We start from the raw sequence: 115,343 nt of genomic DNA, 5'->3' as shown, positions 1-115,343 counted from the left end.
CAGCGTCACGGTATTGAGAGCGCATGACAGAAAGTTAGACACAAAAAAGGCACGCAATGCGTGCCTTTCGTCTTTCTATTTCATCTTTTAATCAGAGAGGAATTATTCCCACTCGATCGTTGCAGGTGGCTTACCAGAAATGTCATAAACCACACGGCTGATGCCGTCGACTTCATTGATGATACGGTTTGATACCTTACCCAAGAAATCGTAAGGCAGATGTGCCCAATGTGCAGTCATGAAATCGATGGTTTCAACAGCACGCAGAGAAACAACCCAATCGTATTTACGGCCATCGCCCATTACGCCCACTGAGCGCACTGGTAGGAATACCGTGAAGGCTTGAGACACTTTGTTATACAAGTCTGCATTGTGCAATTCTTCAATGAAGATAGCATCAGCACGACGTAGCAAATCACAGTACTCTTTTTTCACTTCACCCAACACACGAACACCAAGGCCTGGACCTGGGAACGGGTGGCGGTAAAGCATGTTGTAAGGCAGGCCAAGCTCAAGACCAATCTTACGCACTTCATCCTTGAACAGCTCTTTAAGCGGCTCAACCAATCCCATTTCCATGTCGTCTGGCAGACCGCCAACGTTATGGTGAGATTTGATCACGTGTGCTTTACCCGTCTTCGATGCGGCAGATTCGATCACGTCAGGATAGATAGTGCCTTGCGCCAACCACTTCGCGTTTTCTAACTTCTTCGATTCTTCATCGAATACATCAATAAACACGTGGCCAATTTTCTTACGCTTAGCTTCTGGATCAGCTATGCCTTCAAGTGCAGAAAGGAAACGTTGCTCCGCTTTCACATGAACGATGTTCAATCCGAAATGATCGCCAAACATGTCCATAACTTGCTCGCCTTCATTAAGACGTAGCAGACCATTATCAACAAATACGCACGTTAACTTGTCACCGATCGCGCGGTGAATAAGCATAGCAACAACAGAAGAATCCACACCGCCTGACAGGCCTAGGATCACTTCGTCATCACCCACTTGCTCTTTGATGCTTTCAATGGCGTTTTCAATGATCGATGCTGACGTCCAAAGACGCTCACAACCACAAATGTCGAGAACGAAACGCTCAAGCATGCGATGACCTTGACGAGTGTGTGTCACTTCTGGGTGGAATTGCACACCATAGAAACGCTTCTCTTCATTGGCCATTGCCGCGAATGGGCAAGTATCGGTTGACGCCACTTTCACGAAGTCAGCTGGGATCTCGACCACTTTGTCACCGTGGCTCATCCATACATCAAGAATGCCTAAGCCTTCTTCGTTGATAGAATCTTCGATACCTTCAAACAGGCTACCCGCATTGTCGAGAGTCACTTTTGCGTAGCCGAATTCGCGTTCCGTTGATCCTGAAACTTTACCGCCAAGTTGCGCGGACATGGTTTGCATGCCGTAGCACACACCCAAAACAGGCACACCAGCGGTGAACACATATTCCGGTGCACGAGGAGAACCTGCTTCCGTCACACTTTCAGGGCCACCAGAAAGGATGATGCCATCTGGGTTGAAGTCACGAATATCCTGCTCATCGACGTCCCAGCCCCACAATTCGCAATACACACCGATTTCACGGATACGACGTGCAATAAGCTGCGTGTACTGTGAGCCGAAGTCGAGGATCAGAATACGTTGGTCGTGAATATTTTTAGTCATTTCAGCTTGTCTCAAAATGTCAGCGATTCAAGGGGCAACGCCCCTTGGTATTTGTAAAAAAAGGATTACTGCCCAGTACGGTAGTTTGGCGCTTCTTTCGTGATCGTCACATCATGTGCGTGCGATTCAGTCATGCCTGCACCTGTGATACGAACGAATTCTGCTTTTGTGCGCAGAGCATCAACCGTTGCAGAACCCGTTAGGCCCATGCACGAGCGCAAACCACCCATTTGCTGGTGAATAATTTCTTTCAGACGGCCTTTGTAAGCCACGCGGCCTTCAATGCCTTCAGGTACAAGCTTGTCGGCAGCGTTATCTGTCTGGAAGTAGCGGTCAGATGACCCTTTAGACATGGCACCCAATGAACCCATGCCACGGTAAGACTTGTAAGAGCGACCTTGATACAGCTCAACTTCACCCGGAGACTCTTCAGTACCCGCTAGCATTGAGCCAACCATTACACACGATGCACCAGCGACAATTGCCTTACACATGTCACCAGAGAAACGAATACCGCCGTCAGCAACGACAGGGATGCCGTATTGGTCAGCCACTTCAACTGCGTCAGAAATCGCAGTGATTTGTGGCACACCCACACCGGTCACGATGCGCGTAGTACAAATTGAACCCGGGCCGATACCGACTTTTACTGCGTTGACGCCCGCTTCGATCAGCGCTTTTGCACCAGAACCGGTTGCGACGTTACCGCCAATGATTTGCAGATCAGGGAATGCCGCACGTGTTTCACGAATACGCTGAAGAACACCTTCAGAATGACCGTGAGAAGAATCGATAAGCAACACATCAACACCGGCTTCAACCAGTGCCGCAACGCGTTCTTCGTTGCCAGCACCCGCGCCAACAGCTGCACCTACACGTAGACGACCTTTTTCGTCTTTACACGCGTTGGGTTTGCGTTCTGCTTTTTGGAAATCTTTTGCTGTGATCATACCGCTGAGATGGTGGTCATCATTCACAACCAACACTTTCTCGACACGGAATTGTTGCATCAGCTTTTGCACTTCTTCAGGGCTTGCGCCTTCTTTCACTGTTGCCAGACGATCTTTTGGTGTCATCACATCAGCCACTTTCAGGCTAAGGTCGATAACAAAGCGAACATCACGGCCAGTGATGATACCAACAAGCTCATTGCTCTCAGTCACAACAGGGAAACCTGCAAAGCCATTACGCTCAGTCAGCATTTTCACATCTGCAATGGTTTGATTTGGGGTAACAGTGACGGGGTTGGAGACCACACCTGCTTCGAAAATTTTCACCAAGCGAACTTGTTCTGCTTGTTGTTCGATAGTCATGTTTTTGTGGATGAATCCGATACCGCCTTCTTGAGCTAACGCAATCGCGAGACGGGCTTCTGTCACTGTGTCCATCGCCGCTGAGATCAGAGGGATATTCAGAGAAATAGTTTTCGTCAGTTGAGTACGTAAGTCGGCAGTGTTTGGAAGAACTGTGGAATGTGCTGGAACCAGCAATACATCATCAAAAGTTAGTGCTTCTTTAGCTATTCGTAACATTGCAATATCTCACGCCAAAAGTAAATACGGGGGACTAAATATTGCCGCAGCATTATACTGATGACGCAAACGTTTGGCTATAGATTTTAACGAAAACGTTTGGCATTCATTTTTTGCCCCAGTACCATGACGAAAACCCGCTGATATTTAAGGCTAACTGGTGATGACAAGCCCTAACGAAAACATTTTCACCGTCTCTCGTTTGAACGCCGAAGTTCGTCTTCTGCTCGAGAACGAAATGGGCATCGTCTGGCTGGTTGGCGAAGTATCAAATCTTACCGTTCCTGTGTCTGGCCACTGGTATTTCACCCTCAAAGACAGCCGTGCTCAGGTGAAATGTGCCATGTTCAAAGGCAACAATCGCCGTGTGACCTTCAAGCCAGCCAACGGCAATCAAGTACTGGTTCGCGCCAGATTGTCCTTGTATGAACCGCGCGGCGACTACCAAATCATTGTTGAAAGCATGCAGCCGGAAGGAGATGGCATGCTTCAGCAGCAATTTGAGAAGCTGAAAATGCAACTGGCGGCGGAAGGTCTGTTTGCAGCCAGTACCAAAAAAACATTACCCGAACAGCCAAGACGCGTCGGGATCATCACCTCAAAAACTGGCGCAGCCCTTCACGATATTTTGCATGTGTTAAAGCGCCGGGACCCAAGTCTGCCCGTGGTGATATACCCTACTCAAGTTCAGGGAAAAGACGCGGCGATCCAAATAGCGCAAGCGATTGGCCGAGCCAACAGCCGTGACGAGTGTGATGTGCTTATTGTGGGACGCGGTGGCGGTTCGTTAGAGGACTTGTGGTGTTTCAACGAAGAAATAGTGGCGCGCACCATTGCTGCAAGCAGCATTCCTATTGTCAGTGCCGTGGGTCATGAGGTCGATGTAACCATCGCCGACTTTGTTGCGGACATGCGCGCACCCACGCCTTCTGCTGCGGCTGAATTGGTGAGCAGAGATACCTCAGTACGAGCCCAACAGTTTTCGCAGCGCAGCGATCGGCTGGCACATGTGTTCAGTCGACACCTATCACGTAGCCAGGAGCGCCTCACACGCCTGCAACACCGATTGGCAATGCAACACCCCCAAGCTCGTCTGCAACAGCAAGCACAGCAGTTTGACGAGCTCGAACGTCGTCTCTACCAATCCATGCGAACCAAACTGCAAACTGATGCGCAGCGCTTAGATAGAGCGAGTCAGCGTTTAGAGCGTTTCTCGCCAGCGAACCAACTGCCAGGACTCAGCACGCAATTAGGATACACACAGCAGCGTTTAACTGACGCCATGCACCGTCAGTTACGCCAACATCAGCATGAATTAGCCCTAAAAATGGAAACCTTGGACGCAGTCAGCCCGCTCGCCACACTGGCTCGAGGATATTCGATCACTCGAGGCAAGAATAACAAAGTGATCCGGTCTGACAGTGACGTGAAATCCGGCGATCAGATCACCACAGTATTATCGAGCGGCGAGATCCAATCCACAGTGATCTAGGATCGCGTCAAAGCACGCCTAGAACGGTGTCATTGCGACGCCGTTTTTTGTGTCTCAAATACAATTCTCGCGCTCGAGCGAGACTTCAACTCATTGCACTGATTGCAGAAATAATTCGTCGAACCACACGCCTGCAGCTTTTCTAATTGCACGTCGCAGGTTTGACAATACCCCTGTTTTATAAAGACTTTATCGCAAGGTCCACAGCGATACGTGCCCTGTTCCCAACGCATTACCACACCACACTCTGGGCAGTTATTTTCCATACATCATTCCCCTTAGCTGTCCAAGTCGCACTTTTATACGCCCATATTTTCTGTATTCGTTTTACGCGCTATTCTAACTTAACGCTGAGATCTAACAGAACAGCCTCTCGCTGGATCCTATCAAGATCGTCTGATCGAGGTGTTTATGGGATCCGATCAGCGATCTACCCCTAAAAGAATATTTATCAATACAACTCCCGAAAGCATAAGTTACATGTTCTGTATATGGATTTTAAGCAATATAAAACTCCAATAAACTTAAAAATTATCAAATTTATCAGTATTTAGTAAATACAAGTTGCTTTAGTAGCCGAGTAAAAAATCACCTTAGTGCCCTAGAACGATATTTCTCGCTTTCATGCTCCCCTAAATGTGACAAAGATCTATATTAGACTGCAAAATAAGCAACAGATCACACATCAATAGTGTCAGATCATGCGAGTTTTAATCAAATAGACGCTAATGAATGGCGATACTACCCACAGATTATCGGAAGAATATCGCCAATGTATAAATTACATGAACTGTCATTCAATCTTCATCGTTTCGGCTAATAGTAATCGGACTAAACTTTGCGCAGGCAAAATCAACAAGAGCAAGGAAGAGATTGCACTCAGTCGTTACGCGACTAATACATAAGCAACCACACACAAGGGGCTTGTTCATCAAGAGTGACTGAATACTTGTTCCGGTTGGCATAAATGACAGGCATAAAAAAACCGACCACTAAGGTCGGCTTTCTTCTTTTCACAGTATGATTACTTCTTACCGCGATGTTTTACCATATCCATCAGTCGCTTACGTTGGCGAGACTGAGAGATAGTCAGGTTTTCTTTCTTGCCTTCAAACGGGTTTTCGCTGTTTTGGAACTGAATGCGAATTGGTGTACCCATGATTTTCAGTGATTTGCGGTAGTAGTTCATCAGGTAACGTTTGTACGCAGCGGGCAGCTCACGCACTTGGTTACCATGAATAACAATGATTGGTGGATTGTAACCGCCTGCGTGCGCATATTTCAGCTTCACACGACGTCCACGGATCATTGGTGGCTGGTGATCATCTTGCGCCATACTCATGATTCGAGTCAGCATTGAAGTGCTAATACGCTTAGTCGCAGACTCATACGCTTCTTGAATTGACTCAAACAAGTGACCAACACCGGTTCCATGCAATGCAGAAATAAAGTGAATACGGGCGAAATCAACAAAGCCAAGACGACGATCAAGTTCTGACTTCACGCGGTCTTTCACATCATTGTCCAGACCATCCCATTTGTTCACGGCGATCACGATTGAACGGCCAGCGTTCAACGCAAAGCCCAACAAGCTTAGGTCTTGGTCTGAAATGTTTTCACGCGCATCAATCACCAATAACACAACGTTGGCATCTTCAATGGCTTTCAGCGTTTGAATAACAGAGAACTTCTCTACTTTTTCGTTCACACGCTTACGACGGCGAACACCGGCTGTATCAATGATCACGTATTCACGGCCATCACGCTCCATCGGAATGTAGATGGAATCACGTGTGGTACCAGGCATATCGAATACCACGACACGGTCTTCGCCAAGAATACGGTTAGTCAGTGTCGATTTACCCACGTTTGGACGACCAATGATACTGAACTTGATCGGACGATTACGCAGACGCTCTAGCGCCGATTCCGCATCTTCCTCAGTCAGCTCTTTGTCTTCGTCTTCAAAGTCTTGCTCGCCAGTTAAATCAACCAAGCCTTCCTCGTCAGCTTCTTGTTCAGCCAGCGATTCTGCAAACGGTTTTAATGCACGGTCAATCAGACCAAGTACACCACGTCCATGCGCCGCAGCGATTTGGAACATGTTGCTCATGCCTAACTGCCAGAATTCCGCACTGGCAGCATCAGCATCAATACCGTCGACTTTGTTCACCACAAGGAAGGTTGTCTTTTCACGGCTGCGAAGATGCTGCGCAATCGCTTCATCTGCAACCGTCAGGCCTGCGCGGCCATCAACCATGAACAACACGACATCCGCTTCTTCAATCGCCGCCAGTGACTGCTCAGCCATTTTGGTTTCAACACCTTCTTCGGTACCGTCGATACCACCAGTGTCCACCACAATGAACTCATGCTCACCCAGCATGGCTTTTCCGTATTTACGATCCCTGGTCAAACCCGGAAAATCGGCCACCAGCGCATCGCGCGTCCTTGTCAGCCGGTTAAAGAGTGTCGACTTCCCCACATTTGGACGCCCAACAAGGGCTACTACAGGAATCATACTGACCTCTTAAAATCTCATATTCATTAATAACAGCGGCTCCTGAACCTTAGGGTCCAGGAGCCGAATAATTTATAAACGCTTGATGTTACTGCGTTTGCTTTTTACTAATACGACCATCGCGCGTGATAACAATATACGCGTCATCCGCTTTTATTGGCGCTACCGCAATGCCGCTGTCATCCAGTTGTTGTTGAGCGACAAATTCACCCGTTGTTGGGTCAAGCCAATGCAGATAACCTTCCGCATCTCCCACCACAACATAACCAGAAATGGCGACTGGAGCTGTTAGCTGGCGATATTCAAGATCGCGATTTTGCCAAAGCTCTGTACCACTGCGTGCATCAACGGCGACAACATGGTCTTTATCGGTGACAAGGAACAAATAGCTGCCCACCACCAAGAAATCCGTTGTTGAACTGTAGGTGCGCTTCCATGCTGGTCTTCCTGAACGCAAATCAATTGCCACTAGCTGACCATTGTAACCAACGGCGTAAAGTAGCGAACCTGAAATCACCGGCGTCGCATCAACATCAACCAAACGATCGATTTCTGTTGCACCTTTAGGGCTTGCCACAGTTTGCTGCCAAATGATGTTACCGTTTTCGATGAAAGCGGCACCTAAGCGACCATTTGCCATTCCCCAGAACACACCACCAGAGATAGCAACCGGTGAGCTATCACCACGTAACGTCAGATTGGGAACATCGGTAGAAATACGCCAGCGCTCTTCACCGGATTCAGCATCAAAGGCTGCCAATTCACCGCGACTCGTATTTACCACAATCAGGCTTTCGTCCGCTAGTGGTTTCGACAAGATTTCACCACCCGCGTTAATACGCCAAACCAGATCTCCGGTTTCTTCATCCAGTGCAATCAGTTCACCTGTTTCGGTGCCCAGATACAACTTACTGTACGATGCCGTAATACCACCGGAGATTAACGCAGGCTTTTCTGAACTTAAGTTAACCGCCCACAGCGTTTTTCCTGTTTCACCGTCAATGGCTTTTACTTCACCACCACGATCCGCTGCATACACTTTGCCATATTCGTAAGCTGGGGTGAGGTTACTATAATAGCGCCCAACACCATCACCGACGTTAGATGACCAAAATGACTCGGGCGTAAAAGTATTCTCAACCACAGGCACAGGTGCCATGACAATCGAATCTTCTTCACCGGCACAACCAATAAGCAGTGTTCCAAGCAAGGCTACTGCACTAACACGTTTCCATCCCTTGCGCATCATACTCAAACCTTACTGAGGCAGGTTGTCCAGTTTCATTTGAACAACAGGATTAGACGCGGCGGCAATGGATGCTGCGTACGCTGAACGCGCCGCATTAGTATCGCCTTTACGCAATTCAATATCACCACGAAGCTCTTCAACCTGTGGTTTCCAGCTGTCGCCAGTCACACCATCTAGCTCTTTTAACGCAGCATCAAAGTTACCTTGCTGTGCTTCAATACGTGCTAGACGCACAGTTGCCGTTGCTTTCAAGGCATCATCTTTTGCGGTTTTAACCGAACGAAGTTGCTCCGCCGCTTTAGCCAAATCGCCAGCTTCCACAAAGGACTTCGCCAATTGCAGTTCCACTAACGCCGTGTAAGCACCGTCATGAGACTGAAGAAATGCTGTTGCTTTCTCTTCGGCTTCAGCATCACCCGCGGCCAACGCACCGACCACTTGCATGTAAGCTTCTGATGCCTGTTCACGGCTCGTTTCTTGCTCTGACTGGTAATAGCGCCATCCATAAAGACCGCCCAAACCAATCACTGCGCCGAGGAAAATGGCTTTGCCATTTTCCCGCCACCACGACTTAATTGCTTCGACTTGCTGTTCTTCTGTGGTGTAGACGTCCACGATTTGTCCTCTCTTAAACTAGTTGAGCCAGTTTTTCGGCTACATCATCCTGAGTAATGGTCAGCTGCTCGCCACCTTTAAGATCTTTATAAGTCACGACTTTGTTTGCCACTTCATCTTCACCGAGTACCAGTGCGACCGATGCGCCCACTTTATCCGCACGTTTAAATTGCTTCTTAAAGTTGCCACCACCGAAGTGAGTCATAACACGAAGACCCGGTACGCGTTCACGTAGGAGCTCCGCCAATTGCATACCTGCAGCTAATGTACCTTCACCCGCAGTGACCATGTAAACATCAACAGCAGGTCGGGTTTCATGTAGCTCCAGTGTTTCCATCAGTAGTACCAGACGCTCGACACCCATAGCAAAACCAACGGCTGGCGTTGCTTTACCACCCAGCTGTTCCACTAAGCCATCATAACGACCGCCACCACACACGGTACCCTGAGAGCCTAAGCTTTCAGTGATCCACTCGAAAACGGTACGGTTGTAGTAATCAAGACCGCGAACCAATTTCTCGTTAACTGTGTATTGGATGCCTGCAGCGTCCAACAGTTCACACAGACCTGCAAAATGTTGTTTTGATTCATCATCTAGGTACGCAGATAGCTTAGGTGCATCCGTTAGTACCGCTTGAATTTCTGGATTTTTAGAATCGAGAACACGCAATGGATTGGTGTGCATACGACGTTTGCAATCTTCATCCAAAACCGCCTCATGTTGCATCAAGAAGTCGACCAGCGCTTCACGGTAATCTGCACGCGCTTCTGGCGAGCCAATGGAGTTAAGCTCTAAACGAACATGCTCATGAATACCCAACTCACGCCACAGGCGGGCTGTCATCATGATCAACTCTGCGTCAACATCAGGGCCATTCAGGCCAAAGACTTCAACACCAAACTGGTGGAACTGACGGTAACGACCTTTCTGAGGACGCTCATGACGGAACATTGGACCCATGTACCACAGGCGTTGTTCTTGGTTATACAGCAGACCGTTTTCAATACCCGCACGGACACAGCTTGCGGTTCCTTCTGGACGCAAGGTTAGGCTGTCGCCATTGCGATCCTCAAAGGTGTACATCTCTTTTTCAACCACATCGGTGACTTCACCGATAGCACGACAAAACAGATGGGTCATTTCGACGATCGGCATACGCACTTCGCTGTAGCCGTACGCGCTGATCACGTCTTTAACTGTACCCTCAACTTTTTGCCAAAGTGGGGTTTGTGTTGGGAGGCAATCGTTCATGCCTCGAATCGCTTGAATTGTTTTCGCCACGTTTACTCTCGAAACCGATCTTTTATATTCTGTCTTGAAGCAAGCCGTTTGGCTTACTCCTGCGTGTTTACGTCAATGCGGTTGTTCTCATCCAGCATTGAAGCTTTAGCCCGGATCTTCGCTTCCAGCTCATCGATCAGGTTGTCATTATCAAAACGTTCTTTCTGGCGAATCCCGTCGTCATAGTAAGCACTGCGCTTATTGCTTCCGGCCACACCAATATGAGAGACCTCAGCTTCGCCGGGACCGTTAACCACACAACCTATAATGGACACGTCCATCGGTATCACAACATCTTCCAGACGCTGCTCTAGCGCGTTAACGGTGCCAATCACATCAAACTCCTGGCGGGAGCATGTTGGACAAGCAATAAAGTTAACACCGCGCGAACGAATGCGCAGCGATTTCAATATATCAAAGCCAACTTTAATTTCTTCAATTGGATCCGCCGCAAGCGAGATACGCAGAGTATCACCGATACCTTCGCTCAGCAGCATACCTAAACCAACCGCCGACTTCACGGCACCCGCGCGGGCGCCACCGGCTTCTGTAATACCCAGATGTAATGGCTGATCAATGCGTCTAGCCAATTGACGATAAGATTCTACTGCCAAAAAGACATCAGACGCTTTCACGCTCACTTTAAACTGGTCAAAGTTAAGGCGATCTAAAATATCAACATGGCGCATTGCCGATTCCACCAAAGCTTCTGGGGTTGGCTCGCCATATTTTTCTTGAATTTCACGTTCCAACGATCCGCCATTAACACCAATGCGGATTGGAATGTTTTTGTCACGAGCCGCATCAACCACAGATCGAATACGTTGCTCATTACCAATGTTACCTGGGTTGATACGAAGACAATCCACGCCATACTCGGCAACGCGCAAAGCAATGCGGTAATCGAAATGGATATCAGCAACCAACGCCATGTTAGTTTGCTCGCGGATCAGTTTGAATGCTTCCGCCGCTTCCATGGTCGGTACTGAAACACGAACAATATCTGCACCCACTTTTTCCAGTGCATTAATTTGAGCGACAGTCGCTGCGACGTCTGTGGTTCGAGTATTCGTCATTGACTGAACGGCAATTGGTGCGCCATCGCCGATTGGCACGTTGCCCACATAAATACGCGTTGACGGGCGACGCTTAATAGGAGATTCGGTATGCATTAGGTGTACTCTGAATTACTTCGGAAGGCTCAAACGGGCTACCCGTCCAGAAGGGTAACTACTTAAATCAACTTTGTCGCCATTGTAGACAAGGTTTACAGCAGCGGGTGCGCCAAGCACTACTTTAAACGGCGCTTTACCAGACAGATCTACGGTCTCGCCCGCAGACTTAATTCCGGTCAACAAACGCTTACCACTGGCATCTCGAATGTCTACCCAGCAATCCCCCTTAAACGACAAAGAAAGCGTAGGCGATTGATTAGCGACTTCATTGCTGCTTGTCACGGCATTCGATGCGGTGGTCACAGGAGATGGTGTGTTGACCTCAGGGCTTGTTTCAACCTTTGGTTGAACATCAGCAGGAGCCGATGCCGTGATGCTATCTGTTTCGACAATCTCATCTTTTACGGCCATTTCAGGCACGACAACACCAGCGGCACTCACTTCAGCCTCTGGTTCCACAGGCGAGATCAGGGTTGTCTCTGTTTCTGATATTTGTTCATTGTTATCGGCGCTACTCTCCGATTGAGTAAACGCGACAAAGTCATCAGACAACGACATCAAGGGATCATTTTGTTGGTTCTGCCACCACCAAAATGTAGTGATGCCAACAACAACGGCCAAAATCACCCAAGTTAAACTCATGACGCGACTGTCATGCTTATCAAGGCGCGTTTTACGAGAAAAACTCTGCATTTTCTGCGAAGATTCTTCCGATTGTGGCGTTGCTTGATAGCCGCGGAGCAAATCATCTGCGTTCAAGCCAAGGAGTTTGGCATAAGAGCGAATATAGCCACGAGTAAACGTAGCTATTTGCTTGTTATCACAACAATTTTCTTCCAAGTCTCGAATGACGGAAACACGAAGTCTTAGACGATCTGCGACGTCTTGTTCGGAAAGACCTAACGCCTCACGGGCTTGTTTTAGTATCTTCCCCGGTTGAGTAAACTCAACCTCTAACACTTGCTCTTCGTTTTGTTCAGTATTCATTCGCTAAGTACTGTCTATATTCGTTAGATTCAGGATATTGTCTGGCCAACAAATTGGCATATCTTGCCACTTCGCTAGGGCGTTCAGCTTTATGCTCCAGCTCAATGAGTGTGTAGAGAGAGCCCGCTCGATAACCGTACCGCTTATGAAATTTGAATAAGCGCAAACGTGCATCGTTGAACTGGTTATCTTTGACTTCCAGTCGCGCAAGCTGTACCGAAGATAAAGGTCGATTCGGTTCGTGATCGACAGCCTTGGCAAACCACAGCTTGGCATCCTCTGTTTTACCGGCTTTCAATGCGCAGAGTGCCGCATTTTCAAAGCTTCCAGACAACTTGTAATAGTAAGGCTGTGCAATGGCCTTCGCAAATGCCTTTTGCGCTTCATCATAACGTTCTTGGCGACATAAAAAGACGCCATAGTTATTCTGAACGTCCCCGTTTTTTGGAGAGTAGCGAAGGGCCGTGATGTACTGTTCTTCTGCCTGTTCGAACTCTTCTACTTGCTGCAAATAGTGAGCAAAGGAGATCAAAGAACGGTAATACCTAGGGGCAAACTGCACTGCCATTTCGAGGTTTTCCCTCGCCCGCTCCCACTGGCCTGCATTCAAATAAGCAATACCCAATGCGATTCGGGATTCAGCAGCATCAATACTATCAAACTTAACGTTACTTTGCTTATCCGTTACTGTGACACAGCCTGCTAATAATCCCATCAATAACAGTGTACTAAGCGTCCTTGCCATCATCCCATCCTATCAGTCTATGCGATCAGACTGATTTTACTGGGATTTGCTCCTCAACATTCAGTCTGCTCTGCGTACGTTTGGTGCGGTCAATAACATCACCAACAAGCTGACCACATGCTGCATCTATATCATCGCCTCGAGTTTTGCGCACGGTGACCGTGTAATTGTATTCCATCAATGTTTTCATGAAACGGTCAATGCGAGAGTTACTTGGCTTCTTGTATGGTGACCCAGGATAAGGGTTAAAAGGAATCAAGTTTATCTTTGCAGGGGTATCTTTTAACAGCTCTGCGAGTTGACGCGCATGGTCCATATCATCATTAACATGATCCAGAAGCACATATTCAACGGTCACTCGACCACGGTTCGCATTTGACGATGCGATGTAACGACGAACTGATTCCAAAAACGTCGCAATGTTATAACGATCGTTGATCGGCATAATCTGGCTACGCAACTCATCATTAGGTGCATGCAATGAAATGGCCAATGCCACATCAATTTTGTCTGTCATCTGATCCAAACCAGAAACCACACCCGATGTGGATACGGTGACACGACGCTTAGAAAGGCCGAACCCCAGATCATCGAGCATCAGATTAAGTGACGGGATCAGGTTCTTCATGTTAAGCAGTGGTTCGCCCATGCCCATCATTACGATATTGGTGATAGGACGACGACCTGTGTCCTTCTCGATACCGATCTCTTTCGCTGCACGCCATACCTGACCGATAATTTCAGACACTTTCAGGTTACGGTTGAAGCCTTGTTGAGCGGTCGAGCAGAATTTGCAGTCAAGCGCACAGCCTACTTGTGAAGAAACACATAACGTTGCGCGGTCTTCATCAGGGATATAAACGGTCTCTACGTCTTGGTTGCCGACACGCATTACCCATTTGATGGTTCCATCACTTGAATGCTTTGCAAGCGTAACTTCTGGCGCGCGGATTTCGCATTTCGCTTTTAGTTTTTCACGAAGCTTTTTATTGATGTTGTTCATCTGATCGAAATCATCAACACCAAAATGGTACATCCACTTCATGATCTGATCAGCACGAAACGCCTTTTCGCCTAACTCGTCAGCGAAAAACGCTCGCATTGCTTGCCGATCAAAATCCAGTAGATTGATTTTTTCCGTTGTCATCAGATTGCCTCGTGAAACAGGTTATATACGGGTTGATAAGGGGCTTACAGCCTTAAATCAAGGCGCGAAATTGTACAGTCTTTGTGATCTGGATTCCACCTGTTACTTGTAGGCTTATTATATGCCAAAAATAAAAAAGGGAGCGCAAGCTCCCTTTTTCCTGTTCCTTCACAGTAGATTACGCTTTGCGAGGGCAAATCTCATCACTGGCGAAAAAATAGGCTATTTCACGTTCTGCAGAAGCGGGGGCGTCAGAACCGTGTACCGAGTTAAAACGCATGCTAACGGCATAATCTGCACGTAGTGTGCCGCATGCTGCTTCTTCAGGGTTGGTTTTGCCCATCAACTCTCGGTAATTTGCGATTGCATTTTCGCCTTCTAGAACCTGCACCATCACAGGGCCAGACGTCATAAATTCGACCAGATCATCAAAGAAAGGTTTGCCTTCATGCTCTGCGTAAAAGCCTTGCGCTTTTTCTTTGTTCAGGTGAAGCATTTTGGCTGCGACAACTCGCAGTCCAGCGGCTTCAATACGCTGATAGATAGCGCCAATCAGATTGCGTTCAACGGCGTCGGGCTTCACGATTGAAAAAGTGCGCTCAATAGTCATTCTATCTTCCTTATTATATTTTCAGACAGCAGGTAGAAAACGAGCTATCTGCTTGTAATGTCAAAGGTAGCCTACCAGAGCACAATGTCAGACCCTAGACTGACATTGCGGAACCGTTAACTGTGTTGATAATTCAAGGGAACTTTTGTTTGAATTATCGTGACGATTCATCCATCAAAATACGGGACAAGGACTTCACGCCCATGCCTGTTGCGCCTACGGCCCACTTATCGCTAGCGCCTTTACGGTACGTACCTGAACAATCCAAGTGAATCCAACCGTTTTTGTAATCATCCACGAAATAGGACAAGAACGCCGCTGCGGTACTGGCACCTGGTGAGTATTGCCCTGCTCCTACGTTAGCGAGGTCTGCAAAACTTGACGGCAACATGTTGCGATGAAAATCTGCCACTGGCAGTTGCCACATGCCTTCGTTTTCCGCATCCGCCGCTGATAAGCAGCGTTGTGCCAATGATTGGTCAAAGCTAAACAGTGCGTGGTAGTCATTCCCCAGCGCCATTTTCGCCGAGCCTGTCAGTGTTGCACAATCAATCGTGAGGGCGGGTTTAAATTGGTTGGCATACAATAGGCCATCAGCCAGCACCAAACGCCCTTCAGCGTCAGAGTTGAGCACTTCAACCGTCACACCGTTTTTGTAGGTAATGATGTCACCTAGTTTATAGGCGTTACTCGAAATCATGTTCTCAGCGCAGCAAAGGATCAGCTTCACACGCTTGTTCAGGCCTTGAGCGATAGCCAAACCCAAACCACCCGTGGCCATCGCCGCGCCGCCCATGTCTGCTTTCATTGCATCCATGAAGCTAGATTGCTTGATGCTGTAACCACCCGAATCAAAGGTAATGCCTTTGCCAATAATACAGGCAAACACTTCCGCGTTTTCATCACCCGTTGGGTTGTAATCCAGTTGCAGCATAGCAGGCTTGCGGGCAGAGCCACGGCCTACCGTATGAACACCGACCCAACCATGCTCAAGTAAATCTGCGCCAGACACTATTTTGTAGCTAACATTCTCAGGGCTCGGCGCTTGTGATTTGATGAATTCGCCAGCACGCACAGCCAGTTGCTGTGGCCCCACTTCTTCTGCCGTCTCGTTGATAACCTGACACACCCAATCAATCGCAGTGATACGGTCATTCAAGGCTTTCAGTGATTTTTGTTCGAGCGCTGGCGGCTCAAACTCAAAACCTGATTTCGGGCCACGAAGTCCCTGATAGAAAGCCCACGCGGTTTCAAGATCCCAGTTATCACCCATCAGGCTGACTTTGCGAATGCCTTGTGACTCGAGCTTGCGCGCGGCTTGTTGTACAGGAGAAAGGGTATCTTCCCCAGTAGCGTGAACGGTGGCGCCATCTTGGCCAAAAGAAACAACGGCATTGGCGCCCCAAACATCTGCAGCAGATTCATGGGATAGCGCGATACGCATTTTGTCGGTCATGCTGAACTCCTTTTTCAACTCGCGTTGCCAATCTCGGGCAAGGCGTTTCTATTTTTTTGACTGATTATATTTTTTATTTTACGCCACTTGTATGACGTTTTTATCAGATAAAACAAAGCGGGCATTAGCCCGCTTCAATATGATCAATGTGCCTGCATTAAACGACTAACACAAGGGCTATACCCAAAGATTAATCCATTTCGTCCATCCAGCACAGGATGATCGCCTCCAATATTTTCTCATTGGAGTGATTAGGGTCATCAGAGAAGTCTTCCAGCTCCATCACCCAACGGTGCAGATCAGTAAAACGCACTGCTTTAGGGTCAGTTTCCGGAAATTTTTCTACAAGCTCAATCGCGATGTCGCGAGAGTCAATCCATTTTAAGCTCATTGTTCTGCTCCCTAGGGTTGAATTAGTGGTGCTCTGACGCGTGATTTAAGGTGTAGCGAGGTACTTCTACCACTAAATCTTTATCAGCCACTTTAGCCTGACAACCCAAACGTGATTCAGGCTCAAGACCCCATGCTTTATCAAGCATATCGTCTTCCAGCTCCTCACTTTCATTCAGAGAGTCAAAACCTTCACGAATGATCACATGACACGTAGTACATGCACACGATTTCTCACAAGCATGTTCAATCGCGATACCGTTACGCAGCGCTACATCCAGCACTGTCTCTCCAGTTTTCGCTTCCAACACCGCCCCTTCCGGACAGAGATCCTGGTGTGGCAGAACAACAATCTTTGGCATGTTTAAACCTCATCAATGGAATGGCCAGCCAGTGCTTCGCGGATGGATTTATCCATACGACGCGATGCAAATTCCTGACTCGCTTTGTCTGTATCTTTAATACCTTGCTCAATGGCTGCGGCATCGTCGCCGTTACGCAGCGCAATCAGTGCTTCAATCGCTTGCACCAAGGCTTTCTGTTCTATGTCTGTCAGCAATACTTGCGCATCAGCTTGAATGGCAACCAGCAGACCCTCGATCACGCGATCAGCTTCAACCCGCTGTTCGGCAAGGTAGCGAGCATCTTTGTCATCTTGCGCGTGAGTAAACGATGATTTGATCATGTTAACCACTTCATCATCACTCAAACCATAAGATGGCTTAACCTGAATCGATGACTGCACTTGCGTGCTTTTCTCCATCGCTGTGACAGAAAGCAAACCATCAGCATCCACTTGGTACGTCACGCGAACATGCGCAGCACCCGCGGTCATTGGCGGAATACCTTTCAAGGTAAAATTGGCGAGTGAGCGGCAATCATCGACCATCTCACGCTCGCCCTGTACCACATGCACTTTCATGCCAGTTTGACCGTCTTTAAACGTGGTGAACTCTTGAGCGCGCGCAACAGGAATGGTGGTATTGCGTGGAATGATTTTTTCCACCAAACCGCCCATGGTTTCAATGCCTAACGACAGAGGGATAACATCCAGAAGCAACATTTCGCCATCCGGCTTGTTGCCCACCAAAATATCAGCCTGAGTCGCTGCACCCAGCGCAACCACTTTGTCGGGATCAATACTGGTTAGTGGTGTGCGGTTAAAAAATTCGCCCACTTGTTCGCGAACCAAAGGAACACGCGTTGAACCGCCGACCATCACCACTTCGAGTACTTCATCAGTGCTGACACCAGCGTCTTTTAACGCACGGCGACAAGAAAGTAAGGTTTTCTTAACCAATGCGCCAATTAAATCATCAAACTGCGCACGAGTCAGTGAGCCTTTCCAACCCAGCACATCAATGTCAGTGCTGGCGTTGTCACTCAATGCCACTTTTGTAGCCGTCGCCACATTGTGTAGTCGACGACGATCATCGCCAGACAATTCGGCAAAGCCTGCTTGCTCAGCAATCCTATCTGCGACTAAGTGGTCAAAATCATCCCCACCTAACGCTGAATCACCGCCAGTCGCCAACACTTCAAACACGCCTTTAGACAGTCGAAGAATGGAGATATCAAAAGTGCCACCGCCTAAATCATAAACCGCTATCACACCTTCTTGGCCTGAATCTAGACCATAAGCAATCGCTGCAGCCGTGGGTTCATTGAGAAGGCGAAGAACGTTAAGACCTGCCAATTTGGCAGCATCTTTCGTGCCCGCACGCTGCGCATCATCAAAGTAGGCAGGAACGGTAATCACCACGCCTTCAAGCTCACCACCTAATGACGCTTCCGCTCGTGCATTCACAGCACGCAATATATCGGCAGAAACTTCAATCGGGTTTTTTGCGCCTAAACGAGTATTGATCAGCGGTAAGCCATTTTCTGACGCAGACAACTGGTAAGGCAGATGCGAATAGCGTGATTGAACGTCAGAGAGTGAGCGTCCCATCATGCGTTTAATAGAAATGATGGTATTGGCGCTGTCTGTTTCAGACATCGCCTGTGCGTCATAACCCACAGTGACGGTGTCGCCATAATGCACCACTGATGGGATCAGTGATCGGCCATCCAGATCATCAAGGGGTGTTGAGGTGCCGCTGCGAACTGATGCCACAAGCGTATTGGTTGTCCCGAGGTCGATACCCACTGCGAGCTTATGCTCATGCGGTGCAGCACTTTGACCAGGTTCTGCAATTTGTAACAGTGCCATGTTGGTTCCTGTAGCCTGATCTGCCACTGCGCCGTGAATTAACCCAGCAGCCGATCTTCGATTCGTTCGATTTCTTGCTTGAGTTTGACTAAGAATTTGAGCTTACGTACCGTCACTGCCGCATCTGGCCAATGCTGAGTATTGAGTTGTTCTATCAGTTCACTCAGCAGCGCTTGATGAAGTGTCGATACCTGCTTCTCAAAGTCAAACAACAATACATCCGGCTCATCACTATCTGCAATCTCTTCGAGCTCTTCACGCAGTTCCATTTGCTGCATTAAAAACTCAGGATCCTGCATTGTCTGCTGTTCGTCGCGCAGTTCTAGCCCATTCAGTGAAAGGAGGTATTCCGCGCGGCGAACGGGGTCGCGTAGCGTCTGATAGGCATCGTTGATTTGCGCCGCTTTCTGAACAGCTAGCAGGCGCTCTTGAGCTGAGGCCGTAGCAAATTTGTCCGGGTGAAAACGTCGTTGGAGTTCGCGATACTGCGAAGAAAGAGAGCTACCATCCAGTTCAAACTCAGATGATAGCCCGAATAGTTCGAAATGATTCATGTCATCTCACGTGTTAAACGTTAAAGCTTTCGCCGCAACCACACTCACTGTTTACGTTAGGGTTGTTGAATTGAAAGCCTTCATTCAAGCCTTCTTTTGCAAAGTCGAGCTCCGTACCTTCAAGATACAACATACTCTTGCTATCAACGATCACTTTCACGCCGTCATACTCAAACACTTGGTCTTCTTCTTGGAGTTCGTCAACGAACTCCAAAACATAAGCCATGCCTGAACAACCAGAGGTACGAACACCTAAACGTAGTCCGATGCCTTTACCTCGGCTTTCAAGAAAAGTGCGGACACGTGATGCCGCTGCGTCTGTCATAGTAATGGCCATAAGTACAACAACCCTTCTTACGTATTAAGCTTCGTGCTTTTTCTTGTAATCGCTAACAGCGGCTTTGATTGCGTCTTCCGCCAGAATTGAGCAGTGAACTTTCACTGGTGGCAATTCCAACTCTTCAGCAATTTCGGCGTTCTTGATAGAAGCCGCTTCGTCCAGAGATTTGCCTTTAACCCATTCTGTTACCAGAGAGCTAGATGCAATCGCAGAACCACAACCGTAAGTCTTGAACTTCGCATCTTCGATGATGCCTTGATCGTTCACTTTGATTTGTAGCTTCATCACATCGCCACACGCGGGGGCGCCAACCATGCCACTACCCACATTTGGGTCGTTTTTATCAAAGCCACCCACGTTACGTGGATTTTCATAGTGATCGATTACTTTTTCGCTGTAAGCCATGATCTATTCCTCAATATCCTTTGACCGATTAGTGATGTGCCCACTCAACGGTGTTTAAATCAATACCTTCTTTGTACATGTCCCAAAGAGGTGACATTTCACGAAGCTTGGTCACCGCTTTCAGTACCTGCTCAATCGCGTAGTCCACTTCTTCTTCCGTGGTAAAACGACCGAATGAGAAACGAATTGAGCTGTGTGCCAATTCATCGTTCAGGCCTAGAGCGCGCAGAACATAAGACGGTTCAAGGCTTGCAGATGTACATGCGGAACCTGAAGAAACAGCCAAATCTTTCAGTGCCATCAGCAGTGACTCACCTTCAACAAAGGCAAAGCTCACATTTAAGTTTGCGGCAACACGCTGTTCCAAATCACCGTTTACGTAAACGGCTTCTAAATCTTTTACGCCATCAAGGAAACGGTTACGCAATGCCAGTGAGTGTGCTTGATCTTTTTCAAGCTCTTCTTTTGCAATACGGAACGCTTCACCCATGCCCACGATTTGGTGGGTCGGTAGCGTACCTGAACGCATACCGCGCTCGTGACCACCACCGTGCATTTGTGCTTCTAGACGAATACGTGGCTTACGGCGTACATACAATGCGCCGATACCTTTAGGGCCGTAGGCTTTGTGTGCACTCATCGATACCAAATCAACTTTGATTTCTTGCGTATCGAGTGGCAATTTGCCAACAGATTGCGCGGCATCAACGTGGAAAACCACTTTACGATCACGACATAATTCGCCGATGGCTGCGATGTCTTGAATGACGCCAATTTCATTGTTCACATGCATGATAGAAACAAGAATGGTGTCTTCGCGAATCGCGTCAGCCAGTTTGTTCAAATCAACAATGCCGTTTGACTCAGGCTCAAGGTACGTGACTTCAAAACCTTCACGCTCTAGTTGACGGCAAGGGTCCAAAACCGCTTTGTGCTCGGTTTTGCACGTAATAATGTGCTTACCTTTTTTGCCGTAAAAATGCGCAATACCTTTGATTGCCAAATTGTCTGATTCTGTTGCACCTGACGTGAAGACAATTTCACGTGGGTCAGCATTCAGATAGTTCGCAATGTTTTCACGTGCAGTATCAACCGCTTCTTCCGCTTGCCAACCGAAACGGTGCGAGCGAGATGCTGGGTTACCGAACACGCCATCCAGTGTCAGGTGTTGCATCATTAATTCTGCAACACGCGGATCTACTGGGCATGTTGCTGAATAGTCAAAATAAATTGGCAATTTCATTTGTGTCTCCAAGTACTCCGGCACGACTCATTACGAGCGAAAATTCACACCCATAGTGACTGAGTTTTCACTGCCACTGGAGTTTAAACCGTGTCTAACAATAGTGGTTGACTCACGAGTTGAGTCTTGACGCCCGGCGACCTGCTTGACTTCGTTGTCTTGCATGAGTTCGCCAAGCGTTATGTCATTTAAAAAGCTGCTAATACGCGAGCTTAAATCACGCCAAAGCGTGTGTGTCAGGCAGCGTGTTCCGCCTTGGCAGTCGCCTTTACCTTGACACTTAGTTGCATCTACCGATTCATCCACCGCCGCGATAACCATACCAACTGCGATTTCATTTGCGCTAACACCTAGGCGGTAACCACCACCAGGGCCGCGAACACTAGACACAAGTCCAGCTTTGCGAAGACGCGAGAAAAGCTGCTCAAGATATGACAAAGAGATACCTTGACGCTCAGAAATGTCAGCCAGAGGCACGGGCCCCATTTCGGAGTGCAGCGCGACATCAAGCATCGCTGTAACGGCATATCTGCCTTTAGAAGTCAGTCTCATAACATCCTACCTGTGAGCGAGTAATGCAATGAGTCTGACATACCCGACTAAAACGGTCAAGTATTTAACCCACCATTTTAGTCAAGCTTTTAGCCCTAACTAAAAAGTGGTTATTCTTGTGTCTTTTTGATTGTTTTTTCAACAGCTGAAAGCACACCACGCAATATATTTAGCTCCTGACTTTCAGGGCGCGCGCGATTAAACAGACGACGCAGTTTAGTCATCACCAAGCCTGGGTGCGATTTATTGATGAAGTCTGTTTTATCTAACACCTGCTCAAGGTGCGCATAGAAACGCTCTAAATCTTCAGCCATTGGATAAGGTTGTTCTTTCACTTCCCCTTGATAGGCTTGGCTGTCTAGCCATGCCATACGCGCTTCGTAACAAAGGGTTTGCACAGCCATCGCAAGGTTTAGCGAGCTGTATTCAGGATTGGCGGGGATCGCCACATGGAAATGACAAGCTTGAAGCTCTTCATTGGTTAATCCAGTGCGTTCTCGACCGAAGACCAAAGCGACGGGATGTTGGCTTGCTTCTTCAATGGCTTTTTTACCGCACTCGCGAGAATCCAACATTGGCCATTCAAGAGTTCGGCTTCGCGCACTTGTGCCGACGACCAAACCACAATCTGCGACGGCTTCTTCAATGGTATTTACAATGCGCGCATTGTTGGCAATATCGCTTGCACCCGCAGCGAGCGCGATAGCTTGACCGTCTACTGTGCAGTCGGGAGCAACGAGCACCATGTTTTTTAGCCCCATCACTTTCATGGCTCGGGCAGCCGAGCCAATGTTGCCAGAGTGGGTGGTGCCAATCAGTACAATTCGAATATTATCTAACATTTAGCGATCACTGAATTACGTCGGGGAATTCAACCCAAACGACCACCAAATGGCGTTTGAGCATTGAGCCGCGCGATTCTACCACACTGGTATTTGTTTTACCCTTTTTACACTACAGTACGAAAATGGGTGCGCAAAAATTCACCACTTCCCTTTTGGCCCAGCTCTGATATACTCGCCGCCGCTTTCCGTTCTTTAACATCCGTTGGGAAAATTGTATGCATCCAATGCTAAACATTGCCATTCGCGCTGCGCGAAAGGCTGGCGACTTTATCGCTAAATCTGCTGAAAACCCTGATAACGTAGAAGCCACTCAAAAAGGCACTAATGACTTCGTTACCAATATCGATACTTCTGCTGAGCACATTATTATCGATGTAATCAAAAAATCTTACCCTGACCACAGCATCGTTTCTGAAGAAGCGGGCGTGATTAAAGGGAAAGATGCTGATTACCAATGGATCATCGACCCACTGGATGGCACGTCAAACTTCATTAAAGGTATTCCTCACTTCTCAGTCTCTATTGCACTACGCATTAAAGGCCGTACTGAAGTCGCTTGTGTTTACGATCCAGTCCGTAATGAGTTGTTCTCTGCTCAGCGCGGTTCAGGCGCACAGCTAAACAGCAAACGTCTTCGCGTGAGCAGCCCTAAAGATTTGAATGGTACGATTCTGGCGACAGGTTTCCCTTATAAAGCGAAGCAACACTCAGAAGGCTTTATGAAAGTCGTTAGCGCACTGTTTGTTGATTGTGCTGACTTCCGTCGTACCGGCTCAGCAGCACTAGACCTTTGTTATGTTGCAGCTGCTCGCTTTGACGGTTTCTTCGAGCTTGGCTTGAAACCTTGGGACATGGCAGCAGGTGAGCTGATCGCACGTGAAGCGGGTGCACTTTGCACAGATTTCGCAGGTGGTACTGATTACATGCAAACCGGTAACATTATTTCTGCTAGCCCGAAAGTACTGAAAGGTATGCTGGCGAAAGTTCGCGATAACGCGAACGAAGCAATGAAGAAATAAGATTGTTGTGAATTAAAAAACGGCGTCCTTCGGGACGCCGTTTTTGTTTGGGGAAAAGAATAGAAAAATGGAGCCTTTCGACTCCATTTTTGTTACCACATAGGTATGCGTTACGGCATTGCGTCGAACTCTTCGCCTTCTTTATCCACTGGCGGTGGAGGAAGAAGGTGCTCACGGGTGATGCCCAATTTGAGCGCCAGTGCCGAAGCCACATAGATAGAAGAGTAAGTACCGATGGTAATACCAATCAACAATGCTGCTGCAAAGCCGTGGATCATCGCGCCGCCTTGCATAAACAAAGCGATAACCACGAACAAGGTTGTGCCTGACGTGATCAAAGTACGGCTCAATGTCTGTGACACTGAGGAGTTAATGATCTCAGCCGCGTCACCTTTACGCATTTTGCGGAAGTTCTCACGGATACGGTCATAAACAACAATCGTATCGTTCAAGGAGTACCCCACTACCGTCAGCAATGCTGCCACGATGGTTAGGTCCACTTCGATTTGCATGAACGAGAATATACCCAGCGTGATGATCACATCGTGCGCCAAAGACGTTACCGCACCTGCCGCTAGACGCCATTCAAAACGCACAGAGACATACAGCAAAATACACAGCAACGAAGCAATAATGGCCAAGCCACCCGCTTCGGTCAGTTCATCACCCACGTTCGGGCCAACAAACTCGATGCGGCGCATTTCAACGGCTTCACCTGTACCGGTTTTGATCGCTTCAAGGATTTGAGTCCCAAGCAGTTCACCCTTAACGTTTTCACGCGGGCGAAGGCGCACCATCACATCACGAGAAGTACCAAAGTTCTGAACAATCGCATCCCCAAAGCCTTCAGCTTGAAGAGAGTCGCGAATAAGTTGCAGATCAGCCGGTTTCTCAAAACCCACTTCAATCAGCGTACCGCCGGTAAAGTCGAGCCCCCAGTTCAACCACTTTGTTGACAAGCTGAACACAGACGCCGCAATCATCAAGGCCGAAAAAATAAAAGCCGGCTTGGACCAACGCATGAAATCGATATTCAGGTCGGGTTTTAAAAGTTGAAACATTTTAATGCCCCCTTAGATCGATAGCTTATCAATGCGCTTACCGCCGTAAACCAGGTTAACCAGGCAACGGGTTCCGATAATAGCAGTGAACATTGACGTGAGAATACCGATAGACAGTGTCACAGCGAAACCTTTCACCGCACCCGTACCAACAGCAAACAGAATGATTGCCGTGATTAGGGTGGTGATGTTGGCATCAGCAATGGTGCTAAACGCATTCGCATAACCTTGAGAAATCGCTTGTTGAGGGTTTCGCCCTTCATGCAATTCTTCACGGATACGCTCAAAGATAAGCACGTTAGCATCGACCGCCATACCGACCGTGAGTACGATACCGGCAATACCTGGTAGCGTCATTGTCGCCCCCGGGATCATCGACATTACACCGATGATAAGCACGATGTTCGCTGCCAGTGCACAGTTAGCAAATAGACCAAATCGACGGTAATAAACCAAGGTGAAGAGCATGACCGCAACTAAGCCCCAAAGACAGGCTTTAATACCCATGTCGATGTTCTGTTGACCCATAGATGGACCAATGGTGCGTTCTTCAACAATCGAGATTGGCGCAATCAATGCACCTGCACGTAAAAGCAGTGCTAGGTTATGTGCTTCAGCTTGCGAATCGATACCAGTAATACGGAAGTTACGTCCCAGCGCCGTTTGAATGGTCGCTTGGTTAATCACTTCTTCATGCTTAGCAAGAATGATCTTACCGTTTTCATCACGCTTGCCGCTGTCTTTGTATTCAGCAAACACTGTCGCCATCAATTTGCCGACATTGTTCTTACTGAACGCAGCCATCTTGCTACCGCCGTCACTGTCGAGCGAGATGTTAACTTGAGGACGGCTGTATTCATCAAAGCTAGAACTTGCATCCGTGATGCTTGAACCGCCCAGAATAACGCGTTTTTTCAATACTGCCGGACGACCGTCACGCGTGTATTTTATTTCGCTACCTGGCGGTACACGACCCGCTGCGGCTGCCGCTAAATCTGCACTGTCATCCACTTCGCGGAATTCCAGTGTTGCGGTCGCACCCAAAATTTCTTTTGCACGCGCGGTATCTTGAACACCTGGCAACTCAACCACGATACGGCTTGAACCTTGACGCTGAACCAATGGTTCGGCGACGCCCAATTCGTTAACGCGGTTACGTAGAATCGTGATGTTCTGATTCACAGCGTAGTTAAGGATTTCTTGAAGACGCGCTTCGGTGTAGGTCGCTGATACTGCAAAACGGGCACTGTCGGTGGTAAACACCATATCTGGGTGCAGCTTCGCGAGCTCTGTCTCCGCTTGATCCATATCGGCTTCATTGCGCAGCATGACTTCGACATTGTCGTTGCTGCCAACGCGAAGACCACGATAGCGGATTTTCGCTTCACGCAATTCGGTACGGAAAGTGTCTTCCTGCTGGGTAAGAAGCTTCTCCATCGCCGCGTCCATGTCCACTTCCATCAGGAAATGCACACCGCCGCGAAGATCCAACCCTAACTTCATTGGGTTTGCACCAATGACTTCAAGCCAATGAGGGGTGGCTGGCGCAAGGTTCAACGCAATAATCAAACCGTCGTCTTTGAGCGTGCTATTTAGCGCGTCGCGGCCTTCAATTTGAACTTCAGTGTCGGAAAAGCGAACCAGTACTGTGCCGTTTTCTAGCGCAATAGATTTATAAGGAATGCTGTCTTTTTCGAGGGTGGTTTTTACGGTATCCAGAGTTGAAACATCAACCGAGGCGCCACGCGCCCCGGTGATTTGAACCGCTGGATCTTCACCGTAAATATTGGGAAGTGCATAAAGGGCGCCGACAAATAAGACCAACACCACCATGATGTACTTCCACAAAGGATAACGGTTTAGCACTGCTATGATCCTTTATGGTTATCAGATTACAGCGACTGAATCGTGCCTTTTGGCAGAACAGCAGTCACAAAATCCTTTTTGATAGTTACTTCGTTGTTGTCGTTAAGCGCGATAACGATGAAGTCGTTTTCTTCTGAAATCTTAGTGATTTTGCCAACTAGGCCGCCACCAGTAAGAACTTCATCCCCTTTACCCATCGCTGCCATCAGGTTTTTGTGTTCTTTAACACGTTTTGCCTGCGGACGATAAATCATGAAGTAGAAAATAACAGCAAACAGGCCAAGCATAATAAATAGCTGCATACCGCCACCCTGTGGTGCGCCTTCTGCTGCTGCATGAGCTTGTGAAATAAACATTCAGTCACGTCCTCGTATTAATTTGAATATTGTTGCGATTTTACCTCTCCCAAAGCGAACTTTCGAAGAGGCAGAACTTCTTAGTCTTCTTTCAACGGTGGCACTTCACGGCCACGACGTTCGTAGAATTCTTTAACGAAGGTATCTAATCTACCTTCGTCGATAGCGTTACGCAAACTCTCCATCAGACGCTGGTAATAGCGTAGGTTGTGGATAGTGTTGAGACGAGCGCCAAGAATTTCATTACAGCGATCAAGGTGATACAAATACGCCTTGCTGTAGTTGCGGCAAGTGTAACAGTCACACTCTGGATCCAGTGTAGTTGTGTCACTTTTATGCTTCGCATTACGGATCTTGATCACACCTCCAGTCACAAACAGGTGGCCATTACGCGCATTTCGGGTTGGCATCACGCAGTCAAACATGTCGACACCGCGGCGCACGCCTTCAACTAAATCTTCTGGCTTGCCCACACCCATCAGGTAGCGTGGCTTGTCTTCAGGCAGTTTTGGACAAGTATGTTCCAATACGCGATGCATATCTTCTTTTGGCTCACCGACCGCCAAACCGCCAACGGCATAGCCATCAAATCCAATCTTGGTGAGGCCTTCAACAGACACGTCACGCAAGTCTTCATAGACTGAACCTTGCACGATACCGAATAGAGCATTCTTGTTGCCCATTTTGTCGAAATGGTTACGGCTACGTTGTGCCCAACGCAAGCTCATTTCCATCGACTTTTTCGCTTCGTCATGGGTAGCAGGATATGGCGTACATTCGTCGAAAATCATCACAACGTCTGAACCCAAGTCGTACTGGATTTCCATTGATTTCTCAGCATCCATGAACACGCGGTCGCCGTTCACTGGATTACGGAAATGCACACCTTCTTCGGTGATTTTTCGCGTTTTACCCAAGCTGAAAACTTGGAAGCCGCCTGAATCGGTCAAGATAGGACCTTGCCAATGCATAAAATCGTGCAAGTCGCCGTGCGCGCGCATCACTTCCTGACCAGGACGCAACCAAAGGTGGAAAGTGTTACCTAGCAAGATTTCCGCACCGGTTTCAGCCACTTCTTCTGGCGTCATCCCTTTTACAGTGCCGTAGGTACCAACAGGCATAAATGCAGGGGTTTCCACTGTACCACGTTCAAAAACCAGACGGCCACGACGGGCGCGGCCATCTTTTTTAATCAGTTCGTATTTCACGATACCTCCGAAATGCCAGATAAACAGTCTGGCGAATATGTGTTTAATACCAATCGGATTAAGTAGGTGGTCATAAATTTGCGAAGGAAAAATCGTCAAGAGCCAGGAAGAGATTGCAGTAAGTAGTTACTCTACTTGCAAAATATCTGACGCAGCTATTGTCGATTTTAACCAGCAAGAATGACTGAATATTTAATCTGATTGGTATAATGACACAGAGACAAAACTGGCTGCCAACTTATTCAGTGGACAGCCAATCAAAAATTATCGTCCGTGTTTGCCAAGTTTCTCTGTCAACAAACGCGGTATTCTGGCGTCAACCGCAGATTATACCTCAGTCTGGCGCGTGACAAACATCGCATCGCCATAACTAAAGAAGCGATATTCATTCTTTACCGCCTCATGGTAGGCATTAATGACATGATCGTAACCTGCAAACGACGATACCAGCATGATCAATGTCGATTCTGGTAAATGGAAATTGGTCACCAACGCATCGACTAACTGCCACTCATAACCTGGGTAGATGAAGATCTGCGTGTCATCGAAGAAAGGCTTAAGCGCTGTCCCCTCTTGCTTGGCACGCTGTGCGGCGCTTTCCAGAGAGCGGACTGACGTCGTGCCAACAGCAATCACACGGCTACCGCGCGCTTTTGCCGCAATCACTGCATCAACCACATCCTGTGGGACTTCGGCGTACTCTGAGTGCATGATGTGATCGTTAATATCGTCCACGCGCACTGGCTGGAATGTACCTGCCCCAACGTGCAAAGTAACAAAAGCGGTTTCAACGCCTTTCTCTTTTAGAGCAGCCAGCATTTTTTCGTCAAAGTGGAGACCAGCCGTTGGCGCAGCAACAGCACCTGGCTTTTGGTTATACACCGTCTGATAACGCTCTTTGTCAGAATCTTCATCTGGGCGATCAATGTATGGCGGCAGAGGCATGTGACCAACTTGATTCAGAATATCAAGCACGGCTTGATCGCCGCTGAAGCGGATCTCAAACAGCGCATCATGTCGCGCCACCATTTCCGCTTCGAATTCGTCATTTTCGCCAAGAAGCAACAGGTTGCCAGGCTTAGGGGATTTAGATGCACGCACATGTGCAAGGATCGATTTATCGTCCAGCACTCGCTCCACCAGCACTTCAATCTTGCCACCCGATGCTTTTCGCCCGAAGACTCGTGCAGGGATCACGCGGGTGTTGTTAAACACCATAAGATCGCCAGGTTCAACAAGGTCGAGGATATCAGTGAATTGCGTATGGCTCAGTTCACCGGTATTGCCGTTCAGTTGCAATAGACGGCTCGCCGTACGATCCGGTTGCGGATAACGTGCGATAAGTGAATCTGGAAGGTCAAAATGAAAATCGGATACTTGCATTGAAAAAGCCCCATTCTGCAGCAGCCCGCTAGTATAGGGACACACGCTGCAATATCAAGCAAGATGGAGCTTGCTCGCCGAAAATCTGGCGAGCAAATTTGTCAGGAATTATGAAAACGGTATGCGTCGGCGAAGCGCAACTGCACCCGCAAAAATGAACGAAAGCCAACCGAAAGCACCACCACCACCGCCAGATGAGGGGGGCACGACATTGTCATCGGATTCATCGGAAGGGTATTGAGGCTCAACTGGCGGGTTATCAAATGGATTGTAACCACTAGACTGATCAAAAATATCTTCTTTAAATGATGGGCTTGGCGATTGATAACCACCAATCATGTTTTGACCAATCCAATCGTAGTAAGTGCTAATTTGGGTAAAGCCATCTTCAGAACTGGTGCTGCCGCAACCATAATTACGATTAGAGAAACTCACAATACCGACAGCTCGGTATCCACGGTCTGCATCACCAGCGTAATCTTTATCTTGCCAAACAAGCGGCCCACCAGAATCTCCCGAACAGATTCCCGCAGTGTATGATTGATCAGCACAAACATAAGCGGCTGAAAGTTCACCGCTCACTGCACCCGATACCTTCGTCCAACTACAGGTATCATCACTCACGCCATTCATTGTTGTTTTTAATAACGCCTCGGTGACACTCCCACCCGTGTATGTCGCTCCCCACCCAGACACATATAAATTGTCTTGTGCAGCACCAACAAATTCTTGGTCTAAATCGTCTTGCCTATCCGGTAGAAGAATTTTGATCGGTTGGGCGTTAGAGGGAAGTCCTTCTGCTAATCGAACGAGTGCAATATCACCAGTCAACATTTCATCATCGTAGTCCGGATAAACCTTAACACTCGCGGCAGCAATTCCAGTTCCTGCGAAGCTAAGCTGTTCAAAGCCTGCATAAACTCTAACGTCAGCAGCAGAGAATCCATTGACACAGTGAGCTGCCGTGATCACGTAGTCATCAGAAATAATGATACCGCCACATGCATAATAGCCAGTACGGCTATTGCCAATGCTAAGAAATGCCTGCCAAGGTGTCGATTCAATGGAGGCATAGCTGCCGCTGATTATTCTTGCTTCTTTCACGCCCTCGGCAAACACTGAGCCAGCCGCGCTCAACATCAAAAGAGCCAACGTTGCATTCCCTTGCCAACTTCTCATTATTATTCCTCGCCAACATTTTCTTTACCGCAATCAAGAACCGTATCTCAAGATTGCATAAAGAAAAAGCTGACAAGGACGATCATGCGGTCTTTTTCTCGACTTTACAGCGATGTGTAAAAAGTAAGACTCACAACAAGGCGTCACAGATCTAATTAATGGAAGACCGAATCAGAAAACGCCCACTAAAAAGGAACGTTAGGGGTTATTCGAACAAAGAAGATCGCGAAGAAAGTATCTGCGGAAAACGATGATAACGAAAAGCCAAAGCAGTGCACTCAGCCCTACTTCCCCACCTCCACCACTCGACGATGGAGAAACCGTCACCACCTGCGAGCTATTACTCGCACAGCTACCCGCTTGGCAACTGCTAATCCAACTACGGTAATTCGACACTTGTGTATACACATCAGGGAAGGCTGCGGCTGCGCATTGAAAGTTAACCCCGAAACTCACAATACCGACTAAGGTTGCCCCGCCATCCGAATCCGCAGCGCGGGAAGGATCAAACCACACCAAGGGGCCACCAGAATCGCCATTACACGCGCCTTTCCCTGGCGCCTGCGCACAGAAATATTTGGTTTGATAGCCAGAAACATCGGTTAATGTCGTGCCCCAACTAGAAGCGCAAGAAGCATCAGAGACAGTAGAGAGCGTCGCTTTTTGCAAGGCCGTCGTCGAGGTGCTGCGGTTAGCGTCGATATATCCCCAGCCTGTCAGTTGCAAATCTTGTTGGGATAAATCTGCTGTGGCATCGACGGCGGTTTGCACAGAGGTACTTGCAAGTGCAACGCTTGACGCATTGGCATGAAGAGGCGCTGAAAGTTTAATAAGGGCTATGTCATTAGCGAGTGTTTTCTTGTCATAACTGCTGTTGGCATAAATCGAATCAACCGTGGATTGATAGTTGGCAAAATCCGAACCATAGAGTTGCGCGGTTCCTGTGTAAACAGACACAGTATTGGCAGAAGCTAACTCAAACGGGTCATTCTCATCGGCAGTGTCTAGGCAATGCGCAGCGGTAAGCACCCAGTCATCCGCAATAACCACGCCTCCACAATAGGAATTTCCTATATGGACAAATGCCTGCCATGGCGCATCAGCGATCTCAGCATTTGAACCACCCACCACATGCGGCGAACGTTCAGCACCATGAGTCAAAAATGGCAAAAAGAACATCAGTATTAAAGTGAATCGATTACACATCCCACAAAGCCCTCATCACAGTGTAAACATTAACGGCGACCACACGCCTGCATCGCGACTGCTGATGGAACGGCAAAAAAAAATCCTAAATACGTCAAACATATCTTTGATTAGGGTCACCTTTCATGCGCCATAATTTGGCTACATTCGACATATGCCCCTTATTTTTATACGTCTTCTTGGAGGCCATATGCTTACTGTCAAAGAAATGATGACACCAGAACCCATCACCTTATCTTTTAAGCATACGATAAATGACGCAAAGCGCCTGATGGATTCAAAACGGATCCGCCACATTCCCATCGTATCTGACACCCATCAATTGCAAGGTCTTGTCACACAAAGAGATGTGTTAGCAGCGCAAACGTCCAGCCTTGAAAAATCATTGGGGAACGACGACCCAATGAAGGCGACACTTTCTCGATTTTTGACGCATTCGCTCTATACCGTCGCCCCAACAGCAAGGCTAAAATCTGCGGCACTTTTCATGCAAAAACATAAGATTGGCTGCTTACCCATTGTTGAAAACGAAAGGCTTATTGGCATTATCACGGATACCGACTTTGTCGCCATTGCCATTAATTTGCTAGAGATCCAAGAGGAAACTGAGCCGATGGAACTCGAAGGCGAAAGCGCATAAATGCACTAGCAGTCGCGACAGCACTGTCATTCCTCGTCATAATCGATGGCACATCACCACATCGAACGCGCTTTATCTAAAAGCGCAGACCAAGGAAGACGGATTGAATTATCTTGCGCATTTGCATGTCGCATCCTGCTGCCAAAGCCAATTGTTGGGCAACCTGTTGGCGGATTTTGTTAGAGGCAAGCCGGACGGACGCTTTCAACCACAAACCGTCGACGGGATTTATCTGCATCGCTATGTCGATGGGTATATTGATGCGTTAGATGACATAAAGGTCTGTCGCGCACTGTTTCCGCCCGAGCTTTATCGCTATAGCGCCATTGCACTCGATATTTTCTGGGATCACGCACTGGTCACACACTGGGAAACTTTTCACGACGCACCATTAGAGCTATTTGTTAAGCAAGCGGAGAGCGACTGCCAGCAAACTTCTGATTTAGAACCTTCCCCCTTGCCCGAACGCTTTGTTTTTATGTCAGAGAAAATGTGGCGCGAGCAATGGATTCAATCCTACGCAGATATCAACACCCTGCCTTTTGTCTTAAAGCGCATGTCAACGCGAAGCCCAAGAATGGCGCCACTAGCCGATACCGCGGAAGTACTGATTGCCCACCAAGTTCAACTGCTCGACGCCTTTCCGTCCATATACCAACAAGTATTGAATGCCGCATCGACGTTCAGTGAAATACAGCAGAGCAATACAAAGGGGTGAGTTTTTAGAAGGGCTTTTAGAAAGCGATATACAAAGTAGAAGAAAAAGATAAAAGATGGCCATAAAAAAAGCGACCCGAAGGCCGCTTAAAGCGTGGATTATGAGGCTCGATTAAGTTGGCCCCTTTAGACTCGTTCTCGTCACACGTATTGGCTGTTTACGCGTCAATTAAAACTGGTCTTCTTCCGTAGAACCTGTCAGTGCCGTCACTGACGAGTTGCCACCTTGAATGGTGTTCGTCATGGTATCAAAGTAACCCGTACCCACTTCCTGCTGGTGAGCCACGAACGTATAACCACGCTCAGCCGCTTCAAACTCAGGACGTTGTACTTTCTCAACGTAGTGGCGCATACCTTCACCCTGCGCATAAGCGTGGGACAATTCGAACATGTTGTACCACATGTTATGAATGCCAGCGAGCGTGATGAACTGGTACTTATAACCCATGTCTGACAGCTCTTGCTGGAAGCGCGCGATAGTATCTGCGTCCAGGTTTTTCTCCCAGTTGAACGACGGCGAGCAGTTGTACGCCAGCAGTTGATCGGGGTATTTCGCATGAATAGCTTCCGCAAATTGACGCGCTTCTTCCAAATCAGGTTTTGCTGTTTCACACCAAATCAGGTCTGCATACGGCGCATAAGCCAAGCCGCGAGAAATCGCCTGCTCAATACCTGCACGTACTTTGTAGAAACCTTCAGACGTGCGCTCACCCATGATGAAGTCTTTATCGTATTCATCGCAATCAGAGGTAAGTAGGTCTGCAGCATTCGCATCAGTACGAGCGATCACAAGGGTGGTGGTGCCTGCAACATCAGCAGCAAGACGCGCTGCTACCAGTTTTTGAACGGCTTCTTGGGTAGGAACCAGCACCTTACCCCCCATGTGACCACATTTTTTCACTGATGCTAGCTGATCTTCAAAGTGAACACCTGCCGCACCCGCTTCAATCATTGAACGCATAAGCTCGTAAGCATTCAAAACGCCACCAAAGCCCGCTTCAGCATCCGCAACGATAGGTAGGAAGTAATCCGTGCCTTCTTCTGGCGTAACGCCCTTCGACCACTGAATTTGGTCAGCCCGACGGAACGAGTTATTGATACGTTTAACTACCGCTGGCACAGAATCAACAGGGTACAATGACTGATCCGGATACATGCTTGATGCAGTATTATTATCCGCTGCGACCTGCCAGCCTGACAGATAAACAGCCTCGATACCTGCTTTCGCTTGCTGAACAGCTTGACCACCCGTTAGCGCACCCAAACAGTTCACATACCCTTTTTTGGCAGAACCGTTCACCAGCTCCCACAGCTTGTCCGCACCGCGCTGAGCAATCGTCTGCTCAGGGATGAAAGAACCACGCAGTGCGACCACTTCTTCTGCTGTATAAGTACGTTTTACGTGTTTCCAGCGTGGGTTTTCGGCCCAATCTGTGTTCAACGCGTCGATTTGCTGCTGTCTTGTCAAAGTCATTGTGATTCCCTCTCTCAATGTAATTTTAAATCTTGGTTTCCATTTTCTTGGGCTTACATAATCTTGATGGTGCTTAATCCAGTAATTCGTATCCAGACAAGGTTAAGAAATCGGCCAGCTCATCACTGGTGGTCAGTTGTTCCATCAAACTGGCCGCCTGCTGGTACTTCCCTTGATTGAATACGTCTTCGCCTAGCTCGTCTTTCAGCACCGACATTTCTTCCGCAAGGCAAGCTCTGAAAAAGTCTGCCGTCACGGTTTTACCGTTGCTGAGTGTTTTTTGGTGTTTGATCCACTGCCAAATCGAGGCGCGTGAGATCTCTGCCGTTGCTGCATCTTCCATCAGGCCATAAATTGGCACACAGCCATTACCGGAGATCCAGGCTTCGATGTATTGCACCGCAACACGAATATTGTGACGCATACCGTCTTCGGTGCGCTCACCGTCGCAAGGTGCCACCAGCTCAGTCGCCGTGATCGGTGCATCTTGCTCACGCATCACATCAAGCTGATTTTTACGCTCTCCAAGTGCGGTATCGAATACTGCTTTGGCTGTGTCTGCCAGACCTGGGTGGGCAACCCAAGTACCGTCGTGACCATTCTTCGCTTCGAGCGATTTGTCAGACTGAATCTTGTCCAATACCCATGCGTTTTTCTCTGGGTCTTTCGATGGAATAAACGCTGCCATGCCACCCATCGCCATTGCACCACGGCGGTGACACGTTCTCACCAACAAGCGTGAATAGGCATTAAGAAAGGGTTTTTCCATCGTGACCACTTGGCGATCAGGTAAGACGCGGTCTGGATGGTTACGAAAGGTTTTGATATAGCTGAAAATGTAATCCCAACGACCGCAGTTCAGCGCCACAATGTGATCTTTCAGGCTATAAAGAATCTCATCCATTTCAAACACAGCGGGCAGCGTCTCGATCAACACGGTTGCTTTGATCGTGCCGCGCGGCAAGTCGAAATGATCTTCGGTGAAACAGAACACATCGTTCCACCAAGCGGCTTCTTGATGCGACTGCAATTTCGGCAGGTAGAAATACGGGCCCGATCCACTTTCCATTAGCGCTTTGTGGTTGCGATAAAAGTACAAACCAAAATCGAACAATGCACCCGGAATCGGCTTGCCACTTAGCAACACGTGCTTCTCTTTCAAATGAAGGCCGCGAACACGACAGATAAGCACCGCAGGATCTTCGCTCAATGCGTATTGCTTACCATTGCCGGGATTTTCATAAGAGATGGTGCGATTAATCGCGTCAGTCAGGTTACGTTGACCTTGAAGTACCGGTCCCCACGCAGGGGAGAATGAATCTTCAAAATCTGCCATGAATACTTTCACGTTGGCGTTCAGTGCATTGATCACCATTTTTCGCTCTGGTGGCCCAGTGATCTCTAAGCGGCGGTCTTGTAAATCTTCAGGGATGCCACGAATCTTCCAAGACTCTTCGCGAATATTTGCGGTTTCAACAAGGAAGTCCGGTAACTCGCCAGCATCAAACTTCGCCTGACGTGCTTCTCGTGCGGTCAATAAAGCTGGAATACGGTCAGCAAAGCGCACCGCTAAGGTGTGAAGGAATGAAAGCGCATCATCAGTTAAAACATCAGATTCTTTCTGAGTGATCGGCGGAACGCATGAGAGTTCCTGTGAAACCTGTTGTGCATGTGTGTCCATAAACTGCCCTCCAATTCCATTTGTAACTAAATCACAACAATATCAATTGTTGTCGTACCGCTTCGATTTCTTTCATGTCGCCGAAACACAACACTAAACTGGCGTATTTAGCGTAACACGTCAACACGCCACGTCGCGTTAGACTTAAGTATTAAATGATCAATATACTTTAAAATCATTAGCTTATAATAAAATAGAGTTTTAACTCAAAACACTGAATTAAAACAAATCTCAGATTGTTCTTCCGTTTGTGATCTTTTCATCCTTTGGTGCCATTTTTGTAACCACTTACGAAATTAAATTACATAATGGGTTTCTAGGTTGAACTCAAAACAGACCTGTTTTAAACGTAGCAGTAGAACTGTGATTTTGCAGAAATTCTTTCTATAACAAAAAGTTAACAATAGTGAAAGATATCAACACCCAACAAAAGTTCTCGCTAAGTGGTTAATAATTGTCAAAAAATATGTCGCAATATAGACAGAATTTAATTTCAGAAATGCATCAGGATTACCAAACCGTTTTCGGAGTTATAGTCTGGTTAAATTGAAGAAATTAGAGGAATAAACCAAAGTTATAAGAAAAAGCAACGAGAGGTAAAGATTCTTGAAAAGTCAGAGGTAACTTCATCGTTTTGTGCATCTAGGCACATAACCAACGTAATCATTGACCTCTGACGTAAACCAACAAAACAGGAAACCGTGCAATATAGTGAGCAAGGCTAGAGCAGTGTTTTGACCAAATCCGCCAAAGCTTCAAAGGTCGGCTTACGGCTGGATGTAGGACGCCAAACCAAGCCAATATCACGATATGCCTTACGACCTGGCGGTTCGACGACAACCAAATCTAGGTTATCTAACAAACCATGATTAATCGCCATTTGAGGAATAAAGGTAGAGCCAAGGCCATTGGCAACCATTTGCACTAATGTATGCAAACTGGTGGCCGAGAACGGATTGATTTTTTCTGTGGTCGTTAACTGACAAGCAGATACCGCATGATCGGTTAAACAATGCTCGCGTTCGAGCAAAAATACGGATTCATCAGGAAGATCGGCATACCGTATTGGTACATTCACTTTTTCTGCCTGTGATTGACTGAGCACCATTTTGAATGCGTCCGCCCCGACAACACGGCTTTCCATGCCACCAATCTCAACAGGCAAAGCCAAAATCAACACATCCATCTCACCGCTTTTCAACGCAGCAAGAAGGTTAACGGTGGTATCTTCGCGCAACAGTAAATCCAACTCAGGAAAATGCTGATTCACCGCACGCACTAAATCACACAACAAAAACGGCGCAATGGTCGGAATGCAGCCCACACGCAGTTTTCCCTGCATGGGCAACTCACTCACTTTTGTCAGCTCCATCAGATCTTGGCTACGCGCCAAAATTTCCCGACTTCGCACCACCACATCTTCACCGATAGCAGAGAAAACCAGCGTTTTGTTATCGCGCTCAATAAGTTGAGTGCCAATGAGATCTTCTAAGTTCTGAATGCCGGAACTTAGTGTAGACTGACTAACGAAACACTGTTTGGCCGCCTCACCGAAATGGCGAGTTTCATGCAGTGTCACAAGATAATGGAGCTGTTTGAGAGAAGGGAATTTTGTCATCGATTTTTCCGATTGCAATAATCTATTAAATTCACTTTTTTCAATCTAACAGTTCCACTATAGTTTGTCCTGTTCATAGATGAATTAAGGCGTTCACGCCTGACAACGACACATTTTAGGAGCTGAGAAATGGTACTAGTAGGCCGTCAAGCCCCAGATTTTACTGCAGCAGCAGTACTGGGCAATGGTGAAATCGTAGATAACTTCAACATGAAAGAATTCACCAAAGGTAAGAAAACGGTTCTGTTCTTCTACCCACTGGATTTCACTTTCGTATGTCCTTCTGAGCTGATTGCTTTTGACAAGCGTCACGCAGACTTCCAAGCGAAAGGCGTTGAGGTTATCGGCGTTTCTATCGATTCTCAGTTCTCTCACAACGCATGGCGTAACACTGCTGTTGATGACGGCGGTATCGGTCAAGTTAAATACCCATTGGTTGCTGACGTTAAGCACGAAATCTGTAAAGCATACGACGTTGAGCACCCAGAAGCGGGTGTTGCTTTCCGTGGTTCTTTCCTGATCGACGAAGACGGTTTGGTACGTCACCAAGTGGTTAACGACCTGCCACTAGGCCGTAACATCGACGAGATGCTACGCATGGTTGACGCATTGAACTTCCACCAGAAAAACGGTGAAGTTTGCCCAGCACAGTGGGAAGAAGGCAAAGCAGGCATGGACGCATCACCTAAAGGTGTTGCAGCTTACCTGTCTGAGCACACTGAAGACCTGTAATTTGGCTAACTGCTTCACCGCAGTTTCCCCCTAGCGCGAAAGCGTAAAGCCAAAGTCAGCGAAAAATAAAATGAGGCCCGGACCACCGGGCCCTTTTTTTTACCAAAATTTTACACCCTCCCCGCTTCTCTTTCTGTTTCAACTCCCTGATGATGTTCGTCGTCTTTTAGTAAGGAACACGTAATGTCTGTATTGATCGAAGTCTGTATCGATAGCCTTGAGTCTCTTCCTATCGCCCAACGCGCTGGCGCTGGACGTATTGAACTTTGTAGCTCTTTAGCCACAGGTGGCTTAACTGCCAGCGCGGGTTACATGAAGCATGCCGCTCGCATTGCAACGGTTCCTGTATATGGCATTATTCGCCCACGCGAAGGGGATTTTCTGTATTCCAGCGACGATGTTGACATCATGCTGGAGGATATTCATACCGCTAAATTGGCGGGATTAAACGGTGTGGTGATTGGCGCACTTGGTGCTGACGGAAAAATCGATGAGGTAGCGGTTAAAGCGATGATCAACGCCGCTTCTGGAATGGGTATCACCTTCCATCGTGCCATTGACCATTGCTCGGCCCCGTTTGAGGCGCTGGAGTTCTTGATGACTAATGGCGTAGAACGCGTGCTGACCTCTGGACTTGCCAAGCGTGCCGACGAAGGTATTAACACGCTAAAAGACATGGTAAAGCTGACCCAAGGCCGACTCAGCATCATGCCGGGCGCAGGGGTTTCTCCAGAGAATGCAAAACGCATTATTGTCGAAACAGGCGCGACAGAAATTCACCTTTCCGGTAAAACCACGCGCCCATCCTTGATGAGCTATCGCAATGAGAAAGCAACCATGGGCAGCGGCGAAAGCGACTTCGCAATAACCGTGACCAACCCAGACACCATCTTACACATGGTTGCGGCGCTGCAATAAGCCAAGCTCGCACTTTTCCTGACGGGGGATTGCAATGCTCCCCCATCCTTCTTAGGGTGAACAAGACCAAGTAGCACGTCACCTATCGCTATAAGGCACCCGAATAAGCAGGAGCGACAGCAGCATGGCAAACGCAGACAAATCCGAAATCACCCCGAAAAAACGCAAACTCACCAAAGAAGCCTACGAAAATACGCTGGCCGATCTTCAAACTGAACTCGTCAAACTTCAAGAGTGGGTAAAACACCAAGGGCTAAAAGTCGTGGTGGTGTTTGAAGGGCGTGATGCCGCAGGAAAAGGTGGCGTGATCAAACGCATTACAGAGAAACTCAACCCTCGCGTTTGTCGAATTGTCGCTCTGGATAAGCCCAACGAACGTGAACGCTCTCAATGGTATTTCCAACGTTACGTTTCTCACCTTCCTGGCGCGGGGGAAATCGTGTTGTTTGACCGCAGTTGGTATAACCGCGCAGGCGTGGAAAAAGTGATGGGATTTTGCAGCGACGACGAGTACGAAGAATTCTTCCGAACCTGTCCTGAGTTCGAGCGCATGCTGCAACGCTCTGGCATTATTTTGCTGAAATACTGGTTTTCAGTGTCTGATGAAGAACAAGAAAAACGCTTTCAAGAACGCATAGATACACCGATAAAACGCTGGAAGTTCAGCCCAATGGATTTAGAGTCTCGCAGCCGCTGGGTAGCTTATAGCGAAGCCAAAGATCGCATGTTCTCCTACACAGACACCAAAGAGTCACCGTGGTGGGTCGTCGACGCCGACAACAAAAAACGCGCACGCTTGAACTGCATTTCTCACCTTCTCTCGAGCATCCCTTATCAAGACATTCAATACGACAAAATCGCACTGCCTGAGATCAGCAAAGAAGGCTACGTGCGTGTGCCATTAGAGAGCCAAAGCTTTGTGCCGGATATAACTGAAGATCTCTGATTCTTACTGAACATGCTTACATGTAGTTTTTACTGTACGTGCTTTTATATATAACAAAAAAAAGCGGTGAATCAGCTTTACCGCTTTTTTTAAAATCATCTTACTTGGCTCCGCACTACACCGTGCGCTAATCCACTTTACGTTGCGGATTCACCTTACCGCCCGTGACAGGATCAGATTTTCCTTCCGCAATCATGCGTTCAGCGCGGCGGCGACGGATCTCTTTGGGATCAGCCATCAAAGGGCGATAAATTTCAATGCGATCGCCATCGTGAACCAGCGCATCCAGTTTCACCAAGCGGCTAAACACACCCACTTTGTTCTGTTTCAGATCAATCTCAGGGTATGCATCCAAAATGCCAGAATGACGAATAATGTCTTCCACATGCATATCAGGTGTCACAATCGACTTAAACACACGCTGCACGTCGGGCAACGCGTAAATCACTTCAATATGCAGCAGCTTATCATCACTCATACACGACTCTCGCCCTTTGCGTAAACGCCGTCACCATGTTGACCGCTAACTCGTTAAACACCCGGCCAAACGCCATTTCCACCAAACCATTGGTAAATTCAAAATCCAGATTCAGCTCGATTTTGCAGGCATCTGCATCCAGCGACGTAAAATGCCACCCGCCGACTAATTTACGGAACGGGCCATCGACCAGCTCCATCTTAATCGCTTGCCCTTCCACCAACTCATTGCGAGTCGTGAAGGTTTTACGGATACCCGCTTTAGCCACATCCACCGATGCTGTCATCGCACTGCCCGTCGCTTCTAACACGCGAGATCCAGAGCAACCCGGCACAAACGCAGGGTAAGCTTCTACATCATTAACAAGCTTAAACATTTGTTCAGCACTGAACGGCACAAGTGCAGAACGTGTAATTCGCGGCATACCATCTCCTCATTGCCTGATGTCACATCATATCATCGGAGCGTATTTATCCCCAAACGTCTTAAAAATGCAGAAGATAGGCTGTGTTTTAGCCATCCAACCCCGCCTTTATGTGAACGAAACTGGCGAGAATCCAAAAATCCCATAAAAACTATATCGCCCGTCACTACCACTACGTATAATGCCGCCATTATGGTAAAGAAAAATTCAAAGAATAAAGCGGGCGCCAATACAATTGCGCAGAACCGCCAAGCTCGCCACGACTACTTCATTCAAGATGACATTGAAGTCGGGCTTGAGCTACAAGGTTGGGAAGTGAAAGCCCTACGAGCCGGTAAGGTCAACATCGCGGAAAGCTACGTGTTTTTCAAAGATGGCGAAGCTTACATGTCGGGTGCCACTATTACTCCTCTTAACGTTGCTTCTACGCATGTAGTGGCAGACCCTACGCGTATCCGCAAATTATTGCTGAAACGTCGTGAACTAGACACACTGATGGGCAAGGTAAACCGTGAAGGTTACACCCTTGTTGCTTTATCTATGTACTGGAAACAGTCATGGGCTAAACTTAAGGTAGGTCTGGCGAAAGGTAAAAAACTTCATGACAAACGTGATTCTTCAAAAGATCGCGATTGGGAACGCGATAAAGCGCGTATCATGAAGCATTCAACCAGATAATCATTGACGCAGCAGGGCTTTATGCTAAAATCTGCGTCAGAAAAAATCCGGGGCTGATTCAGGATTCGACAGGATCAAGAAGGCTCGTGGAGCATGCCGAGGGGCGGTTTGCCTCGTTAAAAGCCGCAAAACTATAGTCGCAAACGACGAAAACTACGCACTAGCAGCTTAATAACCTGCTAGAGCCTGCCCTCCATAGCCTCTGTCTGTAGGACGTGGGTCAAGGGCAGTCAAACCCAAACAGAATCGCGTGGAGGCTTACACCTAATAGCCAAAGCGTTAAAACTAAATTAGGTATGTCATTACATAGCGTGTCTATTCGCAGTGTGGTGCCGAGAATAAAGATAGACTAAGCATGTAGCGCCATTAGTTAGACTGATTTTGGACGCGGGTTCAACTCCCGCCAGCTCCACCAAATTCGTATACGAAGACGTCTCACGACGTACAAAAAGCCCGATGAATCAATGATTTGTCGGGCTTTTTTAGTTTCAGGCGATCTCATGGCATGTCATAAAATCCGGGACGACAGGGACCATGGCAAGGACCATACTGCGAAAAACACCACTACTGTGGTCCATGCAGCCAATACGGAGTCCAGCTTATGACTACTGTCGTCAAACCACTCACAGATACACAAATCAAACATGCAAAAGCGAAAACCGAAGATTACGCCCTCTGCGACGGTTTTGGTCTTTATCTACTGATCAGAAAATCAGGTACCAAGTCCTGGCAGCTGCGCTATCAGCATCCAATCACTAACAACCGGAAGAAGCAGACCCTAGGCCGCTATCCTGCCTTATCGCTGGCACAAGCTCGGAGTCGACGCGATGAGTCTCTTGGGTTACTAGCCCAAAAAATCGACCCTATCGAATTTGAAATTGAGAAAGCAAATAAAGAAAGAGAGTCACAGAAAAACTCGCTGGAAGCGATTTCTAAAGATTGGATGTTGGTTAAAGCCAGCACAGTTTCAGCAGACTATATGAATGATATTCGAAGCTCTTTGGTCCTACATTTATTTCCCCAAGTTGGTCACGTTCCAATCAACCAAGTTACGCCTCGACTGCTGATCGATGTATTAAGGCCACTAGAAGCCAAAGGCAACCTAGAAACACTGCGACGCGTCATTCAACGACTAAACGAAATCATGACATTTGCGGTCAATACTGGGCTGATAAGCATGAATCCAGTTGCCAACATCAAAGCAGCTTTCAAAGCGCCCAAACCGACTAACCAATTGACAATACCACCCAGTGAACTTCCAACATTTCTCCAGCGATTATCAAGAGCACAAGTTCGGCCAGAGACACGCTGCCTAATTGAATTTCAGCTTCACACGATGGTTCGTCCTAACGAGGCGTCTGGTGCTAAATGGGAAGAGTTCAATTTTGAAGACCTCGTATGGGTAATCCCATCAGAGCGAATGAAGAGCGGCAGAGACCATGTGATCCCATTGTCACTCCAAGTCATTGAAATGTTAGATTTCATGCGTTCCATTAGTTGTGGCTCTCTATTTGTGTTCCCTTCAATCCGAAATCTCCATCAGCCAATGTGCAGGCAAACACCCAACCAGGCAATTAAACGAATGGGTTATGAAAATCAGCTTGTTGCTCACGGTCTCAGATCGATAGCCAGCACTACATTAAACGAGATGGGTGCAGATCCAGAGGTTATCGAAGCATGTCTAGCACACATCGATAAGAATCAGGTAAGACGTGCATACAATCGCTCTACGTTCCTTTCACACCGCAAAGCAATTATGCAAATGTGGAGCGATCACATAACAATGTGCTCTCAAGGAAAGTGGTCTTTGCAAAAGTCTCCAATCCTCCGCTTACCATAAGTGCTGTGACATGTGACAGCTGGGACAAGCTTTTTCAGCTGTCACATTAACGAGCTGATGTGACCCCACCCAATACCAGATCAATGCGTTGTCTTCTCAATATCCCCACCGCTGTCTATAAATTTTAACAAAACAGTACTTGTGGTAGGACTATATATCCATTGACCACTTCGTCTCGCATCGTGACACCCAAACATCTACATACACGTCCTTATTTCGTTACAAATGTACCGTCATGAACAGAAAAGGAATGAATATATATGTTCGGTAACGAGACAGAAAACAGATGCCAAAAGTATTGGGCTCAAGCGAACTATATCCTTGCAAGAGATCTGGTAGAAGAATGGTGTCGACTAGAGGATGGACAAGAACAATGCCGCTTAGCTAAGAGTCATGCACTCATCGCAAGATGCGAGGAAGGCGAGATCAATACTATGCTAACTAACGGAAAAACAGCATTTACTGGGAGGATGCATGAATACTATAAAAACGGAATACTACTCGTTGAAAAAGAGAGTGCATTTGATTGGATTGAGTCTTTCGCTCCCGACACCCACCCTCAACTAAAAGAAAATCACTCCCGCTCTGTTAATTGGATGGCAGAGGTTATTTTTCGCCTCGCACTTCAAGCAACAGGTCCCAGCAGTGGAAAGCACTACAAGGATGCTGATGCCATCATTAGCCTTATTTGTGATGACGAATTCTATATCGGTGCTCAAACTCTAGCGAAAGTTCTCAAGGACACAGGTCACTACGAATAATCGTAATTACGATTGTTCTCATCGTAATTACGACAAGCATCATCAAGCGTCCTATTAAATACATAGCCATCTACTGCAACAACCGGAGACAACAAGATGGCTACACCGACCACCAGCAACAAATCGCTTCCGCCTCTACTACGAATCGAGCAAGTGCTCGAATTGATCCCTATCAGCCGAACGTCCTGGTATCGAGGTATTCAGGACGGGCTATACCCTCAGAGCATAAAAATCGGTCCTCGAATCGCTGTTTGGCGTCGGTCAGATATCGAGCAATTGCTAACCGTCCTATCTAGGGAGGTGGACGATGAGTAATTGGTCCCGTCACATAAACATGAAAGCAAAAGTGAAGTCATTGAACATTCGCTTAGGTATCTTTCGCAGCAGTTCGCCGACTAAAGAGCTCTTGTTTGCCGAAATGCTGCTGAGATACCCCGATGGGATCTTTAACACAGATGCAGTCGTAGCCTTTCACCTTTCAAGCGCATCTAACTACGCTAGCCGATTAGCAAAAAAGCACGATGTTCGAGTGGTCAAGACCAGGCAGTACAACCCGTACCTGAATACTCATGCCACTAGCTATCGACTCAAGGACCGTGAAGCAGCACGAATATTAGTTCGGCATGTTCGCAACCTGCGAGAGCAACTAGAGCTTCCACCAATAGATACTGATGAGTACGAGAAGCTGATATACCGACACCTGCCCAGCAATGGCAACTTTGCATTCTAGGGTCCCGTTATGCCGCCCATTAAGGGCGGCTAATTATCAGACTGTATGTCGAGGTTTCAAATGGATATACCAACCCTGCTTTCATATATGAAAAGCAAAGGTATCGAGCCAACAAATCACAATATTCTCGCTCAAGCCCAGCCTTCACGCTTTATACGTTTCCATTGTGAAAATGACAAACAAGGCACAAAGAATGGTTGGTGCGTAATTGACGCTAGCGGCTGTCGTGTATGTTTCGGCAACTGGCGTGACAATCAGTATTACTGCTACTTCAACGACAATGCTATGAAGGCAGCTCATGAACTCGCCTCGGCTTCACGCAAAATGATCAATCAAGCATCGAAAGATAAATCAATTAGCCAAAGTGAAGCAGCGAGAAAAGCAGAGAACATGTGGAACTTTGCTGGCCAGGCAAATAGCTCGCATCCCTACCTTTCAGCTAAGCGAGTAAAGTCATTTGGATTGAAGCAATGGAACGGAAAGTTGCTTATCCCACTTTATGACCGTCGTTATAAGCTGACTAGCTTGCAGATCATTGCATCTGAAGGAAACAAGCGCTTTCTTGCCGGTGGGCGTGTCAAAGGGAGTTTCTATATGCTGGGAGCTGCTGACGGTGATGGCCAAAATCAAACCATTCTGATTTGTGAGGGATATGCTACCTCTGCCACCTTACACGAACTAACTACGTTGCCCTGTGTCGTGGCATTTAATGCAAATAATCTAGTCGAAGTGTCCGATGAAATAAAACGACTTCATCCTAAAGCGAACATCATAATTTGTGCTGACAACGATCACACCACAGCCAGCAATCCTGGGTTGCTATCAGCAGAACGAGCTGCGACACGAACCAAATCAGAAATAGTTTATCCGCCCTCTATTCCAGGCGTATCAGACTTCAACGATCTCGCGAATATCAAAGGCGTTTCGTTCGTTAAAAAAATCTTATATACATGCATTGAAGGGACTCAACATGAATTCAGCGGCTGAAAAAAACGGTGTCACACCTGTCACATGTCACGCAGAAGATAGCAGTAACGTAAAACCTAAGGCAGCAGACAGCGAGCAAACCTTACGTGACTTTACCCCCAAATCACTTCCTTGTTTTCAAGTTTTCGATACTGCATTCCAATACGAAGGTAGGCGAATGAAAGCTGGGCTTTACTATCTTGGGCTGAACCGCTCAGGCGATCCAGCGCCCCCTAAGAAGATTAGCGATCCAATCTATATTGAAGCGAAGACTAGGGACAAGAAAAGCAGTAAATGGGGGACGCTACTCGCTTGGCATGACCCAGATGGGTTACCCAAAAAAACCATCATCAGCGACTCAACACTTTCTGCTGCTCCACAGTCAGCACTGGAAGTATTGGCTGACGGTGGTTTGAAATTGAACCCAATACACAAAGGCCTTTTACTTCAATATATCGCTACAAGTGACGTACTCAAACGAGGTGTGGTTGTTGAAAAACAAGGTTGGGCAAACGATGAGACCTATGTGCTACCAAATACAACTATTTCAGCTTGCCAGATTGAGAGCTATTTTATAGCAAGTAGCTACAACCTAGAGACAAGCTCCGCAAAAGGCACTCTTCAACAGTGGCAAGAAAACGTGGCTGCACTGTGCGTAGGGAACTCTAGGCTGTTATTTGCCACATCTATGGCATTTGCGGCACCGCTTTTGCGAGCGGCGAACGTTCAGGGGGGAGGGTTTCATTTTTTTGGTGGCTCTTCAATTGGAAAAACACTAACTATGCGGGTTGCTGCAAGTGTGATATCCAATCCCGACAGCACTATTTTGACTTGGCGCGCTACCGACAACGGCCTTGAAGGTGTCGCTGCTAAACACAATGACAGCTTGCTATTACTGGATGAGTTAGGTCAATTCGACGGGCGGCGATTAGGGGAAGTTGCCTACATGCTGGCCAATGGCTTAGGTAAAGCTCGGTCCAATAAATTAGGGATTGCAAACAAACCATTTTCTTGGCGTTTACTGTTTATGAGCACTGGGGAAATAGAGTTTGCAGATCATTTACGTGATTCAGGGGGGCGCGTAAAAGCTGGGCACGAGGTGAGGATGATATCTATCCCTGCTGACGCAAAAAAAGGTCACGGCTTGTTTGAGAATTTACATGGCTGCAAGACATCACTTGATTTTGCAAACCAAATTCAACACATCACATCCGACTTCTATGGTTCGGCGTTCTTGCCGCTCATCGAATTCATAGTCGACAACAAAGCGCTAGTGCAAACGATGATAAATGATTTAACTAGCGAATTCATGACGTCGTTTTGTCCTGAAAATGCTGACAGCCAAGTGAAGCGTGCTGCAATGAGATTTGCTTTGGTAGCAGTAGGAGGAGAGATTGCATCATTTTCTGGTGTAACAGGATGGCTCAAGGGTGAGTCAATACGGGCTGCGGGCCACTGTTTCAATGATTGGATTCAGCACAGAGGAAGTATCCACTCGCACGAAGAAGCTGAGGTAATAAGCAGAATACGAACAGCAATCGTGCAACGCGCGCACTTGTTTGAGCATATCTGCGGGCAAAATCAGATCAGAAGCCCACTATCAAACCGCCTAGGCTTCTACCAAGACGAGGCGTTTATCTTCACCTCAGAGGGTTTTAAGGAAGTAATGAGCGGCATCAGCATCGATTTTGCAGAACAAGTGTTGAAGAGGCAAGGACTCATTAAGCACGGTATCGGTAAAGAAAGACCCCGCAGAAGGCTTCCCGATATTGGGCAGCAGCGCGTGTATATTATTCACTCTGCTGAACTAGAACGGTGTGACAGCGTGACAGTGTGACAGTGTGACAGTGTGACACTGTGACAGGAACCTTTTAGGCCAACAACAAAGAGTGCAATCTCGTGTTGCACTCTAAAATGCAATAGAAGTCTATATTAGTTACTTAGCCACTATCCGCCCAGTAGTATTATCCATTCGATACTTTGAAATATCACCGTCCAAAATGTGCTTAATCACCTCGATTACTGTCGCTAGCGGAGCATGAAACCACTCTCGGGGGCTGTAGTTCTGGCCATCATGCCCTCTAAGGGTGATGTTCAGTCTTTGGGATCCTAAGAAACCATGAACCAGTGTCTCTAACTTATGCGCGTCTATGTTGTAGCACTCAGTGGTCATAACAACGCGAACTGGAGCCTCAAGAAATGTTCTATCTTTCTCAGCATATTTAATGCGATCTTCAACTGCACCGTCAGTAAAACCAACTTTGTAAAGGTTAGTCTTGTATGGAGCCAGCGCACTGTCAGTGCTCTTACTCGCGAGAACATAAACCGTTCCCGTTGGAATTGGGTTATCGCTAGGCTCAAGAAGTGGTCCGGCACGAACGACTTTCTGGCCTTGCTCATCTCGTACTAGCCCATGCGTTAAAGACTGAAACAACATATGAGATTCGGTACCATTCTCAAAGACAAGGTGAAGCCTAGCATTATAGCTACTGTAGCCTTCTAGCCTTTCGCCAGCAGAATGAACATAGCCCATTACGCCACCAAGAATGAAAAAGTCACCAATATGTATCTGTAGTTCATGTCGAAAGCGTTCTAATGTTGCCGAACCTGCCTTTAGCTCCTTCTGAGCAGCCTCAAAAACAGAAACATAACGAGGGAAGTCTGCGCACGGCTGACGTTTAGCAATTTCATCTGGCTGAGATTTTTTCTCTGTTGGTACATGGCGCATAGTAAAGATGTCTGGGGCATCAAACTCCAAAAGGCCATCGTCATCATCAAAAATGTCATCTAATGACGTTACCAATTCGGATTTATCCAACTCAAAAGAAGGCGTTGGTTCAAATGCGACTTGAGTAGCAGTATCTAAAGACTGAGAAAAGTGAGTCGGCAAACCATCTAAAAGCAATCCGTAAGGATCAAAGTCTTTCAATGCCTCACATTGCTCAGGATTAGATTTAAAGGCCTTTAGGCGTCGAGCTAGCTTCTTCTCATCAAATGAGTCCGCGTCATCTTCTGGCGCACGTCCATGCTTTTCATAGAAAACCGTTATGTCTTCGTATTGGCTGGCAGAAAGGTTGCCTGCGGGAGCCTTTACTTTTAGTGGTGCTACATCAAGCAGCCCCAAATCATCTTCTTCCGAAAAAATATCATCCAGAGCTAGCTTTGGAATGTTCTTCGATGAACGTAAGCGGATCACGCATCACCCTCTTGCTGAGCCATTCGTTGTTGTCTCATCTTGCGGATATAGGAAAGAACTTCAGCGTAGCGTTGTTCTATAGGATCAGAAGAATTTAGTGACGGATGGCGCTGGTTCTCCTGAGTAAAGGCTTTGATTCTCGGCCACAGCATGACAGCTTCTTCCTCACTCACTTTTGCCTGTGAAGATCTTACCGTTTCTTGAATGGTCTTCAGCATTGCCGCATTCACTGTTTTCGAGAGAATCTCATAGGCACCATGGAAGGGATTTACTGAATCAATTAAGTCAATGTTCAGGTTTTCAATATTGATGAACTTATCGCCCATCTTGATGAACTGACGGCTAGCTCCAGACTCATCATTGCTTGGTTTACCATTCCCATTATGACCAGACAACCCGTTATCATCGATAACAGCATCTTCAGGTAAATCTTTTTCATCAACCAAACCACCGTGCTGACTGATGTACATGCTCTGCAATAAACCAGATTTGATTTGCTCTACCTCATGCTCTTCCAAATCAGGATAAAGCGTTTGGATAACAGAAGGTAATTCAATTTCGTTGATAACTTCAGGAGGCATGGCTTCGGTAATGACACCTTTCACCACAGCGTTTTTTGCCATCAACGCTGACAGGATTTCTCCTTTGTCACCATTCAAAATATCAATGACCTTCTGAGAGACTGTTGACGATGAGTCATCGATAATTACAGTGTTCTTTGGTAGGGCTCCACCCGTCCATTGCGAGCGCGGTTTAAACTGAATGCTCGGTGCGAGGATTTGCTCCATCAGCAACGACGTCGTGATCGCTTTGAGCATATTGTTCACCGACACCTTAACATCATCGTCCTGTGCGTCTGGCTGTGCGATAAGGTTTGTAAATTGTGCGTGCGTTTTACCTTCACAATCTCGGGTCGCGCGTCCGATGATCTGCACGATTTCGGTCATAGAGCTGCGATAGCCAATCGTCAGAACATGTTCACAGAAAGGCCAGTCAAAACCTTCTTTTGCCATGCCCAACGCGATGATGATGTCCATCTGATCCGCTGTCTCAATGTCGCGGAGATAGGCTTGAACTTTCGGACGCATATAAGCGTTATCATCAACCAAGTTGGCAATGCGGAGTGTTTTTCCTGATTTCCTGCATACAACGCTATAAATACCCGTATCTGGGTCTTGAACGACTTCGTCGCCCAACACTTCAAGAATGGCATCGACTTCTGTGTATTTATCTTTTGTCGACTCACCTGAATTCACATTGGGAATGTGAATGATGGTCTTCTTTGATGGGTCAAGAACAGAAGGCAGCGCATCAATGTATCTGTTTTGATAAAAATGATATCCAATACCGAGCGTTTTTAGGTACTTATAGCCGTTCAACTGCTCATAGTATGTGTATGTAACTTTGGTAAATTTTTCTTCGTCTTCTGGCAGTAGAATTGGAACGGTATCACCGCGAAAGTACGACCCTGTCATCGCCAGAATATGTGCAGAAGAGTGATTCATCAGCACATCAATCAAACTACCCAAGCGACTGTTTTCATCTGCAGAAACGTGATGAAATTCATCGATGGCGACCAGACAATTATCAAAATCGCTTGGTGTTAGTTTGTCGAACACACTACGTAGCGTTGAATGGGTACAAACCAATGTTTGATCATCGCTTTCCATAAAGCGCTTAAAAACGTTTGCTTTACCTGCTTCGCTGCCGCTGGTACAGAGGTTGTACTCTGGCTTAATCTTCCAATCTGCGAAAAAGCCAAACTTGGTCAGGTCAGTATCTTTAAAAGAGCTGCCGATGGACATTTCGGGCACGGCAACGATGACTTTTCTTAGCCTCTGGTGAATAAGCTTATCCAGCCCCAAAAACATTAACGCGCGAGATTTCCCCGATGCTGGCGGTGCTTTAATCAATAAATATTGGCTATTGCGCTCTGCAAATGCCCTCGCCTGCATCTCTCGCATGCCCATGTCGTTGTGACTGGCACTTTGCCCCGTCTGAGCGTAACTCACCTGTAAGATGTTGTTGTTCATTTCTCAATCCTTTTGCCAACTAATTGGTACTTATTTTTCTTGTTGTTTAGCGACCATTTCTTCATAACGAGCCAAGAGGCAACTTAGTCGTTCCGCTGTGTCTTTAAATGGCTTTTCTCGATAGAGTTTATCTACGGCAGCATCAAGTGCTTTATGCGCGGTTAATAACTCAGCGGGCATAGATTCTGGGTTATATAACTCAGCTAGTGTCTTTCCAGGAAAATCCTCTCGCACATAGAGTATCTCCTCAGCTAAGTTGATTACACTTTCTCTCTGGTTTTCAGATACTTTTGGCCAGGGGAAAGTGTTATACACAACTGAAGCAGAATATCGATAATCGCTCTTTAGCCTACCTGCAACTAACCGCATCCAATCGTTATGGATTGCGGAACTTAATATACCGAATTCATAGGGTGAGCCATTTGGGAGTATATAGTTCAGGTCAGTTGAAATAACGTCGGCGGGAAAGAACCCAAGAGGGACATATTGTCGCCGTTCAGAAGACACGCGAGGCAATAATATATAGCTCCCCTCCTTCGGTTGGCTGACCTGCATGAATATATGTGGCCGTTTCGCCATTTTTAATGCTGCGGGATGACCTGCTTTTAGTCTGAGCTCTCTAATAGCATCAGTTCTTTTTTTTACCTCTGGCAAGGAGTCGAGATCATCCTCCGTTGCATCAACCAACCAAAGACACCATCGTTCTTTAGAATGGAGAAACTCAACAGCACCAAGTGTTTTTCTTATCCACTTTTCTGCATCGGGTTCCTTTTTGACCAATTCATCTTTTTCTGCAGTCGACAACAATAGGTTGCCACCATCAGTAGGCTTGTTACCGAATAGCAGCGGAGGAATCCCTTCCACCATTGGCTTAGTCCTTGTCAAAACACAACTATTGCTACCCTCAACCAAGTATGGGCTAATGTTTTCAACAGATTGACAATGCCAAGCCCCATTGACAAGTTGATAGAGTTTCGGTTGGTCATTGCAGGCAGAGAGGCCAACGATAATTACATGGACAGCAGCTTTGTCTTTTGCGTTATTCGACCAAGCAAATGTTGGATAAGCAAAGTGTATTTTTATACCCAATTGAAATATCGGAGGCCATAATGTTGCAACTTGTTCACCTTGACAAATTGAGTTGGTAGCAACGAAAGCCAGTTTAGCCTTTGAGTTTTTAATAAAGTTTGCACCTTTCCAAAACCAACATGCAACGAAGTCTAGATAGCCCACTGCCTTGAAGCCCGTAAATACATGCTGCATATCGCTTTTCTGTTGGTCCGAACGCCCCAATGTACCTAAAAAAGGTGGGTTGCCGATTACATAAACTTCATCATCTTTGGTCTTTGGACATACATCCGACCAATCCAATGCCAAACTATTATCACTGACAATTTTACCTGTGGCTCTTAAAGGCAAAGCAGGCTCAGCTGGACCAATATGCTCTTCCCATTGCTTATTGATTTGATGCTCTGCCAGCCATAGAGAAAGCCTTGCTATTTCACAGGCAAAATCATCAATCTCTATCCCGTAGAACTGATCCAAGTGAATATTGCTGATGAAGAAACCAGGATCGATGGCCATCAATGCTTGGATGACTTCAATCTCAATCAGTCGAAGTTCTTTGTAAGCGATGATAAGGAAATTGCCGGAGCCACAGGCAGGATCGAAAACCTTGATTTTCCCCATTCGAACAAGGAGCTTTTTGAGTCCATTTGCGCTTTTGCGTTGTTTTTCCAACTCAGCTCGAAGAGGGTCAAGAAACAGTGGTTGAATAACCTTCATGATATTGCTGTAGGACGTATAGTGCTGGCCCAAACGTGCGCGCTGATCGACATCAATGACAGCTTGGAACATGCTCCCGAAGATATCAGGGTTAATCGCGCTCCAATCTTCAAGGCCACACTCAATAAGAATGCGACGCCCTTTTTTACCTAGCTCTGGGATTGGCTCATCGCTTTCAAACAAGCCACCGTTTACATATGGAAAATCAGTGAAATGCTTCGCTTTACGTTGACGGAACTCACTACCTTCTGGGCTGTTCATCACCAAGAACAGGTCTGAAAGGAATTGATCTAAGTCGCTACCATCTTTGTGGGTGCAGCTTTTAATCGCTGAAGTAAATTGTCCTTTCTGCTTGAAAATCCCGGTATCTTCGGCAAATAGACAGAACAACAGACGTGTAAGGAATACGTTTAACGCGTGAATATCTTCAGGTTTGCTGAGGTCATTATGAATACGGATAAGGTCAAACAGCTTACCCATTTTTACCGCAGCTTTTACATCAGCAGGCTTTTCACTATTCAAAATGGCCTTTTCTAAGCCCACCAAAGGTAAGAAGAAACTGTAGTTGAGGTGCAGTACTTCAAAGTCAATATCCAAACGCTCATTGGTTGCAGTATCCCAAGCTAAGAATCGTTCAAAGTCAGTCGTGAAGATAAAGCGAATCTTGTTCTTTGCCATGAAAGGATCAGAAATGTTCTCATCCAGTGCTGCGTCTATGTCTTCCCCTTTTTCTGTTGGGAAAAAGTAGATCTTGTTCTTCAAACCAACATGGCCCGGCGATTTTGCGATGTTACGTGTTCCACCCTGACGTATCTGAGTGATCGTCGCCTTAGGAAGTTGGAATGCAGTGAGAAACTCATAAATGAACTCGCTAGAGTCCGCAGAGGTTACGAGTTGTTCGAGGTGATCGAAGATTTTTGCCTGATTAACGGCCATGGTGGTTCCTTTGGAAGATCAATCTAATGGCAGCGATTGATTGCGCTGATATCACGAAGTGGATAGCAAGAGTAAAGATAGACAATCAACGCCATCAAATAGCATGGATATGTATCTTAAATTGTCCAGATTATATATCAAGATTGCCGTTCATCGTCGATTAGTGACTACATATATATTGGAGAGCAAGATCTATCTCTGAGCTTACAAAACACCCTTATTCTCTAATTTTATTGGATTAATTCTTCCTCGCCGTTACACACTCATTGCTCTAATTCATGGTTAAAGCTTACTCACACTCACAGTTTTCGATGTCATGACAAGCACTCCAAGTTTAAATAACTTGCTACGCCATAATTTCAGACAACACTTTCAGCCAGGGAGTTAAACACCTCTTAATTGCTGGATGACCTATCGTGTACAAACTGGCTAAGGGTGATACACCGGACACGACTCAGATGAAAGGACATATCAGTGAAATGATCGCTGAAGCATAGCGAGCGGATGGCGTTGAGGAAATATTCAAACTCGGTGAAGACCAAGTCGACACCATCGACATTTCCGATGACGAGTATGGATCGCATCAGAAAAATCAAGCAACCCAACACCAAGATGCAACTGCTACAAAAAACTTGAGAAGGTCATCCGCGATTTCAAGAAGGTGAATCAGCTACAAGGCACCAACTTCTCTATACGCTTTCAGTCCTTGGTTGACCAATACAACGAGCGCAAAGAGAGCAACGATCTAAACGGGGCTGAGTTCGATACCTTCACCCAGCAAATGGCAGGCATGATTTACAACATCAAATCGGAAATGGTGTCGTTTGCTGATATTGGTATCTACATGGAAGAGAAAGCCTTCCTCGATATCTTGGCGCACATGTGCGAGAAGTACGACTTCACCTACGACGCCGACAAGATGCTAGAGCTAGCAAAGGAAAATGAAAGTCACAGTTGATGACTCTACTCAGTATCCCGATTGGAGTAAGCGCGACGACATCAAAGCAAAGCTGAAAATGGACCTCATCCTTTTGCTACACAAATTCGGCTTCCCGCCCGTAGCAATGGATGATGTTTATAAGGAAGTGTTACAGCAGGCTGAGAATTTTAAGAAGTATCATGGGTAAGCATCACTCTATAGCGAACAGGGCAACCGACCCTGTTTCGCTTCTGCAAGATTTCTTCTCCCAGCTATACATTGAGGACCGCTTCAATACCATCGCCAAAGAACATATCAGCGGCTGGGAGAACTGGTTGCAAATCGAATTCGCTTACTTCTTGTCACGCCGTATCTCCGACGAGAACGGGCAATGGTGGAGGGAGTACAAGATTCGATGGGACAACATGCCCCCTGATATGGATAGCGTGAAGCCCGACTTCTGGCTGTGGGCTGGCACTGATAAGCACTACCACCTGATTGAATTTAAGCAGAGCTCGTCCACCAGCAAAACAGCCTTGAGGGGTCTCAACGATGACATCGAGAAGCTCAGCAGTCTTAGCCTTGCGCGAGAGTTTGATGTGGTTGGTGATACGGAATGCTATACCTGTACCAGTAAGGTGTTTGTGTTGGTGTTGGTGTCGCAGCGGGAATCTCCAAGCGAAACAGTATGTGACGCAGCAACGACTATCGGCGGAAAAATTGGAGACTCGGGGTGGTATTGAGCTGGATGTAAAAACTAAGGCCAGAGTATGTCCCTAGCGATAATGAGCGATGATTTAATAGACACCACTAGCATTGTCAGTGACGGTGAAAACTTTGCGTAGAACTTCTTGAAGAATTGAATATAGAATAACTGACAACGAACTCAAAGCACTACAATTTTCGACGTTGATTAGCGCCAGTGTATTTACTACTGATACCCAAAAAATGCCCGTGAAAGCATCATCGAGTCGATTTTTCAGATTGCAGGCATCTGACATTCAATACATACAAAATAAGTAGTTACTCACAATACATTAGACCTAGATGTATCTGAAAACCTTCCCCCTGAGCTTATTAACTACTAGGTCAACAAGTTAAACGTGACTATTTTTTTATATACAACAAGTCTAAAAACAAGCCGTCGCGCATCGGCAGTGCCTCGACAAAAGGAGTGTGTATATGAAAGTAATCAAGTGGTCATGGATGCTTGTTTTCACTACATTCCCACCCCTATCCTTTGCATTAAGAGGGCGAGAGGAACGCTACGTTGAAGATCAACACATTATTGATGAATATAATGAGTCTATGACGGACTCAGGCTTCTTGCCCCTCATACTGATGGTGGTGATTTTTTGTGCTTGCTACAACGTTTATAATTTCCTATATGATACTCTCGAGGAGAACACATTCGAAGGGCTTAAAATTGGTCTTATACTTGGCTTAGTGACTTCTGGTGTTCCATTACTAGCAACTATGGGTCTATCTGAATTGGATTTGCTTCCATCTTCATTGAGCATTGGAGCGTGGTTGGTGGTTATGTGCATATCTTGGCTGGCAATCACAATGTGGTTCGGCCTAAAAAAATGTAACTGAGAGTTCAGACTGATAGCTAACTCCAACTGAAACCCAGAACGATGTAACCTATTCGATACTAGAAATTCAAAAAAATGCTGAGAATGTAAGATCCTCCACAGGGAGTCCATCACTGATGAAACGGCGGGAAGCCCCTCCCCGCCCCCCTTACGGTGCGAAAAGTCATCTCAAAATGGCGTTGAGCCCTCTTAATAGCAATGTAAGTTGGTTCAAGTAGCGACCAGATGTTCAAAGGGAATGTATGATTAAGACTGGTTGTTGGTGGTTTTGGCGCATAGGGCTTTGGAATTTGACGAACCTCCCAAAACAAGAAACAATATCCCCTCGGCCCACGAGGTGGACCATTTACGAAAGTTGATTCGGGATTTTTCAATCGTTACAAGTGGTTATCTCGCGGGTTCAACTCCCGCCAGCCCACCAATCGATTGGAAAAGGCCAACCTGAAAGGGTTGGCCTTTTTTTCACTTTTGGGTATGGCACTTTCAATGTTATTTACTTGCGATTTCAAACACATAACCCGATAGATCCAAAAGAACCGCTCCCTCGCAAGTGGAGAGTTTTTCTTTACGAAACTGTCGATAACATCGCCAAGTTTAAGCTTCTGCTTTCCCCTGAGTTACCGCTACCAAACAGCATAGAAGATGTGCTGAAACGGCGTTAGCTGATTAGTTGCGTCTTTAAGAGATCAGCTGTTGGCTTAAGCCGCCACTCATGCATTATTTTGACTGGTTCCAGTTTGAACCACACTTGGCTCTTTTTTCCTCAGATTTTCCAGTATCAAATCCCAGCAAGTTAATGAGTAAATTTACACTCATTAATGGAATTTCAATCAGCTTACGAGTAAATATCTACTCGTAATTTTTTAAACGAACGTTTCTTCTTATACCCCTTTCTTACTACGCTCTAGCACATCCAGACTCATCTTTGGGTAGTAAACTACTCATTAATTGTATTTTTAGCAATTTATGCGTAAATTAATACACATTAGTTTGTTTTGGAGCAACGGTGATGGAACAACTGACCATTCAAGCATTTATCAATGAACAATGGCTCGATATCGCCATCATTTCGTTTCCTGAAAGTGACCTACACAACTACAAAATGACCGCTGTTGACTATCTCCAGGACTATGCCATCGATCATTTTGAAAAAGATGACCTGCACGCGGTCTCCATCAACCACCCTGTCGCTTTTTTCTTTGAGGACAACGGAGAGTCAGGTTGGTTGAAGTTTCTCGACGACATCATGCCCAGTGGCGCCAGCAAGAAATTCTGGGTTAAACAATTGGACATTGAAGATCTTCCCGCTGCCGAACAAGACTATGTTTTGTTGAGGTATGGCACCATGTCTCCTGTTGGGAACCTGAGAGTCAAAGACTCTCTCCCTGATCGGTTCGAGCTTGCCGATAAACTCTTCTTCTCGGTGGAAGATGTGAAAAGCCGCGCCAGTGATTTCTTAGACTATGCCCAGCAGAGAGGTGCGGCTGCAGGTGGTGCAACAGGTGCAGGAGGAGAAGCGCCCAAACTCCTTCTTCGCGCTTCTATCGAAAGTAATCCGAGTGACAGTAAAATTTGGATAGATCCCTATCAGGACGACAAGAACAATCGGGATTTGCACTATCTAGTCAAATACCCAAGAGGCTCAAGAACTGACATAGATTGCGATATTCTTCGCGCAGAGTTTCATTACTATCATGAACTTACAGAGATGGGGTTTGATACCATCCCAATTAAACACATGCGTTTGGAAGAAGGAGCAAACTACCCCTCATTGTGGCTGCCTCGTTTTGACATTAGCTATAACGCTCAAGGAAAGCTGGAAAGATTTGGCATGGAGTCGGTCTATTCTATCTTGGGTAAAAGTGCTGGCGTTACCCTCGATCACGAAGAAACCATCAGAGCACTCATTGATAAAGTCACTCGGAGTTACATGGTGACGCACCAAGGGTATCAGTTTGATATCCAAGCCTTCGTTATAGAGTGGGTCAAAAGAGACCTAATAAATATCCTCTTTGGAAATAGCGATAACCATGGGCGCAATACATCATTCCTCAAAGGAGATGGCTACATCAAACTTGCACCCATTTACGACTTTGCGCCGATGAAAGCAGATCCAGAAGGCATAGCAAGAACAACGAAATGGAGGGCACCTTTGGAGGTTGGTGGAACCTATGATTTTGTGGGAATAGCAAACACCTTGTCAGACCTCGTGCCTAGCGAGGCCTTACTTGAGGCTCTGCGCGATACTGCAAGCCAGTGTATTGATCTTAAGGAAAGACTGACGGCGAAAGGCGTACCCGAAAAAATTCTCGAACTACCAGGTATTGGGTTCAATCATATTCCTGACAAATTGGCTAAGTGGGGTCTGCTATGAGCCTGAAGAAATCGGCACTCAACGAGTCAGCGAAAGCAACCGTTGCTCGCCTTAAAGCTAACCGTTCTCAGCCTTCTCAAGCACAATCTGATGAAAAAGCAGTAATGGGAAACAGTGCTTCAAACTCCCCTGTAGCCCAAAGGGTTTCAAAGAACAAAACATCTGTGAATGCCGCTGAACGCAAAAATGTCGCCAACCAGATCATCAAGCAATTGCTGTTCGGCGAGTTAACGCAAGGACAGGCCTTGAAAGCACTTAGGATCAATGTACTGGGAATGAAACAGGATGTGTACGCCAAACTGGTGGATATTTCTCGAAAAACGCTTTCCGATATCGAGAATGACCGAGGCAGTTACAAAACAGACATATTGAACAAGGCATTTAAGCCTTTTGGCTTGAAAGTGGGTTTGCTCCCATCCTCAACCAATGCCTTGAGATTGTTATTGCAGAGTAATTGAGCGACGGATCAAGAACAGATTTACGGCCCGCTCTAGACTAAGTTGTCGTAACACACCTAGACTATAGCTGTGCAACGGATGGGCATGCGAAAAACTTCTCGATTTTCCTTTGTGTGGGCGGTAGTTATCAGCTTACCCCCTTCTACGACATCCTTTCTGCTAACCCCATATTAGGAGGCAAAGGGCTGCACCTTCGCTCACTAAAGTTAGACATGGGGCTAAAGGCCAACAAAGGGCGAAAGTACAAACTCGATAAGATTTTTGCTCGCCATTTTTTATCAACCGCCAAAGAGGTAGGATTGAGTACGCAGAGAATGCAGGCGATCTTGGATGAGTTTGCCAACCAGCTTCCTTCCGCCATCTAGCAGGTCAAACAGCAACTTCCAGAAGCATTTCCAGAGCATGTTTCGACGACGATTTTTGAGCATTCAATCAAGATGGTGAGTTAAACGTAAACCACATAACAAGTTAAACAACCTTCACTAACTGCCCCCGATGTGACTCATAGTCCGTAGACTCATAACCCTCACGGGAACAGCATATCGTTCATACCTCTCAATAAGTTAGAAGCATGAACGAAGAACTTCTTATCGGTTTCGGCCAGCATGTCAGAACGCTACGCCAAAAACTAGAAATTAGCCAAGAAGAGCTCGCCGCAAATTGTGGGCTTGATAGAACCTACATAAGTGGCATCGAACGCGGTAAGCGCAACGTCAGTCTTATCAACATATTCCGACTGGCCGAGGCCCTTGGTTCTACCCCTTCCGCCCTTCTTGATTTCTCATTTGGGGTAACGAATGAATAACCGAGCATTCTATTCTTCAACCCTAGAATCATTTCTTAAAACACCTTCAGAACAAGTCATTGGTCAGATAGCCAAGCACCATACTCAGCGACTCGAGCATGCTCAAACCTTCGCATGGGAGGCTCAAGTCATCGCACTTCAATGCCTTAAACAACTTGATGACAAAGGCGGACAAATCTATTTTGAATTTCTAATACCGCGAATGGGTAAACGCGCTGATGTTGTATTCCTTTATCGTGGAATTATCTTTGTAATTGAATTCAAAATCGGCTCTAGCCATTTCCACCCAGCCGATGTTCGACAAGCACATGGATACGCGCTAGATCTCAAGAACTTCCACAAAGGAAGCCACAACAGATACATTGTTCCGCTACTGGTGGCGACAAGCGCAAAGGGATCCAACCAAGCCTTGAGCTATTCAGATGATCTCGTGGCAGCCCCACTATTGACGAGTGGCGAAGATCTTTGTGAGCTCATTGAATCAGTTTCCCAACAAACTGATGCTAAAACACTAGAAAAAAACGAGTGGGCATCGAGCGGTTATCTGCCAACACCAACCATCATCGAGGCAGCACAAGCACTGTACGCTGATCATGCAGTTCAGGATATCGCCAGAAATGAAGCTGATACGCAAAACCTAGGCGTAACGAGCAAGCAGTTGCTTGATCTCATCCATCAAGCCAAAGTCGAGAAGCAAAAACTAATTTGCTTTGTCACTGGTGTACCTGGTGCAGGAAAAACGCTAGTTGGCCTAAACATAGCCAACACACATTCCAATCCAAAAGATAATGAATACTCAGTATTTTTAAGTGGTAACGGTCCTCTTGTGACGGTACTGCAAGAAGCATTGGCGATGGATAAGTCCTCTCGCCAGAACATCACCAAGGCAGCAGCTCGTCGAGAAACATCCCAATTCATCCAAAACATCCATAGATTTCGGGACGAGGCTTTAGACGGTTCAAAACCACCAGAGAAAGTCACGATATTCGATGAGGCTCAACGCGCTTGGGATGCAGCTCAAGCATCAGCATTCATGCAACGAAAACGTAATCAACCCAACTTCAATAAGTCAGAGCCTGAGTTTCTAATTGAAGTGATGGATAGGCACCAAGATTGGGCCGTCATCATCGCTTTAATTGGCGGAGGGCAAGAGATAAATACGGGAGAAGCAGGACTTGATGGCTGGCTTGATGCTCTTGAAAAAGGATTTCCGCACTGGAAGGTTTACTGTTCAGAGCAACTTCTAACTGGCGAATATGTATCTAATGGTATTGATGCAATAAGGTTGAGTAAAGTTCAGCAACTATCAAGCCTTCATCTCGCTACGTCTATGCGCTCATTTCGCGCTGAGAAACTATCAAGCTTTGTTCACCATGTAATTGCAGGTCGGTCTGACAGGGCATATGCACTTGCTTCTCAAATACATGCTCAATATCCATTGTTTGTAACAAGGAAACTAAGCACTGCAAAGTCATGGTTGAGATCCAAGTCCAGAGCCAATGAAAGCAAAGGCCTACTTGCCTCATCGAATGGCATTCGTTTGAAGGCTGAGGGTATCTTTGTAAAGAACAAGTTCGATCCTTCAGCTTGGTTCCTTAATGATCATGACGACATTCGATCTTGCCATTTCTTAGAAGATGTAGCTACTGAGTTTGATATTCAAGGGCTAGAATTAGACTGGTGTTTAGTGGGCTGGGACGCAGACTATAGGCACAATGGCAACGAATTTGAGCATTGGAAATTCAAAGGTACAAAATGGCAAAGACGCCGTTCAGAAGAAGATAAACGCTATTTAGAAAACGCGTATCGAGTACTACTCACTAGAGCTCGTCAAGGAATGATCGTTTTTGTGCCAAAGGGCAATGACGACGATATGACCCGACCTGAAACGTTTTACAATTCAACCTTCGATTATTTGATCAGTTGCGGATTCAAAGAAATCTAACCAATTGGAGCACTTAGCTCAACTTACACAGCAGTGCTCCTTAACCAAACGACAAATAAGTAGAAGTTGTGTAGAGCGTTACCTACATGCCAACTCTATTTCATTGCTTTCAACTAACACTTAGCGACAATTCCCATTCTTTAACCACAGATCTGTTTGACGATATTTATCATGCTAGGTTCGTTCGCCTATCCAAACATCAAGGCGAAAGTATGTTTAAATATTATCCACTTATTTTCATCAGCTTAATCTCAACTTCTGCAATGGCAAATAACACAGTAAGTGTATTGGATTCTTTAAAATCACAGCCCTTGACGTCTTATGAAGCAGGAAAAAACCTACTGACCTCCTTTGCCATGCTTATGAACACAACAAAAAGCTTCAAAAAGGATGACGATATGCCTTATTTCGAAGTTTTGGATGAGTCGGATCAATTGGGTGTTGAAATAACGCTACAACAGCGAACGAAGAAAATATCCAATGACTTTTGCAACACTCGATTAAGCGAACTGAATAAATTCACAGCTCACGCAAACTTGCCAAAAATCCTTTGGCCAAACCTGTCTGAAGATGAAGCGCTAGATATAAAAAATGAGCTGTTCATTAAGCTAACGCTAGTTGCCGAAGAAAATAAAAACTTCAAAATGTCTTGTTCAAAAAGACTAAACGAATTGTAAGCAGACAAAAGCCCTCCATAAGGGCTTATCACCACTCCCCCACCAGCAACCGACTCTGAACTCCTGCCACTTGTAGCTTCATGGCTTCAAACACAGATTCAAAATCTCTTTCTGTTGACGTGAGGTTGGGCAGCGACAACGCGGCTTCACAGAAGAAGCGCGATTGTGCGAGATCTTCATCCCATGCCAGTTGCCAGAAATCGAGGATCAGCGGCTTGGCTTTTTGCAGGCGTTGTTTGGATGGCACCCGATTGAGCTTGGTGAGGTTTTCTTTTTCCGTGGTGGGGAACAGGTTCCATCTGTCGTTGTTCGGCCAATACGCAAACGGCAGACAATGATCGACATGATATTGATCGTTCAGCTTGGTGTTGCTCCACACACTGACGATTTGATGCTGGTTTTCACGCAACAATGCAATGCGTTTTCTGACGTCTCGCGTGTCGTGGCTGGCGTCTATCCACGCTAAACAATCGTGATAGGTTTGCAGTGAAATCGCGCGGCGTTGGTTTAGCTCATAGCGCTTCATTTCCGCTATCCATTGGTTCACCACCAGCGGCTCTATCCAACTGGCGTAGAGCCTCAAGCAATCCCACAGGCTTTCTTCTAAGGTGAATACCCCGAAGCTTTGCAAAAACTCACTGTCAATAATAAAGCTAGATTTGGCGTGAACCTTGGTGCGTTCCATCTCAAACAAAGGTCTGGTTATATCACCGCGATAGGTGAATTTGACGGGCCCCGCTTTGAGTGTGTCGATGGTATGCCGCATCGCTTTTTGCAATGCTTGTGCATCTTCACCAGTGAAAAACGCCCCGATAGAAAGATCGTCCGGCGTCAGGTATTTTAATTTGTGCCAACCCTCGTCTTTAACAAACCCCAGCCCTTTATTGGCGTCGCTGTTTTGTTGAATCCCTTGTCCGTCACCCACGTCCGTATCAAGCAGGCGTTTGTACTGGCGCATCCAATACAGTGCGACCAAGCCCAATGGAATGGCAATACGCTTATCAGAACGATCAATGACCGCGCCGGGATGTGCATCGGCAATGCGTAGTAAGGTTCGCAGCAACGCAAGCTTGTAAGTGGCTGATTTGCTGTCGTTGACGATAACGTGACGCACGGTGAGCAAATCACCCGAACCATCATCTGGCAAAGTTAATACGACGGTTTGCCATTTCACGTCATCACGCCCGAGCGCATCGGCTTGCACGGGTGTTTGCAGCCTTATCTGAAGCGCATGATCTTTGGCGAACTGCTCAATCTCTTCAACGGAAACAGGGTGAGCTTGCCTTGCATCATCAAAGCCGCCGTGACGAAGCGTGATCACCAGTCGCCCATTGGGTGCTAGCAGGTTGGCCAGTTTTCGAAATGCGCGTTCTCTGTCACTCGGCGCGATGTGCATCCACACGGCAGAAAGCAAGATGCAGTCAAAGCGAAGGCTAAGTTGATTGACCACTTTCAGTTCAGGCAAGGTGTCTGAAAGCCAAGTGATAGGAAGAGATTGCGTGCGTGACTCACCAATTGCCCGAAAGCTATCGGCAGGCTCTACCGCATAAACATCACAGCCTTGGTTCGCGAACCACGTGGCATCCGCGCCATTGCCTGCGCCCACATCCAGCACTTTGCAGGTGCCATTGCTGCCATCAGGCCAAAAAGATCGCCAACTATCATGAACCCGCTCAAAGCTCACTTGCTGATACTGGTTATCCAGCTGTTCTGAATGTTGATGGTAAAACTGGATAGTTCGATTCATAAGAGACAAGTTTATGCGTGGTTTATCAATTGTACTTTGTATGGACTTTTATGCACGCCTAACAAAGAAAAACGCGACCGTGGCTGCCGGTTCTAAAGGCAGTGGCATTGAACAAAGACAGCAGGCCATCAAGCCCTTATCACATATCGGCACGGGTCATTTCCCCCCTACAATTGAAACCTACTCGCTTAGTTGCCATCATTACGCTTGTGCGTTCTAAGTTTGGTGCGCGGAAATGCAAGCGATGGAGAGCGGCGGTGCGACATTTGGTCTTGGGGTTATTGTTTGTTGTATTTGCAACGCCAACACTGGCAGCATGGGACGAGACTGCCTACGTGAAAAAGGCATTCAAGATTATTGCCCTCAACAATGAGTATGATGATAAAACCCACCCCATCCGTAAGTGGCACCAGCCAATACGGATTTTCATTGATCACCGCGTGAGGGATGACAAGCTTCATACCATGCTCACCACCATTCAGATCAACGATTTAGCACGCGCCACAGGGCATGACATCAAACTGGTCGATGATCCGGAAGAAGCCAACATTCGGATGGTGTTTACCCGCCAAGGCCGTTGGCAAGATGAAACCCGAGAATTGTGGCCGACAGCGGAAGACTTCCCTTTCCATGGCGCGATCTGCATGGCGCATATTTCGGTGACGCCAAAGACAGAAATCCGAAAGGCGCTGATTGTTATTCCTGTCGACCTTGCCCGTGAACGCGGCAAACTGTTTGCCTGCGTGGTCGAAGAAATCACTCAGGTGATGGGGCTGCCGAACGATTCAGATAAGGTCTTCCCCTCCATTTTTAACGATGCCTCGAAGAACAACCTGATGACGCCGCTAGACATCACGTTGCTTCGGTTGCTCTATTCATCTGAGGTTCGCGCTGGCATGAGTGAAAAACAGGTGATGCCGTTGCTGGACGACTGGTTCAAACAAAACCCTAATTGGTCAAAGCAATCGACCGATCTCTATCTTCAAAGTAAGTTCATTACTGAGTTTGGGTTGAATTGAGGGGCGACGGCTTTCAATTTTGATACAACCTTAGTAAATGTTGTCTAAGTGCTTGTACATACTGCATCTTTAACCAATAATGTTACGGTAACATTATTGGTTGGCTCAATGTATGAATCAAAATTTTAAAAAGAATCGCGCAACGCTTCAAGACGTAGCAGATACCATTGGTATCACGAAGATGACCGTCTCTCGTTACCTTCGAAACCCCGACACGGTCGCGGCAAAAACCCGAGAGAAAATAGCGCAAGCCATTGAAGAGCTTGGCTACATTGAAAACAAAGCACCGGCGATGCTATCAAAATCGTCCAGCCGTGCGATTGGCATTTTGCTTCCCTCTCTGTCCAATCAAATCTTTGCCTCTTTCGTTCAAGGAATAGAATCCGTCACGAAAGCGCATGGCTATGAAACCCTGCTGGCTCACTTCAGCTATGACGAAGTAGAAGAAGAGCATAAAATCGCCTCTCTCCTTTCTTATCAAGTCGATGGGCTTATCTTAACCGAGAGCCATCACACACAGAAAACCCTGCAGATGATCGAGAATGCAGGCATACCTGTGGTGGAAACCATGGAACTGCCAGACACCCCCATTGATATGGCTGTAGGACTTGATCATATTGCCGCATCGTATGACGTTGTGAATCGCATGATTGCTTCAGGCAAACGTTCAATTGCCTATTTTGGTGCTCGCCTTGATTCCCGCACCCAATTACGAATGGCGGGTTACGATAAAGCCTTGAAAGAGGCAGGATTAGCGCCAAAGCATATTCTGACAGGCGAGCATTCCAGCTATTCATTGGCCGCTGGCCTTCTTAGCCGTGCGTTAGAAGCACATCCAGATTTGGATGGTGTGTTTTGCACCAATGACGATATTGCCATCGGTACGTTACTTAGCGCACAGCAACGGGGGCTGAAAGTACCAGAGCAATTGTCGATTGTAGGATACAACGCGTTAGATATTGGCCAAACCGTCATGCCAAAGCTGACGAGTGTGGATACACCTCGTTATGACATTGGCGAGAAAAGTGCAGAGCTTTTGCTGGCAAGGCTAAGAGGTGATGAGATTGAAAACAAGGTTGTCGACCTCGGCTATCAAATTACGAATGGTGAAAGCCATTAACTGAAAACACACAGGGCGGCTATTTGGCCGCCCTGTGGTTATTGGCATCACTGATGCGCTCAGTATCAGAGAATGAAGCTTGCGCCTTCCTCTGCACTTGTTACGCTTTGGCGCATCACTTTAAACATGTTTCGTCCCCACGTTTGCTGTAAGGCTTCGGTATCAAGTTCAATCTGCGTTCTGCCTTGGGTATCAGCCAAGTTGTTCAACTCGCCCGTTTCGCAGTTCACAGAAATTATATCGCCTTCATGCACCAGACCGATCGCCCCGCCACGAATGGCTTCTGGCGAAACGTGAATGGCAGAAGGGACCTTACCCGATGCGCCCGACAAGCGCCCATCCGTGACCAGCGCCACGCTAAAGCCGGCTTTTTGAATGTTACCGAGAATTGGCATCAGTTTGTGCAGCTCAGGCATACCGTTTGCCGCAGGGCCATTGTGCGTTAACACCACAATGCAATCTTTGTTCAGCTCGCCACGCTGGTAGGCCGCTTCCACTTCATGCTGACAACGGAACACGGCCGCTGGCGCTTGAATAATGCGCTGATCACTTTTCAGCGCGGACACTTTAACAACCGCTCGTCCAAGGTTGCCATCCAGAACGCGCGTGCCGCCCGTGCTTTCAAAGACTTCACCGCTCGCCGCGATAACCGACCCATCAATTGAACCGTTGCACGCCTGCCAGCTCATTTTGCCGTCATGAAGGATTGGCAATGACAGTTGGTCTTCAAAAGAGCCAAACGCAGGAATCGCATCAGCATGCACCAACTGCGCTTCGTGCAGACGATGCATCAACGCGGGCACGCCGCCTGCTTGTTGGAATGCATTCATGTCTGCAGGGCCATTTGGATACACTTTGGCCAACAACGGAACAACGTTCGACAAGTCGCTAATGTCTTGCCACGTCAGCATAATACCCGCCGCACGAGCGACAGCCAGCATATGAATAGTGTGGTTGGTACTGCCGCCTGATGCTAAGAGCGCGATCACGCCGTTGATCAGGCTCTTCTCTGTCACGACCTCAGAAAGCGGACGGTATTGCGCAGAATCTTTGGTCATTGACGCGATCTTTGATGCTGCATGATCAGTCAATGCCGTACGCATGGCGGAATGCGGGTGAATAAACGCAGAGCCCGGAAGCATCAAACCCATTGCTTCAAACACCAACTGGTTGGTATTCGCGGTGCCATAGAAGGTACAGGTGCCCGGCGCGTGGTAGGCGCTACATTCCATATCTAGCAAGGCTTCTTTGCCCACTTCACCCGCCGCATAACGCTGACGCACATCCACTTTTTCTTCGTTACTGATCCCTGTCGCCATCAAACCTGCTGGCACAAACGCCGTCGGCAGGTGCGCATAGGCCAATGCGCCCATGAGCTGCCCTGGTGCGATCTTGTCACAGATACCCAGCAGCAAAGTGGCGTCATAGCTATTGTGGCTTAGTGACAGCGCGGTTGACTGCGCGATGAGATCGCGAGAAAACAACGACATGTCCATGCCTGGCTGGCCTTGTGTCACGCCATCACACATCGCAGGCACGCAACCTGCAACTTGTGCGGTGTGGCCTTGTAATGCCAGCGTTTGTTTAATTTGGTCTGGGTAATCTTTGTAAGGCTGGTGTGCACTTAGCATGTCGTTGTATGCACTGATAAGTGCCACGTTAGCGCGAGTCAGATCGAGAATTGATTTTTTCTCAGACGCACAAGACGCCGCAACCGCATGGGCTAAGTTGCCGCAGGAAAGTTGATTGCGCCCTTTTCCCGCATCCGCTTGCGCTTGGGTGTGAGCCAAGAACATTTCGCGAGTGGCGCGGCTGCGTTCAATCAAACGCTCGGTGACTTTTTTGACGACAGAATGGATCATGCAAACACCTCATTCCTTTCCAACACAGCTTGTGCGGCATGCTCGACCACACTCTGAATATCGCAATTGATGCTGACAACAATCGTTTGAGGCTCGTTATCGGGGCGGTCTAAAGTTTCAAACTGGCTTTTCACCATGTTCTCTTTCATAAAGTGACCTTTGCGGGTGCGCATACGCACCATGATCAATTCAAAGTCGCCATCAAGAAACAGGAAGGTCACGTTACTGTTTCCTTCACGTATCTGATCACGGTACTTTTTTTTCAATGCTGAGCACACGATCACACCATGCTCATTCTTACTTTCTAGACTGTAAGCCGCATCGCGAATACGCTCTAGCCAAGGTTTGCGGTCATCATCATTGAGCGGTTCACCTGATGACATTTTTTGAATATTGGCGCGTGGATGGAGATCGTCTCCATCGATGAATTTGCGATCAAGCCGTTTAGCGAGTAACTCTCCAATGGTGGTTTTTCCACTGGCACAAACGCCCATCACGATGACACTACTTCCAGCCATGACTCATCCTCTTTACCAAATTTGCGCGTGCTCTCAATTTTGGAATTCACTTTGAAATATGGGTTTATCTTACGAATGTTATCGGTAACATGTTACCGGTAACGTAAGCAAATGTGAACTCACACACAAACAATAACAATGCTAGAAAAGGTGTAACTATGGAGCAGTTAGTTCAACCCTCAGATCCTACGTTTTTGTTAACCATTGCTGTGTTCGCTATCGCGGCGCTCTTGGTATTGATCATTAAATTGAAAGTGCATGCGTTTGCCTCACTGACCATTGTCAGCTTGGGCACAGCGATTGCGACTGGCGTTGCGTCAGAACAAGTGGTACCGACCATGATGAGTGGTTTTGGTGGCACATTGGCTTCCGTCGCGCTGCTTGTTGGTCTTGGCGCGATGATTGGTAAAATCCTCGAAGTGACGGGGGGTGCGCAGGTTTTGGCTGACACGCTGATCGGTCGATTCGGCAAAGACAAAGCGCCTCTCGCCCTTGGTATTGCCTCACTGCTGTTCGGTTTCCCTATTTTCTTTGACGCCGGCCTTGTGGTGATGATGCCTATCATCCTGAGTGTTGCGAGCCGTTTCGGTGGTTCTCCGCTGAAATACGCACTGCCATCAGCCGGCGCATTTGCTGTCATGCACGGCTTCGTTCCCCCTCACCCAGGCCCAGTTGCTGCTGCAGAATTTCTCGGCGCAAACATCGGTCTACTGTTGGTTGTTGGCCTGCTTGTGGCCATTCCAACATGGTACTTTGGCGCGTATCTTTTCGGCCTGTACGCGGGTAAGAAGTTCGATATTCCTTTGTCTAAAGCCTTCTTCAACGGTGATACCGTCGTTGATGAATCAAAGCTGCCAAAATTTGCCACGGTAATGAGCATTCTGGTGCTGCCTGTGGTACTTATCTGTCTCGACACAGGTCTGCACACACTGTCTGTTGCGGGCATCATTGACGGCAAAACACCGCTGGTTGAATTCTTGCGCATGCTAGGTAAAACACCGGTTGCGCTGCTTATCACCCTGCTCGTTTGTTTGGTGGTGTTTGCCAAAGACTACGGCATGGCAAAACTTGAAAAACTGTGTGGTGATTCATTGGCACCAATCTGTGGCGTGGTGCTGGTCACGGGTGCTGGCGGTATGTTCGGTGGCGTGTTGCGTGCAGGCGGCATCGGCGATGCATTGGCGGGCGTACTGACAGACACAGGCATGCCAGTGATTGTCGCGGCCTTCGTTATCTCAACGTGTCTTCGCGTTGCACAAGGTTCAGCGACCGTTGCACTGACAACCACCGCAGCACTGATTGCCCCAGTGGTTGCATCGACGGTAGGCCTTAGCGAACTCGATTTATGCTTTATCGTTATCGCCATTGCGAGTGGCGCGACGGTACTTTCACACTTCAACGATTCAGGCTTTTGGTTGGTATCTCGTCTACTCGATATGGATGAGAAGACCACGCTGAAAACATGGACCGTGATGGAAACATTGTTAGGCGGTATTGCATTTATTATCGTCGCAACACTTAGCTTTATTTTGTAGAGGTAAACAATGAAAACGATTGAACAGCGACTAAAAGAAATCCAAATCGTCCCAGTTATTGCGATTAACGATGTCGCTCACGCTCTGCCTCTGGCAAAAGTGTTGGTAGAAAACGGCCTGCCATGTGCTGAAGTCACTTTCCGCACAGAAGCGGCAGCGGAATCTATTCGTATTATGCGTGACGCCTACCCTGAGCTACTGATTGGTGCGGGCACGGTACTGACGACGGAACAGGTCGACATCGCGATTGACGCGGGTGTGGATTTCATCGTGAGCCCGGGCTTCAACCCGACCACAGTGAAATACTGTCAGCAGCGCAACATGCCAATCGTACCGGGTGTGAACAACCCAAGTTTGGTTGAGCAAGCCATGGAAATGGGCCTGAAGACATTGAAGTTCTTCCCTGCTGAGCCTTCTGGTGGCGTTAACATGCTAAAAGCACTCGGTGCGGTTTACCCAGTGAGCTTTATGCCAACAGGTGGCGTAAGCCCAGCCAACGTTGATCAGTATCTTGCGCTAAAAAGTGTTGTCGCATGCGGCGGCACGTGGATGGTACCGACTGACATGATGGACAACGGCGACTGGGACGGCATTGCCGCGCTGGTCAAAGCGGTTTCCGAGCGTTAATCCCGAAACAGAACGCAAACCTAAGCCGAGCTCACCGCTCGGCTTTTCTCTATCAAATCACCCCGCATCAAATACGCAATTCAGTGCCCATTTCGAGCAAGAAATTGCCCCCGCATGATCTGCCTTTCGCTTTTGGTTTCGCGTCATTGTAATCACCTCGTTTGTTCGGTATTTAACCTACAAACAAAAATCATCAGGGAAGAATCAGTGGCGTACAGGGTTGTGAAAATGTCCGAACTCGCATCGTATGAGTTCGGTCAGGTTGAGGGGGCGTTTTCGACGTTAGATGAAAGAGCGCTGGCCGCGGTGTTGCCGCAGGATATGGCGTTAGATAAATTCAAATCGAAACTTGAAGCCGGCGAATTTGTATTGCTGAGCGACGCGCCGATCACGCCCGCTCTCAGAGCATCCAACACCTCCTATGGTGACAAAGTCTGGCAAGTTAACCCTGCTGCTGAAGCTAGCTTTTCACCACAGGCAAAAACGGCGTTTGTGTCTCGCTCCAAAGCGTCTGGCTTCACCTCTCGCTCAGGCTCTGAATCTCAATCCGCCCCTGATGTGCCTTACACCCCCGAACCCAAGGCCGTAGAAAAAACAAAAAAACCTGATCAAGATTATGAGTATCTGTTTGAGGTTGCCTGCACTGAGGCCGTGCTCGCCAGTGAAATCGGTTGCCAGTTTGCATTGGGTAAAACGCCCAAAGAAGCCAGTATTGTCAGTTGGCAGACCAAGCTTTCTGAAATAGGCACAATTTTCTCTGCCAAGGCCACGGATGACACGCCCCGCAGGCTCATCGCTAAAGTCGCGGCAACTGAAAAAGGCGTGAGTAGCCAGCCTCCTGTGAAGTTAAAACCCAAAGGCACCGATGCGGTTCGGGAAGCGTTTATTCCTATTGTCCCTGCCATGCAGTTAGGGTCGCGTTTATTCCTATTGTCCCTGCCATGCAGTTAGGGTCGCGTTTAGGCTTTCCGACTGAAGGTTACTTCTACCATTTCCACGAAAAGAAGCTGGTTCAGGAATACAAAATACTCGGAGAAGGCCGCTGGGCATTTCAGGCGACTCGCTCTACCCATACCGCGCTCAACACTGAGCCGGGGCTGAATAAGTATCAAGGCGCTATCCTGCTTTATTGGAAAATCGACAGCAAAGTCGTCACCAACCAGCACCTTGTGCACCTTGGTTCCCCTATCACGCGGGAACAACTCGATAACCTCAATGAAGATTGGCTAGCTGAAAACGGCGTCACGATTGATATACCAGCCCTGCTTGCTGTCATAAAAACCACCACAGCCACCGAGAAGCCTTACAAGCCACAAACTTACAATACCCATGCAGATGTTACTTATGAGCACAAAGAACGCCTGCTGATGGGCTCGACGCTGAAAGCGATAAACAATACGCGCTTGGTCGAGAGTGGCTTGCCCGTGGTGAATGTTAAGACATGGGGAGTAGCCCAGTTGGCGTTCGATTTGGGCTATTGCCAGATTGAAGAAACCCAACCATTGGAACAGTTCTGGAGCAACCTGTTTTCAGACGAAACACCCACTGACATTCAGGAACTTATCAAGAAATACAATGAGCATTTGAACAATCCCGCCAGACAGGGGGAGATTGTTGTTCTGCCGACAGCAGAGCCTGAGACCGAGGAAGAAAGAAGCCGTCTTGATGCACTGATTGAAGAAGCGAAAGCGGCAAGTAAAGCGCTGGGCAAACTGACGGATGATGCAGTGGCTACCGTAAACCGTCACTTTGAGCTTTTGGACTACTATGCGTCGGAAACATTAAAAACAGTTAAGGAAGATGGACTTCCATCAGATGCTTACGCGCATGCCTCATTGGGAGTTGGGGCTATAGCTGCAGGTATTGGACAGCATCTTGATAACATTAATGGCATATTACTGGAAATTAATAGCTTGTATGTATCGCATGTGGCAATGGCAAACCGTGTTGGTGGGATAAACTATGGAGCCTTCGTCACCGAGCGAGCTGCTCTATTTAAAAAATTGGATGGGTCTTTCGCTGCCCTTTCGAAAGGCAGTGTCAAAGTCCCAGCCTATGTGCAAGTTCGAAAGAACTTAAAACTGTCCACTAAGTCGGTTATCCATAATGCCAATGAAATTATCGCGAAAGGCGTTGTCCCAAATCTGGGCAAGCGCATGGCAAATGTAGCAGTGGGCATCTCAGCGTCAAAAGGGCTTGGTTATATAGGTCTCATATTAGGTGGTGCAAGCGCCATTAAGAACATCTACGTGGCTTGTTCATCTGACTCTAATGGCAACTGTGGAAAAGTGACAACTAGAGAGTTGGGAGGATTTTTAGGAGGTATTGGCGGAGGAACTGTTGGAGGGAGCCTGGCAGCAGGTGGAGTTGCTCTGCTACTTGGAGTTGTCGGTGTCGTGTCTGCTCCAGTGCTGGCAATAGCTACGATAGGGGCATTTGTCGCAGGAGGTACAGTTGGCGGTATAACCGGCTCTACTGCTGGAAAAGTATCTGGAGAGGTTTTGTATGAATATACATCCCAGACAGTCGATGTGATAAAGGATCTGTTGTAATGGAAGTGTTTGAAAAAATAATAGTTATCATGGTTGGTCTGTTGGGTTTTTACGCTGTTTTGTGGGCGATTCCAGGCGTTATTATGGGAGCAATTGTTTCCCTGGGAGATACCAAACACATCACTTTCATTGATAGTCAGCTGTCTAAAAAGCGCAGAAATATGCAATTAAGTTTTCCAAAAATGCATTTTGCTCATATCGCGACACGATTATATGGTTATTGGCTTGCATATCCTTTCATTCGAAATAGAGCCACTGTTAGCTCTAAGAAATTCAGATTTTTCATGTGGGTGAACTGCATTGGTATGTGGAGCTGGTTACTTTTCTTCTGCATCATGCTTTATAGAAGTGCTTTAAGCGTTGAGATCGGCGGAAACTAAACCAGACATGTCCAGCGAATATTTTAACATAATGAGTCAAGTTATCTCTTGGTATATGCTTTTATGGATAACCCCATGCTTAATAGCAGGGATTGTTCTTGCTTTTGGTGACTCAAGCCGAATCAAATGGATCGATAATCAACTTGCTAAAGACTCAGACAAGCTATCAAAAGACGATCAAAGCGCACTTCCATTCAAGGTAATACCACGCTTTATGGATTACTGCATCGCGTTTCTTTTTATTCAAAATCGGCGCACATCTAACTCTCCAAGGTTCAGAGCTGCCATGTGGTATTTATCTGTTGGACGGTGGCTTTTCTTTGTGATTCTTGCTTATTCAATGTTTAATTAAGTCGCTTTCACCCATCATGACAGAATCTGACATAACACTCGTAATACTTGCCATTGTAGGGACGCTATCTCTCGCTTGGATTATTCCGGGCATTATCTCTTTTTGCGTTGTTTCTCTGGGGAGTTTTAAACACATCATTTATCTTGATAGCCAGCTAAGCAGAAAATTAAACGAGCTTTATGATGAGGAAGGCAACCTAAAGAACATGAATTTTTTGAATATTGGCGGCCGTTTCATAACCTATTGTTTTACTTTTCCATTTATTCAAAAGCATGCCCAATCAATGCCAATTAAATACAAAGTATTTATGTGGTTGAACTCTGTTGGCTTCTGGAGCCTTATGGTCACGATGCTTCTGGCCTTTCTCGTTCGACATTTACACATCTTGAGTTAGACACAAGCAAATCACAATGGAATGGTACGAAGTAGCAATTGTGCTCATCAGCGCACTTTTCGGTGGCTATCTAGTCATTTGGGCAATTCCTGGAACGGTTATGAGTGCCATGGTTGCACTCGGTGATGTTGAACGAATTGTATTTATTGATAAACAACTTGCTAAGAACCTAAAGAAGTATTACGACGAGAGAGGTTATTTAAAGCCTGAATATCAATTGTACACTTCAATTGGCACACGACTATTTGGCTACTGGATTGCTTATCCATTTATTAAGAAAAGAGCTACCACCCAGTCTAAAAAATTCAGGCTACTCATGTGGATAAATTGCCTGGGAATGTGGAGTTTGGTTGGTACAACGTTTTTTGTTTGCTTAGCAAAGTTGCTGGGGATTATTCCCTAATTCTGACCTTAAAAATGGATACCCATGCACATTGAAGAGCTAAAAATAGCGGCATCAGGCTTACTCGCAATCTACGCCATATTGTGGGCTCTTCCCGGAACCATCATGAGTGCAATAGTTTCTTTGGGAGATCCGCAACGTATCGTTTTCATTGATCAACAATTAGCAAAAGATCCCCGGAAGCTCCACGCTGACTGGTCAAGCATGATTTTCAGTAACATTGCAACACGCCTCTTTGGCTATTGGCTTGCCTACCCACTCATTCGTCGTAGAGTAACCACAACCTCAACAAAGTTTTCATTGTTTATGTGGTTCAACTGTTTGGGAATGTGGAGCGTGATTGGTGCGCTGTTGCTGTCCTTGATGTCAAAGGCGCTTTGACGGTCCCTCCCCAATTTGCTCCCTCAACCACCCAACACAACAGGCAGTGCTTTCGTTTTGGGTGGTGTTTATCAAGTAATAGCCCGCGTTGGCTTTGATCGGTGCGAAAGGCGACACTAAACGCTCGGTGTCCAACTCGTCATCAATGAGTGCCATACGCGACATGGCAATCCCGACACCGGCTTCGGCAGCAGACATGGCCATATCAGTGCGGTTGAAAAAATGGCCTTTATCTGTCGGCATCTCAAGCCCTTGCTCTAATGCCCAATATCGCCACTCATGATCCCGTGCGGCGCTTTCCCACGGCATGGCATCGTGCAGCAAGGTGACAGATTGCCAATGCTCTGAGCTATATGGGTCATCCAACAGCCAGTGGTGTTTTGCAAGGTACCTTGGGCTCATCACGGGCAGTAAATATTCATCCAGCAACAGCTCGGCATTAGGATGACGATAAGGGTGCTGGCGGTAATCAACCGCCAGATCAAAATCTCGCGTATCACTGTTCACCAGTGCGCCTTCGGCAAAAATCTGAATTTGAATCTCCGGAAATTGCTGATGAAAGCTTTCAAGCTTTGGCACTAGCCATTTGAAGGCAAACGACGGGGTGAGTTTCAGGCGCACTTCCTGCTTTTTTCCCTGCAATTGCTGAAGCACGGTGATCTCAGCGTCTATTTCTCCTAAATGGAAGCTCACACTTTGCAGCAGTTGTTTACCTTTCTCGGTTAACCGAATCCCCCGCGAGTGACGCTCAAACAAGCTAAAACCTAACTGTTGTTCAAGCTGTAACAGTTGCTGACTCACCGCCCCTGTCGTCAGGCACAACGCCTTGGCAGCACTGGTTAAGCTGGTGTGTTTGGCCATTTCCGTAAACGTGAGTAACGCACCCAAGTGGTTGCTTTTGATTGTCTGCATCTTTCTGCTTTTAGTTTTTCTATACGCTGTGATTAATTTATATCGATTGTTAGCACCTTGTAAACAACACACACTCGCCTTGTTTTCACGTGGGAGAAGAAAAAGATGAAAGCCTTGGTATTGGGAAGCGGTGTTGTGGGTCTAATGAGCGCTTGGTATCTGCAAAAAGCGGGCTATCAAGTGACGGTGGTTGATCGTCAATCACGCAGCGGTGAAGAAACCAGTTTTGCCAATGCTGGGCAAATTTCCTATGGCTACTCCTCCCCTTGGGCGGCGCCGGGTATTCCACAAAAAGCCATTCGCTGGTTGATGGAAGAACACGCCCCATTGAAAGTGAAACCTAGATTAGATCCGCAGCTCATTAAGTGGGCCAGCCAAATGTTGGTCAACTGCCAGCTCGACCGCTACAAAGTGAACAAATCGCGCATGCTGGGCATTGCCAATCACAGCCGAGAGTGCCTGATTGAACTGCGCGATCAACACAACATTCAGTATCAAGGTCGTCAACAAGGCACACTGCAACTCTTCCGCAGCCAAAAACAAGTGGATGCGGTAGAAAAAGACATCGCCCTGCTAGAACAAAGCGGTACACGCTTCCAACGCATGTCGGTGGAAGCGTGTATTAAGCAAGAACCCGGGCTGACAGCTGTGAGCCATAAGCTAAAAGGTGGTTTGTATCTGCCTGATGACGAAACGGGCGATTGTTACCTGTTCTGTCAACAAATGACCGAACTCGCCAAACAACATGGCGTCGAGTTTTTGTTTGATACGCCCGTGTTGGATGTAAAACGCGAAGGCACGCGTATCGTCGGTGTGGAGACAGACAAAGGCACATTGGAAGCCGACACCTTCGTGGTCGCCATGGGCAGCTATTCCACCCCATTTTTAGCCAAGCTTGGCGTGAAGATCCCAGTCTATCCGGTAAAAGGCTACTCGCTAACCGTGCCGATTACCGACGCATCACAAGCGCCTGTTTCTACCGTGATGGATGAAACCTACAAGGTAGCGCTGACGCGCTTTGATGATCGCATCCGCGTGGCGGGCACGGCGGAATTGGCAGGGTTTGATCCGGCCATTCCAGAAAAACGCAAAGCAACCATTGAGATGGTGGTGAAAGATCTCTTCCCGCACAGCGGCGATTTTGCAAAAGCCGAGTTCTGGACGGGCTTCCGCCCCATGACGCCCGATGGTACGCCTGTCATTGGGAAAACGCCGTACAGTAACTTGTTCACCAATACGGGTCACGGCACCTTAGGCTGGACCATGGCGTGTGGTTCAGGCGATTTGCTGGCACAGATGATCACCAAACAGGTGACCAGCAAAGTGGAAGGGCTCGATTACTTCCGCTACGCAAGCTAACCCCCGATTCAATACCCTTTAACAAGAGAGGTAGATGATGCCTCTCTTCCGCTCATATTTGCGTATTTCTTCGCTTCTACCCTCTTGTTTCTTTTATCCCGCTCTGCCTCCTTTCAGTTTCGTATCAACAATAAACCGCCTAGATACTTCCTGCGCATCTACCTTCAAAGCACTCAAAAAACTGAACAGCATTAAAGGAAGCAGTATGTCGGTTATTCAACAATTCAGCCTTGAGGGGCAAGTCGCTATTGTCACTGGCGCCGCAGCAGGTATTGGGCGTCGTATTGCTGAAGTCTTTGCGGATGCGGGCGCAGCCGTGGTGGTGAGCGACCTCGATATGCAGGCAGCGAGCGATGTGGCTGCTGCTATCACAGCCAAAGGCGGCAAAGCCGTTGCGACCGCTTGCAATGTCACCAAAGAGGAAGATCTTGTCGCCCTGGTAGAAACCGCAATGCGGGAGTTTGGCAAGCTCACCCTACTCGCCAATAACGCGGGCGGCGGGGGTCCAAAACCGTTTGATATGCCAATGAAAGATTTTGACTGGGCGTATCAGATCAATGTCTACGCGCCGTTTCGCTTAATGCAGCTTTGCGCCCCTGTAATGCAACGAGCGGGGGGCGGCGCGATATTAAACATCAGTTCAATGGCAGGAGAAAACAAGAACGCTCATATGGCTTCTTATGGCTCATCAAAAGCCGCAGTGAATCACTTAACGCGCAATACGGCGTTTGATTTAGGTCCAATGGGCATTCGTGTCAATGCGATTGCACCTGGGGCAATTCGGACTCAGGCGTTGGAAAAAGTGCTCACACCAGACATAGAAAAAGCCATGCTGAAACACACACCACTTGGCCGATTGGGTATCACTGATGATATTGCGCTCGCGGCTTTGTTTTTGTGCTCGCCAGCGGCGGCATGGGTGAGCGGACAAATCCTGACAGTGAGTGGCGGAGGAAGCCAAGAATTAAGCTAATAACGAATCCGTGCCAACGTGGAAACGGCGAAAGGGGCGATACGCCCCTTTCGCTGTTTCTATCTCTTCTGGCTCTCTAATCGTGCAATCTACTCGCGCTCACTCAAACCTGCACACTTACTGCTCCATCACCTTTTTAAGGTTACCTAGCCCTGCTTTGTATAACCCTGTGATCGCACTGATGGCGGTTTCATCATTTAAATTTTCTGGTGGATTATTGTTTGGATCGCCGCGGTAAAAACCTGCTTTCCATGTCACCACACTGTTGTCGCCCTCCGCTTTTACCGAGAGCGTCGATTGGTAATTGGTCACAGGAAGCAGCGCCGTGTTGTCTTTGCTGATTTTGTATTTAAGTGTCATTCCTTGGTCATCGAACTTTTTCAGCGTCTCCTCGACACTTTGCTCGCCGACATACACCACACGCACCGCGCCTTTCTCATTGGCAGGCTCTTTTTCCATCACGACTTTGGTCACAGGCGGCAACCAAGCAAGGCTGTTAAACGCTCCCACGGTTTTCCATACTTTTTCAGCGGGGGCGTTGATGGTGACGGATTCTGAGACTTTGAGCCTTGACGGTCCATGCGCATACGCGGTTGAAACGCCCAATATGCTCAGCACAGTCAATATAAAGAGAGGCCGCTTGATGAGGGTGGGGAGTGTTATGAGGATAGGTTGTTTTATAAAGATGAGTAAATTTCTGAACATCCGTTGCTTTCCTTCTCAATACCGATGACCGTTTCTGTTATAACGGCGATTGAGAAGGAACAAAATCGCGCCTGAGGCAAAAGTGTTTTTTCACCTCGACAGGCGCAAATAGACTATGCGGCTTTCACGATCTTCGGCTCATATCTCTTAATAAACCCTTTGATCTTCGGTGCAATGACTTCGCGATAACGGCGACCGTTGAAAATACCGTAATGCCCCACACCTTCTTGCTCGTAATGCATTGTCTTGGATTTTCTCAATTTGGTGCACAAATCCAGTGCCGCCGCAGTTTGACCTCGCCCAGTGATATCATCCAACTCACCTTCTATGGTCAGGATCGCCGTTTCCGTGATGCAATCAAGGTTGATGAGCTTGCCACGATAGGTCATGGTTTTGTTCGCGAGCTTTTGATCCAAAAACACTTTGCGAATGGTATCGAGGTAGTATTGCGCGGGCAAATCCATCACTGCTAAATATTCATTGTAAAACTGACGGTGCGACTCCGCATTGTCACCATCGCCTTTAACCAAATCACCAAAGAACTTAAAGTGCTTTTGCACATGGGAATCAAGGTTCATCGACATGAAACCGGAAAGCTGCACAAAGCCTGGGTACACCAACTGTCCCATCCCTTTGTATTGCTCGGGCACAGTGCAAATCACGTTCGATTCAAACCATTCTAAATCTTTGCCGCTGGCATAATCGTTCACTTCTGTGGGATTGATGCGGGTATCAATTGGACCGCCCATTAGCGTCATGCTCGACGGGGTTGCAGGGTTGTTTTGCTCTGCCATCAGCGCAGTAGCCACCATTAATGGCACACAAGGCTGACACACAGCAATCGCATGTGTATCTGGCCCCAGCATTTCCAAAAATTCAATCAGGTAATCCACGTAGTCATCAAAGTGAAAGTCACCCTCACTGAGCGGCACGTCTCGGGCATTTTGCCAGTCGGTCACGTACACATCATGATCAGGTAAGAATTCGCGAATCGTGCCGCGAAGTAGTGTGGCGAAATGACCCGATAGCGGAGCAACGAAAAGGACTTTCGGCTGATTCGGCTGTGCTTTACTACGCCTAAAATGAAGCAGGTTACAAAACGGCTTGTTGGCAATCACATTGTATTGAATCGCCAAACTCTGGCCATTAATCACCGTATAATCCAAGCCCCAAGCCGGCTCGTCATAGCAATCGGTTAGTCGCTCCACCAGCTCCATCGAAGCATCTAAAGTACGCGCAAGGGTGGAATCTCGCATGCCATTCCAAGGCGCAGCGTTAAAGTCTCTGACAAACCTCACCCAACTATTTAGCGGTTTAATGGATTCCATGTATGTCGCATTGAGCTCATAAAGCATACGGTGCCCCTGATGTTAAAAAGCGCGTGGCGAGACGCCACTATTGACTAACTACTTAATTAACATACTAGACCAGAAACTCAGCGCCGCTGGTTTGTGTCAAAACACCTATTACAAATGTATACCCAATGCTCCCCTCATTCGTTGCTTTAACCTCAATGTCTCAATGTCTCAATGCCTCAATGTCTCACTGGCGAAACACACCACTCATTTCTAACCTTGTAATAAGCAAGCTCGCAGATCGACCCCAAAAGATCTGCCACTGAATCAATTCATGAGGCCAAGAAAACTTGATGAAACATACTTTATTATTTGGCGTGTTTGTCATGCTGCTTATCGGTTGCGACCGTCAACCCGATTCGCAAGTCGTCAATCCTGAGCAAGACGCTGAATCGTTCGTATTAAAACTGGCGCTGGCAAATGCCACAGGCAGTACTGAGCATAAGGCTGCAAAATTCTTTGCATCATCATTAGAAAGTGCAACTCAAGGTAATGTCACTGTCGAATTAGTGTCGACATCCTCACGCCTATCAGAGCGTGAAGTGATAGCTCAAGTACAACAAAATAAGCTGGATATCATCATCACATCAGCGTCAAAGCTGTCTCACCTTGTGCCTGAAATGCAGATCCTCGACATTCCATTTTTATTCGAAGATAACGCAGCGGTACAACGTGCTTATGAATCCAGTGCCGCGCGGACGCTGTTATCAGCGCTCGATGAGCAAGATCTTAAAGGGCTCGCATTTTGGAAAGGCGGCTTTAAGCAATTAATCACCACCGCCCCGCTTTCATCGCTGTCTGATTTTAAAAACCGCCGCTTCAGAATCATGGAGAGTTTAGTGCTGCGCGAGCAATTTGAGCATTGGGGAAGTACCACGGTACCCATTGCCTCCAATCATGTCGCTGATGCTTTTGCCAAAAAAGCCATTGACGGGGCTGAGGGTACATTCGTCAATATCGCCAAACTCGGCGTCGACAATCTACAGATTACTAAAACCAATCATGGATACCTCTCACTTGTGATGATGATGTCACCGAGCTCGTTTGATTCGCTGCCTAGTATTTATCAAGACGCGCTGCTAGAGGCAGTAAAAGCAACCACTCAGCATCAATATTCGCTTGCCGATCAAGAAGGAGAAAATGCTTACTCTGCTGTGAATCGTAAATGGACAATCACACAAGCGTCGCCTCACCTTATTGGCAAAATGAAGGATGTCTCCAAAACAATTCTTGAGCGTAATCGCATGATATTTGGCACTGCGCTAGTTGAACAAGTATTGCAAACCAGCCAAAACTGGAAAGCGCCGCATCCAGACGCCTTATTGGTCGCGCTAGATGCAGACCTGACAAACCTTTCTGCCTTGTCCGGATTAGCCATACGTCGTGGCATTGAGTTGGCACTAGACGAAATTAATGCACAGGGCGGACTACTGGGCAAGGAAGTGAAACTGGTGGCGAGAGATAATTCCATGGTGCCATCGCGAGGGATCGACAACATCAAAACCTTCGCCAAACTGCCCAATCTTATTGCCGTATTCAGCGGAATAAGTAGCCCTGTAGCCCTCGCCGAGCTCGATTTACTCCATCAACATGACATGCTCATGCTCGTTCCTTGGGCTGCCGCCACCCCCATTGTGGATAACGGGCATGATCCCAATTTTGTTTTCCGTGTCTCTGTTCGAGATGAGTATGCCGCTGAATTTCTCCTCGACGGCGCTCTCGACGTATCACCCAATATTGGATTAATGCTGGTTAACAATGGATGGGGACGAAGCAATTACGAAGGCTTGACCAATGCAATGGCAGAGCGCGATCTCCCTCCCGCTCATTTAGAGTGGTTTGATTGGGGAGAAAAGGATATTTCATCCAAAACAACTCGACTCATCGAACGGGGTGCAGAAGTCATTATTTATGTTGGTAATCCTGTAGAAGGCCAGAAATTCCTCGCCGCTTTAGCGACACACCCCACGCCTCCTGTCGTCATATCACATTGGGGGATAACAGGGTCAGAATTTGCCCAACAGGCTGCAAGAGAGCTAGAGAGAATAGATCTTCGTGTGCTGCAAACTTTTTCCTTTATCGACAATGACAGCCCTATTGCCACGTCGCTGGCTAAGCGTTACCACCAACAATACAACACCCTATCCGCCACCGATATTTTTGCGCCATCTGGCACCGCACATGCTTACGATTTAATGCACTTGTTAGCACAAGCAACGCGCAAAGCAGGCAGCTCCGACATGACGAAAATTCGTCAGGAAATGAAAAATCTTGATCAACACAAAGGTGTCATGAAGCGCTATCAATCCCCCTTCCTAAGCGGCCAACAAGATGCATTAACGCCAGAGGATTATATCTTTTCTTTTTATAAAAACGGCATGCTTCACCCTATAAGGTCCACAAACTAATGGCCGAAAATAGAAGTATTGCCAACCGATTTGCCAATCTGAATTTGGTGTTACTTGTGTCATTTTTTCTTTTTGTGGTCGGTGCAACCACGGTGATGGAGCTGTTTCGAATAGAAAAGCAGCTCCATGTGGAACTGCATACTCAAGCACAAACTCGCCTCAAAATATTGAATCAAGAAATCAACAACCAACGCGTCGCGGTTACGCGAACCGCTGAAAGTCAGCTGTCAATCAATAGCCTTATCGACATTAACGGCAGCAGCCTCTATTTCGACCATGCGCTAAAAGATCTCACCCAGTACACTGCCATTGATGATGCGCAGTTTTTTGATTATGCGGGCTCTCTATTAGACAAATCCTCTTCTCCCCCCACTTGGTATTCTGCCTCGTTCGTCAGAGAAACGTTGGTAACCGGCAAGGGGGACATAAAACTGCACAAAGGGGCTTTCTTCATTGTTGAACCCATTACGTATTTTGGCGCGGTACAAGGCGGCATCATTGCACGAGTTAACTTATCCGAGTTGGTTTCGCCAGTGCTTGAAAACATTGACCGTTACTATTCGCTCAAATTGGGCGAAAAAACGGAATTCACCAACGGTGAAAGGCACAAATTTGAGTCCACAGCCTTTGTGGTGCCTTCATCAGACATGACACTCAGTGATTTCCCCATATCCATCACCTTGTCCGAGCCTTACCTTTACCTGCTACACAAGATCTCGCCATGGCTAACCAGCGTTAGCATTCTCGCCTTAATATCCTTATTCCCTATCGTGGCGATTGCACGTCGGTGGGGGAAAAAAATGGCTCTCCCTATTGCGCAGCTGTCAGAAAAAGTGGAAGAAGGCACCTACCCGATAGCACTCTCTCACACCGCCATTGAATTAGAGGTACTGGCGAATGCGTTTAACCGAACAACAGAACAAATAAACAAGGCCGGTGAGTTGAATCTTGAGGCTGAAAGGCAATCAGGCCAGAGCCAGTTACTTGCCATTGTTGACACCGTAGTTGATAGCATCATCACCATCGACGAAAAGGGCTATATCGCGACCTTTAATCCCGCGGCAGAAGGCCTATTTGGGTATTACGCTGACGAAGTTATCGGGAAAAAAGTGAACATGCTGATGCCACAAGATTTCGCCCTACAACATGACACTTTCTTGACGAACTATCTCGGTGGAAAGCCTGCAAAAATCATCGGGATTGGTCGAGAAATCGTCGCTAAACGCAAAGACGGTTCGGAATTTCCCGCAGAGCTATCCGTCAGTGAAATGCGCGTCTTAGGTGCGCGAATGTTTACTGGCATTATTCGAGATATTACGGCTCGCAAAAAGGCGCAAAGTGTAAAAAATGAATTTGTCGCAACCGTCAGTCATGAATTACGTACTCCGCTCACATCCATTCGCGGTGCATTAGGTGTCGTATTAGGCAAGTTTGGCAATGACTTGCCAGAAAAAAGCAAAAAGATGCTCACCATTGCACTTCGAAACAGTGAACGATTAACCCTTTTAATCAACGATATTCTTGATATTGAAAAACTAGATTCAGGGCAACTCAGCTTTAGTTTTAGCCGTATTAATCTTGATTCACTGATTCGGCGTTCGATTGACGACAACGACGGGTTTGCACGACAACACAACGTCTCGTTGGTATACATCAACGAAGTTAACGATGCCTATGTCAATGCCGACTCAGGTAGGGTGTTGCAAGTGATGGCTAACTTATTGTCAAACGCGATCAAATACTCCCCAGAATATGGTGAAGTCACCATCACACTAGCGCAACAGGATTCATTTTACCGCATCGATGTGACTGATGTCGGATCGGGTATCCCTCCTGAATTCCATCAACGCATCTTTGAACGTTTCTCCCAAGCAGACAGCTCAGATACACGAAGAGTTGGTGGAACAGGCTTAGGGCTTAGCATTACCCAATCGATTGTAGAAGGCCATAAGGGACAAATTGACTTCTTCTCGGCGCTCGATGAGGGGTCGACTTTCTATTTCACGCTCCCTATTGATACAGCCGAGGCTAAGCGCTTGAGTGCTGATCACGGGGGTGTGGTAACCCAATTCAACGCAGTGTTTCAGGTGTTATATGTCGGGAGTGACGACAATCTCATTCGAGTATTGCGAGGTGAACTTGCCGAGATCGCAGAGATCTCTTGTGTTTCCTCATTTCAATCCGCCATCTTGGCTTTCAAACAGCAACATTTCGAGCTGGTCATATTGGACAATGAATGGGACGAAGAGAGTATTACACCTTTCCTATCTTCAATGGCAGAAAACGCGAACCCTGTCATTTTGATTTCAGAAACACGCCTTGAAAAGACACTGCCGACCAACGTCATTTCGTGTCATGAAAAGTCTCAATTGAATATCGACAAACTCAAATCGGAAGTCCGTCTTATACTTAAGAAAACATTCCCCAAAAAGGCAGTGTAATGAGCAAGCCAATTACTGTTTTATATGTAGAAGATGACGAAGATATTCGCGATGTTGCCGAAATGGCGTTAGAAGGCGACGATTTCATCCTTCTTGTATGCAGTTGTGGTGAAGAAGCGTTGGAAAAGGGAGCGCTCTCCTCCCCTGACTTACTGCTGCTGGATGTGATGATGCCTGATATGGATGGCCCCACTACGCTGATAAATTTACGCAAGCTGCCTCATATGGAGATGACACCCGCTATTTTTATGACTGCAAAAGTGCAGCCTTCCGAGATAAAGGCCTACCACGACTGCGGGGCTATTGGGGTTATCAGTAAACCCTTTGATCCAATGATGCTTGCCGAACAAATCAAAAGCATGATGACAAGGGAAGGCTTATGAGACCATCTCAACTAAAAAAGTTTCAGGAACAACAAGCCAAATTTGCCAAAGGCATTGGTAAACGCGTCGAAAGGATAACGACGTTATGGCAAACGATCCAAACCAATAAGACATCGACCCACGGCGAACTCGACGAATTGGTGCTTGAAGCACATAAATTAGCGGGGACGGCCACTACGCTAGGGTTTGTTGATCTAGGGGAACGTGGGCGCGATATCGAAGTCTTGCTCAAACCTTCTCTTGAGGGTCAGGAAAACCCTTGGCCAAATACCGACATGGATGCGCTCATTGCCACAATCGACGATGTGGCTCGCATTGAACCTAAACGCCCGGAAGATCTCACCTACGGTGAAGTCACTTTACTTCACGAACAAGGACGAACCAAACAGCTGGTCTATGTGCTCGCCGATGATCTCAGTAACACCCAAGAGATGGTCGAACAACTTCAATACCTTGAATATGACGTGCTGTCATTCGACGCTACTGACGACTTGAAAGAGGCCTTGAGTAAAGAAGCGCCGTCAGTGCTAATTGTTGATATCAATGAATGTGATCTACTCAGTAAAGTCACCAAGGTGTGGCGTAAAAATAGCGGTATTCCACTGGTGGTATTAAGCAGCACCGAGTGTTGGAAAAGCAGACTTCTCGCTGCCAAAGCAGGGGCGTTTGCCTTTTTCCATAAACCAATTGAATACGATGATATTCTCAGTGTACTGGATTCTCTTTGGGAAACTCATAACGCGCAATACCGTGTCCTGATCGTTGAAGATGAACAGATACTTGCTGAGCACTACTCCATTGTGCTGCAAGGGGCGGGAATGAAAACCCTGATTGTTGACGATCCAGAACATTTGCTCGATGAGCTCGGCGAATTCAGTCCCGATTTGGTACTGATGGATTTGTACATGCCCAATTGCTCGGGCGTGGAAGCCGCCAGTGTGATTCGTCAGCACTCTTCGCACACCAATGTGCCTATTGTGTACCTTTCGGGTGAAACCGATTTAAAGTTACAAATGAAAGCGCTGCAAGTGGGCGCAGATGACTTCCTCACGAAACCCATCAATGATCTGCACCTAACGCAAGCAGTCTCCATTCGCGCTAAACGCTTCCGTCAATTAAGCGCCTTAATGGACAGGGATAGCCTCACAGGATTACTCAATCACTCGAACCTCAAAGTTGCCCTCGACCGCGAATTGTCACGAGCACGCCGTCACAAATCTCCATTGAGTTTTGTGATGATAGATATCGATCACTTTAAGTCTGTTAACGACAGATATGGTCACCCCGTGGGAGACAAAGTCATCAAAGGCGTCGCCCGTCTGCTCAATTATCGATTCCGAAAAACCGATACCTGTGCCCGCTACGGGGGGGAAGAGTTTGCGCTCATTTTACCGGACACACCTGCAGATATCGCCCTTCGACTGATTGACGAGTTTCGGATCACCTTTGCAAAGACGCCGTTCTCCAATGGTCCGGACACCTTTTACGCCACTTTGAGTGCAGGTGTCGCGACCTTCCCAGAATTTGATTCAATTGAGTCAATTATTGAAGCGGCAGATTCGTCTTTGTATATGGCCAAAGAAAAAGGCCGTAACCGTGTGGTGACTCATGTAGAGTTGGATGCAAATAAAAAGAATCACGCCTAATGAGTGATAAGAACGAAATTGCCGCCCAATAACACAGGGTTGCCGAAGCTAAAGCGAAACAACAATGCACCCGATTAACCTCACGAATAAATTGACATAACTCTGTGAGAGTTTCGCAATAAATTCGAGACCGTTTCGCCACTTTTCCGCGCCATGCTTTGAAAGTCTCAACGCATTCTTGAGTCTTTCAATTGCACATGGAGCGAAACATGAAACCATTACTCTTAGCCATCGCGATGGGCGCTGCGTTTTCCGCACAAGCCGCAAATATCGATGTGAGCATCACCAACGCTACCGACGGCGTCTATTTCACCCCTTTAATCGTTGCTGCACACTCGGATGACGCTAATCTCTTCCAAACGGGCACACCCGCATCTGAGGCTGTTGAAGCCATGGCAGAGGGTGGCGATATCAGCGGATTAGAGGACCTCGCACTGAGCGTAGGCGCAGCCGTTAGCGCTAACCCTGCAGAAGGCATTCTAGCCCCAGGCGAAACGGCCTCTACGCGTCTTTATACTCAACACGGCGACGTGCTTTCTATTGCCGCTATGTTGCTCCCTTCAAACGATGCATTCATCGGCGTCGACAGCTGGAAAATACCGAAGAAGAGAGGCACCTATGTCATTAACGCTAATGGCTATGATGCTGGCACAGAAGCAAATGATGAACTGGCCGCCAGTGTTCCCAACCCTCCTTTCTTAACATTTGGCACGGGCGGCACGGGCGTTGACAGTGACGTTGCAAATCAAGCGGTTCATATTCACCCTGGGAATCTTGGCGACACCAACGCCACAGGCGGTATCAGTGATTTTGATAGCACCAAACACCGTTGGTTGAATCCGGTTGCCATCATCACCGTCACGGTTTATTAAGGGAGGGCGTACTATGTTTCGCTTATCTCTCGTTGGGATCACTGCGCTATTATTGGCGGGTTGTCCCTTGCAAAAAGAGTACACCGTTACGGTGGAAAATCTGACTGATGCGCAACCTATGTCACCAGTGACGCTGGTAACGCATCGTAAAAACTTCGATCTATTTGAAGTTGGGCAACCGGTGAGTGTTGCATTAGAAAAACTCGCCGAAAGTGGCGATAACAGCGACGTTCTGACTTACAAGAAGCAACGTTCCGTTGAAGATGCCGTGTCAGGGAAAGCACCACTTGGTCCCGGCGCATCGGAAACCTTTACCTTGCAACTGGGTAACCAAAAAACGCGTTTTCTCTCTGTGGCTTCCATGCTCGTGAATACTAATGATGCGTTGGTTGCGCAATCAGGCATTGATTTACGCAAACTAAAACCCGGTCAAAGCATGACTATCACCTTACCCGTGTGGGATGCGGGCACAGAGGCTAACAGTGAATCTCAAGGTTCGGTTCCAGGCCCAGCGGCAGGTGGTGAAGGCTTCAATGCCGATCGTGATGATGCGAACCGTATTCGTATTCACCCTGGCGTACTGTCGCAAGATGAAGGGCTTTCTTCTTCCGCGCTGAGCTATCGTCATCGTTTCCTTAACCCCGGCGCGAAAATCACCATTAAACGTGTTTGGTAACTCGCTTCGCGGCGTTATTCTCAACATGTACTTTGCGCCTAGCACTCCCTCTGTTAGGCGCTTTCTTTTCGTGAGCAGTTATTTTTGTGGGGTAATAGCATGTGTGGGGTAATTGCATGATAGCGCATTGCGCTGATCGTCATTCAGATCCGTATTGTATGATAAGCTAACAACCCGTCATTCATCGCAGGAGCGCGCGTGCTGACATTTATTGAGTCGCAGGAAATGGCCTTTCGACTGCTCACCTTTTTCTCTATTTTTGCGGCAATGGGGCTCGCCGAATGGCTTTTTCCTAAGCGCCTTCTTACGGTGAGCAAAGCCAAGCGCTGGCTTAATAATATCTCTCTGATGATCCTCAACACTTTCGTGCTTCGTGCCATCTTCCCGCTGGCAGCGGCAGGCTTTGCTGCATGGACCGCTGACCAAGGCATTGGCTTGTTTAATCTAGTGAGCACCCCACTATGGGTATCCGTGTTGGTTTGTATCATCGCTCTGGATGGTATCATCTGGCTGCAACACCGACTGTTTCATCAAATCCCCCTGCTTTGGCGTTTGCACGCCGTTCATCATGCCGATAAAGATCTCGATGTCACCTCGGGTGCGCGTTTCCACCCTCTCGAAATTTTACTGTCGATGGTGATTAAGATTGCCGCCATTGCCTTGCTTGGCGCGCCTGTGGTCGCAGTTATTTTATTTGAAGTGATACTTAGCGGTATGGCACTGTTTAATCACAGCAATGTCGCCATCCCACCCGCTATCGATCGCGGGCTGCGCGTGTTGGTTGTTACACCGGATATGCACCGCGTCCATCACTCTATTCATCGCTATGAAAGTGATTCAAACTTTGGGTTTAATCTTGCGATTTGGGACAGATTATTCCGCACTTATCGCGCCCAGCCTGATGAAGGCCATTACGGCATGACCATCGGTATCAAAACGCAGCGTGAGGAGCGGCACGTCGTCTGGTTAAGCGGCTTATTAGCACTGCCCTTTCGGTTGTTTAGCGCATCAGGATCAAACAAATCCCGTTCGAACAAAAAATCAAAACAAACGCCTTAGTTCAGGAAATTAGCACCATGACAAAAGTGATCGTCACCTCGCTCAACCCTGCCAAAATTGCCGCAGTAGAAACGGCATTTCGCAGTGTATTCCCCGATAACGACATGACATTTGAAGGCATCTCTGTTTCCAGTGATGTGGCCGATCAACCCATGACGAGCGAAGAGACCCTAGCAGGCGCAAGAAATCGCGTTCACAACGCAAAGAAGGTGATTGACGGTAATTTCTACGTGGGCGTTGAAGCGGGGCTGGATAACCCATTTACCTTTGCGTGGATGGTCATTGAATCATCCGATCGTACCGGTGAGTCGCGCTCAGCCTCTGTGCCATTGCCGCCACAGGCGCTCAAAGCGCTGGAAACAGGCAAAGAGCTAGGCGATGTGATGGACGAAATGTTCAATGAAGAAAACGTAAAGCAAAAAGGCGGAGCGATTGGCATGTTAACAGGGCACTTACTCACCCGCAGCTCGGTCTATCACCAAGCACTTATTCTGGCGTTGATCCCGTTTATGCATCCGAACTTGTTTCCGCCATTAGATAAAAATAACTCGCCACAAAACCACGGCTAGCATTGGCAGATGCCAAAAACGTTCGCGCAAAAAAATAGGACCTTACGGTCCTATTTTTCTAACACTTTCCCCAGCCACGCCTTCTGGCTGTCATCAAGTTGTTTAAGCTCATTTGAACCGCGGGTAATGGTGGCAATGCCTACACCCAGCATCTGGCTTAGCTGGCGTTGGCTAATTTCACCTTTTAGCAGCTCATTGACAATATTCACGCGCGCAATCAACGCGGTGCGTTCATCTTGTGTCAGCAGCATTTTAAGAAGCTCCGCTTCATGCCCTGAATCTATTGCTCTGTGAATCAAATCCAGCACATCTTGCCAGTCTGAATACTCGGGCGTGTCTTGCATACTAGCCTCACAGGAAGAGAATACTCTGGCGTAGTTTACGCACAGCCAGAGTTTGGCTCAATCATACTGTTACCTAACACGACTAATAGCGTCGACTCTGTTCACTTTCATGCAAAAACTGTATCTGCTTCCCAAGTAACTTACGATAGTAAATGTCGTACATCAGCACGTTCTGCACATATCCACGGGTTTCGTTGAAAGGGATGGCTTCGATAAACGCAATGGCGTCGAGATTGCCATCGGATTTATCCAACCAACGCGAAACACGGTGTGGCCCGGCGTTGTACGCAGCAAATGCCAAAATGCGGTTTTCGTCAAACCTGTCGAGCAACATGCGAAGGTACCCACTGCCAAGACGGATATTAATTCCTGGATCGCTCAATGTGCTTTTGCCAAGGTAACGAAAGCCCAGCTTTTGCGAGGTTTCTTTAGCCGTGGCTGGCATGAGTTGCATCAGACCTCGTGCACCAACGGGCGATACCGCATTGGTGTAAAACGCACTTTCCTGACGCGACAATGCAAGCAATGTCGTCAACGGAACCTCACGCTCTTTACTGAAAAACTCAAACCACCAGCGATGAGCCACAGGGAAGCGATATTCAAGGTGTCCCCACAACTTGCCAGCAATGGTTGCCTGCACAGAAAGGTGATACCACTTACTCTCAGAAGCAAAGGCGGCCAGCATGGCTTTTTGCTCTAGATCGGCGCGTCTAAGCAGATATTGCCATTCGCGTTTAGCGGCTACCACCTTGTCGAGCACTAGCAGCTCGCCGACACGATCTAACGCCGCGCGAAACGGTTTAATCGACTCAATATTCAGCGAGGTTGTCTGGAAAGGAATATCAATCGGCTTGTCGAGGTGCATGGCTGCTGCAACGCTGTAAAAGTTGCGCTCGCCAATCATGTCAGCAAACAGTTTTTCGGCTTGCGCCTTGTTGCCTTTTTCCTGCTCGATGCGAGCATGCCAGTATCGCCATTTCAGTTTCTTGGCCTCTTTTTCTGGCAGAACATTTAGCCAACGCTCGACGTTTTTCCAATCGCCCTTCACTAAACTGACGCGAATACGACGTTCCAACAACGATGGGTTTGTAGACTGCTTAAGCCATTTGTCACGCCATTTCGCGAGCGTATCGTCATCTGTCGACATCAAACGGCTGGCGAGAAAATCTGCCATCTCTTGCCGCTCGTTCTTTTTGTAATGTTGTCCATCCACCACACGAGTAAACTGCGCCACAGCGTCTTTGGCATTGATGCGCGCTAAGCGCTCAAAAGAAAGACGAGTTAAACGCTGATTAAACGGCGTAACTTTGCTTTTTTTCGCAAACTCCGCGACACCTTGAGGCTTGTCATAAAGCGCAATAATTTGCTGACCACTTGCCGCGGCGTTACCTGTCAGTTGCTTTCCCAAATACTTGAGCAGCGTTTTATTTCGGTTGTCAAACGTCAACAACATGCGATCTAACACCAAAGCATTGTTGAGTTTGCCTTTATCCTGTAAATCTTCAAAAAGCTTGTCGCACGCACGGTCAACCGATGAGCCGGACAAATACAGCGACTTGGCTCCGGAAAGTGCCAACGCTTTGTCTCCCGCTTGGCTATGGGCATAATAGTACTGACACTGATGGCTTTCGCCACGAGGCACTGTCGTTTGAAAAGCCAGCAATTCTGACCACTTACCTCTCGATGCCAATACATTCAAATAGCGAGCACGCACGGTATTCGTGAACGGCAATTCGTCATATCGACCAACGAACGCTTCAACTTCTTGCTCCTTCGCTGAACTCAATTCACGCATGAATTCGCGATAATCGAGATAAGGATAAAGCGGATAACCGTTAAGACCTGATTTGAGTGTCGAAAATGTCGCCATATCATTGCGTTCAATCGCCGCAATGGCTTTTTCATAGCGTGTGCGTTGCTCTTCTAAACTTAGCGCTTGCGCTGGAAGTGACACCCCGAGTAACGCAATAAACCCAAAACGCGCTGATCGCAAAACGTCTTTCGCTAAATTATTATAGGTTTTTGTAATTATTGATTTTTCTATCGATAGCATATTGAATGCATCTCCAAGGCGCGCCTGATTTTATAGCTTATACCCTATCCGCCTAGCCGGACGGATTTTACGGTGTACGACTGGTCTATATACCAAACTCATTTGATATATGCCGCAAAATAACTGTTGCTGAATGCGTCGTAATGTCAAAACGGGATGTTGATCTGTGCTTATCAGCGTTGCGGTGCATGAATGTTGCGCACGTCACTCTTCATCTACGTCTGATTAAAACACCGTCTTATTGTTTGTTATCAAAATCAACGATTGGTTCCCGACACCATCGCTTTGCGGTATGGCTGTTACAATAATCGGCTATACCAGTTAGAATATCCCTTTTATGTGACAAGAGAACGCGAGCAGAAATGGCTGAGTACGTTTATACCATGTCGCGCGTTGGCAAAATCGTGCCACCGAAGCGTCAGATCCTGAAAGACATCTCCCTGTGCTTTTTCCCTGGCGCCAAAATTGGCGTATTGGGTCTGAATGGCTCAGGTAAATCTACCCTTCTTCGCATCATGGCGGGTATCGATACCGATATCGAAGGTGAAGCACGTGCCCAACAAGGCATCAAAGTGGGTTACCTGCCACAGGAACCGAAACTGGACGAAGATAAAACCGTACGTGAAACTGTGGAAGAAGCGGTCGCGGATGTGGCTGGCGCACTGTCTCGTCTTGACGCGGTTTATGCGGCTTACGCTGAACCCGATGCCGACTTCGATGCACTGGCAAAAGAACAAGGCGATCTTGAAGCGCTGATCCAAGCAAAAGACGGTCACAACCTTGATAATGCCCTTGAGCGTGCTGCTGACGCCCTTCGTCTGCCGGAATGGGATGCGAAAATTAAGCATCTGTCTGGTGGTGAGCGTCGCCGTGTCGCTATCTGTCGTCTATTGCTTGAAAAACCTGACATGCTGCTTCTCGACGAACCAACCAACCACTTGGATGCAGAATCTGTGGGCTGGCTGGAGCGTTTCTTGGTGGATTACAACGGCACCGTTGTGGCCATCACGCACGACCGTTACTTCTTGGACAATGCAGCAGGCTGGATTCTAGAACTTGACCGTGGTGAAGGTATTCCATGGGAAGGTAACTACACCTCTTGGCTTGAGCAAAAAGATGCGCGTCTCCAACAAGAGTCGTCGCAGGAAAGTGCCCGTCAAAAGACCATTGAGAAAGAGCTTGAGTGGGTTCGTCAAAATCCTAAAGGTCGTCAGGCGAAATCTAAAGCACGTATGGCGCGCTTTGAAGAGCTAAACAACACCGAACACCAACGTCGTAACGAAACCAACGAGCTGTTCATTCCACCAGGTTTACGTTTGGGTGACAAAGTCATCGAGATCAACAACCTGACCAAATCGTTTGGTGATCGCGTTCTGATTGATGATCTGTCGTTCAGCGTACCTAAAGGTGCCATCGTCGGCATCATCGGTGCGAACGGCGCCGGTAAATCGACGTTGTTCAAAATGTTGAGCGGCACAGAGCAGCCTGACAGCGGCACCATTGAACTGGGTGAAACCGTTCAATTGGCATCGGTTGAGCAGTTCCGTGACAGCATGACGGACACCAACACGGTTTACCAAGAGATCTCTGAAGGTGCGGAAATCATCCGTATCCACAACTTTGAACTTCCTGCACGTGCTTACTGCTCGCGCTTTAACTTCAAAGGCAGCGATCAGCAAAAACGCATCGGCGATTTGTCGGGCGGTGAGCGTAACCGTGTGCACCTTGCGAAACTGCTAAAATCAGGCGGTAACGTATTGCTGCTGGATGAACCAACCAATGACTTGGACGTAGAAACCCTACGTGCATTGGAAGAGGCGCTGCTAGAATTCCCAGGCTGTGCCATGGTTATCTCGCATGACCGTTGGTTCCTTGACCGCATCGCGACCCACATTCTGGATTACCGTGACGAAGGTAAAGTTAACTTCTTTGAAGGTAACTACAACGAATACAGCGAGTGGCTGAAGCAAACCTTGGGCGCACAAGCGGCCCAACCTCATCGCATGAAATACAAGCGCGTTACCAAGTAATTCGCGCTACGCATTCAATACTGCAATGAGTCAAAGGGTCACTTCGGTGGCCCTTTTTGCATTTTCAGCCCATATCTACACCCATCTTATTGATAAGACGCGCAGCGCATCACGGAGACGAGACGCAAGAGTAGAGATATCGACTCGTCTCTCCTACACTTGGTGTAAATTGCACTGAGGATTTGTTATATGGCAGAACGTCGTATGTTTTCGCGTGTTGTCTATCTCACTCCCGCCACGATAAGGCAGGGAGAATCAAGTTGGACCTCTAACGTTCTTGATCTATCGCTAAAAGGCGCACTGCTTTCCACCCCTGAAGATTGGGGCATTGGCAACGAGACAGATTATGTTGTGAGCTTCAAATTGCATGACTCTGACATTGAGCTGAGCATGGAGCTTCAATTGATTCAAGACGGCGGCGACTATCTTCGCTTCCAAATTGATCATATTGATATCGACAGTGCGAGCCACCTGAAACGTCTGGTTGAACTGAACGTCGGTAACGATGATTTGCTTCACCGCGAATTAGCACAACTGACAGATCTAAAAGATACCGTATAATCGGTGAAGTTGGTCGCTAGAGATGACTGCTCTAGGGATCATCTCTCGAGGCGTTGATGACTCTGGAAATAATTATCACGCTGTTTTTTATGCGTCCGTTTTACAAGTGCTATGCGTTACCAAATGCTTGGCTCAAATAAACACTAAGCGCCATTACGTGCATAGATACATGAAGTAGTAGTAACCATGCCACATAACATTCGAATTGCCGTTTCACATGCGAATGGATCTCGCCACTTTGTGCTCTCTCCGTCGCTTAAAAAAGTGCTGCTCACGCTATTGATCATACTCGTGGTCGGTATTGTCGCCAGTATCGCCACGATTTATTACCTCAATCATCGTTCAACCACCGCAGAAATGACGGTGAAAAACATGACAGAGAAAAGCTCCGCTCTGGTCGGACAACTCGAGTCTCTCAAGCAAAAGCGTCAACAACTTGAGCAGCAGATCAACAATAAAGAAGAAGAATACGCGCAAACCATCGAAGAAAAAGAAAGCGAGCTGAATTATCTCACTCAACGTGTTTCCAGCGTTGAAGAAGTGTTGGGGTTAGAAAAAGAAAACAGTAGCGAAGTTCCACTAACAGAACGCTTAGATGTTGCAGTGATCAACTCTGCCGTACGTGCCACCATGCTTAGATTGATCCCAAGTGGTCAACCGATTGAAAGCTATCGTCGCTCATCCGGCTATGGCTCCCGCACCCATCCGGTTACTGGAAGCAAGAAATTCCACCTTGGTTTGGATTTAACCGCAGACATCGGCACACCCGTTTATGCTCCCGCAGATGGCGTGGTGGAATACAAACGCCCGAGTCGCAAAAAAGGTTATGGCAACCTACTCAAGATTGACCATGCCTTTGGCTTTATGACGCTTTACGCACATCTCGACAAGTTCAACGTCAATACAGGCGAGTTTGTGAAAAAAGGCGACTTGATTGGCTGGTCTGGCAATACGGGGTTATCTACTGGACCGCACCTTCATTACGAAGTGAGATTTCTTGGCCGCGCACTCAATCCGAAGCGCTTTATCGCTTGGACACACGACAATTTTGAAGCGCTGTTCAAAGAAGAAGATAAAGTGAAATGGGCCAGCTTAGTGAAGATTGTCGAGAGCATGGTCGCAACGCAGGTTCAACTAGCGTCCGATGCAACAGGACAAGCTGGTCTGGTTGCTGTCGCCAATCACTCTGCGGCCTCAAACACCGCCGAGATTGAGAGCACCAAGTAGCTCAATAGCTCCCAGTCAAACCAAACGAAAAAAGGCACGCAATGTGCCTTTTTCTGTTTTCTGTTTTCTGTTTTCTGCTTCTGCTTCTGCTTCTGCTTCTGCTTCTGCTTCTGCTTCTGCTTATAAGCAGAATTAATCAAACTCATCCAGCACGGCAAGCGCTTCAGAAAGCTTATTCACGCCATACACTTTCATCCCCGGCGTGTCTTTTTTCGGTGCATTTGCTGAAGGCACAACTGCGCGGGTAAATCCATGCTTCGCGGCTTCCATTAAACGCTCTTGACCACTTGGCACAGGGCGTATTTCACCGGCCAATCCCACTTCACCAAAGACCACCAGATCCCGAGGCAAAGGGCGATCACGAAAACTGGAAATCAACGCCAGCAGCAACGCAAGATCCACACTGGTTTCTGTGACCTTTACGCCACCGACCACATTCACAAACACATCCTGATCGGACATTTGCAGGCCACCATGTTTGTGGAGCACGGCAAGCAATAGCGCAAGGCGGTTTTGTTCAAGACCAACGGCAATACGACGAGGGTTGGACAGTTGGCTGTAATCCACCAGCGCCTGTATCTCTACTAACAAAGGTCGCGTGCCTTCCCACAGCACAGTGACTGCGCTGCCTGATGTCACCTCTTCGCCTCGGCTCAAGAAAATGGCTGACGGGTTACTCACTTCACGAAGCCCTTGCCCTGTCATGGCAAACACCCCAAGCTCATTCACGGCGCCAAATCGGTTTTTGTGGCTGCGAAGGGTACGGAAACGACTGTCACTCGAACCATCCAGCATCACAGAGCAGTCAATGCAGTGCTCGAGTACTTTGGGGCCCGCCAAAGAACCGTCTTTGGTGACGTGCCCGACCATGAAGATCGCCACATTGTGTTGCTTGGCATAGCGGGTTAAAGCGGCGGCAGATTCTCGAACCTGTGCGACGCTTCCGGGTGCAGACACCACATCGGCACAATGCATCACCTGAATCGAGTCGATGACCATGATTTTGGGCTGCTCTTGGCGAGCAATCTGACAGATGGTTTCAACATTGGTTTCCGAGAGCATTCTCAGTTTATCTTTCGGTAATCCCAAACGTTCAGCGCGCATAGCGACTTGCTGTAACGACTCTTCACCGGTCACGTACAAGGTTGGCATTTGACTGGCTAGCCAACACATAATCTGCAGCAGCAAGGTACTTTTACCTGCCCCCGGACTACCACCAATCAAAATGGCTGCGCCAGGCACAACACCGCCGCCAAGCACACGATCGAGTTCTTTGAAGCCACTGCTAAAACGAGGCACTTCTTGCAGATCAATCGACGCTAACGTTTGCACTTGCGCGTCAGCTTTGCCTGCATAGCCCGCATACTTTTCGTTACGTGCGACTTGAGGCGAGGCCGCCAAGCGAACTTCTGTAATCGTGTTCCATGCACCACACGCTGAGCATTGACCTTGCCAGCGTGGATAGTCTGCGCCGCAATCATTGCAGACATAGGCACGTTTTGCTTTCGACATGATTTCTCCTGAAATGACGTCTTGCGGTTCGAGAACTGCGAGACAAGGCAAGTTTATGCATATCTTCGAGACACTTACACGAAAACAGGTAAACTATGCCCCTTCTCAGCCGTTAAATAATTCACAATTCTATCAGACTTTACCATGATGCAGGACCACGATAAGACGCTGTACGATCAGTTACTTCCACTCTATGAGATGGAAGGTTTTGATGATTTACTGTTTAAGCTGACCCCAACCGAAAGTAACTCTGAACGCTTGATCATTAAAATGGAAGTGCGCAAGCTCATGTCTGCGTGCAGCCGCCCCGTGGACTTACGCGGTAAAGTGGTCGGCGAATGCCGTCGTTATTTTCTCAACAACGTGAACCATTGGTTGGATGATGTCGCGATCAATCTGTATCACCGCCGTCTCGATATCTATCAAGGTAAAATGACACAAGGGTTGTGGGATGATCTTCACAACACCTCCAACAGTTATCGCGTGTTGCAGCGCCAAGGGGATGTACGTGCAGCAGAGTCGATGGATACGGTAGAAACCGTGCCATTGCGCTTTGGTCACTACTTGTCCCGCAGTGAGAATCGCATTCAAATTTCCAGCCGTATTCAGGCTTTTCTGCCCGACGGAACGGAAGTTAACGGCTCGACAATCGATCTATCTAACTCGGGCATGCAAGTTAAGCTACCTGCGGCATTTCGTTATGACGAAGGCTCAACACTGGTCGTTTACTTCCCGCAATTGGGCGACGAATGCCGTCTGCCTGAACTGTTTAGCGGCCTAAATTATCGCGTGGTCGGGGTTGAACTTAATTTCAACAAAGACAGTTTTCAACGACTTCGACTGCGTCTAGTGACCAGTACTGACGCCATCAAAAACGCGATTGAGACCAAAAGTACGCAAGACACTGTCAGTTCGCGATCAGAAAATGAAGACAAGTTTCTAACAACACGTTCAAAGAGTTACGAACAAATCTTTCTTGAGCAAACATCCTCATTACCGTTGTTTTTCTGTGGCAACAAGCTGCGTTATAGCTTGCTAACTGAGCAAAACCGTTCGCTGTGGGACTACTGGCATGATGAACGCAACCTGCCTGTGGTTGATAAACTCTTTTCTGCTGCTCGGCTCCAACATTTGGCCTTAGAGGGACTCACTAGCAGTGAAACGCTGGTCTATTGCTTCAGCCACCAACACAGTGATAAAACCTTCTTTTTCTCTGCCTGCCCAACAGAGCTAACACCCGAGCTTCGCCGCTTATTTTGGCATGTGGGTAGCTCTCGCCCCTCATGGCGTGTGCTGCGCGTTACGATGGCGAAAATTAATGAAGAGGACACTCGCCGTTTACAGGACATCTCTCCTGCCTACATCCAGCAAATTGATGAATTAACCCACATCGCGACGATTCAGGATTTAACCTTAGAAACCGTTAACAGCGACTATCGCATCCCGATCAAACCGAAGCTGCCTTCTCGGTCACTGAATCAATTTGTCCATGAGCGTGATCCTATTGCGGCGATAGATGCGGTGCCATCAGTACTCGCACCGCAACGTAAAGAACCTCGTTACCAGCATAAAACGGGCACCATATTAATTCACCACACCAGTGGTGAACTGCATGGCGAGACAATTGATTTCTCTCCTCATGGATTAAATATTTCATTGAGTGGCCCTTTTTCTGGGAGTAAATCACAAGAAGTGGCGGTGACATTTACTGACCTAAAGCGCGTGGATCCCAACGCGCCGCTCGGAAATGTGCCATACAAAGTCATCCAAATCAGCGAAGACCGCACAAACGTTAAGCTTGCTTTGCTCAAGGACAGACACAGTAAACATCGCAGTCACTACTTACAGCGACTCATCGAACACAACCAACATAAGCTCATGTTAGACAGTGAAAAACTGCCGGATGCCCCGCTTCTTAGCGCCATGCATCAAATGTTGCTAACACGTTTGTCCGTCACACCGTATTTCCTCGTTCGTCGTGGTGAAACGCTTCAAGTGTCAGGGATTGGCACTAACTATCCAGGTAGCGAACTCAGCCGTATTTTGCATAAAAGCGCAGCGGCGGGCATGATCTCGCTGGCGCCAGTGCTTGGTGAGCACTTGTCGAAATACGCCAACGGAGTAACACGTCAACGAAACCGTCTTGAGCAGATAAGACATGAGTTTTATGTCGCTGCAACCATTGCGAATGGCGTTGTCATCGCGGTGAAGTCACGTTCATTGGACAGCTTTGAAACACCCGAGGAGAGAAAGTTTTTCATCTCTCAAGCGAAAAAGCGCGGAAAGTTTTTTGCCGTACGAAATTGGATGCAGCCTATAGATGATGGCAGTCAGTGGCTAAATTCGGAAACGTCAGAGCAATTGATGAAGCTATCCACCAAAAGAACGGCACAGCTTGAGCATGAGTTTGCCGATTTGTGTGTCTACGGCGAAATGAGTGACATCACAGATGAAGTGATGATGCGATTGGAAATGGGATGAACCCAAAACCAAAAAACAGAAAGCTAGAAGCTAGAAGCTAACGCTTGACGTTAAGCTTCTAGCTTGGCAAACAGCCCTTACCAGCTAAGGCGCTGAGGCAACAACGACGCTGACAACACACACATAACGCCACCCAAGTCCGCATGACGGATCGAGACCTGCGCAGCTTGCTGCACTTTGGGTTTCGCGTGATAAGCAATGCCCAATCCCGCCGCGGCCATCATGGTTAGATCATTGGCACCATCACCCACTGCTAAAGTGTTCGACGGCGGATATTCATAGCTTTCAGCCAAATCGCGCAAAATGTCCGCTTTACGCTGTGCATCCACGACAGTACCGGCCACTTCACCGGTCAGCTTGCCGTTTTCAATCACTAGCTGATTGGATTCGGCATACGCCAGCGACAAATCATTTTTGAGTTTGTCAGAAAACCAAGTAAATCCACCAGAAGCAATCGCCACTTTCCAACCACGTGCCTGCAGCGACGCTGTCAGACGACGCATTCCAGGCATATAAGGAATATTGTCGCGCACGTGCTCAAGCACAGACACATCGGTGCCTTTGAGCGTGGCGACACGTTGACGCAAGCTTTGCTCAAAATCCAATTCGCCACGCATAGCACGCTCTGTGACGTCGGAAACTTGCTCGCCTACACCTGCCAGCTTGGCTATTTCATCAATGCATTCGATTTGAATCGCAGTGGAATCCATATCAAATAACGCCAAGCCTGGTTCATAAAGGTTAGGAATATTTTCCAGCCCTGAGCAATCGAGAAACAGTGCATCACACAAAGCGACAATCTCAGGCGTTAATTCCCCGCGCATAAGTAGCACTTCATAAGGACCAACCGTCCAACCCGCTAACGGGCGAACACGCTCACCGGTGAGAAACGAAAAATCATCAAGGTAAGAGGGGCTGATGTGCAAACCGAACAGTAGCCATCCTGCTTGACGGCAGTCAGACGGACGAAAGCCACGTATAGAAGGGAATCGGTTTAACAGTTTGGTGTGCTTTTTTATTGGATAAGCTGAAAATGCATCCATTGCATAAATTCCTTTTTGAAAATTCGTATACCCGAGCAACCTCAGATGCTTATTCAGCGAGAGCTTGTTTGGGCATACTACTATATCAAAGAGTGCGTATGATCACAGTAGCGCGATCGACGAGTGACTTCAAAATACTGAGTCAGTGAGAATTTGGTTAAGCCAAGCGCTGACTTGCATTTTTTAAGTGCTGACAGCAAACTGAGGGCGCGCTGATTTTGATGCGAAGTATTTCATAACTTCGCCTATTGCTTGGAAGGCATATGCTACAAATAAACAAAAAACGCCTAAAAAAACTGTGGCAGTTCATTATCCTTGTGGCGTGCTTCGCCACGGTAATGATGCTTTTTATGTACAGTAATCAGTTAAATAACCGTAACTATAAGATGTTATACGACCAGACCGAATCCTTGTCTCGCGTCATTTTACGCCAAGCTGCTGCTGCTGCCCACGATGCTATTGCTAACGATGACATAGAGTCACTTCAACGCTTAGTTGCGAATCTGCAGAGTGAGGATTTGATCTTGGACTCCGCCGTGTACGACATCAGGGGGAATATTGTGGTTAACTCTGTCGGCGCAATGCCGCTTGAACAGCTCACAGGTCTCAATACACCGCTGTCTGTTGCCAGCATTGGTCGACTTCAACTGGTTGAGCCCATTGCAGACAATGGCAACGTGGTGGGCTTTTTACGCATCACTCTAGAACATGGTGATGTGATAAAAGTGGCCTCTAATCGCTTAGAACAAAGCATTAATTTGGTCCGTGCCATGATTTTGGTGGCGATCGTGACAGGGGCGTTACTCATCTTCACGTTTGCTAGCCGCAAAGATCTCTGGCGATCGACATTTTTGCTGAAAAATAATGATTCGTAGAGCAAGCGCGGTCTTAGGTCCTAAAGAGCAACTTTGCCACAACGTAGAACACAAAAGGATGGCCTGAGCCATCCTTTTTCATTTCTGTTACTTAGCAGAACTTACGCTTCGTCAGCGTCGCCCAGCAGTACAGATTCTAGTGCGATTTCAATCATCTCGTTGAACGTGGTTTGACGCTCGTCAGATGACGTTTGCTCGCCTGTCTTAATGTGGTCAGACACAGTACAGATAGTCAGAGCTTTCGCGCCGAATTCTGCCGCTACGCCGTAAATACCCGCCGCTTCCATTTCCACACCCAAGATGCCGTACTTCGCCATGGTGTCAAAGAACTCTGGCTCTGGCGAGTAGAAAAGGTCCGCAGAGAAGATGTTACCTACACGTACGTTGATGCCTTTTGCTTTCGCGGCATCGACTGCGTTACGGGTCATTTCAAAGTCAGCAATCGCTGCGAAATCATGGCCGTTAAAACGAGTACGGTTAATTTTCGCATCGGTTGACGCGCCCACACCGATGATCACTTCACGCAGTTTCACGTCTTCACGCACAGCACCACAGCTGCCCACACGAATGATTTTCTTCACGCCAAAGTCTTTGATCAACTCAGTCGCGTAGATTGAGCATGATGGGATACCCATACCATGTCCCATCACAGAGATCTTACGACCTTTATAAGTACCGGTGTAACCAAACATGCTGCGAACATCGCAAACTTGCTTAACATCTTGCAGGAAAGTTTCTGCAATGTACTTAGCGCGAAGCGGGTCGCCCGGCATCAGAACAACATCTGAAAAATCACCCATTTCGGCATTGATATGTGGAGTTGCCATTTGTATTTTCCTTTTGATCAAATTTCGGATTCTACCTATTGAACATCTGCCGCAGCACGATCAAACACCAGCGCTGCGATGTCTATTCAATGGGGTATTACAAGAATGATTTGCCGTAGTCCATGTCGGAGGTACCGAAGTACTCCGCCAACGTCTGGCCAATATCTGCAAAGGTTTCGCGACGCCCCAATGAGCCCGCTGGCACTTTTTTGCCATAAACCAAAACAGGAATGTATTCACGTGTGTGATCTGAGCCCGGCCAGGTTGGATCACAACCGTGGTCAGCCGTCAGGATCAACACGTCGTCTTCATCCAGCATATCGATGATCTCTGGAAGACGACCATCAAAGTATTCAAGTGCAGCCGCATAGCCCGCCACATTACGGCGATGGCCGTAATGTGAGTCAAAATCGACAAAGTTGGTGAAAACAATGCTGTTGTCACCCGCTTTATTGATCACATCTTTGGTGGCATCAAACAAAGCTTCTAAGCCCGTCGCTTTGATTTTCTGCGTAATGCCGACGTGCGCATAGATATCAGCAATTTTGCCAATCGATATCACTTCGCCTGATTTCTCTTCAACCAGCTTTTGCAACACAGTGGCAGCAGGTGGCTCAAGCGACAAATCACGACGGTTGCCGGTACGCGCAAACTCACCTTTGCCTGCACCAACAAACGGACGCGCGATAACGCGGCCTATGTTGTAGTCTTCCAGCTCTTCACGCGCAATTTGGCAAAGCTCAAGCAAACGATCTAAACCGAAAGTCTCTTCATGCGCGGCGATTTGAAACACAGAATCAGCAGACGTATAGAAGATTGGCAAGCCACTCTTCATATGTTCTTCGCCTAATCGATCGAGGATCTCTGTGCCTGACGCATGGCAATTACCCAAATAGTCAGAAATGCCTGCACGCGCAAGAATACGGTCGGTCAGTTCTTTCGGAAAGCTGTTTTCTTTGTCGCTGAAATAGCCCCAATCAAACAATACAGGTACACCTGCAATTTCCCAGTGACCCGATGGCGTATCTTTGCCAGAAGACAATTCTTGAGCATGGCCATAAGCACCGATGATTTCAGCATTAGGATCGAGCCCTTCAGGGAAGTAGCCAGACGCTTCTTCGCACGCTTTACCTAAGCCAAGTTTATTCAGGTTCGGCAGATCTAGCAGGCCATGACGATCTTCGTTATTCGCATTCCCTGCCGCACACGCTTTCGCGATTGAGCCTAGGGTGTTGGCGCCCACATCACCAAATTTGTGAGCGTCTTCTGAAGCACCGATCCCAAAAGAATCGAGAACCAAAATTATCGCGCGTTTCATGATCGCCTCCTTTAGACGTCTTCTGGGCCAATCTGACGGTACACGTCTGGTGTCGCTTGTGGCGCCTCATCAGAGACAGCCATTGCGGCCTGAAGTGCTTGTGCTGCTTGTTGCCATTGATCTTCATCGTTGGCGTGCACAACCGCCAGTGGCTTAGTGCTATCAGCACGCATTCCAAGTCGAATGACGTCACTGAAGCCCACTGAGTAGTCAATAGTATCGCTCGCAACACGGCGTCCGCCACCTAAACCGACAACGGCCATACCAATCGCTCGTGTATCCATCGCGGAGACAAAGCCAGAGGTGGTGGCAAACACAGGTTTAATCACGTTTGCAGTTGCAAGGTACTTGCTGTAATTCTCAACAAAATCTAACGGACCACCGAGGCCTGCCACCATTTTGCCGAAGCATTCTGCCGCTTTACCGTTATCTAGCACGGCTTGCAGTTTGTTCATCGCATCGTTTTTGTCTTTCGCAAGACCGCTGATCATCAGCATTTCTGCACACAATGCCATGGTTACGGTGTACAAACGCGGATTGCGATATTCACCGGTCAAAAACTGCACGGCTTCTTTCACTTCCAGCGCATTACCCGCGCTGGATGCCAGCACTTGGTTCATGTCTGTCAGTAATGAGCTGGTGCGAGTGCCTGCGCCATTCGCCACAGCAACAATCGACTTTGCAAGTTCTTCGGATTTTTCGTAGGTCGGCATAAACGCGCCAGAGCCTACTTTGACGTCCATCACTAGCGATTCTAATCCTGCCGCCAATTTCTTCGACAAAATTGATGCCGTGATCAACGAAATATTGTCGACCGTCGCGGTGACATCACGCGTGGCATAAACGCGCTTGTCCGCGGGTGCGAGATCGCCAGTTTGACCAATAATCGCGACGCCCGCAGTTTTCGTTACCTGACCAAACACGTCATTGGTTGGGGTAATGTTGTAACCGGGAATCGCTTCAAGTTTATCCAGCGTACCGCCAGTGTGGCCTAAGCCTCGACCTGAAATCATCGGCACATAGCCACCACATGCTGCCACCATTGGGCCTAGCATTAATGAGGTGACATCACCCACACCGCCGGTACTGTGCTTATCGACGATAGGGCCATCAAAATTCATGTGTGACCAATCGATCACCATGCCAGAATCGCGCATGGCACATGTCAGCGCAACGCGCTCGTCCATGGTCATATCATTGAAATACACTGCCATCGCAAACGCCGCGATCTGACCTTCAGACACGGTATCTTTGGCAATGCCTTGGATGAAAAAATTAATTTCATCCGTGGTCAGTGCGATATTGTCACGCTTCTTTCTGATAATTTCTTGGGGAAGGTACATGGTTGACCTCGCAATCTTGGTGATCTGCAACATCAGGGGAGCGCGAACACTCCCCTACTGAATGGCTTAGTAGCCGCCTTCCGCCGCTTTTTCGCCTTCACCCAAGGTATTAAGAAGGTTCGCCAGCAAGCTAGATGCACCAAAACGGTAATGATTCGCGTCAGCCCAATCACCACCAAGAATACGATCAGCCATTGCTAAGTATTCTGCTGCGTCTTCTGCTGTGCGCACGCCGCCAGCGGGTTTGAAACCAACTTTCTCAGCAACACCCATGTCTTTAATGACAGTTAGCATGATTTCAGCTGATTCAGGGGTCGCGTTAACTGGCACTTTACCGGTTGAAGTTTTGATGAAGTCCGCGCCCGCTTCGATAGAGATTTCTGAAGCACGTTTGATCAATTCAGCTTCTTTCAATTCACCAGTCTCGATGATCACTTTCAGCGTGATATCACCACACGCCGCTTTCACTTGTTTTACCAGTTCAAAACCGGTTTTCTCGTCACCTGCGATCAGTGTGCGGTATGGGAAAACCACGTCGACTTCATCGGTGCCATATGCAATAGCTGCTTTGGTTTCAGCAACAGCAATCTCGATGTCATCGTTACCGTGCGGGAAGTTAGTCACGGTCGCAATTTTGATTTCAGGCGTGCCTTGCTCGCGAAGTTGTTTTTTCGCCACAGGGATGAAACGCGGGTAGATGCAGATAGCAGCAGTGTTACCAACAGGCGTTTTCGCACTCTTACACAAGGCGATCACTTTTGCATCAGTGTCGTCGTCGTTAAGGGTGGTCAAATCCATTAGTTTAAGGGCACGTAGGGCTGCTGCTTTAAGATCGCTCATGACTTTCTCCAGTCTATATATTCAAAACCAAGTAACAAATTGCACGACCATAATTGGCACGTTGCAATTTGATGAGCGGACTTGGCTCCTTGAAGTTTGGCTTAAGTTTGCCAATCAACATTCCTTGTTGCCGCACACCCTTCATCATCATCGTTGAGGGTGCAAACTCAACCACTGGACCGCGATGGGTCTTTGGTTGTTGAGTTGTGATATTTCATCGTTCCGCTGTCTAGATGAAACTAAAGTGAAAGTAATTGAAATCACACTTTCGAATCTTTGACAGCGCTCACCAATTTTACCAATGTTCACGCAGCAGAACCAGATGTTACCTGTTTCTGTTGAAAAACACTCTGTTGCTCTTCGTGTCCAAATCGGCACGTTAAGCGGACATGGTTCGGGTATCAATCCAATATATGCGTTGGGCCAACATCATCCTGTCTTATTGCTAGGGCAAGCTTGCCGTTAACGTGTACATTCAACGCCCTTTCCCCTAAACGACAGACAAAAAAAACCGCCTCACAAGGAGGCGGCTTTTAGAATTTTACGTTGTGCGTATTACATCATCGACAGAGTCAGGAAGAAACCAGCGATAGTTGCACTCATCAGGTTAGATAGCGTACCAGCCGCTACAGCCTTCATACCGAAACGAGCGATGTCGTGACGACGTGTTGGTGCGATGCTACCCAGGCCACCCAGTAGGATTGCTACTGAAGATAGGTTAGCGAAACCACACAGTGCGAACGAGATGATAGCAACACTCTTGTCACTCAAATCAGGAATCATTGGGGTGAAGTTCAGATAAGCAACAAATTCGTTAACAACGATCTTCTGACCTATGAAAGAACCAGCAATATCCGCTTCAGCCCAAGGAACACCAATCAGGAATGCTAGTGGTGCGAATACTTTACCCAGCAGCCACTCAAGCGTCAGACCTTCAATGCCGAACCAGCCACCAATGCCGCTCAACATGCCGTTAACCAGCGCGATAAGACCGATGAAAGCCAACAGCATTGCACCAATGTTCAACGCCAGTTGCATACCAGAAGATGCGCCGCCAGCAGCTGCATCGATGATGTTTGCAGGCTTGTCTTCTTCTTCGTCATCAGCATCAGCGCCAAACTGTTCAATAGGTTGATCAGTTTCTGGCTTGATGATTTTCGCGAACAACAGACCACCCGGTGCAGCCATGAAAGAAGCGGCAATCAGGTAAGAAAGTGGAACGCCCATTGCTGCGTAACCCGCCAGTACACCACCTGCTACAGATGCCATACCACCACACATTACGGCAAACAGCTCAGATTGAGTCATTTTTGGTACGTATGGACGAACAACCAGTGGCGCTTCAGTTTGGCCAACAAAGATGTTTGCTGTTGCTGACATAGATTCAGCGTGCGAAGTACCCAGTACTTTACGCAGTGCACCGCCCATTACGCGGATAACAAGTTGCATGATACCTAGGTAGTAAAGAACGCTGATCAACGCTGAGAAGAAAACAACGGTTGGCAGAACTTGGAACGCAAAGATAAAACCGATGCCATCTACAGAGAAGTTTACAAGGCTACCAAACAGGAAGCTGATGCCGTCTTTACCATAGTTGATAACATTCTGTACGGCATTTGCCATACCGTTCAGCAGGGTTTGGCCCCACGGAACAAACAGGATAAATCCACCCAGGATAAACTGGATAGCAAACGCACCACCAACGGTACGCAGGTTGATTGCTTTGCGGTTGTCAGACAGAAGTACGGCGATTAGCAGCAGTACAACCATCCCTACAATGCTCATAATCAGGCTCATAATATGGGTTCCTAAAGAAGTCTTGGCGTATCGACAGATTGGGAGTGTTATTCCGGCCGAGATTATACTCATGAGATCGGTTGCAAAGGAATGCACGAGTCACGGTTTGAATGAAAATTTTTATGCAATTCACCCGAAATAGTGATGCAGATCTATTTTTGTGACCTATGCACGACGCAAACGATTGGGCAAACGATGACGATCAGGTGTTCAATGCAAAACAATCGTTCGCATTTTGTGATGTTGTGTGAATAATTTCTTCGACACTGACTCCTTTTAATTCAGACAGAGCGGCCAAAATCAGCGTTAATCGTTCTGGCAAATTCGGCTCCCCTTGAAACCCTGAAACTGGCATATCTGGTGAATCAGTCTCCAAAACCATGGCTGAAAGCGGCAAGGCTTTAACGGCATTTCGCGTTTTATTGGCGCGTTCATAAGTAATGGTTCCACCTATACCTAGCAAAAAACCACGACGAACATAGTTCAACCCGACCTGTTCGCTGCCACTGAACGCATGCAACACCCCTTTTACACGCGGGAATTCGTTAAGAATTTGTAGCAATTCGTTGTGCGCTTTTCGGCAATGTAAGATCACGGGTAATTGATGTTTTTCAGCCAACGCAAGTTGCCCGCGAAGCAAGGTTATTTGTTTTTCTGGTTGTGGATTATTGATGGCAAAGTCTAATCCGCACTCCCCCACGGCCACGCAAGCTTTGGGCGCGAGTGACAATGCATGGTCGAGCTTTTCAATATCGTCATCATGATGTTCGTGTAACCAAACGGGGTGAAGACCTAACGCAAAAGAGATAGTGGGAAAAGTGTTGGCAAGGTTTGCCGTTGTCTGCCAGTTGCTGACCGCAACCGATGGCACGATAAGATGGTGAACTCCCGCAGCCGCAGTGCGACTTACCCAGTTCGCTGTTTCATCATCAAAGGGCGGAAAATCAAAATGGCAATGTGTGTCTATCATACAAAATCCTTCTCCAACCCTTTTAGCATACAAAAAAGCCGTCTATAAGTAGACGGCCAGTTTTGTACTCAAATGCCAACTTTCGCTTTTCGTGAAAGAGCGAAATTGCAATCAGCGTGAATTAATGCTCACGTGTTGCGCGGAAGATAACATCTGGGTGACGTTCTTGCGTCAGATTCAAATTCACCATGGTTGGCGCAATATAGCTAAGATTGTCACCGCCATCGAGTGCGAGGTTAGTTTGGTTTTTACGCTGGAAGTCTTCCAATTTCTTCGCATCGGAACAATCAACCCAACGCGCTGTCGCTACGTTGATTGGCTCATAGATAGCTTCGACGTTGTATTCAGATTTCAGACGTGCGACAACCACATCAAACTGAAGTACACCAACTGCTCCTACAATCAAATCATTAGAAATCAGCGGACGGAATACCTGCACCGCGCCTTCTTCTGACAATTGAACCAGACCTTTAAGCAATTGCTTTTGCTTCAATGGATCGCGCAGACGAATGCGGCGGAACAGCTCAGGGGCAAAGTTCGGAATACCAGAGAACTTCAGATCTTCACCTTGTGTAAACGTATCACCAATCTGAATGGTGCCGTGGTTGTGCAAACCAATGATGTCGCCCGCATAAGCATCTGCGGCGCGGGAGCGATCACCCGCCATAAAGGTAACCGCATCTGAGATCGACACCATCTTACCGGAGCGAACATGCTTCATCTTCATACCTTGGCTGTATTTGCCCGACACGATGCGCATGAAAGCAATACGGTCACGGTGTTTTGGATCCATGTTCGCTTGGATCTTAAAAACAAATCCGCTGAATTTTTCTTCACCTGACTCGACAACACGCTCATGAGTTTGGCGAGACAATGGCTTTGGTGCCCATTCGGTTAAGCCATCAAGCATATGGTCAACGCCAAAGTTACCCAATGCTGTACCAAAGAATACAGGCGTCAGTTCACCGCTCAGGAACAACTCGCGGTCGAACTCGTGAGAAGCACCAATCACAAGCTCTAGCTCATCACGCAATTGCGCAGCCAGATCTTCACCGATAGCAACATCGAGTTCCTTATTGCCGAGCCCTTTAATAATGCGCGTTTCTTGAATGGTGTGACCTTGACCTGATTGGTACAAAATCGCCTCATCACGATGAATATGATAAACACCTTTGAATTCTTTACCGCAACCGATCGGCCAAGACACTGGTGCACAAGCAATCTTCAACTCGCTTTCCACTTCATCAAGCAGTTCCATTGGATCACGAATTTCGCGGTCCAATTTATTCATGAAAGTCACGATTGGCGTGTCGCGAAGACGGGTGACTTCCATCAGCTTACGAGTACGATCTTCAACACCTTTCGCGGCATCAATGACCATCAAGCAGGAGTCGACTGCTGTCAGAGTACGATAGGTATCTTCCGAGAAGTCTTCGTGTCCCGGCGTATCAAGCAGGTTAACGAGGCAATTGTTATAAGGAAACTGCATTACGGAAGTGGTAACCGAAATACCACGTTCTTTTTCCATTTCCATCCAGTCTGACTTCGCGTGCTGGTTAGACCCACGGCCTTTTACGGTACCGGCTTTCTGGAGCGCGTTTCCGAACAACAACACTTTTTCAGTGATGGTGGTTTTACCGGCATCAGGGTGCGAGATGATCGCAAACGTACGACGCGTGTCGACTTCTTGCTGGAATGGAGAGTTTGTCATGCTTAGGTTTTTCCGGGTTAGACAATACGGTTAATGATCTTGAAGGCGTTAGCGCATTGTACATCAATTCAAATCGGCGGGTATTTTGTACGATCTAGCCATCAGACTCAACGACTGCTCAATAAAATCCCATTCTATCTTCGCCAACGTTAATTTTTTGTAACAAACAAGATCAAGATTGCCGCGAAATGACCGCCCAACAAGTAAGACATACATAAAACGACGCTTATTCATTGAGCCTGATCGCATTAAATGGGAAAGCATCGATTTTTCAATCTCATGGACAGAGTCAAAAAACAATCAATATTTACAAATTGCGTCACCTTTTTGGCATTTACTGTAACAAGTCAGAGTGGAATGGATTGCTTTGCATAGTAATATGGATGAGACTGATGTATCGCATACGGTACGCGCATTTATATTTACCTTTCTGCAGGAATAAGATTCATGGATTCGATTATCACCAAGCAGGCTGCAAAAGTAGTTTCAGTAAACGGTAACGCTCACGTCAAAATTAACGGAAAAGAAATCCCCGTTACAGAACTGTCAGAGTTAACGTCAGGCACTGAACTCATCCTCCCTCCCGGTGCGGGAGCGCTTCTTCAATTAGAAGACGGCAGTTTTATACCTGTAGGTGAAATGGAATCCAACCTTGCATCAACGGACGAATTCACCGTTGACGACGAAATCGCCGCACTTCAAGAATTGCTGCTTAATGAAGACTTTGACCCGACACAAGAATTAGAAGCAACTGCTGCGGGTAATTCCTCGCCGACGAACACCGGCGCTCAAACCTCAGCAGTAGAAAGCCGCACTGGCAATGAAACCGTGGCTCAAGCAGGTTTTGATACTGAGGCGACTGCGCGTAGTTTTGCAAATGCGAGAGGCCTAAGCCAAGAATTTAGTGCAGCGGCTAACGACCTTCCTACTCTTACTGTGTCTGGCGGCGGCGAAGTGAATGAAGGCAGTAATGTCACCTTTAACGTCGAGCTGGGTAACCCTGTAAATGGTGATGTAACTTACACGCTAGTTTTGAACAATGGCACAACCGATAACAACGATTTTGCCCTTAATCCAGATGGCACCCTGACGGTCGAAATCAACGGTGAAAATGTTTCCTTTACGCTGATTGACGGCAAGCTCACCGGTACTGTTGATCTCGGCGGTAATGTCACTTCGTTCAACGTTGTGATCCCGACTTTTAATGACAGCGGCAGTCCTGTCTTTGAAGGTGACGAGTCGTTTAGCCTCGATATTTCCGCCAGCCTTGGCAGCCAAACCCTGACAGATTCAGGCCGTGCCACTATTTCGGATGATGGAGTAGTGACTGACGAACCCGGTGAAGACCTAACTCCAGGCGGTGATGACGACCGTCCTGAAGTCGCAAGCGTGACTGACACCACGGTCAGCGAAGGCGACGCCACCACCTTTACGGTCACTCTGACCAACGACAGCACCACCAACACCACGGTCAGCCTAACCCTGGCTGGTGACAGTGCCGACAAGAACGTCGACTTCACGGGCACGACCGTGACCGTCAACGGCACCGAGATCTCCGTCGCCGCTGACGGCAGCTTCACCGTCGCTGTTGCTGCTGGCGACACCGCATTCAATGTGGTCGTTAACACCACGACGGATGACACCTACGAAGGCGATGAAACCTTTACTGTGTCAGCCAAGACAGACAATCAAGCCAGCGCGGTTATCGGCACTGCCACCATCACCGATGGCGGCCATGGCGGCGATGACGACCGCCCTGAAGTCGCAAGCGTGACTGACACCACGGTCAGCGAAGGTGACGATGCCACCTTTACGGTCACTCTGACCAACGACAGCACCACCAACACCGAGGTTACCTTGACGTTGGCGGGTGATTCCGCCGACAAGAACGTCGACTTCACGGGCACAACCGTGACCGTCAACGGCACCGAGATCTCCGTCGCCGCTGACGGCAGCTTCACCGTCGCTGTTGCTGCTGGCGACACCGCATTCAATGTGGTCGTTAACACCACGACGGATGACACCTACGAAGGCGATGAAACCTTTACTGTGTCAGCCAAGACAGACAATCAAGCCAGCGCGGTTATCGGCACTGCCACCATCACCGATGGCGGCCAAGGCGGCGGCGATGACGACCGCCCTGAAGTCGCAAGCGTGTCTGATACCACGGTCAGCGAAGGCGACGATGCCACCTTTACGGTCACTCTGACCAACGACAGCACCACCAACACCGAGGTTACCTTGACGTTGGCGGGTGATTCCGCCGACAAGAACGTCGACTTCACGGGCACAACCGTGACCGTCAACGGCACCGAGATCTCCGTCGCCGCTGACGGCAGCTTCACCGTCGCTGTTGCTGCTGGCGACACCGCATTCAATGTGGTCGTTAACACCACGACGGATGACACCTACGAAGGCGATGAAACCTTTACTGTGTCAGCCAAGACAGACAATCAAGCCAGCGCGGCTGTCGGCACCGCCACCATCACCGATGGCGGCAATGATGGCACACCAGACGGCGGCGACG

100 protein-coding genes, 1 other RNA gene and 2 pseudogenes are annotated in these 115,343 nt (G+C 47.6%); 49 read left to right on the top strand and 54 right to left on the bottom strand.

Translation table 11 applies throughout. The features are described 5' to 3' along the window. Positions 1 to 102: 102 nt before the first annotated feature. A complete protein-coding gene (guaA, locus tag A1OO_RS03555) occupies positions 103 to 1,680 on the bottom strand; it encodes a glutamine-hydrolyzing GMP synthase (protein ID WP_016960908.1) in 1,578 nt (525 codons plus the stop codon). A 65-nt stretch (positions 1,681 to 1,745) separates the two neighbouring features. After that, positions 1,746 to 3,212, bottom strand: a complete 1,467-nt coding sequence (guaB, locus tag A1OO_RS03550; protein WP_016960907.1) for an IMP dehydrogenase — start codon at positions 3,210 to 3,212, stop codon at positions 1,746 to 1,748. A gap of 163 nt (positions 3,213 to 3,375) precedes the next feature. Between guaB and xseA the strand changes: the two genes are divergently transcribed. After that, entirely contained in the window at positions 3,376 to 4,704 is a 1,329-nt protein-coding gene (xseA, locus tag A1OO_RS03545; RefSeq protein ID WP_016960906.1) for an exodeoxyribonuclease VII large subunit, read from the top strand. A 29-nt stretch (positions 4,705 to 4,733) separates the two neighbouring features. Here the strand turns inward: xseA and A1OO_RS22940 are convergent, their stop codons facing one another. From A1OO_RS22940 to trmJ, 20 genes are all read right to left on the bottom strand, one after another. After that, positions 4,734 to 4,970 carry a zinc ribbon domain-containing protein gene (locus A1OO_RS22940; RefSeq protein WP_083248030.1) on the bottom strand — a complete coding sequence of 79 codons (237 nt, stop codon included), beginning with the start codon at positions 4,968 to 4,970 and terminating at the stop codon, positions 4,734 to 4,736. A 758-nt stretch (positions 4,971 to 5,728) separates the two neighbouring features. Beyond that, positions 5,729 to 7,225: a ribosome biogenesis GTPase Der gene (gene der, locus A1OO_RS03540; RefSeq protein ID WP_017004668.1), complete on the bottom strand. Its 1,497-nt coding sequence runs from the start codon at positions 7,223 to 7,225 to the stop codon at positions 5,729 to 5,731. A gap of 88 nt (positions 7,226 to 7,313) precedes the next feature. After that, complete coding sequence (bamB, locus tag A1OO_RS03535) at positions 7,314 to 8,474, bottom strand: outer membrane protein assembly factor BamB (protein ID WP_017004667.1); 1,161 nt, start codon at positions 8,472 to 8,474, stop codon at positions 7,314 to 7,316. Between the two features lie 9 nt (positions 8,475 to 8,483). Continuing rightward, positions 8,484 to 9,089 (bottom strand): YfgM family protein, encoded by a 606-nt coding sequence (locus A1OO_RS03530; protein ID WP_017004666.1) that lies wholly within the window; start codon positions 9,087 to 9,089, stop codon positions 8,484 to 8,486. 13 nt (positions 9,090 to 9,102) lie between these two features. After that, a complete protein-coding gene (gene hisS / locus A1OO_RS03525) occupies positions 9,103 to 10,371 on the bottom strand; it encodes a histidine--tRNA ligase (RefSeq protein ID WP_017004665.1) in 1,269 nt (422 codons plus the stop codon). A gap of 53 nt (positions 10,372 to 10,424) precedes the next feature. Further along, positions 10,425 to 11,543: a flavodoxin-dependent (E)-4-hydroxy-3-methylbut-2-enyl-diphosphate synthase gene (gene ispG / locus A1OO_RS03520; protein ID WP_016960896.1), complete on the bottom strand. Its 1,119-nt coding sequence runs from the start codon at positions 11,541 to 11,543 to the stop codon at positions 10,425 to 10,427. 15 nt (positions 11,544 to 11,558) lie between these two features. Beyond that, entirely contained in the window at positions 11,559 to 12,533 is a 975-nt protein-coding gene (gene rodZ, locus A1OO_RS03515) for a cytoskeleton protein RodZ (RefSeq protein WP_017004664.1), read from the bottom strand. Further along, positions 12,523 to 13,278, bottom strand: a complete 756-nt coding sequence (pilW, locus tag A1OO_RS03510) for a type IV pilus biogenesis/stability protein PilW (RefSeq protein ID WP_016960894.1) — start codon at positions 13,276 to 13,278, stop codon at positions 12,523 to 12,525. Before pilW ends, rodZ begins: the two co-directional genes overlap by 11 nt. 25 nt (positions 13,279 to 13,303) lie before the next feature. Further along, positions 13,304 to 14,425 (bottom strand): bifunctional tRNA (adenosine(37)-C2)-methyltransferase TrmG/ribosomal RNA large subunit methyltransferase RlmN, encoded by a 1,122-nt coding sequence (locus tag A1OO_RS03505; protein ID WP_016960893.1) that lies wholly within the window; start codon positions 14,423 to 14,425, stop codon positions 13,304 to 13,306. Positions 14,426 to 14,603: 178 nt separating this feature from the next. Continuing rightward, complete coding sequence (gene ndk, locus A1OO_RS03500) at positions 14,604 to 15,035, bottom strand: nucleoside-diphosphate kinase (protein ID WP_016960892.1); 432 nt, start codon at positions 15,033 to 15,035, stop codon at positions 14,604 to 14,606. Positions 15,036 to 15,189: 154 nt separating this feature from the next. Continuing rightward, entirely contained in the window at positions 15,190 to 16,491 is a 1,302-nt protein-coding gene (gene pepB / locus A1OO_RS03495; protein WP_016960891.1) for an aminopeptidase PepB, read from the bottom strand. Positions 16,492 to 16,681: 190 nt separating this feature from the next. After that, positions 16,682 to 16,882, bottom strand: coding sequence for a Fe-S cluster assembly protein IscX (gene iscX / locus A1OO_RS03490; RefSeq protein ID WP_016960890.1), 201 nt, complete (start codon positions 16,880 to 16,882; stop codon positions 16,682 to 16,684). 22 nt (positions 16,883 to 16,904) lie between these two features. Next, positions 16,905 to 17,243 (bottom strand): ISC system 2Fe-2S type ferredoxin, encoded by a 339-nt coding sequence (gene fdx, locus A1OO_RS03485; protein WP_016960889.1) that lies wholly within the window; start codon positions 17,241 to 17,243, stop codon positions 16,905 to 16,907. A gap of 2 nt (positions 17,244 to 17,245) precedes the next feature. Then, positions 17,246 to 19,093: a Fe-S protein assembly chaperone HscA gene (gene hscA, locus A1OO_RS03480; protein WP_016960888.1), complete on the bottom strand. Its 1,848-nt coding sequence runs from the start codon at positions 19,091 to 19,093 to the stop codon at positions 17,246 to 17,248. 38 nt (positions 19,094 to 19,131) lie between these two features. Then, on the bottom strand, positions 19,132 to 19,647 hold the full coding sequence (gene hscB, locus A1OO_RS03475) for a co-chaperone HscB (protein WP_016960887.1): 516 nt from the start codon (positions 19,645 to 19,647) through the stop codon (positions 19,132 to 19,134). A 13-nt stretch (positions 19,648 to 19,660) separates the two neighbouring features. Beyond that, complete coding sequence (gene iscA, locus A1OO_RS03470; protein WP_017004663.1) at positions 19,661 to 19,984, bottom strand: iron-sulfur cluster assembly protein IscA; 324 nt, start codon at positions 19,982 to 19,984, stop codon at positions 19,661 to 19,663. A 24-nt stretch (positions 19,985 to 20,008) separates the two neighbouring features. Then, positions 20,009 to 20,392, bottom strand: coding sequence for a Fe-S cluster assembly scaffold IscU (iscU, locus tag A1OO_RS03465; RefSeq protein WP_016960885.1), 384 nt, complete (start codon positions 20,390 to 20,392; stop codon positions 20,009 to 20,011). 28 nt (positions 20,393 to 20,420) lie between these two features. Continuing rightward, entirely contained in the window at positions 20,421 to 21,635 is a 1,215-nt protein-coding gene (locus A1OO_RS03460) for an IscS subfamily cysteine desulfurase (protein ID WP_016960884.1), read from the bottom strand. 30 nt (positions 21,636 to 21,665) lie between these two features. Then, a complete protein-coding gene (gene iscR / locus A1OO_RS03455; protein WP_016960883.1) occupies positions 21,666 to 22,187 on the bottom strand; it encodes a Fe-S cluster assembly transcriptional regulator IscR in 522 nt (173 codons plus the stop codon). Positions 22,188 to 22,297: 110 nt separating this feature from the next. Further along, a complete protein-coding gene (gene trmJ / locus A1OO_RS03450; protein WP_016960882.1) occupies positions 22,298 to 23,029 on the bottom strand; it encodes a tRNA (cytosine(32)/uridine(32)-2'-O)-methyltransferase TrmJ in 732 nt (243 codons plus the stop codon). Positions 23,030 to 23,247: 218 nt separating this feature from the next. On the opposite strand from trmJ, the gene suhB reads away from it, so the two are divergent. Next, positions 23,248 to 24,051 carry an inositol-1-monophosphatase gene (suhB, locus tag A1OO_RS03445; protein ID WP_016960881.1) on the top strand — a complete coding sequence of 268 codons (804 nt, stop codon included), beginning with the start codon at positions 23,248 to 23,250 and terminating at the stop codon, positions 24,049 to 24,051. Positions 24,052 to 24,161: 110 nt separating this feature from the next. Here the strand turns inward: suhB and secF are convergent, their stop codons facing one another. The 7 genes from secF to A1OO_RS03410 form a co-directional block, all read right to left on the bottom strand. Next, complete coding sequence (secF, locus tag A1OO_RS03440; protein ID WP_016960880.1) at positions 24,162 to 25,112, bottom strand: protein translocase subunit SecF; 951 nt, start codon at positions 25,110 to 25,112, stop codon at positions 24,162 to 24,164. Positions 25,113 to 25,124: 12 nt separating this feature from the next. Continuing rightward, entirely contained in the window at positions 25,125 to 26,978 is a 1,854-nt protein-coding gene (gene secD, locus A1OO_RS03435) for a protein translocase subunit SecD (protein WP_016960879.1), read from the bottom strand. A gap of 26 nt (positions 26,979 to 27,004) precedes the next feature. Continuing rightward, the gene (gene yajC / locus A1OO_RS03430) at positions 27,005 to 27,334 is read right to left on the bottom strand and encodes a preprotein translocase subunit YajC (RefSeq protein WP_016960878.1); all 330 of its coding nucleotides are present in this window, start codon (positions 27,332 to 27,334) and stop codon (positions 27,005 to 27,007) included. An 80-nt stretch (positions 27,335 to 27,414) separates the two neighbouring features. After that, positions 27,415 to 28,542, bottom strand: coding sequence for a tRNA guanosine(34) transglycosylase Tgt (gene tgt, locus A1OO_RS03425; RefSeq protein WP_016960877.1), 1,128 nt, complete (start codon positions 28,540 to 28,542; stop codon positions 27,415 to 27,417). 327 nt (positions 28,543 to 28,869) lie between these two features. Continuing rightward, positions 28,870 to 29,925 carry a tRNA preQ1(34) S-adenosylmethionine ribosyltransferase-isomerase QueA gene (gene queA, locus A1OO_RS03420; protein ID WP_016960876.1) on the bottom strand — a complete coding sequence of 352 codons (1,056 nt, stop codon included), beginning with the start codon at positions 29,923 to 29,925 and terminating at the stop codon, positions 28,870 to 28,872. 108 nt (positions 29,926 to 30,033) lie between these two features. After that, on the bottom strand, positions 30,034 to 31,104 hold the full coding sequence (locus A1OO_RS03415; protein WP_016960875.1) for a S1 family peptidase: 1,071 nt from the start codon (positions 31,102 to 31,104) through the stop codon (positions 30,034 to 30,036). Between the two features lie 198 nt (positions 31,105 to 31,302). Then, positions 31,303 to 32,310: a serine protease gene (locus A1OO_RS03410; protein WP_139128055.1), complete on the bottom strand. Its 1,008-nt coding sequence runs from the start codon at positions 32,308 to 32,310 to the stop codon at positions 31,303 to 31,305. 190 nt (positions 32,311 to 32,500) lie between these two features. On the opposite strand from A1OO_RS03410, the gene A1OO_RS03405 reads away from it, so the two are divergent. Both A1OO_RS03405 and A1OO_RS03400 read left to right on the top strand, forming a co-directional pair. Further along, positions 32,501 to 32,950 carry a CBS domain-containing protein gene (locus A1OO_RS03405; protein WP_017004661.1) on the top strand — a complete coding sequence of 150 codons (450 nt, stop codon included), beginning with the start codon at positions 32,501 to 32,503 and terminating at the stop codon, positions 32,948 to 32,950. 103 nt (positions 32,951 to 33,053) lie between these two features. Beyond that, on the top strand, positions 33,054 to 33,668 hold the full coding sequence (locus tag A1OO_RS03400) for an ACP phosphodiesterase (RefSeq protein ID WP_017004660.1): 615 nt from the start codon (positions 33,054 to 33,056) through the stop codon (positions 33,666 to 33,668). Positions 33,669 to 33,836: 168 nt separating this feature from the next. On the opposite strand, the gene aceA is transcribed toward A1OO_RS03400, so the two are convergent. The 3 genes from aceA to A1OO_RS03385 all read right to left on the bottom strand — a co-directional run bounded on the left by aceA (position 33,837) and on the right by A1OO_RS03385 (position 38,440). Next, entirely contained in the window at positions 33,837 to 35,141 is a 1,305-nt protein-coding gene (aceA, locus tag A1OO_RS03395; protein ID WP_016960871.1) for an isocitrate lyase, read from the bottom strand. 73 nt (positions 35,142 to 35,214) lie between these two features. Beyond that, the gene (aceB, locus tag A1OO_RS03390) at positions 35,215 to 36,822 is read right to left on the bottom strand and encodes a malate synthase A (RefSeq protein WP_017004659.1); all 1,608 of its coding nucleotides are present in this window, start codon (positions 36,820 to 36,822) and stop codon (positions 35,215 to 35,217) included. Positions 36,823 to 37,543: 721 nt separating this feature from the next. Then, positions 37,544 to 38,440 (bottom strand): hydrogen peroxide-inducible genes activator, encoded by an 897-nt coding sequence (locus A1OO_RS03385; protein ID WP_016960869.1) that lies wholly within the window; start codon positions 38,438 to 38,440, stop codon positions 37,544 to 37,546. A gap of 129 nt (positions 38,441 to 38,569) precedes the next feature. On the opposite strand from A1OO_RS03385, the gene A1OO_RS03380 reads away from it, so the two are divergent. The 3 genes from A1OO_RS03380 to ppk2 all read left to right on the top strand — a co-directional run bounded on the left by A1OO_RS03380 (position 38,570) and on the right by ppk2 (position 41,036). Then, entirely contained in the window at positions 38,570 to 39,172 is a 603-nt protein-coding gene (locus A1OO_RS03380) for a peroxiredoxin C (protein WP_016960868.1), read from the top strand. A gap of 183 nt (positions 39,173 to 39,355) precedes the next feature. Continuing rightward, positions 39,356 to 40,090, top strand: coding sequence for a copper homeostasis protein CutC (locus A1OO_RS03375; RefSeq protein ID WP_017004658.1), 735 nt, complete (start codon positions 39,356 to 39,358; stop codon positions 40,088 to 40,090). 124 nt (positions 40,091 to 40,214) lie between these two features. Continuing rightward, the gene (gene ppk2 / locus A1OO_RS03370) at positions 40,215 to 41,036 is read left to right on the top strand and encodes a polyphosphate kinase 2 (RefSeq protein WP_017004657.1); all 822 of its coding nucleotides are present in this window, start codon (positions 40,215 to 40,217) and stop codon (positions 41,034 to 41,036) included. 127 nt (positions 41,037 to 41,163) lie between these two features. Here ppk2 and A1OO_RS03365 read toward each other — a convergent pair whose 3' ends face one another. Both A1OO_RS03365 and A1OO_RS03360 read right to left on the bottom strand, forming a co-directional pair. Then, on the bottom strand, positions 41,164 to 41,514 hold the full coding sequence (locus A1OO_RS03365; RefSeq protein ID WP_017004656.1) for an RnfH family protein: 351 nt from the start codon (positions 41,512 to 41,514) through the stop codon (positions 41,164 to 41,166). Next, positions 41,507 to 41,938, bottom strand: a complete 432-nt coding sequence (locus A1OO_RS03360; protein WP_017004655.1) for an SRPBCC family protein — start codon at positions 41,936 to 41,938, stop codon at positions 41,507 to 41,509. The genes A1OO_RS03365 and A1OO_RS03360 overlap by 8 nt, the downstream gene beginning before the upstream one ends. A 192-nt stretch (positions 41,939 to 42,130) precedes the next feature. Here A1OO_RS03360 and smpB point away from each other — a divergent pair, with 192 nt between their 5' ends. The 8 genes from smpB (at position 42,131) to A1OO_RS03320 (ending at position 48,750) form a co-directional block, all read left to right on the top strand. Next, positions 42,131 to 42,616, top strand: coding sequence for an SsrA-binding protein SmpB (smpB, locus tag A1OO_RS03355; protein WP_017004654.1), 486 nt, complete (start codon positions 42,131 to 42,133; stop codon positions 42,614 to 42,616). A gap of 49 nt (positions 42,617 to 42,665) precedes the next feature. After that, positions 42,666 to 43,031: a transfer-messenger RNA gene (ssrA, locus tag A1OO_RS03350) on the top strand. Positions 43,032 to 43,217: 186 nt separating this feature from the next. Further along, positions 43,218 to 44,456, top strand: a complete 1,239-nt coding sequence (locus A1OO_RS03345; protein WP_017004653.1) for a tyrosine-type recombinase/integrase — start codon at positions 43,218 to 43,220, stop codon at positions 44,454 to 44,456. Positions 44,457 to 44,716: 260 nt separating this feature from the next. Further along, on the top strand, positions 44,717 to 45,217 hold the full coding sequence (locus A1OO_RS03340) for a hypothetical protein (protein WP_017004652.1): 501 nt from the start codon (positions 44,717 to 44,719) through the stop codon (positions 45,215 to 45,217). 96 nt (positions 45,218 to 45,313) lie between these two features. Next, a complete protein-coding gene (locus tag A1OO_RS03335) occupies positions 45,314 to 45,532 on the top strand; it encodes a helix-turn-helix transcriptional regulator (RefSeq protein WP_017004651.1) in 219 nt (72 codons plus the stop codon). Continuing rightward, a complete protein-coding gene (locus tag A1OO_RS03330; protein WP_017004650.1) occupies positions 45,525 to 45,947 on the top strand; it encodes a hypothetical protein in 423 nt (140 codons plus the stop codon). Before A1OO_RS03335 ends, A1OO_RS03330 begins: the two co-directional genes overlap by 8 nt. 60 nt (positions 45,948 to 46,007) lie before the next feature. Further along, on the top strand, positions 46,008 to 46,934 hold the full coding sequence (locus A1OO_RS03325; RefSeq protein WP_158009007.1) for a toprim domain-containing protein: 927 nt from the start codon (positions 46,008 to 46,010) through the stop codon (positions 46,932 to 46,934). After that, a complete protein-coding gene (locus A1OO_RS03320) occupies positions 46,918 to 48,750 on the top strand; it encodes a DUF927 domain-containing protein (RefSeq protein WP_017004648.1) in 1,833 nt (610 codons plus the stop codon). The genes A1OO_RS03325 and A1OO_RS03320 overlap by 17 nt, the downstream gene beginning before the upstream one ends. 99 nt (positions 48,751 to 48,849) lie before the next feature. Here A1OO_RS03320 and A1OO_RS03315 read toward each other — a convergent pair whose 3' ends face one another. From A1OO_RS03315 to A1OO_RS03305, 3 genes are read right to left on the bottom strand one after another with little or no spacing between them, the layout of a single operon-like run. After that, positions 48,850 to 50,109 (bottom strand): GIY-YIG nuclease family protein, encoded by a 1,260-nt coding sequence (locus A1OO_RS03315; protein WP_017004647.1) that lies wholly within the window; start codon positions 50,107 to 50,109, stop codon positions 48,850 to 48,852. Beyond that, entirely contained in the window at positions 50,106 to 52,142 is a 2,037-nt protein-coding gene (locus A1OO_RS03310; RefSeq protein WP_017004644.1) for a DEAD/DEAH box helicase, read from the bottom strand. Before A1OO_RS03310 ends, A1OO_RS03315 begins: the two co-directional genes overlap by 4 nt. Before the next feature lie 30 nt (positions 52,143 to 52,172). Next, complete coding sequence (locus tag A1OO_RS03305; protein ID WP_017004642.1) at positions 52,173 to 54,863, bottom strand: class I SAM-dependent DNA methyltransferase; 2,691 nt, start codon at positions 54,861 to 54,863, stop codon at positions 52,173 to 52,175. A gap of 413 nt (positions 54,864 to 55,276) precedes the next feature. Here A1OO_RS03305 and A1OO_RS23945 point away from each other — a divergent pair. The 9 genes and pseudogenes from A1OO_RS23945 to A1OO_RS03255 form a co-directional block, all read left to right on the top strand. Further along, positions 55,277 to 55,990, top strand: a pseudogene (locus A1OO_RS23945) (type I restriction enzyme endonuclease domain-containing protein); the annotation flags it as partial. Then, a complete protein-coding gene (locus tag A1OO_RS03290; protein ID WP_017004640.1) occupies positions 55,983 to 56,525 on the top strand; it encodes a hypothetical protein in 543 nt (180 codons plus the stop codon). The pseudogene A1OO_RS23945 and the gene A1OO_RS03290, both read left to right, overlap by 8 nt. Before the next feature lie 439 nt (positions 56,526 to 56,964). Next, positions 56,965 to 57,378, top strand: a complete 414-nt coding sequence (locus tag A1OO_RS03285; RefSeq protein WP_017004639.1) for a hypothetical protein — start codon at positions 56,965 to 56,967, stop codon at positions 57,376 to 57,378. 1,008 nt (positions 57,379 to 58,386) lie between these two features. Next, entirely contained in the window at positions 58,387 to 59,751 is a 1,365-nt protein-coding gene (locus A1OO_RS03280; protein ID WP_017004638.1) for a type II toxin-antitoxin system HipA family toxin, read from the top strand. Then, positions 59,748 to 60,209 (top strand): helix-turn-helix transcriptional regulator, encoded by a 462-nt coding sequence (locus A1OO_RS03275; protein ID WP_017004637.1) that lies wholly within the window; start codon positions 59,748 to 59,750, stop codon positions 60,207 to 60,209. Before A1OO_RS03280 ends, A1OO_RS03275 begins: the two co-directional genes overlap by 4 nt. Before the next feature lie 83 nt (positions 60,210 to 60,292). Beyond that, a pseudogene (locus A1OO_RS03270) lies at positions 60,293 to 60,574 on the top strand (HipA domain-containing protein); the annotation flags it as partial. Positions 60,575 to 60,780: 206 nt separating this feature from the next. Continuing rightward, positions 60,781 to 61,014, top strand: a complete 234-nt coding sequence (locus A1OO_RS03265) for a helix-turn-helix domain-containing protein (RefSeq protein WP_017004635.1) — start codon at positions 60,781 to 60,783, stop codon at positions 61,012 to 61,014. Further along, entirely contained in the window at positions 61,007 to 62,959 is a 1,953-nt protein-coding gene (locus A1OO_RS03260) for a DUF2075 domain-containing protein (RefSeq protein WP_017004634.1), read from the top strand. Before A1OO_RS03265 ends, A1OO_RS03260 begins: the two co-directional genes overlap by 8 nt. Positions 62,960 to 63,171: 212 nt before the next feature. Further along, positions 63,172 to 63,636 carry a hypothetical protein gene (locus tag A1OO_RS03255; RefSeq protein WP_017004633.1) on the top strand — a complete coding sequence of 155 codons (465 nt, stop codon included), beginning with the start codon at positions 63,172 to 63,174 and terminating at the stop codon, positions 63,634 to 63,636. Between the two features lie 28 nt (positions 63,637 to 63,664). Here the strand turns inward: A1OO_RS03255 and A1OO_RS03250 are convergent, their stop codons facing one another. Then, positions 63,665 to 65,383 carry a methyltransferase domain-containing protein gene (locus A1OO_RS03250; protein ID WP_017004632.1) on the bottom strand — a complete coding sequence of 573 codons (1,719 nt, stop codon included), beginning with the start codon at positions 65,381 to 65,383 and terminating at the stop codon, positions 63,665 to 63,667. A gap of 257 nt (positions 65,384 to 65,640) precedes the next feature. Here A1OO_RS03250 and A1OO_RS03240 point away from each other — a divergent pair, with 257 nt between their 5' ends. Together A1OO_RS03240 and A1OO_RS03235 are read left to right on the top strand one after the other, a co-directional pair. Next, positions 65,641 to 66,402 (top strand): DUF2927 domain-containing protein, encoded by a 762-nt coding sequence (locus tag A1OO_RS03240; protein WP_017004630.1) that lies wholly within the window; start codon positions 65,641 to 65,643, stop codon positions 66,400 to 66,402. 112 nt (positions 66,403 to 66,514) lie between these two features. Continuing rightward, complete coding sequence (locus A1OO_RS03235; protein WP_017004629.1) at positions 66,515 to 67,522, top strand: substrate-binding domain-containing protein; 1,008 nt, start codon at positions 66,515 to 66,517, stop codon at positions 67,520 to 67,522. A gap of 65 nt (positions 67,523 to 67,587) precedes the next feature. On the opposite strand, the gene edd is transcribed toward A1OO_RS03235, so the two are convergent. After that, positions 67,588 to 69,384 carry a phosphogluconate dehydratase gene (gene edd, locus A1OO_RS03230; protein WP_017004628.1) on the bottom strand — a complete coding sequence of 599 codons (1,797 nt, stop codon included), beginning with the start codon at positions 69,382 to 69,384 and terminating at the stop codon, positions 67,588 to 67,590. Beyond that, entirely contained in the window at positions 69,381 to 69,902 is a 522-nt protein-coding gene (locus tag A1OO_RS03225) for a gluconokinase (protein WP_017004627.1), read from the bottom strand. Before A1OO_RS03225 ends, edd begins: the two co-directional genes overlap by 4 nt. 158 nt (positions 69,903 to 70,060) lie before the next feature. Here A1OO_RS03225 and A1OO_RS03220 point away from each other — a divergent pair, with 158 nt between their 5' ends. From A1OO_RS03220 to A1OO_RS03185, 7 genes are all read left to right on the top strand, one after another. Continuing rightward, positions 70,061 to 71,437 (top strand): GntP family permease, encoded by a 1,377-nt coding sequence (locus A1OO_RS03220; RefSeq protein ID WP_017004626.1) that lies wholly within the window; start codon positions 70,061 to 70,063, stop codon positions 71,435 to 71,437. Between the two features lie 9 nt (positions 71,438 to 71,446). Next, positions 71,447 to 72,064, top strand: a complete 618-nt coding sequence (locus tag A1OO_RS03215; RefSeq protein WP_016959772.1) for a bifunctional 4-hydroxy-2-oxoglutarate aldolase/2-dehydro-3-deoxy-phosphogluconate aldolase — start codon at positions 71,447 to 71,449, stop codon at positions 72,062 to 72,064. Positions 72,065 to 72,292: 228 nt separating this feature from the next. Further along, entirely contained in the window at positions 72,293 to 73,015 is a 723-nt protein-coding gene (locus tag A1OO_RS23720; protein ID WP_241819039.1) for a hypothetical protein, read from the top strand. After that, positions 73,006 to 74,616, top strand: coding sequence for a hypothetical protein (locus A1OO_RS03210; protein WP_017004624.1), 1,611 nt, complete (start codon positions 73,006 to 73,008; stop codon positions 74,614 to 74,616). The genes A1OO_RS23720 and A1OO_RS03210 overlap by 10 nt, the downstream gene beginning before the upstream one ends. Beyond that, on the top strand, positions 74,616 to 74,996 hold the full coding sequence (locus A1OO_RS03205) for a hypothetical protein (protein ID WP_017004623.1): 381 nt from the start codon (positions 74,616 to 74,618) through the stop codon (positions 74,994 to 74,996). The genes A1OO_RS03210 and A1OO_RS03205 overlap by 1 nt, the downstream gene beginning before the upstream one ends. Positions 74,997 to 75,758: 762 nt before the next feature. Further along, positions 75,759 to 76,145 (top strand): hypothetical protein, encoded by a 387-nt coding sequence (locus A1OO_RS03190; RefSeq protein WP_017004620.1) that lies wholly within the window; start codon positions 75,759 to 75,761, stop codon positions 76,143 to 76,145. Between the two features lie 24 nt (positions 76,146 to 76,169). Next, positions 76,170 to 76,526, top strand: a complete 357-nt coding sequence (locus A1OO_RS03185; RefSeq protein ID WP_017004619.1) for a hypothetical protein — start codon at positions 76,170 to 76,172, stop codon at positions 76,524 to 76,526. Here A1OO_RS03185 and A1OO_RS03180 read toward each other — a convergent pair. Then, positions 76,512 to 77,438 (bottom strand): LysR substrate-binding domain-containing protein, encoded by a 927-nt coding sequence (locus A1OO_RS03180; RefSeq protein WP_017004618.1) that lies wholly within the window; start codon positions 77,436 to 77,438, stop codon positions 76,512 to 76,514. The two genes, A1OO_RS03185 and A1OO_RS03180, sit on opposite strands and share 15 nt — an antisense overlap. Positions 77,439 to 77,543: 105 nt before the next feature. Between A1OO_RS03180 and A1OO_RS03175 the strand changes: the two genes are divergently transcribed. Both A1OO_RS03175 and hdhA read left to right on the top strand, forming a co-directional pair. After that, on the top strand, positions 77,544 to 78,797 hold the full coding sequence (locus A1OO_RS03175) for a D-amino acid dehydrogenase (RefSeq protein WP_016959764.1): 1,254 nt from the start codon (positions 77,544 to 77,546) through the stop codon (positions 78,795 to 78,797). Between the two features lie 205 nt (positions 78,798 to 79,002). Further along, positions 79,003 to 79,770, top strand: coding sequence for a 7-alpha-hydroxysteroid dehydrogenase (gene hdhA, locus A1OO_RS03170; protein WP_017004617.1), 768 nt, complete (start codon positions 79,003 to 79,005; stop codon positions 79,768 to 79,770). Positions 79,771 to 79,887: 117 nt separating this feature from the next. On the opposite strand, the gene A1OO_RS03165 is transcribed toward hdhA, so the two are convergent. Continuing rightward, complete coding sequence (locus A1OO_RS03165) at positions 79,888 to 80,475, bottom strand: SRPBCC family protein (RefSeq protein WP_017004616.1); 588 nt, start codon at positions 80,473 to 80,475, stop codon at positions 79,888 to 79,890. A 113-nt stretch (positions 80,476 to 80,588) separates the two neighbouring features. Beyond that, on the bottom strand, positions 80,589 to 81,830 hold the full coding sequence (locus A1OO_RS03160; RefSeq protein WP_017004615.1) for a polyhydroxyalkanoate depolymerase: 1,242 nt from the start codon (positions 81,828 to 81,830) through the stop codon (positions 80,589 to 80,591). Between the two features lie 293 nt (positions 81,831 to 82,123). Between A1OO_RS03160 and dctP the strand changes: the two genes are divergently transcribed. The 8 genes from dctP (at position 82,124) to yjjX (ending at position 91,884) form a co-directional block, all read left to right on the top strand. Continuing rightward, on the top strand, positions 82,124 to 84,238 hold the full coding sequence (gene dctP / locus A1OO_RS03155) for a TRAP transporter substrate-binding protein DctP (RefSeq protein WP_017004614.1): 2,115 nt from the start codon (positions 82,124 to 82,126) through the stop codon (positions 84,236 to 84,238). Beyond that, positions 84,238 to 86,679 (top strand): PAS domain S-box protein, encoded by a 2,442-nt coding sequence (locus A1OO_RS03150; protein ID WP_017004613.1) that lies wholly within the window; start codon positions 84,238 to 84,240, stop codon positions 86,677 to 86,679. The genes dctP and A1OO_RS03150 overlap by 1 nt, the downstream gene beginning before the upstream one ends. Then, a complete protein-coding gene (locus A1OO_RS03145; RefSeq protein WP_017004612.1) occupies positions 86,679 to 87,062 on the top strand; it encodes a response regulator in 384 nt (127 codons plus the stop codon). Before A1OO_RS03150 ends, A1OO_RS03145 begins: the two co-directional genes overlap by 1 nt. Beyond that, complete coding sequence (locus A1OO_RS03140; protein WP_016959757.1) at positions 87,059 to 88,708, top strand: GGDEF domain-containing response regulator; 1,650 nt, start codon at positions 87,059 to 87,061, stop codon at positions 88,706 to 88,708. The genes A1OO_RS03145 and A1OO_RS03140 overlap by 4 nt, the downstream gene beginning before the upstream one ends. A 209-nt stretch (positions 88,709 to 88,917) precedes the next feature. Further along, positions 88,918 to 89,580, top strand: a complete 663-nt coding sequence (locus A1OO_RS03135) for a spondin domain-containing protein (protein WP_016959756.1) — start codon at positions 88,918 to 88,920, stop codon at positions 89,578 to 89,580. Positions 89,581 to 89,593: 13 nt separating this feature from the next. Beyond that, positions 89,594 to 90,256, top strand: coding sequence for a spondin domain-containing protein (locus A1OO_RS03130; RefSeq protein ID WP_016959755.1), 663 nt, complete (start codon positions 89,594 to 89,596; stop codon positions 90,254 to 90,256). Between the two features lie 198 nt (positions 90,257 to 90,454). Further along, entirely contained in the window at positions 90,455 to 91,315 is an 861-nt protein-coding gene (locus A1OO_RS03125; RefSeq protein WP_016959754.1) for a sterol desaturase family protein, read from the top strand. Between the two features lie 17 nt (positions 91,316 to 91,332). Beyond that, on the top strand, positions 91,333 to 91,884 hold the full coding sequence (gene yjjX / locus A1OO_RS03120; RefSeq protein WP_017004611.1) for an inosine/xanthosine triphosphatase: 552 nt from the start codon (positions 91,333 to 91,335) through the stop codon (positions 91,882 to 91,884). A 50-nt stretch (positions 91,885 to 91,934) separates the two neighbouring features. Here the strand turns inward: yjjX and trpR are convergent, their stop codons facing one another. Next, a complete protein-coding gene (gene trpR, locus A1OO_RS03115) occupies positions 91,935 to 92,228 on the bottom strand; it encodes a trp operon repressor (protein WP_017004610.1) in 294 nt (97 codons plus the stop codon). Between the two features lie 82 nt (positions 92,229 to 92,310). Then, positions 92,311 to 94,281 (bottom strand): murein transglycosylase, encoded by a 1,971-nt coding sequence (gene sltY, locus A1OO_RS03110; protein ID WP_017004609.1) that lies wholly within the window; start codon positions 94,279 to 94,281, stop codon positions 92,311 to 92,313. A 362-nt stretch (positions 94,282 to 94,643) separates the two neighbouring features. Here sltY and ettA point away from each other — a divergent pair, with 362 nt between their 5' ends. The 3 genes from ettA to A1OO_RS03095 all read left to right on the top strand — a co-directional run bounded on the left by ettA (position 94,644) and on the right by A1OO_RS03095 (position 98,099). Next, positions 94,644 to 96,311: an energy-dependent translational throttle protein EttA gene (ettA, locus tag A1OO_RS03105; RefSeq protein ID WP_016959748.1), complete on the top strand. Its 1,668-nt coding sequence runs from the start codon at positions 94,644 to 94,646 to the stop codon at positions 96,309 to 96,311. Between the two features lie 189 nt (positions 96,312 to 96,500). After that, positions 96,501 to 96,872: a PilZ domain-containing protein gene (locus A1OO_RS03100; protein ID WP_016959747.1), complete on the top strand. Its 372-nt coding sequence runs from the start codon at positions 96,501 to 96,503 to the stop codon at positions 96,870 to 96,872. A 186-nt stretch (positions 96,873 to 97,058) separates the two neighbouring features. Then, positions 97,059 to 98,099 (top strand): M23 family metallopeptidase, encoded by a 1,041-nt coding sequence (locus A1OO_RS03095; RefSeq protein ID WP_016959745.1) that lies wholly within the window; start codon positions 97,059 to 97,061, stop codon positions 98,097 to 98,099. A 132-nt stretch (positions 98,100 to 98,231) separates the two neighbouring features. Here A1OO_RS03095 and radA read toward each other — a convergent pair whose 3' ends face one another. Beyond that, complete coding sequence (gene radA, locus A1OO_RS03085; RefSeq protein ID WP_017004608.1) at positions 98,232 to 99,611, bottom strand: DNA repair protein RadA; 1,380 nt, start codon at positions 99,609 to 99,611, stop codon at positions 98,232 to 98,234. Positions 99,612 to 99,755: 144 nt separating this feature from the next. Here radA and A1OO_RS03080 point away from each other — a divergent pair, with 144 nt between their 5' ends. After that, the gene (locus A1OO_RS03080; protein ID WP_016959743.1) at positions 99,756 to 102,092 is read left to right on the top strand and encodes a PilZ domain-containing protein; all 2,337 of its coding nucleotides are present in this window, start codon (positions 99,756 to 99,758) and stop codon (positions 102,090 to 102,092) included. Between the two features lie 77 nt (positions 102,093 to 102,169). On the opposite strand, the gene serB is transcribed toward A1OO_RS03080, so the two are convergent. Then, a complete protein-coding gene (serB, locus tag A1OO_RS03075) occupies positions 102,170 to 103,135 on the bottom strand; it encodes a phosphoserine phosphatase (RefSeq protein WP_017004607.1) in 966 nt (321 codons plus the stop codon). A 263-nt stretch (positions 103,136 to 103,398) separates the two neighbouring features. Here serB and A1OO_RS03070 point away from each other — a divergent pair, with 263 nt between their 5' ends. Further along, a complete protein-coding gene (locus A1OO_RS03070; protein ID WP_016959741.1) occupies positions 103,399 to 104,010 on the top strand; it encodes a YtjB family periplasmic protein in 612 nt (203 codons plus the stop codon). Between the two features lie 101 nt (positions 104,011 to 104,111). On the opposite strand, the gene deoD is transcribed toward A1OO_RS03070, so the two are convergent. The 7 genes from deoD to prfC all read right to left on the bottom strand — a co-directional run bounded on the left by deoD (position 104,112) and on the right by prfC (position 112,816). After that, positions 104,112 to 104,837, bottom strand: a complete 726-nt coding sequence (gene deoD, locus A1OO_RS03065; protein ID WP_016959740.1) for a purine-nucleoside phosphorylase — start codon at positions 104,835 to 104,837, stop codon at positions 104,112 to 104,114. 97 nt (positions 104,838 to 104,934) lie between these two features. Further along, positions 104,935 to 106,155: a phosphopentomutase gene (locus A1OO_RS03060; protein WP_016959739.1), complete on the bottom strand. Its 1,221-nt coding sequence runs from the start codon at positions 106,153 to 106,155 to the stop codon at positions 104,935 to 104,937. 11 nt (positions 106,156 to 106,166) lie between these two features. Continuing rightward, entirely contained in the window at positions 106,167 to 107,498 is a 1,332-nt protein-coding gene (gene deoA / locus A1OO_RS03055) for a thymidine phosphorylase (protein WP_026024022.1), read from the bottom strand. A gap of 66 nt (positions 107,499 to 107,564) precedes the next feature. Further along, entirely contained in the window at positions 107,565 to 108,338 is a 774-nt protein-coding gene (deoC, locus tag A1OO_RS03050; protein ID WP_016959737.1) for a deoxyribose-phosphate aldolase, read from the bottom strand. A 555-nt stretch (positions 108,339 to 108,893) separates the two neighbouring features. Further along, positions 108,894 to 110,135: a NupC/NupG family nucleoside CNT transporter gene (locus A1OO_RS03045; RefSeq protein WP_016959735.1), complete on the bottom strand. Its 1,242-nt coding sequence runs from the start codon at positions 110,133 to 110,135 to the stop codon at positions 108,894 to 108,896. Between the two features lie 202 nt (positions 110,136 to 110,337). Further along, complete coding sequence (locus A1OO_RS03040; protein WP_017004605.1) at positions 110,338 to 111,105, bottom strand: TatD family hydrolase; 768 nt, start codon at positions 111,103 to 111,105, stop codon at positions 110,338 to 110,340. A 121-nt stretch (positions 111,106 to 111,226) separates the two neighbouring features. After that, entirely contained in the window at positions 111,227 to 112,816 is a 1,590-nt protein-coding gene (gene prfC, locus A1OO_RS03035; RefSeq protein ID WP_017004604.1) for a peptide chain release factor 3, read from the bottom strand. Positions 112,817 to 113,263: 447 nt separating this feature from the next. Here prfC and A1OO_RS23410 point away from each other — a divergent pair. Further along, positions 113,264 to 115,343, top strand: a 2,080-nt coding sequence (locus A1OO_RS23410; RefSeq protein WP_017004603.1) for a Calx-beta domain-containing protein, incomplete at its 3' end; no start/stop codon positions are given.

This window comes from Enterovibrio norvegicus FF-33 (assembly GCF_000286835.2).
GTDB classification, from domain to species: Bacteria; Pseudomonadota; Gammaproteobacteria; order Enterobacterales; family Vibrionaceae; genus Enterovibrio; species Enterovibrio norvegicus_A.
This window is presented reverse-complemented; position numbering and strand designations above follow the sequence as displayed.

Bases quoted from the DNA above. Each gene is read 5' to 3' on its own strand.
- guaA (WP_016960908.1), bottom strand. From the start codon at position 1,680: ATGACTAAAAATATTCACGACCAACGTATTCTGATCCTCGACTTCGGC.
- guaB (WP_016960907.1), bottom strand. From the start codon at position 3,212: ATGTTACGAATAGCTAAAGAAGCACTAACTTTTGATGATGTATTGCTG.
- xseA (WP_016960906.1), top strand. From the start codon at position 3,376: ATGACAAGCCCTAACGAAAACATTTTCACCGTCTCTCGTTTGAACGCC.
- A1OO_RS22940 (WP_083248030.1), bottom strand. From the start codon at position 4,970: ATGGAAAATAACTGCCCAGAGTGTGGTGTGGTAATGCGTTGGGAACAG.
- der (WP_017004668.1), bottom strand. From the start codon at position 7,225: ATGATTCCTGTAGTAGCCCTTGTTGGGCGTCCAAATGTGGGGAAGTCG.
- bamB (WP_017004667.1), bottom strand. From the start codon at position 8,474: ATGATGCGCAAGGGATGGAAACGTGTTAGTGCAGTAGCCTTGCTTGGA.
- ispG (WP_016960896.1), bottom strand. From the start codon at position 11,543: ATGCATACCGAATCTCCTATTAAGCGTCGCCCGTCAACGCGTATTTAT.
- rodZ (WP_017004664.1), bottom strand. From the start codon at position 12,533: ATGAATACTGAACAAAACGAAGAGCAAGTGTTAGAGGTTGAGTTTACT.
- pilW (WP_016960894.1), bottom strand. From the start codon at position 13,278: ATGGCAAGGACGCTTAGTACACTGTTATTGATGGGATTATTAGCAGGC.
- A1OO_RS03505 (WP_016960893.1), bottom strand. From the start codon at position 14,425: ATGACAACGGAAAAAATCAATCTACTGGATTTTGATCGGCAAGCAATG.
- ndk (WP_016960892.1), bottom strand. From the start codon at position 15,035: ATGACTATTGAGCGCACTTTTTCAATCGTGAAGCCCGACGCCGTTGAA.
- pepB (WP_016960891.1), bottom strand. From the start codon at position 16,491: ATGACCGACAAAATGCGTATCGCGCTATCCCATGAATCTGCTGCAGAT.
- iscX (WP_016960890.1), bottom strand. From the start codon at position 16,882: ATGAGCTTAAAATGGATTGACTCTCGCGACATCGCGATTGAGCTTGTA.
- fdx (WP_016960889.1), bottom strand. From the start codon at position 17,243: ATGCCAAAGATTGTTGTTCTGCCACACCAGGATCTCTGTCCGGAAGGG.
- hscA (WP_016960888.1), bottom strand. From the start codon at position 19,093: ATGGCACTGTTACAAATTGCAGAACCTGGTCAAAGTGCTGCACCGCAT.
- hscB (WP_016960887.1), bottom strand. From the start codon at position 19,647: ATGAATCATTTCGAACTATTCGGGCTATCATCTGAGTTTGAACTGGAT.
- iscA (WP_017004663.1), bottom strand. From the start codon at position 19,984: ATGGCCATTACTATGACAGACGCAGCGGCATCACGTGTCCGCACTTTT.
- iscU (WP_016960885.1), bottom strand. From the start codon at position 20,392: ATGGCTTACAGCGAAAAAGTAATCGATCACTATGAAAATCCACGTAAC.
- A1OO_RS03460 (WP_016960884.1), bottom strand. From the start codon at position 21,635: ATGAAATTGCCAATTTATTTTGACTATTCAGCAACATGCCCAGTAGAT.
- iscR (WP_016960883.1), bottom strand. From the start codon at position 22,187: ATGAGACTGACTTCTAAAGGCAGATATGCCGTTACAGCGATGCTTGAT.
- trmJ (WP_016960882.1), bottom strand. From the start codon at position 23,029: ATGTTAGATAATATTCGAATTGTACTGATTGGCACCACCCACTCTGGC.
- suhB (WP_016960881.1), top strand. From the start codon at position 23,248: ATGCATCCAATGCTAAACATTGCCATTCGCGCTGCGCGAAAGGCTGGC.
- secF (WP_016960880.1), bottom strand. From the start codon at position 25,112: ATGTTTCAACTTTTAAAACCCGACCTGAATATCGATTTCATGCGTTGG.
- yajC (WP_016960878.1), bottom strand. From the start codon at position 27,334: ATGTTTATTTCACAAGCTCATGCAGCAGCAGAAGGCGCACCACAGGGT.
- queA (WP_016960876.1), bottom strand. From the start codon at position 29,925: ATGCAAGTATCCGATTTTCATTTTGACCTTCCAGATTCACTTATCGCA.
- A1OO_RS03415 (WP_016960875.1), bottom strand. From the start codon at position 31,104: ATGAGAAGTTGGCAAGGGAATGCAACGTTGGCTCTTTTGATGTTGAGC.
- A1OO_RS03410 (WP_139128055.1), bottom strand. From the start codon at position 32,310: ATGTGTAATCGATTCACTTTAATACTGATGTTCTTTTTGCCATTTTTG.
- A1OO_RS03405 (WP_017004661.1), top strand. From the start codon at position 32,501: ATGCTTACTGTCAAAGAAATGATGACACCAGAACCCATCACCTTATCT.
- aceA (WP_016960871.1), bottom strand. From the start codon at position 35,141: ATGACTTTGACAAGACAGCAGCAAATCGACGCGTTGAACACAGATTGG.
- aceB (WP_017004659.1), bottom strand. From the start codon at position 36,822: ATGGACACACATGCACAACAGGTTTCACAGGAACTCTCATGCGTTCCG.
- A1OO_RS03385 (WP_016960869.1), bottom strand. From the start codon at position 38,440: ATGACAAAATTCCCTTCTCTCAAACAGCTCCATTATCTTGTGACACTG.
- A1OO_RS03380 (WP_016960868.1), top strand. From the start codon at position 38,570: ATGGTACTAGTAGGCCGTCAAGCCCCAGATTTTACTGCAGCAGCAGTA.
- A1OO_RS03375 (WP_017004658.1), top strand. From the start codon at position 39,356: ATGTCTGTATTGATCGAAGTCTGTATCGATAGCCTTGAGTCTCTTCCT.
- ppk2 (WP_017004657.1), top strand. From the start codon at position 40,215: ATGGCAAACGCAGACAAATCCGAAATCACCCCGAAAAAACGCAAACTC.
- A1OO_RS03365 (WP_017004656.1), bottom strand. From the start codon at position 41,514: ATGAGTGATGATAAGCTGCTGCATATTGAAGTGATTTACGCGTTGCCC.
- A1OO_RS03360 (WP_017004655.1), bottom strand. From the start codon at position 41,938: ATGCCGCGAATTACACGTTCTGCACTTGTGCCGTTCAGTGCTGAACAA.
- smpB (WP_017004654.1), top strand. From the start codon at position 42,131: ATGGTAAAGAAAAATTCAAAGAATAAAGCGGGCGCCAATACAATTGCG.
- A1OO_RS03345 (WP_017004653.1), top strand. From the start codon at position 43,218: ATGACTACTGTCGTCAAACCACTCACAGATACACAAATCAAACATGCA.
- A1OO_RS03340 (WP_017004652.1), top strand. From the start codon at position 44,717: ATGTTCGGTAACGAGACAGAAAACAGATGCCAAAAGTATTGGGCTCAA.
- A1OO_RS03335 (WP_017004651.1), top strand. From the start codon at position 45,314: ATGGCTACACCGACCACCAGCAACAAATCGCTTCCGCCTCTACTACGA.
- A1OO_RS03330 (WP_017004650.1), top strand. From the start codon at position 45,525: ATGAGTAATTGGTCCCGTCACATAAACATGAAAGCAAAAGTGAAGTCA.
- A1OO_RS03325 (WP_158009007.1), top strand. From the start codon at position 46,008: ATGGATATACCAACCCTGCTTTCATATATGAAAAGCAAAGGTATCGAG.
- A1OO_RS03320 (WP_017004648.1), top strand. From the start codon at position 46,918: ATGAATTCAGCGGCTGAAAAAAACGGTGTCACACCTGTCACATGTCAC.
- A1OO_RS03310 (WP_017004644.1), bottom strand. From the start codon at position 52,142: ATGAACAACAACATCTTACAGGTGAGTTACGCTCAGACGGGGCAAAGT.
- A1OO_RS03305 (WP_017004642.1), bottom strand. From the start codon at position 54,863: ATGGCCGTTAATCAGGCAAAAATCTTCGATCACCTCGAACAACTCGTA.
- A1OO_RS03290 (WP_017004640.1), top strand. From the start codon at position 55,983: ATGGGTAAGCATCACTCTATAGCGAACAGGGCAACCGACCCTGTTTCG.
- A1OO_RS03285 (WP_017004639.1), top strand. From the start codon at position 56,965: ATGAAAGTAATCAAGTGGTCATGGATGCTTGTTTTCACTACATTCCCA.
- A1OO_RS03280 (WP_017004638.1), top strand. From the start codon at position 58,387: ATGGAACAACTGACCATTCAAGCATTTATCAATGAACAATGGCTCGAT.
- A1OO_RS03275 (WP_017004637.1), top strand. From the start codon at position 59,748: ATGAGCCTGAAGAAATCGGCACTCAACGAGTCAGCGAAAGCAACCGTT.
- A1OO_RS03265 (WP_017004635.1), top strand. From the start codon at position 60,781: ATGAACGAAGAACTTCTTATCGGTTTCGGCCAGCATGTCAGAACGCTA.
- A1OO_RS03260 (WP_017004634.1), top strand. From the start codon at position 61,007: ATGAATAACCGAGCATTCTATTCTTCAACCCTAGAATCATTTCTTAAA.
- A1OO_RS03255 (WP_017004633.1), top strand. From the start codon at position 63,172: ATGTTTAAATATTATCCACTTATTTTCATCAGCTTAATCTCAACTTCT.
- A1OO_RS03250 (WP_017004632.1), bottom strand. From the start codon at position 65,383: ATGAATCGAACTATCCAGTTTTACCATCAACATTCAGAACAGCTGGAT.
- A1OO_RS03235 (WP_017004629.1), top strand. From the start codon at position 66,515: ATGAATCAAAATTTTAAAAAGAATCGCGCAACGCTTCAAGACGTAGCA.
- edd (WP_017004628.1), bottom strand. From the start codon at position 69,384: ATGATCCATTCTGTCGTCAAAAAAGTCACCGAGCGTTTGATTGAACGC.
- A1OO_RS03225 (WP_017004627.1), bottom strand. From the start codon at position 69,902: ATGGCTGGAAGTAGTGTCATCGTGATGGGCGTTTGTGCCAGTGGAAAA.
- A1OO_RS03220 (WP_017004626.1), top strand. From the start codon at position 70,061: ATGGAGCAGTTAGTTCAACCCTCAGATCCTACGTTTTTGTTAACCATT.
- A1OO_RS03215 (WP_016959772.1), top strand. From the start codon at position 71,447: ATGAAAACGATTGAACAGCGACTAAAAGAAATCCAAATCGTCCCAGTT.
- A1OO_RS23720 (WP_241819039.1), top strand. From the start codon at position 72,293: ATGTCCGAACTCGCATCGTATGAGTTCGGTCAGGTTGAGGGGGCGTTT.
- A1OO_RS03210 (WP_017004624.1), top strand. From the start codon at position 73,006: ATGCAGTTAGGGTCGCGTTTAGGCTTTCCGACTGAAGGTTACTTCTAC.
- A1OO_RS03205 (WP_017004623.1), top strand. From the start codon at position 74,616: ATGGAAGTGTTTGAAAAAATAATAGTTATCATGGTTGGTCTGTTGGGT.
- A1OO_RS03190 (WP_017004620.1), top strand. From the start codon at position 75,759: ATGGAATGGTACGAAGTAGCAATTGTGCTCATCAGCGCACTTTTCGGT.
- A1OO_RS03185 (WP_017004619.1), top strand. From the start codon at position 76,170: ATGCACATTGAAGAGCTAAAAATAGCGGCATCAGGCTTACTCGCAATC.
- A1OO_RS03180 (WP_017004618.1), bottom strand. From the start codon at position 77,438: ATGCAGACAATCAAAAGCAACCACTTGGGTGCGTTACTCACGTTTACG.
- A1OO_RS03175 (WP_016959764.1), top strand. From the start codon at position 77,544: ATGAAAGCCTTGGTATTGGGAAGCGGTGTTGTGGGTCTAATGAGCGCT.
- hdhA (WP_017004617.1), top strand. From the start codon at position 79,003: ATGTCGGTTATTCAACAATTCAGCCTTGAGGGGCAAGTCGCTATTGTC.
- A1OO_RS03165 (WP_017004616.1), bottom strand. From the start codon at position 80,475: ATGTTCAGAAATTTACTCATCTTTATAAAACAACCTATCCTCATAACA.
- A1OO_RS03160 (WP_017004615.1), bottom strand. From the start codon at position 81,830: ATGCTTTATGAGCTCAATGCGACATACATGGAATCCATTAAACCGCTA.
- dctP (WP_017004614.1), top strand. From the start codon at position 82,124: ATGAAACATACTTTATTATTTGGCGTGTTTGTCATGCTGCTTATCGGT.
- A1OO_RS03150 (WP_017004613.1), top strand. From the start codon at position 84,238: ATGGCCGAAAATAGAAGTATTGCCAACCGATTTGCCAATCTGAATTTG.
- A1OO_RS03145 (WP_017004612.1), top strand. From the start codon at position 86,679: ATGAGCAAGCCAATTACTGTTTTATATGTAGAAGATGACGAAGATATT.
- A1OO_RS03140 (WP_016959757.1), top strand. From the start codon at position 87,059: ATGAGACCATCTCAACTAAAAAAGTTTCAGGAACAACAAGCCAAATTT.
- A1OO_RS03135 (WP_016959756.1), top strand. From the start codon at position 88,918: ATGAAACCATTACTCTTAGCCATCGCGATGGGCGCTGCGTTTTCCGCA.
- A1OO_RS03130 (WP_016959755.1), top strand. From the start codon at position 89,594: ATGTTTCGCTTATCTCTCGTTGGGATCACTGCGCTATTATTGGCGGGT.
- yjjX (WP_017004611.1), top strand. From the start codon at position 91,333: ATGACAAAAGTGATCGTCACCTCGCTCAACCCTGCCAAAATTGCCGCA.
- trpR (WP_017004610.1), bottom strand. From the start codon at position 92,228: ATGCAAGACACGCCCGAGTATTCAGACTGGCAAGATGTGCTGGATTTG.
- sltY (WP_017004609.1), bottom strand. From the start codon at position 94,281: ATGCTATCGATAGAAAAATCAATAATTACAAAAACCTATAATAATTTA.
- ettA (WP_016959748.1), top strand. From the start codon at position 94,644: ATGGCTGAGTACGTTTATACCATGTCGCGCGTTGGCAAAATCGTGCCA.
- A1OO_RS03100 (WP_016959747.1), top strand. From the start codon at position 96,501: ATGGCAGAACGTCGTATGTTTTCGCGTGTTGTCTATCTCACTCCCGCC.
- A1OO_RS03095 (WP_016959745.1), top strand. From the start codon at position 97,059: ATGCCACATAACATTCGAATTGCCGTTTCACATGCGAATGGATCTCGC.
- radA (WP_017004608.1), bottom strand. From the start codon at position 99,611: ATGTCGAAAGCAAAACGTGCCTATGTCTGCAATGATTGCGGCGCAGAC.
- A1OO_RS03080 (WP_016959743.1), top strand. From the start codon at position 99,756: ATGATGCAGGACCACGATAAGACGCTGTACGATCAGTTACTTCCACTC.
- serB (WP_017004607.1), bottom strand. From the start codon at position 103,135: ATGGATGCATTTTCAGCTTATCCAATAAAAAAGCACACCAAACTGTTA.
- A1OO_RS03070 (WP_016959741.1), top strand. From the start codon at position 103,399: ATGCTACAAATAAACAAAAAACGCCTAAAAAAACTGTGGCAGTTCATT.
- deoD (WP_016959740.1), bottom strand. From the start codon at position 104,837: ATGGCAACTCCACATATCAATGCCGAAATGGGTGATTTTTCAGATGTT.
- A1OO_RS03060 (WP_016959739.1), bottom strand. From the start codon at position 106,155: ATGAAACGCGCGATAATTTTGGTTCTCGATTCTTTTGGGATCGGTGCT.
- deoA (WP_026024022.1), bottom strand. From the start codon at position 107,498: ATGTACCTTCCCCAAGAAATTATCAGAAAGAAGCGTGACAATATCGCA.
- deoC (WP_016959737.1), bottom strand. From the start codon at position 108,338: ATGAGCGATCTTAAAGCAGCAGCCCTACGTGCCCTTAAACTAATGGAT.
- A1OO_RS03045 (WP_016959735.1), bottom strand. From the start codon at position 110,135: ATGAGCCTGATTATGAGCATTGTAGGGATGGTTGTACTGCTGCTAATC.
- A1OO_RS03040 (WP_017004605.1), bottom strand. From the start codon at position 111,105: ATGATAGACACACATTGCCATTTTGATTTTCCGCCCTTTGATGATGAA.
- prfC (WP_017004604.1), bottom strand. From the start codon at position 112,816: ATGACAAACTCTCCATTCCAGCAAGAAGTCGACACGCGTCGTACGTTT.